The sequence below is a fragment of the Stenotrophomonas pavanii genome, assembly GCF_900101175.1.
GTDB lineage: Bacteria > Pseudomonadota > Gammaproteobacteria > Xanthomonadales > Xanthomonadaceae > Stenotrophomonas > Stenotrophomonas pavanii.
Genome location: NZ_FNFQ01000012.1, coordinates 56,049 through 148,444 on the forward strand (window position 1 = coordinate 56,049; position 92,396 = coordinate 148,444).

Sequence of the window (92,396 nt, forward strand, 5' to 3'; positions counted from 1 at the left end):
GCCACCGGATTGCCGCTGAGCGTGCCGGCCTGGTAGATCGGGCCGGCCGGGGCGATCTGCTGCATCAATTCGCGGCGACCGCCGTAGGCACCCACCGGCATGCCGCCGCCGATGATCTTGCCGAAGGTGGTCAGGTCCGGGGTGATGCCGTAGTGCGCCTGTGCACCGCCGAGGGCGACGCGGAAACCGGTCATCACTTCGTCGAAGATCAGCAGCGCGCCATGCTGCGTGCACAGTGCGCGCAGGTGCTGCAGGTAGCCCTCGCGCGGCGGGATGCAGTTGGCATTGCCGACCACCGGTTCGATGATCAGCCCGGCGATGTCATTGCCCTGCTGCGCGAACAGCGCGGTGGCCGCTTCGAAGTCGTTGTAGGGCAGGGTCAGCGTCAGTTCGCTCAGCCCGGCCGGGACGCCCGGCGAGGTTGGCACGCCCAGGGTCAGCATGCCGCTGCCGGCCTTCACCAGGAACGAGTCGCCGTGACCGTGGTAGCAGCCTTCGAACTTGACGATGCGGTTGCGGCCGGTGGCGCCACGCGCCAGGCGGATCGCCGACAGCGTGGCCTCGGTGCCGGAGTTGACCATGCGCACCATCTCGCACGATGGCACCAGGCGGGTGATGGTCTCGGCCATGGTGACTTCGGCCGCGCACGGCGCACCGAAGGACAGGCCATTGTCGATCGCCTTCTTCACCGCCTGGCGCACGGCCGGGTGGTTGTGGCCGACGATCATCGGGCCCCAGGAGCCGACATAGTCGATGTAGCGGTTGCCGTCGACGTCGTACAGGTAGGCACCGTCGGCGCGTTCAACGAAGAACGGCTCGCCGCCGACCGACTTGAACGCGCGCACCGGCGAATTGACGCCGCCCGGCAACAGCTGCTGGGCGCGGGAGAACAGGGCGTGGGACTGGTCGTGGTTCATGGGGGAATATCCTGGGCGTTACGCGAACTGGACGAGGAAGGCGCGCTGGGTCGCGACCGGGTCTTCGGCGGCGAACACGCTGCTGACCACGGCGACCAGATCGGCACCGGCGTCGATGATGGGCCCGACATTGTCCGGCGTCAGCCCGCCGATCGCCACCCGCGGCACGCCCAGTGCGGCGCTTTGCCGCAGCAGGTCGGTATGCGCGCGGCTGGTGGTGATCTTGGTGGTGGTCGGGAAAAACGCGCCGAAGGCCACGTAGCTGGCGCCGGCGGCCACGGCCCTCTCGGCATTGGCCAGCTGGTCATAGCAGGAGGCGCCGATGATGGCCTCGGGGCCGAGCAGGGCGCGCGCGCTGGGGATGTCCCCGTCGGTGCCGCCCAGATGCACCCCCGCCGCGCCAACGGCCTTGGCCAGCGCCGAGTCGTCGTTGACGATCAGCGGCACGCCGTATTCCGCGCACAGCGCCTGCAGGGCGATGGCCTGCTCCCGCTGCAGCGCGCCACTGGCGGTCTTGTTGCGGTACTGCAGCCAGGTAGCGCCCGCGGCCAGCAGCGGCGCGGTACGGGCCAGCAGGCGCGCGGTATCGGGCTCGTCCGGGGTGATCAGATAGACGCCGCGGGGCGCCGGGGAAGCAGAAGTCATCGATGGCTACCGGTGAGTGGACCGCGATGGGACAATGGCGGCCCGTGAATCCAGCCCCGATTATCCGATGAGCGATGCCACCCCCACCACCTTGCGCACCTGGATGTGCGTGGTCTGCGGCTTCCTGTACAGCGAAGCGGAGGGCCTGCCGGAGGAGGGCATCGCGCCGGGGACGCGCTGGGAGGACATTCCAGAGACCTGGACCTGCCCGGACTGCGGGGTCACCAAGGCCGATTTCGAGATGGTCGAGGTCGATTGACCTAGCCTTGGGTGTGGGCCGGCCCACACGCCGGCACCCTCAATGCAGCCGCGGCATCGGTCCGCCCAGGTCGATCAGCTTCTCCCGCAGCCACTGCGCGTCGCTGGCTTCCGGGTTGCGCTTCAGGTACTGCCCCAGATCGTGGCGGGCGCCGGCCAGGTACTCCAGCTGCAGATAGGCCAGGCCACGGTCACGCAGCGCGTCGTCCTGCTCCGGGGCCAGCTTCAGCAGGCGGTCGGCACTGCGTGCCGCGCGGTCCCATTCGCCCGCCTCGGCGTACACACCATGCAGGTTGCGCAGCATGCGCATCAGGATTGCGCGCGCCGGCGCCGGGTCGAGGATCTGCGCCAGCACCTGGTCGTCGGGCATCTGCCCGCCAAGATGTGACTTGGCCCGTTCCCGCAGTTCGTCCACGTCCAGCGGACGGCCGCCGTTGAACGGGTCCATCACCAGCACGCCGTCGTCCACCGGCAGGCGCACCAGGAAGTGGCCGGGGAAAGACACGCCATCGAGCGGAATGCCCAGCCGGCGCGCGACTTCCATCTGCACCAGCGCCAGCGAGATCGGGTTGCCCAGGCGGCGCTCGAACACCTGGTTGAGGTAGCTGTTGCGCGGATCGTAGTACTTGTCGTGGTCGCCGCTGTAGCCCAGCTCGTCGAACAGGTGGCGATTGATCGCCGCCATCTTCAGCGGGCTGTTGTCGATGCTCTCCACTTCCGAGCGCAGGTGCTCGACATGGCTCTGGATCAGCGCGTCGTAGGTCGACGGCTGCAGATCGGGGTATTCATCGCGCGCGATCAGCAGCGCGGTCGGCAACAGTGGCAGTGCCTCGTCTTCGAGGTCGGCCAGTGCATCCCAGTCGGGGAGTGTGATCCGGTCCTGCATGGCCACAGACTGGCGTCATTCGCGTGCGGTTTCAAGCGGTGCCGCGTGAAAGATGCAGGGGCCGGATCCCTTCCGCGTGCGAAAGGGATCTGGCCCCGATCGGGACCCCGGCCGGGTTGCCGGCCAGCGGCCGACACTACCGTGGGTGCCGGCCGTATCGTTTACTTTTCGATGCCCGGGCCGAATTTCAGCTCCGTGCCGTCCTTGAGCTGCAGCTTCTCGGCCTGGCCGGCGTTGAGCTCCAGCACATAACGCGCCGGGCCGCCGCTGGGATAGGGCGGGCACATGTCGCCGGCCGAGCACGGCGGCACGTCGCGCTGCTGGCTGACCAGCCTGCGCTGGTTGTCGAAGTACAGGATGTCCAGCGCGATCTTGGTGTTCTTCATCCAGTACGCCTGCATCTCCTCGCGGTCGTGGATGAACAGCATGCCGTGGTCGGCCGCCATCTGGTCGCGGAACATCAACCCGCGGGCGCGGGTCTCATCGTTGGTGGCCAGCTCCACCTGGTAGCGGGCGCCCTCCAGTTCGACCCAATGGCGGGCCGCGTCGGTGGCACAACCGGCCAGGGCCAGCAGCGGAAGCATCAGCAGCGAACGCAACAGCGACATCATCAGGATCCTTCTGAAGGGTCAGAGCACGACCGGCGGTTCGCCGCCGACGATCACCACATCGGCGCGACGCCGCGCGAACAGGCCCACACAGACCACGCCCGGCAGCTGGTTGAGCTCGCGCTCCAGCTTTTCCGGATCGGTGATCTGCAGGTTGTGGATGTCCAGGATCTGGTTGCCGTTGTCGGTGACCACGCCTTCGCGCCAGGTCGGCTGGCCGCCGGTCATGTCGCGGATCTGGCGGGCGACCAGGCTGCGCGCCATCGGGATGACTTCCACCGGCAGCGGGAACCTGCCCAGCACCGGCACCTGCTTGCTCGGGTCGACGATGCAGATGAAGCGCTCGCTGGCCTCGGCGATGATCTTCTCGCGGGTCAGTGCGGCGCCGCCGCCCTTGATCAGGCACTTGTTCGGATCGCACTCATCGGCGCCGTCCACGTACAGCGACAGGTTGCCGCTGTGGTTCAGCTCGATCACCTCGATGCCGTGCTGCTTCAGGCGCGCGGTGCTCTGCTCGGAGCTGGACACGGCGCCCTTGATGCGGTGCTGGATGCGGGCCAGGGCATCGATGAAATAGGCCACGGTGGAACCGGTGCCGACACCGACGATCATGCCGTCTTCGACGTATTCGATGGCTTTCTCGGCGGCCAGGCGCTTGGCTTCGGACATGGGAGAACTCTCAGGCAGGGAATCAGGATTTCTTTTCCAGCGACAGCAGCAGCTTCCACTGCGCGGCGGTCACCGGGAACACCGACAGGCGGTTGCCCTTGGCAACCAGCGGGAAGCCTTCGCCCAGTTCCTCGGCGTGCAGCTTGATCTCGTCCAGCGCGATCACCTGCTTCAGCTTGCGGTCGAAGGCCACGTCCACCAGCATCCAGCGCGGGTTCTCGCGCGTGCTCTTGGGGTCGTGGTAGTCGGATGTTGGATCGAACTGAGTGTCGTCCGGATAGGCCGTGCTGGCCACCGTGGCCAGGCCGACGATGCCGGGCACCTTGGTATTGGAGTGGTAGAACAGGATGCCGTCGCCGACCTGCATGCCATCGCGCATGAAGTTGCGCGCCTGGTAGTTGCGCACCCCGTTCCAGGGTTCGACCTTGACCTTGGCCAGGTCATCGATGGAGAAGGCGTCCGGTTCGGACTTCATCAGCCAGTAGCGCTTGCGGGCGGTCATGCGTTCACGGGGGCAGCGGAGGGGAACAGGGTGCCGTCTTCGGTGCAGATCGCATCCACCGGCACGTCCCACGACGCCACCGGCAAGGACTCGACCTGCTGCACTGCGAACGCAGCACCGACCAGCCAGGGCGGCGCCGGCCGGTCATGGCGGAAGGCGAAGCTGCGATCATACCAGCCGCCCCCCATGCCCAGCCGCCGGCAGTGGGCGTCGAACCCCACCAGCGGGGCCACCACCAGCGCCATCTGCGCCGGTTCCAGCGTATCGTCCAGCGCTACGTCCGGTTCGGGAATGCCGTAGCGGTTGCTGGTCAGCGCCTGCCCCGGCCGCCACGGCGCGAAGCGCAGCACGTCGCCGGCCAGCACCGGCAGGCAGTAGGTGAGGCCTTCGGGCAGTTGCAGCTGCCAGCGGTGCAGGGCGATTTCGCCATCCAGCGCCCAGTAGCCGGCCACGGCGCCTTCGCGCGGGGCGAACGGCAGGGCCAGCAGGGCATCGGCCAGCGATTCGGCGGCAGCGATGCGCTCACCGGCGGAGAGGTCGCGGCGGCGTTGCCGCAGGTCGTGGCGCAGGGCCTGGCGCGGGTCGGTCATGGCAGCGTGCGGCAAGGATCAGCCGTCATTGTGCCGGAAAGAACAAGGGCGACGCCCGAAGACGCCGCCCTTGCTGGAATATTGCATTCTCCGCAATGTCGATGCATGCGAAACGACCTTGAACCCGGGGGCTCAAGTGGGAACGCTGGAGAACCATCGGGCTTCCCGCTACAAGGCGGACCTGCACTCCCGGCGCTGTCGCGCTCCCGGTGTCGTTCTTAAGGGACAAGGCGAATGTTTGCACATGCCGTCGAGTACCGCAGAGAACGCGTGGCCATTATAGCCAGCACGCAGGATCTGGATAGGCCGTTCGTCGGCAACAGTCCGTGCCAATTCAGATATGCGAAAAGGGGACGGAGGGGATTAAGACGTTTCCGGCACGGATGGGGCGAATGCGCCTTAATCCCCTCCGTCCCCTTTTTCTAGGGGGTGCCGTCGATCGCGCGGTCCAGGCGCCGGTTCAGGTCGGCCAGGGTCTGCTGCAGGGCCACCGCCTGGCGGGCGTTCTCGTCGCGCAGCAGCTGCAGTTCGTGAGCCAGGTTGAGCGCGGCCAGCACGGCGACGCGGTCGACGGCGGCCATGCGGTTGCTGCCGCGGATCTCGCGCATGCGCGCGTCCAGCAGGCGCGCGGCTGCCATCAGGCTGTCGCGTTCATCGCCGCCGACCCCCACGGTGTATTCACGATCGAGGATGCGGACACTGACCGGTTCGGCGCTCATGTGTGCTGCTCCAGGGATTTGAGCCGGCTGATCATCGCTTCCACCCGCGAGCGCGCCTGTTCGTTCTTGGCCAGCAGCGTCGAACGCTCCGCCACCAGCTGCTCCTGCTGGTGGCGCAGGCTGCGGTTCTCCTCGGCCAGGCGCTGGTTGCGTTCAAGCAACGCTTCCACGCGGGCGGCGAAGTCCTGCAGCTGGGCAAGGGGATCGGCGGGTTCCATGCAGGCACGATAGGCAAGCCGGGCAAGGCCGGTCAAGCGCTGTCGCAGCAGGGCCGGAGGGCTACCGGGAGGACGCCGCCGGGTTGCTACACTACGGGGTCTCACGGGCGCGCGCGTGCGCGCCCCGGGTTTCCTTTCCGAACGAGCCGCACGATGACCGAACTTCCCTCCGTCGACGACGTTACCCGCGCCAGCCAGGCGTTGGGCCTGGGCGCCACCGCTGCCGAGCTGCACGGTGCGCTGTGCGGCTGGCTGGCCGCCGGTGGCGCCCCCGGCAACGACTGGCCGGCACGCGTGCTGGCCGACGACAACCTGCCGCCCGTCGCTGCCGACAGCGTGCTGGGGCAGCTGCTGCAGGCCACCATCAAGCAGCTGGAAGACCGCGACTTCGCCTTCGAGCTGTTGCTGGCGGACACCGATGAGGTCTCCGCGCAGGCCGATGCCATGTTCAGCTGGACCCGCTCCTTCCTGGGCGGCTTCGGCCTGGGCAGCGGCGGCCGTCGCCCGGCCTTGTCCGAAGAGGGTGAAGAAGCGCTGACCGACATGGCCAGCCTGGCGCGCGCCTCCAGCGAGGATTTCGAGGCCGGCGGCGATGATGACGACGAAGCCCTGTCGGAGATCGAGGAGTTCATCCGTGTGGCGGTGCTGCTGCTGCACGGTGACGTGGTGCTGGCTTCGCGCCATCGTCAGCGCCTGAACTGATGGACATCAAGCAGCGCACCGGCATTGCGGCCGGCGAGTACAAGCGTCGCCGCCGCCAGCTGATGGACATGGCCGGCGAGGACGCGATCCTGGTGTTGCCGGCCGCGGCCGAAAAGGTGCGCAGCCTCGATACCCATTATCCGTTCCGGCAGGATTCGGATTTCCAGTACCTGAGCGGCTTCCCGGAACCGGAAGCAGTGCTGGTGCTGATCCCGGGCCGACGCCACGGCGAGGCCATCCTGTTCTGCCGCGAACGTGATGCCGAGCGCGAAGCCTGGGATGGCAGCCGCGCCGGCCAGGAAGGCGCGGTGGCGCAGTACGGCATGGACGATGCCTACCCGATCGACGATCTGGACGACATCCTGCCGGGCCTGCTGGAAGGACGCTCGCGCGTCTACTACCACTTCGGCCGCGACGCCGACTTCGACCTGAAGCTGATCGGCTGGGTCAACCGCGTGCGCTCGCAGGTACGCCATGGCGCGCAGCCGCCGCACGAGTTCCTGGAACTGGGCCACCTGCTGCACGAGCAGCGCCTGTTCAAGTCCGGCGCCGAAGTGGCGTTGATGCACCACGCGGCGCAGATCAGCGTTCGCGCCCATCTGGCGGCGATGAAGGCTGCCAGGCCGGGCATCCACGAGTACGAACTGCAGGCCGAGCTGGAACGCGTGTTCCGCGCCAGCGATGCGGTGCCGGCGTATTGCAGCATCGTCGGTGCGGGCCGCAACGGTTGCATCCTGCATTACCGGGACAACAGCGCGCGTTCGCGCGACGGCGAGCTGGTGCTGATCGACGCCGGTGCCGAGTACCGTGGCTACGCCAGCGACATCACTCGCACCTTCCCGGTGAATGGCCGCTTCAGCGCCGAGCAGCGCGCGCTGCACGACCTGGTCGGCGAGGCGCAGGCGGCGGCGCTGGCCCAGGCCAGGCCGGGCGTGCCCTACGAGGCCGGTCACCTGGCCGCGGTGCAGACCCTGACCGAGGGCCTGCTGCGGCTGGGCCTGTTGAAGGGGACGCTGGAAAAGAACCTGTCCGAAGGCCTGTACCAGCGCTTCTACCGGCACAAGACCGGGCACTGGATCGGGCTGGACGTGCACGACGTGGGCGACTACCGCCTGGCCGGTGACTCGCGCCTGTTGGAGCCGGGAATGGCGTTCACCATCGAGCCGGGGTTGTACATCGGCGTGGACGATACGACGGTGGAACCGCGCTGGCGCGGCATCGGCATCCGCACCGAAGACGATGTGCTGATCACCGATGACGGTCATCGCGTGCTGACCGAAGGCCTGGCGCGCAGCGCCGACGAGATTGAAGCGGTGATGGCGGGGTAAGGGGTTGTTCTGCAGGGCTTGCAGCCCTGCACCCGCAGAGGCAACAGCAACTGCAACAGCAACAGCGCGCATTCCGTGGGATGGCGGGGCACTGTGGGTTTGCGGGGACGCCGTGAACCCGTCCATGGGGGCTTGGTCGCGGCATCCATGCCGCTCACACCCCGCAAACCCACAGTGCCCCGCCTTCGACAGGTTCACGCGGCTGTTGGTGGGTGCCGACCGTTGATCGGCACATCTGTCAGATATCGAATGAATCATCCACGCATGGTGTGGATCTACTGGCAACTGCGGTGTTGGCACGCGTGGCTGTGGGTAGGTGTGGACCTTGGTCGACACAGAGCGAGCGCAGCAAGCGACCCGCTTTTGCTTTTCTTTTTTCTTTTCCGTGGTTGGACGCGCGCAGGAAACTGTCAAAGGTGGGGCGGGTGGGCCATGCAGGGGCGTTGGCGCCATGGATGGCGCCATCGAGCTCACAGGGACGTACTTGCAGCGTCCCCTGCATGGCCCACCCGCCCCGCCAAGCGCGGCTTTTGCTCCAAGCGCCCAACCACGAGGGGCTCAGCCGTTCGCCGCAGCAAATGCCGGCCGCGTCAGGTTGTCCGCTTCGCCCTCGGTGCACAGCACTTCGTCTTCGATGCGGATGCCACCATACGGACGGAAGAAGTCCACCCGGTCCCAGTTGATCGCATCACCATGACCGGCGTCCTTCACTTCGTTCAACAGCATGTCGATGAAGTACAGGCCCGGTTCGATGGTCACCACCATGCCCGGTTCCAGCACGCGGGTCAGGCGCAGGTACGGATGGCCCGCCGGACGCTCGATGCGGCCACCTTCGTCGCTGGCTGCGAAACCTGCCACGTCGTGCACCTGCAGGCCGATCAGGTGGCCGATGCCGTGTGGGAAGAATGCGGCGCTGACGCCGGTCTCCAGCGCGGTCTGCGGCGACACCTTGATCACGCCGAAGTCCTTCAGCACCGCCATCAGCGAAAGATGCGCGTCCACGTGCAGCTGCTTGTAGTCGAAGCCCGGCCGCACCGCCGCGCACATCTGCTGCTGGGCAGCGTCAACGGCGGCGATCATCGCCGCAAACTCGTCGTGGCCCCGCGCTGCGTAGGTGCGGGTGATGTCGCTGGCGTAGCCGTGCGCGCTGGCACCGGCATCGATCAGGAAGCTGCGCAGCGGCTGCGGTGCCTTGCGGCCCAGCTCGGTGTAATGCAGCACGGCGGCATGTTCATTGAGCGCCACGATGTTGCCGTAGGGCAGCTCGTTGGCATCCTGGCCGACTGCCTGGCAGTACGCCATGTGGATGCTGAACTCGTCGGCGCCGTTGCGGAACGCGGCTTCGGCGGCGCGGTGGCCGCGCACGCCCAGCACCTGCGCCTGGCGCATCAACGCGATCTCATAGGGCGTCTTGCTGCCGCGGTGCCATTCCAGGTAGTTCACCACCGGTGCCGGGTTGTTCGGCACGTAGCTGCCCAGCGCGCTCTGCGGCTCGCCGAGGATCGCGCAGCGCGACGGGTCGGCCGGCAGCAGGGCCAGCGCCTCTTCCGGCGTGCGGATGATGTGGATGTCGAAGTGCTCCACCCACCAGCCACTCGGTGCGTCCGGCACCACGTGCCAGTAATCGAAGGGCTGGTGGAAGATCACCGCCGGGCGTTTGCCGGGGCTGAACACGATCCAGCTGTTGGGCACGCGGGTCAGCGGCAGCCAGGCCTTGAACTGGGGATTGACCGCATACGGGTAATCACGATCGTCGAAGACCTGGTAGTGCAGAGTGCCGCTGGGCACCACCAGGTGGTCGAAGCCGCCGCGCGCCAGCGCCTGCTCGGCACGTCGGCACAGCACGGCCAGGTGGTCGGGATACAGGGCGCCGGGGTCTTGCTGGTTCATTGCGATGGCTCGACACGGAAAACGGCCCTAGATTCTGCCGCATACCGCCAAAATCCGCTGTGCTGGAACCGGCACTCAGGCCGTCGAAACCGACCCCTCGTCGCTGTCTTCGCCGATCCACTGGCGCAGCAGCTGCCGATGTTCGCGGGACAGGGTGAGGAAGCGGAAGCCTGTCCAGCTCTGGCCGGGCACATGCGCCGGCTCGCTCCACAGCAGGTGCACGCCGACGTCAATGGCCTCGTGGCGGCCGTCACCGATCGGCAGCGGGAAGCGGAACTGGTACAGCGCGTCCTCGCGCAGCGGGGTGCTGGCCAGCATCAACATGCCGGTCTCGGAGACATTGCCGAGCCGGCCCACCACGCATTCGCGCATCTGGTCGGTGACCGGCACCAGGTCGGAGACCTGGCGACGCGGCGCGCGGCGGGTGTCCTGCGGCGGTTGCACGTTCAAACGGACGCCTCCTTGTAACGGCCGCCAGCCAGCGCACGCAGTGCGCCGAGGCTGGCCTGCCATGCGCGATCGACCAGCCGGCCCTTGTCTTCGGTGACCAGCTGCGCGCGTCCGGCGCTGATCTGCCGGGCCAGCGTATCGAGGTCGGTATCGGCGATCTTCTGCCCGCGCGGATTGACGAACAGGGCGTGGCCGGTCAGCAGGCTGTACCAGGACAGGCGTTGGCGGCGCAGGGTGCCGTCACCGTTGTCGATGTCGAACCAGCTGCCAAAGGGCAGGGCCACCAGCTGCTGGTAGGCCGCCTCTTCGGCGCTGCTGCGCGGCGTGCGCGGGGCGTCGGCGCTGCCGCTGGCAGCATGTTCGCCCAGTCGTGCACGTGCCTTCAGGCGCGCACTGAGTTCGGTGCGCGAGGTGCTTTCATCCTCGCCTCCTGGCGTGGCCAGGCGGCGCGCAACGGCGGCGGCTTCCTCGGTGTGATAGCCGACCTGCACGAGCGCCGATTCCACCTCGCTGGCCAGCACTGCATCGGTGCCACCGTTGGCATCGACGGCCTGCGCGGTCACCGCGGCGATGCGCTCGGTCTGCAGCAGGCGTTCCTGCCACTGCGGCGAATCGTCGCCATGGCGCAGGCGGGTGAGGGTCAGTGCATCGGCCCACGCCTGGCGCAGCAGGGTCTGCACGAAGCGCGGCGGCGCCTGCAGGTCACAGCACTGGTCGATCTGCGCATTGGCCTGGCGACGCGCCAGTTCCAGCCGTTCCTTGCCGCGTGCGGCCTCGACGTGGCGGCGCTCGGCCAGCTCGGCGCGATGGGCCGCCGCGCGCTGGTGCTGCTGCACGTCCTCATTGGCGCTGGCGAAGGCTTCGGGCGAACGCGCGTCCTGGCCAAGCAGGCCCTGCACGCTCTGCGCCATGCGCTGCAGCAGCTGGGGGTCCACATCATCGTCGCCCAGCCAGTGGGCGCCGACTTCGGCGATCTGGTTGAGCAGTTCGCGTGCGGGATGCTCGTCGCGCACGAAGAAGCCGGGATCGGCCATCGCCGCACGCGCCAGCGGCACCTGCAGGCGCGCCAGCAGGGCCGCCGGCACCGGATCGGGGCGCTGCTGCTGCTGTACCTGCTGCATCAGCAGGCGCAGCAGCTCGAGATTGTCGCGGTCGTGGCTGCCCAGTTGGGCCTGTGCGCCGTGCTCGCTGCGCAACTGGGCGACCACCGCAGCCTCCAGGTCGGCGACCCCGGTGGCCGCGCTGGACTGGGCCTGCAGGCGCGCGAGGACCGCATCGACGGCGGCGCTGGGCACCGCAGCGTGATCGGCAACGGGCGCCGAGGCATGGCGGGCCTGCTGCAGCAGTTCATGCAGCACGCTGCCGGTGGCCGTGGTCACGCCAGCGGTGGCTGCGCCCGGCGTACCCGCATCGTTGAAGGCATCCTGCACCAGGTTCGACCATGAACCGGCGGGCGCGGAGCCGTTCCAACCGGTCAGTGGCGCGGCGGCGCGCTTGGCAGGCTGGGTTGCGCGGCCGCCACCCACCGACTGGGTAATGATCCGACGGGTGCTTGCTGAGCGCGCCAGGTACGGGGTGTAGACCAGCCCCGGCAGCACGCCGTGCTGGGCCAGCAGCGCATTGGCGCGGTCCAGCACATCGCCCAGGCGCTCCAGCACCTGCCGCTCGAAGCTGCGGTACAACGCAAGCTGCACCTCCACGCCCAGGGCATCCTGTTCGGCGATCCGGCGAACCATCGCGCACAGGGCCTGCGGTGCCAGTGGCAGGGTGTCGGCCTCGAAGGCCGGCGCCGCTGCAAGCACGCCCAGGCGTTGGCCCAGCAGGTTCAGCGAATTGGTCGAGCGCAGGGTTTCGCGCCGGACCATCTCGGTCAGCAGCAGGTCGCGGTCCACCTCGTGCTCATCGACCAGCGACAGCCCGAGCATGCCTGGCAGGGGCGGCGGGGTGGCGTGCGCTGCCGAAGCGGTGGACGGCTCGCGCAGGCCCGCCAGTGCCTCGGCGACGGCATCAAGCATGCGGTCGGCGAAATGGCCGGCGAAGGCGTGCAGCTGGCCGCGCTGCGCCATCAGGTCCGCCTGCTGCATGGGATTGCGTGCACGGTCGGCGTCGTGCAGCAGCGTCTGCTCCAGCGCTTCGACGGTCAGGATCAGGGGCGCGGCCAGCGTTTGCCGGCACAGGCCGATCAACGCACCCAGCAGTTCACGCACCCGCGATGGCAGGTCGCTGGCGGCCAGGCGTGCTTTGTCGGCAGAGGTGATGGAAAAGACAGCTGACATCGGCGAGCGGTACCCGGATTCCCGCGGATCGATCCTGTGAATCTACCGTGTCGGCCGCAGTCGGCGCTACTTTAGGCTGAACGTGAATCGCATCCGCCGGGCCTGGCCCGACCGATGAACGGTAGTGCCGGCCGCTGGCCGGCAGATATGTCTTCACCGGATTGCCGGCCAGCGGCCGGCAGGACCCTCTGTCAGGCGAGGATCAATCTTCCAGGAACAGGCTCACCACATCGTTGGTGAAGCGGCGGCCCAGCTCGGTCGGCTGCACATGGCCATCGGTCATGTCCAGCCAGCCGCGCTGCACGGCCTCGGCCAGGGGAGCGTCCAGCACGCTGCGCGGCAGCCCCGTGCGCGACTCGAAATCGCGCAGGCCGAAACCTTCGTGCAGGCGCAGCAGGTTGAGCATGTACTCGAAGGGCAGGCGCCCGGCTGCGATCACATCGTCGCCACCGAACGAGGCCGGCGTGCCGGCGCTGTCCAGGTAGGCCTGCGGGTGCTTCAGTTTCCAGCGGCGCAGCACGTGTTCTTCGGCGCCCGAGCTGATCTTGCCGTGCGCACCGGCACCGATGCCCAGGTAATCGCCGAAGCGCCAGTAGTTCAGGTTGTGCGCGCTCTGCCGGCCAGGGCGCGCGTAGGCGCTGACCTCGTACTGGCCGAAGCCGGCCTGCGCCAGCAGCGCCTGGCAGTGTTCCTGCATGTCCCAGGCGTGGTCTTCATCGGGAATGCCCTGCGGCGGCCGCGCGAAGAACACCGTGTTCGGTTCCAGGGTCAGCTGGTAGTGCGAGATATGCGCCGGCTGCAGCGCGAACGCACGCTCCAGATCAGCCTCGGCACCAGCCAGGGTCTGTTCCGGCAGCGCGTACATCAGGTCGATGTTGAAATTGTCGTAGCCCGCGTCCTGCGCCATCTTCACCGCGCGCTCGGCTTCGCCACTGTCGTGGATGCGGCCCAGGCGCTTGAGCATCGCGTCGTCGAAACTCTGGATGCCGAAGCTGAGGCGGTTCACGCCGGCCGCGCGGTAGCGGTCGAAGCGGCCATGCTCGGCGGTGCCCGGGTTGGTCTCCAGGGTGATCTCGGCATTGGGTGCGAAGCGCAGGCGCGCGCTGGCCTGCTGCAGGAAGCGGTCGATGGCGTCGGGCGGGAACAGGCTGGGCGTGCCGCCACCGAAGAACACGCTGTGCACCACCCGGCCCCAGACCAGCGGCAGGTCCTGGTCGAGGTCGCGCAGCAGTGCATCGATGTAGGCCTCGAACGGCAGGTCGCCCTTGGCCTGGTGCGAATTGAAATCGCAGTACGGGCACTTGCGCACGCACCACGGCAGGTGCACGTACAGCGACAGCGGTGGTGGCACCAGTCGCGGTGCGCTGTCGTGGTCAGCGGAACAGGCTTCGCCGGGCAGGTGGGTGCAGTGGTCGTGGGCGTGCGGCATGGGGTTCATCGGTAGTGCCGGCCGTTGGCCGGCTTCCCTGGTTCGATCAGGTCGGGCGTCAGTACAGCGTCGCCAGCTGCTGCTTGAGCTGCTGCAGGGCAATGGCACGGTGGCTGATGGCGTTCTTCAGCGCCGGCTCCATTTCCGCGGCGGTCAGGCCGTGGGTGGTGTCCAGGAACACCGGGTTGTAGCCAAAACCATTGGTGCCACGCAGCTCGCGGATGATCTGCCCTTCCCAGCGGCCTTCGCAGATCAGCGGCTGCGGGTCGGTGGCGTGGCGCAGCAGCACGATCACCGCGTAGAAGCGGGCGCTGCGCTGGCCGTCGGGCACTGCGGCCATCGCGTCCAGCAGCTTGGCGTTGTTGGCCGCGGCGTTGGTCGGGTGGCCGGCATAGCGCGCGCTGTACAGTCCCGGCGCACCGCCCAGGGCATCGACGATCAGGCCCGAATCATCGGCCAGCGCCGGCAGGCCGGTCGCTTCGCAGGCGGCGCGGGCCTTCAGCAGCGCGTTCTCGACGAAGGTCAGGCCGGTCTCCTCGACGTCGCCCAGGCCCAGCTCGGCGGCCGAGGTGATCTGCAGCGGCAGGTCGGCGAGGATCTCCTGCATCTCCACCAGCTTGCCGGCATTGTGGCTGGCCAGTACCAGTTTGTTCATTGACGGGGCTCCAACAGGTCCCAGGTGTTGCCATACAGGTCGCGGAATACCGCGACCGTTGCATAGGGTTCTTCGCGCGGTGCTTCCAGGAACTCGACGCCGGCGGCCAGCATCGCTGCGTGGTCGCGGTGGAAGTCGTCGGTGTTGAGGAAGAAGGCAACGCGGCCACCGGTCTGGTTGCCGATGCGGCTGCGCTGTTCCTCGTCGCTGGCACGGGCCAGCAGCAGGGCGGCGGCGCTGCCGTCGGTCGGGCCGACCACCACCCAGCGCTTGTGCCCCTGGTCGATGTCTTCGAGCAATGCGAAGCCGAGCTTGCCGGTGTACCACGCAATGGCTTCGTCATAGTCGGCCACCACCAGGGTGGTCAGGGCAAGGCGCCGGTTCATGCCGACAGCGCCGCCTGCTGCGCGGCCAGCAGCTCGGCCACGCCCTTCTCGGCCAGGCCCAGCAGCGCGTCCAGTTCATCGCGACGGAAGGCGTGGCCTTCGGCGGTGCCCTGCAGCTCGATGAAGCCGCCGCCGTCGTTCATCACCACGTTCATGTCGGTGTCGCAGTCGCTGTCTTCGGCGTAGTCCAGGTCCAGCACCGGGGTGCCGCGGTACACGCCCACCGACACCGCCGCCACTGCGCCCAGGACCGGGTTGCGCTTGATGTCGCCGCGCTTGATCAGCACGTTCACTGCATCGACCAGGGCCACGTAGGCGCCGGTGATGGCGGCGGTGCGGGTGCCACCGTCGGCCTGCAGCACGTCGCAGTCGAGGGTGATGGTGCGCTCGCCCAGCGCGTTGCGGTCCACGCAGGCGCGCAGGCTGCGGCCGATCAGGCGCTGGATCTCCAGCGTGCGGCCACCCTGCTTGCCACGCGCTGCTTCGCGGTCGCTGCGGGTGTGGGTGGCGCGCGGCAGCATGCCGTACTCGGCCGTCACCCAGCCTTCGCCCTTGCCGCGCAGGAAGCCCGGCACGCGGTTCTCGACGCTGGCGGTGCACAGCACGCGGGTTTCACCGAAGCACACCAGCACCGAACCTTCGGCGTGGCGGGTGAAGCCGCGTTGGATGACGACCGGGCGGAGCTGGTCGGGCTGGCGGCCGCTGGGGCGGGAATCGGACATGGTGCGGGTTCCGTAATGGCAAGGGAGTACGCCGCCACGCCCGCGGCCTTCACGGGGCGGGCGAGGGGGCTCTGGTGAGGGCGCTAGGGTACCATTCCCCCTTTGCACGCACCGGACACATTCCATGATTCGAAGCATGACCGCCTATGCCGGCGGCGAGCGGGTCACCCCGTGGGGCACGCTGGGCTGCGAGCTGCGCTCGGTCAACCACCGTTTCCTGGAGGTCGGCACCCGCCTGCCCGAGGAACTGCGGGCGCTCGAACCGCAGCTGCGCGAGCGCATCGCCGCGCGCCTGAGCCGCGGCAAGCTGGATCTGGTGATGCGCCTGCGCGCGCCGGAAGCGGCCGCCAACCTGCAGGTGGACGAGGCCCTGCTGGGCCAGCTGGGCCGCCTGGCCCACCGCTTGACCTCCGATTTCCCCAACCTGCAGGTCAGCTTCACCGACCTGCTGCAGCTGCCGGGCGTGACCCGCGGCGAGGCCACCGATGCGGCCGCCCTGCAGGTCGAGGCGCTGGCCCTGCTGGACCAGGTGCTGGACGGCTTCGTCGAGGCCCGCGAGCGCGAAGGTGGCAAGCTGGCCGCGGCCATCAGCGAGCGCGTGGACGGTATTGAACGCATCGCCGCCGACGTCCGCACGCTGATTCCGGCCATTCGCGACGGCCAGCGCGCCAAGCTGGCCGCACGCCTGGCCGATCTGCCGCACCCGGTCGACCCGGGCCGCGCCGAGCAGGAACTGGTGCTGTGGCTGCAGAAGCTGGATGTGGATGAAGAGCTGGACCGGCTCGGCAGCCATATCGTCGAGATCCGCCGCGTGCTCAAGCAGCGCGAGCCGGTCGGCCGCCGCCTGGACTTCCTGCTGCAGGAGTTCAACCGCGAAGCCAACACGCTGGGCTCGAAGTCGGTGGACAGCCGTACGTCCAATGCGGCGGTGGAGCTGAAGGTGCTGATCGACCAGATCCGCGAGCAGGTGCAGAACATCGAGTGAGGTTGCATCCGGCAACAGCGCAGGGGCGCCTTCGGGCGCCCTTGTCGTTTCAACGCATCAGCGCGCGCTGACGCCCGGCGCGCCTTCGGCCAGCCGCCCCACCACGGCCGCCTGGCCGAACCCGGCGTCGTGGAAACAGGCCAGCACCGCATCCACCGCATCCGGGGCACAGGACACCAACAGGCCGCCACTGGTCTGCGGGTCGGTCAGCAGTGGCTGCCAGTGGGCGGCCAAGCCTTCGGCGAAGCGCACCTCGGTGCCATACGAGGCCCAGTTGCGATTGGAGGCACCGGTCACGCAGCCACGCTGCAGCAGATGCAACGTCTGCGGCAGCAACGGGATCTGCGCGCTGTCCACTTCGGCGCCGACGCCGCTGGCGCGGCACACTTCCAGCAGATGGCCGAGCAGGCCGAAGCCGGTGACGTCGGTCATGGCATGCACGCCGTCCAGCGCGGCCAGCGGCACGCCCACGGTGTTCAGGCGGGTGGTCGACGCGATCATCTGCCGGTAGCCATCGGCATCCAGCACTTCTTTCTTCAGTGCTGACGAATACACGCCCACGCCCAACGGCTTGCCCAGCACCAGCACATCGCCGGCGCGGGCATCGGCATTGCGCTTGAGCCGCTGCGGATCGAGCACGCCGATCGCGGCGAGGCCATAGATCGGTTCCACCGAATCGATGCTGTGGCCGCCGGCCACCACGATGCCGGCGTCGGCGCAGGCACGCTCGCCGCCCTGCAGGATGGCGCGGATGGTGTCCTGTGGCAGCGTGTTGATCGGCATGCCGACGATGGCCAGCGCGAACAAGGGTCGTGCGCCCATCGCGTACAGGTCCGACAATGCGTTGGTGGCGGCGATGCGGCCGAAGTCGAACGGGTCGTCGACGATCGGCATGAAGAAATCAGTGGTGGCGACAATCGCCTGGCGGTCATCGAGGCGATACACCGCCGCGTCGTCGCTGGTCTCGCGGCCGACCAGCAGTTCAGCCGGTGCGGGAAGTGCCGGAACGCCGCGCAGAAGCTCGGTCAGCACGCCCGGCGCGATCTTGCAGCCGCAACCGCCACCGTGGGCCAGCGAGGTCAGTCGTTGCGGGGCGTCGGCCGTGGAAGGGGCGGGGGACTGCGCGTGTGTGGCCATGCCGACATCTCCTGCGGAAACACGAATGGCGGAAGACAGCAGGAGTCGAACCTACCAGGGAGCGATCGACGCCCCCTACTGGGTTTGAAGCCCAGCCGCATGCCCGGATGCGCATGCCTTCCGAAGTACTGCGGTGCCGGTGCGCTCAGTCGCGGGCCGCGTTCCACTGCAGGTCGCCGCGCGGCCGATGCTGGTCACCGACGCGTCGAGTGTAGCCAACGCGATTGAAGAACTCCAAGATCTGGATGCTGCGTTTGCGCCCCAGGCCGATGGCATCGCGGAAGGCGGCCGCATCCACCGTACCGCTGGCCTGCGACAGCCGTGCGACGATCGCGGCCAGCTCGGCGATGCGGGCCGGCGCATAGAACAGGTCCGGTACCACCTGGAACAGTTCGCCGCGTGCGGCGGCACGCCGCAGGATGGCGCGGACCTCGTCCTCGGGCAGGCCGAAGTCGGTGGCCAGGGTACGCACCCACGGCGGATCGAAACCACCGGCGTGCAGGTGCGGGAGCACGCGTTCCAGCAGCAGGCGTTCACGCTCCGGCGGCGCACGGTCGTGACCGGGCCGGCGCCACCACGCGCCCACGCGCTGCAGCGTGCCGTCGGCCAGCAGGTCCTGCAGCAGCGCATTCCAGAGCCCCGTCGCAAGCGCGGGCAGGGTGCTGCGTTGCAGGCGCCCGCTGTCGACACCGGGTTCGTCCGGGCGTCGCTCGTGCCAGCTGCGCAGTGAGGCAATTACCTGCTCGCGCAGCACTTGCCAGTGCGAGGCGAGGATGACCACCGTGTCTTCGCGGGTGACGATGCGTCGTGTGTCTGCAGGAAGATCGATGCGGTCGGCCGCGCGCCGGCAGTAGCGCTGCAGTGCGGCCATGGGTATCCCCAAGGGCGCCTGCTGCAACAGCGGACCGAGCCCGGCACCTGCGGCCAGTTGCTCCAGTGCGCGCAGCCAGGCGAGCCGTGCCGGGCTGCGCCGGCGCCGCTGCGGCGGGTCCGGATCAAGCACGATGCCGCCGCCCAGCGTGTGGGTGGCCGCCGAATCACGGGCGATGAAGCGATCACCGCACATCGCACAGACCGGCGAATCGAATACCAGCTGCACGAGCTGCCCATCGCCGGAGGGAGCGTCCTCCAGCAACACAAGATGGGCCTGCCGGTGCATCGTGCCCCAGTGGATATGCAGCGGTGCCCAGTCGCGCAACGGTGCGGCCTGCGCGGAAACCCGCAGCCGTACGTCGACACGGAGGGTGGCCAGCAGGGCGCGTGGATCGGCGATCCAGTCGCCACGGTGGATGTCTTCGCGCGCGATGGCAGCCAGGTTCAACGCGCAGCGCTGGCCGGCCATCGCACGTTCGCTGGCCCGGTTCTGCGCGTGGATGCTGCGCACGCGCACATCGGTGGCCGCCGGCATCAGCTGCAGATGTTCGCCAACCGAGGCGACGCCGCCATGCACCGCGCCGGTCACCAGCGTGCCGTGGCCGGCCAATGAGAACACGCGGTCCACCGGCATGCGGAACAGTTCATGGTGCAGCGCGGCCCGTCGCGCGTTGAACTCGTCTGTGGCGCATGCATGCAGGTGGGTGCGCAATGCGTTGATGCCCACATCATCGGGGGAGGTGCTGTTGCAGGCGAACACCGGCGCATCCTGCAGCGGCGTGCCGGCCAGCAGTGCAGCGATCTCGGTCTGGACCTGGGCCATGCGCGCGGCGTCCACCCGGTCGATCTTGGTGAGCGCCACTGCGCCGCGATCCACGCCCAGCAACTGCAGGATCGCCAGGTGCTCGCGGGTCTGTGGCATCACACCGTCGTCGGCGGCAATCACCAGCAGCGCCATGTCGATGCCGGTAGCACCGGCCACCATCGTATGCACGAAGCGTTCATGGCCTGGCACGTCGACGAAACCCAGCGTCGCCGAAGCGTCTCCAACTGAGCCCTCCACCGGGACATAGGCATAGCCCAGTTCAATGGAGATGCCGCGCGTGCGCTCTTCCTGCAGGCGATCGGTTTCGATGCCGGTCAGTGCCCGCACCAGGCGCGTCTTGCCATGGTCGATATGCCCGGCGGTGCCGACGATCATGGTTGCAGCGCGCCCCACTGGGCGAGGAAGTCCGCTTCGTCGGACGGTTCCAGGCAACGCAGGTCCAGCCACAATGCGTCCTCGCCGATGCGGCCCAGCACCGGTCGCGGCAGCTGGCGCAGGCGCTTGGCCAGGCGGTCCAGGCCGCCGCGTTGCGCAGTGGTGATGCGCAGGCCGGCACTGCCGAGCTGCGCCTGTGGCTGCGCGCCACTGCCGATCTGGCTGTGCATCCGTGCCTGTTCAAGCATGTAGCCGGCCGGCAGCGCCGAGCGGAGCGGCGGCAGCAGGCGCTGGGCCTGCGCATCCATGTCCTGCTGCGTGCGAGAGAGCGTACGCAGTGTCGGCAGCCGCTGGGCCAGCAGTTCCGGCTCGCGGTACAGGGCCAGCACCGCCGCCAGCGCGGCCAGGCCCATCTTGTCCATGCGCAGCGCGCGCTTGAGCGGGTTGCGGTTGATCCTCGCGATCAGGTCGGCGCGGCCGGCGATGATGCCGGCCTGCGGCCCGCCCAGCAGCTTGTCGCCACTGAACGAGACCAGATCGGCGCCCGCCGCCAGCGTTTCCTGCACGGTCGGCTCGTGCGGCAGGCCGAAGGCCGCCAGGTCGCACAGGCTGCCACTGCCCAGGTCCACCACCAGCGGCAGGCCATGGTCGTGCGCGATGGCTGCCATCGCCGCGGTGTTGACCTTGGCGGTGAAGCCGGTGATCGCGTAGTTGCTGGCATGCACCTCCATCAACAGCGCGGTGCGGGCGCCGATGGCATGGGTGAAATCGGCGGGATGGGTGCGGTTGGTGGTGCCCACTTCGAGCAACCGTGCGCCGGCGCTGCGCATCACATCGGGAATGCGGAAGGCGCCACCGATCTCCACCAGTTCGCCGCGCGACACCACCACCTCGCGGCGGTTGGCCAGGCTGTTGAACAGCAGCAGGACCGCCGCCGCATTGTTGTTGACCACGGTGGCCGCTTCGGCGCCGGTCAGCTCGCAGACCAGCGCCTGCACCCGCGCATCGCGGTCGCCGCGGCGGCCGCGGGCGATGTCGAATTCCAGGTCAACCGGCGCGGTCATCGCGCGGGTGACCGCCTGCACGGCGGCATCGGGCAACAGCGCGCGGCCCAGGTTGGTGTGCAGCACGGTGCCGGTCAGGTTGAACATCGGGTGCAGGTCCAGCCGTGCATCGGCGGCAAGGGCGGCGTCGAGCGCCGCGACCAGTGCCGGGCCTTCAATGGCCCACTGCAACTGCTCGGCCGAGAGTTGTGCGGCACCGATGCGCTCGCGCAGCGCCTGCAGGTGTGCGCGCAGCAGCTGGGTGATGCGGCTGCGACCGTGATCTTCGATCAGCGCCGACAGCGCCGGCAGTCGCAGCAGCTTGTCCAGCGAGGGCAGGGCGGCGGCCGATGCCGGGGCGGCGGAGGTGCGTGGCATCGGTCAGTCGTCGTCGGATTGCCACAGCAGCGGATTCTGGCTGGCCCGCGCGTAGCCTTCCTCGCCCAGCAGCAGGTCCAGCGCCAGTGTGCCGAGGTCGTCGGCCACCGGTTCCAGCGCCGGGTCCTTTTCCAGATACAGGATCTTGCGGTAGCTGTGGCAGTGGTCGCAGGTCTCGGCGCGCACCGCACTCTCGCGCACGGCCTGGGCGGCATCGCCGTCGGCATCGGCCAGGGCGCGGTAGGCGATGTCCTTGCCAGCGGCGCCACACTGGCTGCACTGCACGCGCACGTAGTGCCACTGGCAGGCGCACAGCGAGCACGACAGGTAGCGGTAGGACGCATAGGGCGGGCGGGCCTGCACCACGCTGGCCACCGGCAGGGTGCCGCACAGCGGGCACACGCCAGGCGCATCGGCCAGCGGCCTGAGGTCGCTGGCGCGGAAACTGGCCGTGAGCACGGCCCAGTACACCTGCAACGCATTCATCACCAGCAGCGCCGCCACCGCATCCACCGAGGGGGCGTCATCGCGCTCCAGCACGGCGCGCGCCTGCGCATCCAGCCAGGCGTCATCGGCGGCGGCGACGCGCAGAAGTTCGCGCCGGGTTTCCGCCGGCAGCCCGGCTTCGTCGGCACAGTGCCGGCACAGCGTGCGCAGCCAGTCGCGCCAGCGGCCGTCCAGTTGCAGTGTGTTGGCGGGCCGCAAGGGCATGCCGGCACCGACGGCCGCACTCGACTGTTGTGCACGCGCCTGAACCTGCAGCGCCTCGCGCTGTTGCGGCGTCAGCTCGTCCAGCAGCGCCTGCTGCGCATCGGCCAGCGCCGCCAGCAGCTGCAGATAGCCACCGATGGCACTGTGCGTGGCGAGGCTGCGCAGTCGCGCCGCGCGTGCAGCGAACAGCGATTCGGTGTCGGGCAGGATGATGCGCGGCACGTCGCGCGAGGCGAGCGTCTCGATCTCACCGGGTTCAAGGATGCGTTGCGCCATGCAGGGCCAGCCAGAAGAACCAGCCTCCATCCTCGCCGTTGTCAGCGCTGGCGTCCAGCGCGTTGCCGGCCATTTGAAAGATTGGGGTCAGATCCGTTTTACACATGAAAACGGATCTGACCCCATCGGTTGTTACCGTGTTCATCGTGTCGACCAAGGTCGACACCTACCAAAAGCACCGGTGAACTGTCGAAGGCGGGGCACTGTGGGTTTGCGGGGTGTCCGCGGCATGGATGTTGACATTGACGTTGATTCTGCGGGTGCAGGGCCGCAGGCCCTGCCGCTAACCCTCTTCCCGCCGCCCGCGCAGGATGTCCCGGAACCATTGCCGGTGATGCTTGTAGGCCCACCCATAGGTCACCTTGCCCTGGGTCATCGCCCGCACCGAGCCCTTGATCCAGAGCGCGGCATAGATGTGCACCACGATCGCACACACCAGTACCCAGCCGAACAACGCATCGGCGACCACCGAGAAGCGGATCAGCCCGATCGGGAAGAAGTGGCTGAAATACTGCCGCCAGATCACGAAGCCGGTCAGCAGCAGCGCCGACAGGCAGCCGATGATGGCCCAGAACAGCAGCTTCTGGCCGGCATTGAAGCGGCCCACCGGCGGCAGCCTTTCGTCTTCGTTGCGCAGCACGTCGCGCATGCCGCGCATCCACGCACGGTCGTCGGCGGTCGGCAGATTGTCCCGCCACATGCGGATCGCCAGCAATGTGAAGCCCACCACCATGGCCAGGCCGATGAATGGATGCAGGATGCGTGTCCACGGGCCGCCACCGAACAGCTGGGTCAACGGGAACAGGGCAGGGTGGAACAGCGCGAGCCCGGACAGCGCGGTCAGCACGAAGCAGATCGCCACGATCCAGTGATTGATGCGGGTCGGCGCGCGGTAGCGGATGATCTGCCGCGGGTGCGGGGCGTACTTCATGGCCGCTGCTCCTCTTCGATCTTCTTCGCTTCGTGTTCGGCGGCCTCTTCTTCCTCGTCATTGACCGTGTTGCGGCCGATGCCGATGTAATGCAGGAACCCAGCGAAGGCCGTGGCGGCGATCGCCAGCACGCCCAGCGGCTTGGCCACGCCCTTCCAGACTTCCACCATCGGGCTGATCCGCGGGTCCTTGGGCAGGTCGGCGTACAGCTCCGGCTTGTCCACGTGCTGCAGCACGTACATCACGTGGGTGCCACCCACGCCCTGCGGGTCGTACAGGCCCGCGTTCCCGTAGCCGCGCGATTTCAGGTCTTCCACGCGTCCGGCGGCGTGCTCGGTCATCGCCTGCTTGCTGCCGAAGGTGATCGCCCCGGTCGGGCAGGTCTTCACGCAGGCCGGTTCCTGGCCCACCGCCACCCGGTCCGAACACAGCGTGCACTTGTAGGCCTTGTGGTCCTTCTTGGAGATGCGCGGCACATCGAACGGGCAGCCGGTCACGCAGTAGCCACAGCCGATGCAGTTCTCTTCCTGGAAGTCGACGATGCCGTTGGCGTACTGGATGATCGCGCCCGGCGACGGGCAGGCCTTGAGGCAGCCCGGGTCGCTGCAGTGCATGCAGCCTTCCTTGCGGATCAGCCACTCCAGCTTGCCCTTCTCGTCCTCGTACTCGCGGAATTTCATCACCGTCCACGACTGGTCACTCAGATCGGGCGGGTTGTCATAGCTGCCGACACAGCTGCCGACCTCGTCGCGCAGGTCGTTCCATTCCATGCAGGCGACCTGGCAGGCCTTGCAGCCGATGCACTTGCTCACATCGATCAGCTTGGCGACCTGGCCGGTGTGCACCCCCCGCGCCTCCGGCGAGGGCGTGGTGGTGGCCGAGCGGCGGATGATGTCCAGCGATTGCAGTGACATGGCGTGTCTCCTACACCTTCTCGACCTTGACCAGGATGCACTTCGATTCGGGCGTCTGCGAGTTGCCGTCACCGATGGCGTTGGTCAGCGTATTGGCGATGTAGCCGGGCTTGGCCGCACCGAGGAAGCCCCAATGGATCGGCACCCCCACCTGGTGCACGGTCCGGCCATCGATCTGCAGGGCCTTGATGCGCTTGGTCACCATGGCCACCGCTTCGATGTGCCCGCGCTTGGAACTGACCCGCACCCGGCTGCCGTTGTTGATGCCCAGCTCGTCGGCCAAGGCAGCGCCGATCTCGACGAACTGCTCGGGCTGGATGATGGCGTTGAGCTTGCCGTGCTTGGTCCAGAAGTGGAAATGCTCGGTCAGGCGGTAGGTGGTGGCCACGTGCGGGAACTCATCCGGCGAACCGATCTGGGCACGGTCACTGGCGAACACGCGTGCGGCCGGGTTGTTCAGCGTCAATGCCTGGCCGGGGCTGAGCGGATTGCTGCGCAGCGGGGTATCGAACGGCTCGTAATGCTCGGGGAACGGTCCTTCGGCCATGCCGGCCTTGGCGAAGAAGCGGGCGATGCCCTCCGGGTTCATGATGAACGGGCCCATGCCACCAGCGGGATCTTCGTCGGCCTTGAAGTCCGGCACATCCACGTTGCCCCAGTTCTTCCCGTTCCAGGCCAGCAGCGTGCGGCGCGGATCGAATGGCCGACCGGCGACATCGCACGAGGCGCGGTTGTACATCACGCGGCGGTTGGCCGGCCACGCCCACGCCCAGCCCAGCGTATTGCCGATGCCGGTCGGGTCACTGTTGTCACGGCGCGCCATCATGTTGCCGGTCGGGCCCCAGGCACCGATGTAGATCCAGCACCCCGACGCGGTGCTGCCGTCGTCGCGCAGGTCGCCGAACGTCGCCAGCTGCTCGCCGGCCTTGCGCACCAGCCTGGTCGGATCCTTCGGATCGAACACGTCCGTCAGCGCCTTGCCGTTGTACTCCATCGCCAGCTCTTCGGGCGTGGGCACTTCAGGGTTGGCATAGTTCCAGGCCAGGTCGCGCACCGGCTCCCACCACGCACCGCCGTCCTTCTCGTACATCGCCTTGATGCGATGGAACAGCTCGGACATGATCTCGATGTCGCTGCGCGCTTCGCCTGGCGGATTGGCGCCCTTCCAGTGCCACTGCAGCCAGCGCGAGGAGTTCACCACCGCACCGTTCTCCTCGGCGAAGGACGTGGTCGGCAGGCGGAACACCTCGGTCTGGATCGTGCTGGGATCGACGTCGTTCAGCGCGCCGTGGTTCTGCCAGAAGGCGATGGTCTCGGTTTCCAGCGGGTCCATGCTGACCATGAACTTCAGCTTGGAGAACGCGCTGATCAGCTTGCCCTTGTTCGGTGCCGAGGCCAGCGGATTGAAGCCCTGGCAGATGTAGCCGTGGATCTTGCCTTCGTTCATCAGCTCGTACGCCTGCAGCATGTCGTACGGCTTGTCGAGCTTGGGCAGGTGATCGAAGCACCAGTTGTTGTCGGCGGTGGCAGCGTCGCCCCACCACGATTTCATCAGGCTGACGTGGAACTTCGGGTAGTTCTGCCAGAACGACATCTGGTTGGCGCGCAGCGGCTTCTGCGTGCGCTTGGCGATGTAGGCGTCGTAGTCCTGCTCGTCCTGCCTCGGCAGCGTCAGGTAGCCGGGCAACAGGTCGGACATCAGGCCGATGTCGGTCAGGCCCTGGATGTTGGAATGCCCGCGCAGCGCGTTCATGCCGCCTCCGGCCACGCCGATGTTGCCCAAAAGCAGCTGCACCATGGTGCCGGCACGCACGTTCTGCGCACCGATCGAGTGCTGCGTCCAGCCCAGGGCGTACAGGATGGTCATCGCCTTGTCCTTGCCGGCGGTGGACGCGATCATGTCCCAGATCTGGCGGATGCTGTCGGCCGGCGTGCCGCAGATGCGCTCGACCATCTCCACGGTATAGCGCGCGTAATGCTGTTTGAGGAGGTTGTAGACGCAGCGCGGGTCCTTCAGCGTCGGGTCGCTGCGTACGTAGCCGTCGTCACCGTAGGCGTAGTCCCAGCTGGAACGGTCGTAGCTGCGCTTTTCTGCGTTGTAGCCCGAATACAGGCCGTCCTTGAAGGCGAATTCGTCCTTCACCAGGAACGACATGTCGGTGTAGTTCAGCACGTACTCGTGCTGGATGCGGTCCTCGGTCAGCAGGTAGTTGATCAGGCCGCCCAGGAACACGATGTCGGTACCGGTGCGGATCGGCGCGTACACGTCGGCCACCGCCGCCGAGCGGTTGAAGCGCGGATCGACCACGATCAGCCGGGCCTTGTTGTGTGCCTTGGCCTCGGTTACCCATTTGAACCCGCACGGGTGTGCCTCGGCGGCATTGCCACCCATGATCAGGATCAGGTCGGCATTCTTGATGTCGACCCAGTGGTTCGTCATCGCACCACGGCCTAGCGTCGGGGCAAGACCTGCCACCGTCGGGCCGTGTCAGACACGTGCCTGGTTGTCGAATGCCAGCATGCCCAGGGAGCGGACGACCTTGTGGGTCAGCACCGCGGTTTCATTGCTGGTGGCCGAGGCCGCCAGCATGCCGGTGGTCAGCCAGCGGTTGACCGTCTGCCCGGCTTCGTTCTTCTGCACGAAGTTGGCATCGCGGTCTTCCTTCATCAGCCGCGCGATGCGGTCCAGCGCATCGTCCCAGCTCAGCCGCTTCCACTCGTTGGAGCCCGGCGCGCGGTACTCGGGGTAGAGCAGGCGCGACTTGCTGTGGATGATGTCGGCCAGGCCGGCACCCTTCGGGCACAGCGTGCCGCGGTTGACCGGGTGGTCCGGGTCGCCTTCGATATGGAAGATGCTCGGTTCGGCGTTCTTGGCGCCATCGCCGAGGCTGTACATCAGGATGCCGCAGGCCACCGAACAGTACGTACAGGTGTTGCGGGTCTCGGTCGCGCGGGTCAGCTTGTATTGCCGGACCTCCGCGAGCGCGATGCCGGGCGCGAAGCCCATCAGTGCCAGGCTGGAGCCGACCAGGGTTGTCCCGGTCACTTTCAGGAACTGGCGGCGGCTCATCGATGGCATGCCGTTCTCCTGGGATGGCGGGGAGGCGCAGGCCTCCGGGCTGTCGTTGGGTACGGGCCGGTTATAGCACAGGCCCCCGCATGCCCATGTGGCACAAGGCGCGGCGCCTGCCGGACGGGCCCGGAAAGGGCCTGCTCTGGTAAAGTTGCGTGCCCGCCCCCCGGGGAAGCGTCTGCCGGGCCTGGTTCCAGGATGTTCCGCGCAGCCCCCGCCGTCCTGCCGCGATCCGCCGCGCCGGACCTGGAACATCGAGGAAAAATTTTGCGAAATCAACCAGTTGGGAGCCGTGCATGAGCGCCCCTTCGAAGCCGTCGGACGCCGTTGCGCGCGGCACGCTGTACATCGTGGCCGCCCCGTCCGGCGCCGGCAAGAGCAGCATCGTCAACGCCACCCTGGCGCGTGACCCGCAGATCGCCCTGTCGATTTCCTTCACCTCGCGCGCGATGCGCCCGGGTGAGGTGAACGGCCAGCACTACCACTTCGTCAGTGCCGAGAAGTTCGAGCAGATGATCGCCGCCGGCGACTTCTTCGAACACGCCTGGGTGCACGGCGACTGGAAGGGCACGGCCCGGCAGTCGGTGGAGCCGCAGCTGGCCGCTGGCCAGGACGTGCTGCTGGAGATCGATTGGCAGGGCGCCCAGCAGGTGCGGCAGCTGGTGCCGGGCACGGTCACCGTGTTCATCCTGCCGCCGTCCAAGCAGGCGTTGCAGGACCGCATGCGCAAGCGCGGCCAGGACAGCGAGGCGGTCATAGCCCAGCGGCTGGGCGCAGCCCGCGATGAAATGCTGCACTTCAACGAGTTCGACTACGTCATCGTCAACGAGGTGTTCGACACTGCCGTGGACGAGCTGTGCGCCATCTTCACTGCCAGCCGCCTGCGCCGGGAGGCCCAGAAGGTGCGCCACGCCGCCCTGATCCAGGCCCTGCTGACCCCCGATCCGGGTGCAACTGACTGATTCCAAAAGAATCGATGGGGGGTTGGCTTGATTTTGTCCAGCCCCTGCCAGTACACTCCGTCCCCTTTCCCTCATTCGACTGAGCGGCCGACCGGTCGCCGGGAGCCCGTATGGCCCGCATCACCGTAGAAGATTGCCTGGAAGTCGTTAACAACCGTTTCGAACTGGTCATGATGGCATCCAAGCGTGCCCGCCAGCTCGCCAACGGCGTGCAGGCCACGCTGGACAACAGCGAGACCGAGGACAAGCCGACCGTGCTGGCGCTGCGCGAAATCGCCGCCCGCAAGATCGACAACGCGCTGATCGACGAAGTCGAGAAGGCCGAGCGTGAGCGCGCCGAGCGCGAAGCGCTGGAGTGGGCCGCCGCCGAAGTGGTGGCCGACGAAGACATGTCCAAGAACGACGATTGATCGCATCGATCAACGTAATCGTTGGATACACCGAACAGCCCGCCCCGTGCGGGCTGTTTCGCATTCAGGATTTGCCGTAAACGTCGCGCTGGAATAGGCTGCGGGCATGAACCCAGGCCCCACTGCCAAGGTCGCCGCAGCCCCCACTGCCGCCGTACCCGACTACGTCCTCCAGCTCGAACGCGCCGCCCACTACCTGCCGCCGGAACAGCTGCCGCTGTTGCGCCGTGCCTGGGAAGTCGGAGCCTCCGCGCACGCTGGGCAGACGCGCAAGTCGGGCGAGCCCTACATCACCCACCCGGTGGCCGTGGCCCAGGTGCTGGCCGAGCTCGGCCTGGACGTGGAAGCGCTGATCGCTGCGATCCTGCACGACACCATCGAAGACACCCCGCTGACGCGCGAGGCGCTGGCCGCCGAGTTCGGCGAAGCCGTGGCCGAACTGGTCGACGGCGTCACCAAGCTGGACAAGCTGAAGTTCCGCGACCGCCAGGAAGCGGCCGCCGAGAGCTTCCGCAAGATGCTGCTGGCGATGTCGCGCGACCTGCGCGTGATCATGATCAAGCTGGCCGACCGCCTGCACAACATGCGTACGCTGGGTGCGCAGAGCCGCGAAGCGCGCGGCCGCATCGCCCGCGAGACGCTGGAGATCTACGCGCCGATCGCCCAGCGCCTGGGCATGAGCCTGGTCAAGAGCGAGCTGCAGAACCTGGGGTTCAAGGCGCTCTACCCGTGGCGCCACGCCATCATCGAAAAACACATCCGCAGCCAGCCGGTGGTGCGTCGCGAAGCGATGGCACAGGTGGAAGTGCAGCTGTCGCAGCGCCTGGCCAAGGAGGGGATCGAGCATCGGCTGATCAGCCGCATCAAGACCCCGTGGAGCATCTACAACAAGATGCGCGACGAGAACAAATCCTTCGACCAGGTGATGGATGTGTTCGGCTTCCGCCTGGTCGTGCGCAGCGTGCCCAGCTGTTACCACGCGCTGGGCTCGGTGCACGCCACCTTCAAGCCGCTGGATGGCCGCTTCCGCGATTTCATCGCCATTCCCAAGGCCAACGGTTACCAGTCGCTGCACACGGTGCTGTTCGGGCCGTATGGCTCGCCGATCGAAGTGCAGATCCGTACCGAGGAAATGGACCTGATCGCCGAGCGCGGCGTGGCCGCGCACTGGACCTACAAGTTCGGTGGTGATTCGCCCAACAGCGCGCAGAGCCGCGCCCACGCCTGGATCGTCGAGCTGATCGACTCGCAGCGCGCCGCCGGTTCCTCGCTGGAATTCCTCGACAACGTCAAGGTCGACCTGTTCCCGGACGAGGTCTACCTGTTCACCCCGAAGGGCAAGATCCTGGCCCTGCCGCGCAATTCCACCGCGCTCGATTTCGCCTACGCGGTGCACACCGACGTCGGCAACATGGCGGTGGCCTCGCGCGTGGACAAGAAACTGGTGCCACTGCGCACCAAGCTGGTGTCGGGCCAGTCGGTGGAGATCATCACCGCACGCTCGGCCACGCCGAAACCGCAGTGGCTGGAATTCGTGGTCACCAGCAAGGCACGCACCGCCATCCGCCACCAGCTCAAGCAGCTGGAACACGAAGATGCCGTGCAGCTCGGCCACCGCATGCTCGACCGTGCGCTGGAAGCGATGGATTCGTCGCTGGAGCGGCTGCCGAAGGGGCGCCTGGATGCGTTCCTGGCAGAGCACCGTTTCCCGCGCCTGGAGGCGCTGCTGGCCGAGGTCGCGCTGGGCAACTGGATGCCGACCCAGGCCGCGCAGGCGCTGATGGCCTACGCCGAACTGCGTGGCGGCCCGCATTCGCGCCACCATTCGCAGGAGAAGATCCTGATCAACGGCAGCGAGCGCGGCGTGGTCACCTTCGCCGGCTGCTGCCAGCCGATTCCCGGCGACGAGATCATGGGCTACCACACCGCCGGCAAGGGCATCGTGGTGCACCGGATGGACTGCCCGAACCTGGCCGAACTGCGCAAGTCGCCCGAGCGCTGGGTGCCGATCGGCTGGGACACCACCGTCTCCGGCGACTACGACACCTCGCTGGTGGTGGAAGTGGAGAACGGCACCGGCGTGCTGGCGCAGCTGGCCGCTGCCATCGCGCAGAGCCACTCCAACATCGAGCGCGTGGACTACCTGGACCGCGATTTCAACGCCGCCGTGCTGGCGTTCAACATCCAGGTGCGCGACCGCAACCACCTGGCCGAAGTGATGCGCCGCCTGCGCCGCCTGTCGGTCGTGCAGTCGGTACGCCGCCAGTAGGCCCTGCGCGGACCGGTAGTGCCGGCCGCTGGCCGGCAACCCATGGATCCTCGACGGCGTCGCGATTGCCGGCCAGCGGCCGGCACTACCGAAGCGGCGCGGTGGATCCGCGCCATGCGTGGATGCACCCCCAGCCGGTACAATCACCGCTCTGTTTTCCCCCAAAGCACCGGAGCGACCCATGTCCCGCCAGATCATCAACACCGAAAAGGCCCCCGCCGCCATCGGCCCGTACTCGCAGGCCGTGCGCGCCGGCAACACCGTGTATTTCTCCGGCCAGATCCCGCTCGACCCGGCCACCGGCGACATCGTCGGCGCCGGTGACGTCGAAGCGCAGGCCCGTCGCGCCTTCGACAACCTCAAGGCCGTGGCCGAGGCCGCTGGCGGCTCGCTGGACAAGGTCGTGCGCCTGGGCCTGTACCTGACCGACCTGGGCGAGTTCGCCAAGGTCAACGCGGTCATGCAGGACTACTTCCAGGCCCCGTACCCGGCCCGTTCCACCATCGAAGTGTCCGGCCTGCCGAAGGGCGCCAACTTCGAGGTCGATGCGGTGATGGTCATCGACTGACCGCCACGTGGCACGCAAGGCGGCGGTCACTCCGGTCCTGTCACCGTCCGGCGAAGCATCCCTGGCGATGCTCGCCGGCGTCGGTCCGGCCGTGGCCGCCAAACTGCAGGCGCGTGGCCTGGCCACCCTGCAGGATCTCTGGCTTCACCTGCCCCTGCGCTATGAAGACCGGACCCGGCTGACCCGCATCGAAGACCTGCGCAACGGCGTGCCGGCCCAGGTGGAAGGGCGGGTGGTCGCGGTAGAGCGCGGCATGCGCTACCGGCCGATGCTGAAAGTGGCGGTGGAAGACGAAGGGCAGGGCACCCTGGTGCTGCGCTTCTTCCATTTCCGCCAACAGCAGGTCGGCCAGTTCGCGGTCGGCAACCGGCTGCGCTGCTTCGGCACGCCCAAGCCCGGCCACCTCGGCCTGGAGATCGTCCATCCCAGTTACCAGGTGCTGGGGCGCAACGACGATCCTGAACTCGGCGACCGCCTCGACCCGGTGTACCCCACCGTCGAAGGCGTCGGCCCGATGACCATGCGCAAGCTGATCGGCCAGGCGCTGGACCGCCTGCCCGAGGAAAGCGCGCTGGAACTGTTGCCCGGCGGCTGGCTCGATGGCCTCGGCCTGCCGTCGCTGCGCAGCGCGCTGTTGACCGTGCACCGGCCACCACCGGATGCCGACCTGGCCGCGCTGGCCGCCGGCACGCACCCGGCGCAGCGCCGCCTGGCGATGGAAGAACTGCTGGCCCACCACCTCAGCCTGCGTCGCCAGCGCATTGCACTGCAGGCACACCACGCGCCGCCGCTGGCGGGCCCCGGCAAGCTGGCCAAGGCACTGCTGAAGCAGCTGCCGTTCGCCCTGACCGGTGCGCAGGCGCGCGTGTTCAAGCAGATCCGCGAAGACCTCGCGCGCCCCAGCCCGATGCTGCGCCTGGTGCAGGGCGATGTGGGTTCCGGCAAGACCGTGGTCGCTGCGCTGGCCGCGATGCTGGCGGTGGAGCAGGGCAAGCAGGTTGCGTTGGCCGCACCCACCGAACTGCTGGCCGAGCAGCACCTCAACAACCTGCGCGGCTGGCTGGAGCCGCTGGGCGTGCGCATCGCCTGGCTGGCCGGCAAGGTCACCGGCAAGGCACGCGCCAAGGTGATGGCGCAGGTCGCCAGCGGCGAAGCGCAGGTGGTGGTGGGTACCCACGCGCTGATGCAGGAGGCGGTGGTGTTCCAGGATCTGGCCTTGGCCATCGTCGACGAGCAGCACCGCTTCGGCGTGCACCAGCGCTTGGCGCTGCGCGACAAGGGCGCGGGTGGCAACAGCGTGCCGCACCAGCTGGTGATGACCGCCACGCCGATTCCGCGCACGCTGGCGATGTCCGAATACGCGGACCTGGATGTGTCGGCCATCGACGAGCTGCCGCCGGGCCGCACGCCGGTACAGACCGTCGCCCTCAACAATGACCGCCGCCCGGAACTGATCGAGCGCATCGCGCTGGCCTGCGAGGAAGGGCGGCAGGTCTACTGGGTGTGCACACTGATCGAGGAAAGCGAAGAGCTGGATGCCACTCCGGCGCAGGCCACCTATGAATCGCTGCAGGCACTGCTGCCCGGCGTGCGCGTGGGGCTGGTGCACGGGCGGCTGAAAGCGGCCGAGAAGCTGGCGACGATGGTGGCCTTCAAGGCCGGCGAGATCGACCTGCTGGTCGCGACCACGGTCATCGAAGTGGGTGTGGACGTACCGAATGCCTCGCTGATGGTGATCGAGAACGCCGAGCGCCTCGGCCTGGCCCAGCTGCACCAGCTGCGCGGGCGCGTCGGCCGTGGTTCGGCGGTGTCGCGCTGCGTGCTGCTGTACCAGGCTCCGCTTTCGCAGATGGCGCGCGAGCGCCTGCAGACCATGCGCGAAACCAACGATGGATTCGTCATCGCCGAGAAGGATCTGGAACTGCGCGGCCCCGGCGAACTTCTGGGCACCCGCCAGACCGGCCTGGCCGGTTTCCGCATCGCCGACCTGGCCCGCGACGCCGGGCTGCTGCCCGGCGTGCACGCACTGGCCGAGCGCCTGCTGGATCAGCAGCCTGCACTGGCCGATCGGGTGGTGCAGCGATGGATCGGCACCGCCGTGCGCTACGCCTCGGCGTAAGCACCCCGGGGGTCAGAGCCCTTTGCGCAGCAATGGCCTCTGACCCCATTTCCGGCACGCTCATCCACGCACGGCGTGGATCTACTGTAGAGCCGAGCCCACGCTCGGCTGCTGTGCGCGCTGTGCGCGCTGTGCGCGCTGCGCGCGGGAGTCGAGCATGGCTCGACTCTACAGAGAGCTCTTCCCCGCCATCCGCGGGAAACCCGTTTTTGACGTTGCTGTTGAAGTTGCCGGCCAGCGGCCGGCACTACCGCGGGTGCAGGGCGCAGCCCTGCCGCCCCCCATACTTGCAACGGTCATCATCCCGGTCCACACTTCGTTGCCGATCTGAAGACGGCAACGATGACCCACAAGATCCCCCTGTTGATCGACACCGATCCCGGTGTGGACGACGCCCTGGCCCTGCTGATGGCCTTTGCCGATGAGCGGCATGACGTGGTCGCCCTGACCATCGCCGCCGGCAATGTCGGCCTGCAGTACACGGTCCGCAACGCCCTCAAGCTCTGCGACATCGTCGGCCGCACCGACGTGCCGGTGTTTGCCGGCAGCCCGGATCCGCTGCTGCATCCTTCCGTTGATGCTGCCCACGTGCATGGCCGTGATGGCTATGGCGACGTGGACCTGCCGCCGCCCAGCCGCCAGGCCGAAGCCGAGCACGCCGCACTGGCGATCCTGCGCCTGTCACACGTGCATGCCGGCGAACTGATGCTGGTGATGCTGGGCCCGCTGACCAACCTGGCACTGGCGCTGAAGCTGGACCCGACCCTGCCCCAGCGCATCAAGCGCATCGTGGTGATGGGCGGCGCGGTCACCTGCCACGGCAACATCACTCCGGCGGCCGAATTCAACATCGCCTTCGATCCGGAAGCTGCGCACGTGGTGTTCACCGCGTTCAAGCACCTGCTGGTGTCGGACTGGGAGGCCACTGTTGCCCACGGCCTGCCGCTGGAAGAAGCCGAGAAATGGCTGCAGGCCGATTCCGATCGCGCCCGCTTCTACGAGCTGATCTCGCGCAAGACCCGTGGCCTGTCCGAGGACAGCAAGGGCGGGCGCTGGTACACCGCCGACGCGGTGGCCATGGCCTGGGCACTGAACCCGGAAGGGCAGCTGCGGGTCGAGTCGCGTCCGCTGAACGTTGAGCTGAACGGCACGTTCAGCCGCGGCGCCACCATCGTCGACTGGAACCGCCAGACCGGCCAGCCGGACAACTGCGATCTGCTGATGGCCTACGACCAGGGGCGTTTCGAGGCCCTGGTGCGCCAGGCCCTGGGCGCGGACTGACGTCCGTTGCCCGGCACCGGTTGCCCCGAGCGGCAACCGGTGCTTATAATGCCGCTCTTGACCACCAGCCCATTTACGGTGTGAGCCCATGAAGGCCGATATCCATCCGAACTACCGCGACGTCGTCTTCCATGACGTCACCTCCGATTTCAAGATCCTGACCCGCTCCACCATGGCGACGAAGGAAACCATCCAGTGGGAAGACGGCAACGAATACCCGCTGGTCAAGGTTGAAATTTCCTCGGCTTCGCACCCGTTCTACACGGGCAAGCACAAGGTCATCGACACCTCGGGCCGTATCGACAAGTTCCAGAAGCGCTACGCGCGCTGATCTGTCGATCCAGCTTCGAACCGACGGCCGCGCTCTGCGCGGCCGTTTGTTTTTCCCCAACGCCAACCCAACGGGCGTTTGGATGGACAGAACACTGCGTTCGTGTGACAACGCTTTTGCCGATCCGGGCCGCTTGCTGGCCGGGTTCTGGCCGCCTGCCGTCTACGACTTCTGTCTAGCGCCGGGCAAATGCTGCTGTGCGATAATGGCATGATCCCCGGCACAGGCCGAGGACGTCATTCACGTGCCTGACCAACGCGCTTGGGCAGGCGCCTTCCCATGAAGGAGCGCACACAGTGTCCGATCTTGATCAGGTCACGCTCAACGCCGGCGATAAGTCCGTCGTTCTGCCCGTCATCAAACCCACCCTTGGCAACGACTGCGTCGACATCGCGAAGCTGACCAAGGAAACGGGGTTCTTCACCTACGATTCCGGCTTCACCGCGACGGCCAGCTGCAAGTCCGCCATCACTTACATCGACGGCGACAAGGGCGTGCTGCTGTATCGCGGCTACCCGATCGAGCAGCTGTCGGAAAAGTCGAGCTACGTCGAAGTGGCCTACCTGCTGATCAACGGCGAGCGCCCGAGCGCCGAGCAGCTGAAGGCCTTCACCGATGAGCTGACTGCCGAAGCCAATGTCGACGACTCGATCAACACCCTGATCGGTAGCTTCGCCAAGGACGCCCACCCGATGGCCATCCTGGCTGCTGCGATCGCGCAGCTGTCGGCCATCTACCACGACTCGCTGGACCTGTCCGACGCCGAACAGCGCCGCCAGGCCGCAGTGCGCCTGATCGCCAAGGTGCCGACCCTGTCGGCGCTGATCTACCGCCATGGCAAGGGCCTGCCGGCCAACAAGCCGGACACCTCGCTGGACTACGTCAGCCGCTTCCTGAAGCAGACCTTCGAGTCGGCTGATGGCCAGTACGATCTGAACCCGGACGTGGTCAAGGCGCTGGACCTGCTGTTCATCCTGCACGCCGACCACGAGCAGAACGCCTCGACCTCGACCGTGCGCCTGGTCGGTTCGACCGGTGCCAACCCGTACGCGTCGGTTGCCGCGGGTGTCACCGCGCTGTGGGGTCCGGCCCACGGTGGTGCCAACGAAGCCGTGCTGAAGATGCTGGAAGAGATCGGCACCGCCGACAACGTCGAGTCCGCCGTGGTCAAGGCCAAGGACAAGACCTCCGGCTTCCGCCTGATGGGCTTCGGCCACCGCGTGTACAAGAACTTCGATCCGCGCGCCAAGGTCATCGGCGAGATGACCAGCAAGGTGCTCAAGCAGCTGGGCGTGCAGGATCCGCTGCTGGACGTGGCCGTGAAGCTGGAACAGGCTGCGCTGCAGGACGAGTACTTCGTCGCGCGCAAGCTGTACCCGAACGTCGATTTCTACAGCGGCATCATCTACAAGGCGCTGCAGATCCCGACCGAAATGTTCACCGTCATGTTCGCCCTGGGCCGTACCTCCGGCTGGGTGTCGCATTGGCTGGAACAGCAGGTTGATCCGGAAATGAAGATCGGCCGTCCGCGCCAGGTCTACACCGGCAGCGACGTGCGCGACTACCAGGGCTGATCGCCCCGCGTAGGTTGTGCCGGAAGCGCCCCGCATCTGCGGGGCGTTTTTTTTTGCCGCCGCGCGGGTGGGTGCCAACCTGGGTTGGCACGCTCTCCACTGCGACAAGAGCGCGTGATTCAAGGGTCTCGCCAGCTTCACAAGCGCTCGCGCAGCCTCAGGGCGCCCGCTGCATCCGCAGCCCCTGATCCGGAGCATCCACTGCATGAGTACCCGATTCGATCCACCCGAGCGCGGCCCGCTCGGCCCCGAGGTGACCACCGTCGTCGCCGCCCCCATTGTTCCGCCCGCCAGCGAAAGTGCGGTGTCGTGGGGGGCAATCTTCGCTGGCGCCGCCGCCGCCGCCGCACTTTCCCTCATCCTGTTGATCCTCGGCGTGGGCCTGGGGCTGTCGTCGGTGTCGCCCTGGTCGTTCGAAGGCGTCAGCAAGGAAACCTTCGGCTGGTCCAGCATCGCTTGGCTCACCTTCACGGCACTGGCCGCCTCCGGCCTCGGGGGTTATCTGGCGGGTCGCCTGCGTACCAAGTGGACGCAGATCCACGGCGACGAAACCTACTTCCGCGACACCGCGCACGGCTTCGTGTCGTGGGCGGTGGCCACGCTGCTGACCGCGGGCCTGCTGACGTCGGCCATCGGTGGCGTGCTGGGTACGGGGGCAAAGGTGGCCGGCGCCACCGCCGGGGCCGCTGCGTCCACGGTCGGCGTGGCTGCAGCCGGTGCCAGCGGCGCTGCGACGGCTGCACCGGAAGGTGACCTCGACTATTGGGTGGATTCGCTGTTCCGCAGCACGACCCACGCAGGGCCGGCCGATCCTGCAGCGCCGCCGCCGGGCGCGCCGATGGACCCGAATGCCGCGCCGCCGCCGGCACCGGGCGCCGGTCCACGCGACGCGCGCGTGGCCCCACCGCCGCGACCGCTGCCGGGCAACGGTCCGATCGGCGACCGCCGCGAAGTACGCGCCGAAGTGAACCGCATCATCGTCAACAGCCTGCACGGGGAGGGCCTGGATCCGGCCGATACCCAGTACCTGTCACAGCTGATCGCGCGCGAGACCGGGATGAGCCCGGCTGAAGCGCAGGCCCGCGTGACCGATGTGCAGACGCGCATGCGTGCAGCGCTGGAGAAGGCCAAGAACACCGCCAAGCAGGCTGCCGACGATGCGCGGAAGGCGACCGCCTACGCCGCGTTGTGGCTGTTCATCACCCTGCTGATCGGCGCGTTCTTCGCCAGCCTCAGCGCCACCTGGGGCGGCCGCCGCCGCGACCTGTAATCCACCTTTCCATGCAAGGAGACCTGCCATGAAGATGATTCTGCTCTGGTTGCTGGGCGTGCCGATTCCGCTGCTGATCCTGTACGCGATCTTCTTCTGATCGCGCGCCACCGCGCCGTGTCATCAGGCCGCCGAAAGGCGGCCTGATGCCATCCAGCGGATCCACGCCCTGCGTGGATGCCCACGGTAGAGTCGAGCCATGCTCGACTCTACAAATGCCATGCAATGAGGTTTCTTGCATTCAATCACTGAGGAAAGTTGCATAACTCTCAAACGTTGAGCACTTTCAAGAATTCTCCTTAACGTTCAACGTTTTAGGAATGCTTGAATGGCCTGCATGGCAATGGATTCCTAACATTCTCTCCGTCGCCCGCACCCATCCCCGCGGGCGGCGCTTCCCTCCCTTTTCTCCTTGGGGAGGGGAGCTTTCATATTCCCCCTTGTCCGAGAGAGACAACCATGCACGCCATTATCAAGAAGGCCGCGCTCGCTGCAGCGCTGGCTACTGCTTCGCTGTCCGCGCACGCGCTGGAAACCAAGATCACCGTCTACGCCGACGTCGACCCGACGCTGGCGCTGCTGCGCGATGACGGCACCCCGCTGCCGGACACCGTGCAGCTGACCCACGATCCGCTGCGCGGCCTGCTGCCGTCGACGCAGCAGGTGCGCATCCATTCCAATGACGAAACCGCGGACATCGAGGTGCGCCTTGGCCACGATCCGGTCCTGATCAATGGCGCCACGCGCGTGCCGCTGGCCGTCAGCCTGAATACCGATGCGCTGACCACTGCGGTCACCGAGTTCAAGGCGGCTGACCTGTTCAACGGCGCCAGCTCGACCCCGGGTGCGTCCATCTCGATGCCGCTGACCATCGCCCAGGCCGGTACCGGCGGCCCGCTTACGGTCAACGGCCGTTACGAAGGCATGGTCTACATCGTCATGAACCAGAAGCCCTGATCCACGGCTTCCCGCGCCGGCCCGCACTCCGGGCCGGCCGCTACTGCAGCGGTACCCCCAATGACCCCACACGCCCCCGCCGTTACCCGGCTGGCGGTCGCGCTCGCCCTGGCACTGGCTGCTCCCCTGGCCGCAGCCCGCGGCGTCCCCGCCGGCTTTGAGGATCTGGTCGAAGGCCAGACCGAACAACTCGACATCCAGCTGTTCGGCCGCTCGGCCGGGCTGTCGCCGGTGCGCGTGACTTTGGAGCACGTGCAGCTGGAAGAGCCGGCGCGCGTGCTGCAGGCCCTGGACCTGCCGGCCGAAGCACAGGCGGCGCTGCTGCCGGCGTTGTCGCAGCCGCTGCCGCGCAACAGCCACCTGGCGTGCCGCTTTGGCGGCGCCACGGCGGGTTGTGGCTACCTCGATCCACCCGAAGACCCCACTGCGGCGCGCGCGCTGTACGACGAAGGCGAGGGCGCGGTGCGCCTGTTCGTGGCGCGGCAGTGGATTCCCGGAGAGCCGGCCGCCGAGCGTTACCACACGGTCACGGCCAACGCCGAAAACGCCTTCCTGCACCAGCAGACGCTCAACGTCAGCGGCGGCCGCGACCATCAGGCGCTGTCCGCGCGCGGCGTAGGCACGCTGGGACTGTTTGATCGCGCTCACCTGTCCGCCGACTGGTACTACACCCAGCAGCGCTACCGCAGCCGAAGCGACGACGACTTCCAGTTCGACAACGTCTATTACCGCCATGACCTGGGCCAGGCGCACTACCTGCAGGCCGGGCGCATGGACCGCCGCAACCTGTCCAGCCCGCAGGGCGGCACCTTCAGTTTCAGCATGCTGCCGCTGGACCGTTTCCAGGGCGCGCGCGTGGGCACCACCCAGGCCTATGTGGACACCGATGCCGCCGTGCAGGCCACGCCGCTGACGGTGCTGCTGGCGCGCGACGCACGCGTCGATGTGTTCGATGGCGAGCGGCTGCTGCAGACGTTCTACCTGCAAGCGGGCATCAACCAGATCGACACGCGCAATTTCCCGTTCGGCAACTACCTGGTGCGCATGCGCGTCTACGAGGACGGTGTGCTGGTGCGCACCGAGGAGGCGCCGTTCGACAAGGGCGGCGACTGGACCAACAGCCAGTGGCAGTGGTTCGTGCAGGGCGGCCGCCGCAACGAGCGCCGCAGCGACCGCTTCGACGGCGAACGCGTGGCGATGGCCGGCCTGCGCGTGCCGCTGGGCCGCGACGCCGCGCTTACCGCCGGTGTCGCCAACCTTGGCGGACACAGCTACGGTGAGCTGCGCCTGGACCTGCGCCACGTGCTGGCCACCCATGAGATGCGCGCCACGCTCAGCGGCATGCGGGGCAGCGACGGCAGCAACGGCCAGCAGCACCAGCTGTCGTACCGGCGCAAGGCGTCGTGGAATCTCTACCAGCAGCGCATGCGCGGCAAGGCCTGCCAGTTCGAGGCCGATGCACGCGACCAGCTGGGCTGCACCAACTCACTCAGCGGCTCGATGTCGCTGCCGGTGGCCGGTGGCAATGTCTACGTGGGCTATACGCGGCGCCAGACCTGGCGCACCGGCTGGCATCAGCCCGGATTCGAGCAGGACCCGTTCTTCGGCCTGGAGCCATTGCTGCCGCCGGGCCCGCTGGAGCCGCGCCGCGAGCCGGTGCTGAGCCGCACCTGGCAGGCCAGCTTCAGTCGCAGCCATCGCTGGCAGGACTTCAGCGTGTCCACGCGCGTGGGCCTGTGGCAGCAACGCAGTGCCGACAGCGTGCGCGGCAGCAACGAGCGTGACCGTGGCATCTACTTCAACCTCAGCCTGACCCGCCTGCAGCGCAACCATGACAGCAGTGGCCAGCGCCGCTACGCCGTGAATGTACGCCAGCCCCAGCATCAGCGCCCGGCCATCGATTACAGCGTGGGCCAGAGCCTGCGCCAGGAGCGGGATACGCACTATCGCGAGCTGAATACCGAACTGCGTGCCAACAACAATGACCGCTACAGCGCCTCGCTGAGTGGCCAGCTGCAGAACGGCATCGGCAACACCACCGCCAGCATCGCGCACTATCAGCAGCGCGGGCGTGGCGAGACCGGCTACAGCGGCAGCCACAGCTCGGGCTTCGCACTGGGCCGCCGCGGTTTCTACTGGAGCGGTGCCAACGGCGCGGAGGCCGGCCTGGCCGTGCAGGTAGACGGTTTCGACGATGCCGACCTGCATGGCGTGGCCGCAGAACTGCAGGTGAGTGGGTCGCGCCGACAGCGTCTGCAGATCGGCGAGCGCCGGCTGCTGCCGCTGTCGTCGTACCAGTCGCATCGCGCCGAAGTACAGGACGCCAGCACGCTGGACAGCATTGCCGCGATCCGCGTGACCGGTGTGGGCGGCGCACGGCCGATGTTCCTCACGCCCGGCAAGCTGATGCGCATGCCGGTGCCGATCGAAGTGACCTACACCTTCATCGGCAATGCCAAGGACCTGGCGGGGTCGCCGCTGGGCGGCGCCCGCATCCTCAACGCGCCGGTGCCCGGCACCAGCGCCAACGGCAGCTTCGTTGCCGATTTCCCGCGTCGCGAAACAACGCTGTACCTGCTGCAGGACGACCGCCTGCTGCATTGCCCGTTGCAGGTGCGCGAGCGCCGCCAGGTGGTGCTGCTGGTCGGCGCCGTGCACTGCGAGCCGCTGGCCGTGGCCCAGCTGCCGCCCGAGATCCGCCAGCAGGCCCGCGTGACCCGCCTGCTGCAGGAACGCGCGTTGATTGCCGCCACACCCCAGACCGCTGCTGCAGGAGGTACGCGATGAGCCGGCGTTGGTTGTTTGTGTTGATGCTGGTATGTGCGCTGGTGCTGGTGATGCCACGGGCGTGGGCGCAGTGGCCGCCGGAGACGCATCCGACGGACCAGAGCAGGGACATCGTGATGAGCTGGGATCGCTCGGCGGTGCCGGGTGATGTGGAGCTGTGGGCGCCGCGGACTGTGCTGGGGTTCAGTCACGACCTCGCGTTCAAGTATGGGCAGATCCATGTGGTTTGTGGGTCTGCTTCTGATAGTGAGTTTGGGCGGTGCCCGACGGAAAGTGAGCCGAGCATGTCAGGGGGAACAACAGAGATTGCGTTGCGTCTCGTTGATCTGAGAACTGGCCTGCAAACAGAGATTCGTGCGGTGGGAAGCCTGCAGCGGGCTATGTCGGGCTATCGCTGCGCTAGCGATCTCTGGGACAGTGACAAGCGCATTCTGAACGGATCATTCTGGTTCACCTGTGGCATAGGGAGCGGGGCAGATCAGCCGCTTGGAACCGGCGTCGAGATGATCCTGCCCCAACGCGAGATTTCGCGTCTCGTTGCAGGCCACTGGAAGGCCACGATGCGCCTGAACATCAAAGCCGATCCAACCGCGGCACCCGTCGCCACCGCCACATTCAACTTCGATTTCACCGTCACCGACTACGACGCGATCTCGATCTACTTCCCCGGCTTCGACGGCATCGCACCGCTGGTCAACATGGACCTGCGCTACGACCCCATCCGCAAGGTGGTCGGCGGTTACAAGGAAGTGGACATGTGCCTGTACGACGGCGTGGGCTCGCAGAGCGAGTTCCTCGGTGTCACCGTGCGCGACAGCGGTCCACGACCACCACCAGGCCGTGACTACGCGGTCTGGCACGGGGATGGTGGCAGCGATGACACCCAGCGCCTCGACTACCAGGTCGGCCTGAAGTACGGCGGAAACCTGCTGGCCATGAAACACGGCGAGGAACAGCTGCTGCGCGGCATCGACAGCGCGCAGCTGCGGCTGGTGATGATGCCAGGCATCAGCCAGCCCGTGTACTGCGTGCTCACGCCGCTGGTACTGGAAACGCCGCCTACGCCCATCGCTAGCAAGCGGCCCGGTCTCTACGACGGCGAGCTGACGGTAGAGCTACGCGTTCCTACTGCCAAACCCTGATCCTCACGGAGCCTCATCATGAAGAAGCTGCTGTTCTGTCTGTTGCCGTTGAGCGCGCTGCTGGCCCCGCCGGCGGCACATGCCAACCTCTCCATTCATCCGATGCGCGCGGCCGTCGATACAAAACGCGGTACGCAGATCCGCGTCTACTCGCACTCCACCCAGCCGCAGTACGTGCAGGCGCGCCTGCTGCGCATCACGAATCCGGCGCAGGCTGGTGAGGAAGAGATCGAAGTCGAGGCGGCCGATGCCGCGGTTGCCATCACGCCTGGAAAGTTCGCCCTCAGTGGTGGTGGCAATCGCCTGATCCGGGTCATCCCGCTGCAGACGGTCGAGAAAGAGGTGGCCTACCGCGTCTACTTCGAGAGCGTCAGGGGCCCGGATGGAACGCTTCTCGAAGGCGACGAGCAGGCGGCGCAGGCCAACGTCGGGGTCAGCCTGGTCTGGGGCGCGTTGGTGAACGTGTTGCCCACCAACGGCAGTGTGGATCTACAACTGCAGGGCGACATCCTGCGCAACGTGGGGACCTTGCGGGTCGGCATTACAGGGTTGGCTGAGTGCAACGCCAACGGTGCCTGTACGTCCCACGACTTTGCCAGGAGCCTGTACCCCGACGCGGCGCTGAAGCTGCCGTTCCAGCCTCAACCGGACAGCACCGTGCAGCTGCACTACCGCCTGTCCAAGGACGGCTACCGCGAACACACAACCACCCTGGCGCCGAGCGCCTGAACGTTCTGGCCCTGCGTCATGTGCAGGGCCTCACTTTCGATGTCCTGTTAAGGAGAGAGAGCATGAACCACATCTATCGTCGTATCTGGAGTGCCGCCAAGCGTTGCTGGGTGGTGGGCAGTGAGTTGACCCGTCGCACCAAGGGACGTGCGCGCGCGGCGGCACGCAGCTCATCAGGGGCGCTCGCATTGCTTTGCCTGGCGACGACGAGCGTGGCAGCCACTGAACACGGCGCGGCGCTGGAGGCAGAGGAACTGCAGCAGCGCTGGGCAGATTCCGAACTGTTCCACAACGCCTGGCAAATGATGCTGCCGATGGGGAACCCAGCCCGCTCCAATGTCGCGTCGTCTGGCGGAATGGCGCCCCAGGGCATCGTCTATCAGCTCGCCATGGTGAGTGACACCGTATACAGCGACCTGCGCATGATGGGTAACCGGACCATTGGCCTGGGCTCCCGAACCATCGTCGAAGGCAACCAGTCGGCAGCCTATGGCAACGGCATCCGCCTGTATGGCAACAACAGCGTCGCGATGGGGGACGCTGTAACCGTGGATGTCTCACACGGCACTGCCGTTGGCGCGCTCTCGCGGGCGTCAGGTGGTTATGGCGCCACCGCGTTTGGCAACGACGCGCATGCCAACGGCGGCAACAACATCGCGGTCGGCAGTGGTTCGCGCGCGAACACCGGCAGTGGCAAGGGCGCGATTGCGGTGGGGGCCGATGCCTTCGCCGGAACATCGGGCTATTCAGGTGCCATCGCGATGGGCAACCAGGCGCGTGCGTCCTACAACGCATTGGCCCTTGGTTATCAGGCCAGTGCGACCAGTTCAGGCGCGGTGGCGATCGGTGCAGGTTCGGTTGGCAATGAGTCCAACGCTGTCTCGGTGGGTAGCAGCAGCATCAAGCGACGCGTGGTGAACGTGCAGGATGCTCGATTGACCGGCTCCAGTTCCGATGCCGTCACCGGCAGTCAGCTGTACTGGGCCAAGCAGGACACCAGCAGGGCGCAGACTGCGGCAGACACGGCCAAGGCAAACGCAAGCACGGCGCAGAGCACGGCGAACACGGCCAAGAGCACGGCTGAGAACGCGATGTCCGCAGCCAACGCGGCAGGCTACCTGACCGCCAGTGGCTCGACCGTGACCTCCTCGCAGCGCGCCCAGGCATCGGGAACGGGTGCGCTTGCCTCAGGCCTGAACGCGCTTGCCAGTGGCTCGGGCGCGAGCGCGCATGGATACAACGCCAAGGCCAATGCAATCGGCTCGATTGCCATCGGCTCCGGCGCGAAGATCGAGGCGACCTCCTCCAACTACGGCATCGCGATCGGCGCATCGGCGAGCACCGGCCCGACCGCGTACCAGATTGCGATCGGCTACCAGGCATCTGCTGCAGGGGGGGCGAGCTCCATGGCGCTCGGTGCATCCACCAAGGCCAATCATTCGCGTTCGGTGGCTCTGGGTGTGCTTTCGGTTACTACCGCGAATGATCAGGTATCGATCGGTAGTGACTCTGTGAAGCGGACGATCAGCGGGATGAAGGATGGGGTGCTGAGCGCCACCAGTACCGAGGGCGTCACTGGCAAGCAGCTGTTTGACACCAATGTCCAGGTGGGCGAGGTGGACCGCACGGCGAAGGCGGCGCAGACGGCAGCCGATACGGCAAAGGATGAAGCCAGCAAGGCGTTGACCGCAACGACGGTACTGGGTGGCCTTGTGGGGCAAGTGTCTGCCACAGGCAATGTCCGCCTGGGTGAGAAGAACAGCGGCACGGTGCTGGATGTGCGCAATAGCGCGAATGCGAACCGTAAGCTGACCGGCGTGGCCGATGGCTTGGTCAGCGCCAGCAGCTACGAGGCCGTCAACGGTAGGCAGCTCAGTGCCACCAATGACAAGGTGACCACGGTGGAGGGCGTGGCCAGGTCTGCGGGCGAAGACGCTTCCGTGGCGAAGATGGATGCGGCCAATGCGTTGGACGCAACAGTGGCGCTGGGCGGGCTGGTAGCGCAGGTGTCCGCGTCTGGCAATATGCGCCTTGGTGAGAAGAACAGCGGTACGACGTTGGACGTGCGCAACAGCGCCAATGCCAACCGGAAGATCAGCGGGGTGGCGGATGGGCTGTTGAGCGCCAGCAGTGCCGAAGCTGTGTCTGGGAAGCAGCTGTATTCAACCAATTCGCGCGTCTCAGAACTTGAGGGCGTCGCGCAGTTCGTAAGTATCGGATCAGCCCCCTTCAGTGAGCGTGCACAAGCCGGTGTGGCAGGTGTCGCGGTCGGAAATTCTGCCAAGACAGGGCTGGATGGAGGAACCGCGATAGGCACGTTTGCGGAGGCGATGGCGAAGAACTCCACCTCAATTGGTCGTGGGGCAGCCGTTTCTGAGGATTCGGAGAATGGATTCGCAATGGGAGCAGGTGCCCAGGTCGGCGGAGGCGCTGGCGGTGCGTATGGAGGCGTGGCGATTGGTGCTAGTGCAAGCGTTGAAGGCGGAGCTCAGGGCTCGCTGGCACTTGGAAATGGCTCACTAGCAGACGAAGAAGGAGTTGCATCATTTGGCGGTGTTGGCATGCAGCGCCGCCTTGTAAACATCGCCCGAGGCACCGCCGACCACAATGCCACCACCGTCTCCCAGCTCAAGGACTCCCTCACCACCCTCGGTGGCGGCGCAGGCATGGATGCCAGCGGCAACATCATCGCTCCTACTTTTTCAGTGCAGAGCGGCACGCAGAACACCGTCGAGGATGCGCTGATGGCACTCGATGGCGCCGTCATCACTGCAGGCCGCCGCGCGGACAAGGTGGAAGGCCAGCTGAGTTTGATCTTTCAGGATTCACCTTCGGCTCGTGCCGACGGTGTGAACCAGATCTCGCTGAATGGCGTGAATGGCATGGTGCTGACCAATCTGGCTGACGGTCGAGTGGCGCCAGGAAGCCGTGATGCCGTAACGGGCAGTCAGTTGTACGCCGCCGAGCAGAAGATTTCGCAGAATCGGAATGATCTGGAGACGATGCGCAAGGAGCGAGAGGTGGGCGCGCAGACAATGCGTGGATTGGATGCGAGCGTCATCGACTACGGTGGTGCGCGTTTGACTGGCGTGGCCGGGGCGAGGCTGTCGGCTGATAGCTCGGATGTTGTGCGCGGTAGTCAGCTCTATGAGACCAACAGTCGGGTTTCGGCCATGGAAGGAATCAGCCAGTACGTTAGTGTGGGTACGGCTCCTGAGCATGGCAGTGCTCAGGCTGGTCCGGTTGGTCTCGCCATTGGAAACTTGGCAAAGACGGGCATTGAGGGTGGCACGGCAATTGGAACGTTCGCCGAGGCAATGGGCAAAAACTCAATTGCCATCGGACGGGCGTCCACTGTCTACCAAGGCTCAGAGTCCAGCTTTGCTGTCGGAACTGGAGCTGAGGTTGGTAGGGCCGGCGAGCCTGGTGCAATCGGAGCCATAGCGTTTGGTGCTGGTTCGAGAGTCGAACCCGGGGCCCATGGTTCTATAGCGCTCGGAACCAGCTCTTATGCAGCCGAGGCGGGGGTTGCGTCATTTGGCGGTGTTGGCATCAAGCGCCGCCTCGTAAACATCGCCAACGGTACCGCAAACCACAACGCCGCCACCGTCGGCCAGCTGCGCGGCGCACTGTCCGCACTCGGCAGCGAAGTCGATGCCAACGGCAACATCGTTGGCCCCAGCTTCAACGTGCAGGGCCAGTCCCAATCCACCCTCAACGGCGCATTGGAAGCGCTCGATGGCGCAGTCGTCAGCACCACCTCGCGCGTAAACCACGTCGAATCCCAGCTCCGTTCCGTGTTCCAGGACACCCCCTCGGTCCGCGCAGACGGCACCTACCAGCTCACCCTGGCCGGCGAGAACGGTATGGTCATCTCCAACGTGGCCAACGGTCTGATCGCGGCCGGCAGCCGCGATGCGGTCAATGGCGGCCAGCTGCATTCGATGCAGCAGCAGCTCAATGGCCGCATGGATGGGCTGGAGCAGCGCATCGACGGTCAACCGCAGTCCCGCGCCATCGCGGCAGTGTCCACGGCTTCGCCATCCACCGAAGAGATCGCGCCGACGCCGGAGACCGGCGGCTCGCCGCAGGTCGCCTCGGCCGGCGAAGGCGACAAGCCGGCCCCGCAGCCAAAGTCGAAGCAGGACGACACGCCCAAGCCACAGGTCGACACCGCCGATCTGGAAAAGATGCTGGCGCGTGCCAACGAGTACACCGATGGTGCGATCAGCACCTTCGAACGTCGCCTGGACAAGATGGACAAGCGCTTCAACCGCATGGCGGCAATGAGCAGCGCGCAGAGTGCGATGGCGATGAACACCGCCGGTCTGGCCACCTACAACCGCCTGGGTGCGGGCGTGGGTTACAGCGAGGGTGAGTCGGCGATGGCAGTGGGCTACCAGCGCGTGCTCAACGAGAAGGGCTCGGCCACTTTCAGTCTCAATGGTGCGTTCACCAACAGTGGCGAACGCAGCATGGGCGTCGGCGTGGGCATCGGCTGGTAAGCGATGACGCTCCGGCGTGACGCGCGTATTCCGCCCCGCCGCGCCGGGGCCCTTGCCGAGGAAATGGCCATGTACCGTTGGGTAAGCCGATTCATCAGCTATCGCACGTTCTATCTGTGGCGGGCGCGGTATTACTACTACACCCGCAACCTGGATCGCTGGGTGCTGTTCACCCTGCTGTGCCTGTCAGGCATCGTGCTGGTGCTCTGGTACCACTGGCGGTTGACGAGCGTGCCGCCGCCGCGGGTGCATCCAGAGGCGGCCGCGCTGCGCGTGGAGAACATCACCCAGGAAGCGATCCATCGCATCGTGCTGGTCCGCCATGGTGGCCCGACGCCGGGCGAGCCGTTCACCACGCCGGAAGACGTCCGCGCCGGTACGCTGCGCACGCTGCGGGTGCGGCAGTTGCTGGACAGTGCGATGGTGTGGCAGCTGAAAGCCCATATGCTGGCCGACATGGCGGCGTACATCGATGCCACGGACAGCTGCTTCCCCTTCCCGTGCTGGCTGGTCAGCCATCGGCTGGAGCTCATGCGTGCGGCGGAGGCGGAGAACGCGGCCATCAACCGCGCGCTCGAGCCGGTGCTGGAGATCCCGTTGGACAGGATGCCCAACCTCGACGGCGGCGAGCGTGCGCGTCTGCAGACGGCATGGTCGGATCCGTTCGGCGATGTCTACAACCAGACCTGGCTGCTGGGGGACCTGCAGAACATGCACGCGCGCATGATGGTGGCGTACCCGCAGCGCGCGGGTGCGCCGTGGCTGGCGCGCCTGCTGTCCGGCGACGCGGAGGAACCGTACCGGGGCTGGTAGACCGGCAGGGCGTGTGCAGCGCCGGGCCATGCCCGGCCGCGCTTGGGTCAGACATCCGGAGGGCTGAGGCACCGTGCGGACCAACGGTCCGCACCCTCCAGAACCGGCGCAGCCGTTACCCGCCGATGTACGCGGTGATCTCCGCCTCGGCCAGCATCTGCCGCAGCTGCGATACCGACGCACGCCGCATTGGCTTCTCGTCCACCGGCGACAGCGGCGCCTGTCGCAGCGCGTCGTAGGGCAGCACCGCCAGGTCGAAGGTCAGCTCCTCGGCACTGAACACCCACACCGGCACGTCCAGGCTCCGTTCGCGGTCCATCCGCAGCCGGCGCGTCCGCGATTCGGCGGGGATGCCGTGCTCGTCGAGGAAGCGGTGCACGGCTTCCGGGTCGTCGCTGTGCAGGTGCAGCTGCACGGGACTGTTGGCGTCGGCGGTGCCATCCAGCACCGGGCCAGCCAGGCGCGGCGCGAACCCGTGCAGGAACTCCAGCGCCCGCATCGCGGCCTCGCGGCGACGCTGCAGTTCGTTGCCGTGCTGGGGGCCGGCGAACAGCCGCTGGTATTCGCGCAGGGCGTCTTCGATCTCGGTGTTGCGGGGCAGGGAGGCATCGTCGTGGATGCCGAGCCGGCTGGCGGCCTTCAACTTGGCCTGGTGGTAGTCGCGGATGCCGCCTTCGGCCATCAGGCGGGCGGCTTCGTGGGCGAGGCGGTGGCGCCGCTCGCGGGTCTGGCTGGCAGCATGCTGACGGGCGCGATGCATGCGATGACTCCTGTTGCGACCTGACGACAGACTAGCGCACGGATGTGACATCCGCGTGGGTATGGCGGATGCAACCGCTCTGGTAGGTGCCGACCTTGGTCGGCACGGGGCGCCAACCAAGGTTGGCCTCTACCGGAGCAGCATCGGTGCCAACTTACCGTTGGCACCCACCAAACCGTTACTCAGAAGATATCGAACGCGGCGGCGTCGGCCTGCGGCGTATTGAGGTTCAGGTCGTAGTCGGTCAGACGGTCCATGTCTTCCACCTTCACCCACTCGGTCGCGCCGTTGAGGGTGGCCTGGACCATGCCGCTGGGCGGCTCGTTCTGCGCGATCGGGGTGTCCTTCAGCGCGGTGCGCATGTAGTCGATCCAGATCGGCAGGGCCGCCTTGCCGCCGTACTCGCGGTAGCCCAGCGAGCGGAAGTCGTCGCGGCCCACCCACACGGTGGTCACGTACGGGCCGCCGAAGCCGGAGAACCAGGCGTCGCGGTGGTCGTTGGTGGAGCCGGTCTTGCCGCCCACGTCCTCGCGGCCGAGCACCTTGGCCTGCACGCCGGTGCCGCGCTGGACCACGTCGCGCATCATCGACACCAGCTGGTAGGCGGTACGGGCGTCGATCGCGCGCGGGGCGGTACGGGCATCGGGGTTGGCCGGCGCGGCCGGGGTTTCGGTCTTGGCTTCGGCCTTGGCCGCAGCGGCCGGGTCCACCTTCGGGGCCGGGGCGCCGAAGTTGAAGCCGTCCACCACCTGGTTGACCGGCTGGTCGCTGCTGCCGGCGCAGTCGCGGCAGGCCAGCGCCGGGTTTTCCTTGAACACCAGGTTGCCGTCGCGGTCATTGACCTGGTCGATCAGCCAGGTATCCACGCGCGAGCCGCCATTGGCGAACACCGCGTAGCCACGGGCCACCGACAGCGGGGTCAGCGAGGCGGTACCCAGCGACATCGACAGGTTCGGCGGCAGCTCCGATTCGGCAAAGCCAAACTCGCTGATGTACTTGCGCGCGTAGTCCACGCCCATGCCGTCGAGCAGGCGCACCGAAACCAGGTTGCGCGACTGCACCAGCGCCTCGCGCAGGCGCATCGGGCCGCGGAAGCCGCCGCCGTCGTTCTGCGGGGCCCAGGTCTTGCCGCGGCGGTCGCGGAACACGACGGGGGCGTCGAGCACGATCGAGGCCGGGTTGTAGCCCTTGTCGAAGGCGGCCGCGTACACGAACGGCTTGAAGCTCGAACCCGGCTGGCGGCGCGCCTGGGTGGCGCGGTTGAACTTGTTGCCGGAGAAGCTGAATCCGCCCACCAGCGCTTTCAGCGCACCGCTGTGGGCATCCAGCGAGACCAGCGCGGACTGGCCGCGCGGGATCTGGTCCAGCAGCCACTCGCCCTCCTTGGCCCCGGCGCGCACGCGCACGATGTCACCGCGCTGCACCAGCTTGCCCGGGGTCTTGTTGGTCCACTTGGCGGCACCGGCCGGCAGCACGATCTCGGTGCGGTTGGCTAGCACCACCGTAGCGCTGCCATCGGCGCCGGTACTGGCGACGATCGCCGGCAGCAGGCCGGCCTGGCCGTACATGCCGCGCAGGTGCTCGGCCAGGGCGGCGGCATCGTCGCCGGCGCCCAGCTGCACCTGCTTTTCCACGCCGTGCCAGCCGTGGCGGTGGTCATACAGCAGCAGGCCATCGCGCACGGCCAGGTTGGCCGCGGTCTGCAGGGTGGAATCGATCGTGGTGGTGACGTGGTAACCCTTGTTGACCACGTCGCCGCCGAAGCGGGCGATCATCTCCTGGCGCACCAGCTCGGCCACGTACGGGGCATCGACCTGCACCGGCGGCTCATGCGCGGTGGCGTGCATCGGCACGGCCTTAGCCGCATCGGCCTCGGCCTGGCTGACGAACTTCAGGTCGGCCATGCGCTGCAGCACGTAGTTGTCACGGCGCTGGCGGGCACGTTCCGGGTTGGAGATCGGATTGCCCGACGAGGGGAACTTGGGGATGCCGGCCAGCGAGGCCATCTCGTCCAGGTCCAGCTCGTTGAGCTTCTTGCCGTAGTAGAACTCGGCGGCGGCGGCCACGCCGTAGGCGCGGTTGCCGAAGAAACTCTTGTTCAGGTACAGCTCGAAGATCTCGTCCTTGCTCAGCTCGGACTCGATCTTGCGCGCCAGCAGGATCTCGGCCAGCTTGCGGGTGTAGCTGTACTCGGAACTGAGGAAGAACTGGCGGGCAACCTGCTGGGTGATGGTGGACCCGCCCGGCACGCGCTTGTCGTTGGTGGTGGCCAGCAGCCATACCGCGCGGCCGATGCCCATGTAGTCCACGCCGCCGTGCTCGTAGAAGCGGGCGTCCTCGGTGGCCAGGAAGGCCTGCTTCAGCTTCTCCGGCACGTCCTTCATGGTGATCGGGGTACGCCGGGTCTCGCCGAACACCGCCATCAGCTTGCCGTCGGCAGCATAGACGTACATCGGCTCCTGCATTTCCACGTCGCGCAGGGTCTGCACGTCGGGAAGCTTGGAGGAAACGGCATAGTACAGACCGCCCACGGCGGCCGCGCCGATCAGCGCCAGGACCAGGACAATCAGGAAGATCCAGCGCAGCCAGCGGCGGAGTCGAGTCATCGGGTTCAGATTCCGATTGCGAATTTCGTGGTCGCAGAGTATAGATTACGCAAGGTGGCGGCTGGGGTCGGCACCGGGGAGCGCAAGGGGAACAGTCAGGGGCTGCATGGTGAATCCGTGAAGGAATTCACAGCAGGGCCGTTGCCATTTGCTAAGAATACGTTATTAATGCTTGGGCGCAGGTCTTGCGTCCAAGTGCCCGTCGGCAGGGGAGAAACCGTGGGGCTCATCCCAAAAAGTCAGTCGCCGCTCGTAGGCGTCGACATCAGTTCGACTGCGGTAAAGCTTTTGCAGCTGTCCCGCAGCGGCAATCGTTTCCGCGTGGAACATTACGCTGTGGAACCTCTTCCGCCGAATGCGGTGGTGGAGAAGAACATCGTCGAAGTAGAGGCCGTGGGTGAGGCCATCCGCCGGGCGATGAACCGTTCAGGCAGCAAGGCCAAGCTGGCCGCTGCCGCCGTCGCGGGGTCGGCGGTGATCACCAAGGTGATCCCGATGCCGGCCGACCTCGACGAAAACGACATGGAAGCCCAGATCGAGCTGGAAGCGGTCAACTACATTCCCTATCCGATCGAGGAAGTGAACCTGGACTTCGAGGTGATCGGGTCGATCCCGAACAACCCGGAGATGGTCCAGGTGCTGCTGGCGGCCTCGCGTTCGGAGAATGTCGAGCTGCGCCAGTCCGCGCTGGAACTGGGCGGACTGCAGGCCAAGGTGATGGACGTGGAGGCCTTCGCGGTCGAGAACGCCTACGCCCTGGTCGCCAGCGAACTGCCGGTGTCCATCGACGGCGTGGTCGCGCTGGTCGACATCGGCGCCACCATGACCACCCTCAATGTCCTGCGCGGCGGCCGTAGCCTCTACAGCCGCGAGCAGGTGTTCGGTGGCAAGCAGCTGACCGACGAGATCATGCGCCGCTACGGGCTGAGCTACGAGGAAGCCGGGCTGGCCAAGCGCCAGGGCGGCCTGCCGGAAAGCTACGAGATGGAAGTGCTGGAGCCGTTCAAGGAAGCCACGGTCCAGCAGATCAGCCGCCTGCTGCAGTTCTTCTATGCAGGCAGCGAATTCAACCGCGTCGATCACATCGTGCTGGCCGGCGGCTGCGCCGTGCTCGGTGGCCTGCCGGAGATGGTCGAGGAACAGCTGGGCGTGCCGACCGTGGTCGCCAACCCGCTGGCGCAGATGACCCTGGGGCCGAAGGTGAACGCCCATGCGTTGGCCCAGGATGCCCCCGCGCTGATGATCGCGACCGGTCTGGCGCTGAGGAGCTTCGACTGATGGCACGCATCAATCTATTGCCCTGGCGCGCCGAGCGGCGCAAGCAACGCCAGCGCGAGTTCTACGCGATGCTGGGCATGGCCGCCGTCGGTGGCCTGCTGCTGTCGCTGATGATCTGGTTCTACTACGACCGTCAGGTGAGCGGCCAGATGGACCGCAATGCCTATCTGGAAGCCGAGATCGAGAAGGTCAAGGAACAGAACAAGGAGATCGACCGCCTCGACGCGCAGAAGGAACGCCTGCTGGCGCGCAAGAAGGTGATCGAGGAGCTGCAGGCCAAGCGCTCGCAGATGGTCCACCTGTTCGACGCGCTGGTGCGCACCATTCCCGATGGCGTGGTGCTGACCGCGCTGAAGCAGGAAGGTGACGTGCTGACGCTGGAAGGCCGCACCCAGTCCAACGCCCGCGTTTCGGCCTACATGCGCAACCTGGAGACCTCCGGCTGGATGACCAATCCGGAGCTGTCGATCATCGAAGCGCGTGACCCGGAGAAGGACAAGGACGGCAAGGCCGGCCCGCTGGCCGACATCAAGGCGCTGCCATACGTGTTCGTGGTCAAGGTGAAACTGCCGGCACAGAGCGAAGAGGTGTCGGCGACGCCGGGCCTGAACGCCGATGGCTCGGTGGCGACGGCGGCCCCGGCACCGGTGGCACCGCTGGCGGCAGGCCCGGATGCCGCAACGCCTGCGGCACCGGCGGCGGGACAGCCGGCAGCACCTGCTGCGCCCGCTGCACCGTCGGCCGCTCCGGCCAAGCCGAACCCGCCGGCCGCTCCGGCCCCGGCACCTGCCCCGAAGCCTGAGGGCAGCCGCCTGGCGCAGCCGCCGCAGGCCTTCAATGCGCTGCTGCAGGGGGATCGCGTATGAGCCAGAAGATCGACATCAAGAACCTGGATTTCAATGACATCGGCAACTGGCCGCAGAAGGCCAAGATCGTCTTCTGCTCGTTGCTGGCGCTGGTCATCATGTTCGTGGCGTGGATGCTGCTGATCAGCGGCAAGCGTGAGGAGCTGGCCGGCCTGGAATCGAAGGAAGTCGAGCTGCGCGCCGAATTCACCAAGCAGCAGGAGCGCGCGGTGAACCTGGGGCCGCTGAAGCAGCAGCTGGCGCAGATGGAGCAGGTCCTGCAGCAGATGCTGCGGCAGCTGCCGAGCAAGACCGAAATGCCCGACCTGATCATCGACATCTCGCAGACCGCGCTGTCCAGCGGCCTGACCAACGAGCTGTTCGAGCCGGAACAGGAGCAGATCAAGGAGTTCTACGCCGAGAAGCCGATCAAGCTGCGCATGGTGGGCAGTTACCACCAGTTCGGCGCGTTCGTCAGCGGCGTGGCCTCGCTGCCGCGGGTGGTGATCCTGACCATGCACGACATCAACCTCAAGCCCAAGGAAAAGACCGGCGGCAACGTCCGCAGCGGTGCACTGGAACTGTCCGGTACGGTCAAGACCTATCGCTACCTGGACGAAACCGAAGTGCAGGCGCAGCAGACGGCCGACGCTGGCAAGGAGGGCAAGAAGTGATGCGCGCGCAGACCGTACGTGGTGCGATGGTGCTGGCCGTGCTGCTGCTGGCCGGTTGTGGCCGTGGCGTGACCAGCACGCCCGGCGATGCACCGAACCTTGAAAAGTGGGTGGAAGGCGAGCGTGCGCGACCGGCGCAACCGCTGGAGCCGCTGCCGGTGATGCAGCAGTTCGAGACCTTCGAATACTCCGCGCAGGGCATGCGCGATCCGTTCACCGATGCCTGGACCAATCCGCAGCAGGGGAATGGCGGATTGCGGCCGGACCCAAACCGACGCAAGGAGCCGCTGGAAGGCTTCCCGCTGGATGCGCTGGACATGGTCGGTACCATCGGTACCGGCGCAGGTACCGTGGCGCTGGTGATGGGGCCGGACAAGGTCACCTACCGGGTTCGCCCGGGCGGTTACCTGGGGCAGAGCGACGGGCGGGTCACGGCGGTCTTCGAAGACCGCGTGGAGCTGATCGAACTGGTGCCGGATGGCGCGGGTGGCTGGCTGGAACGGCCGGCAACGCTCTCGCTCGAAGATCAATGATCGTTTACTGGGGATAGCACGATGACCTTTCACCAAGCCAAGGGGCTGCGTCCCATCCGGCGCTCTACCTTGAACCGTGTCAGCGCGCTGGGAGTCGCGCTGATGCTGGCCTGCGCTCCGGCGCTGGCCGCCGCACCGGCGGAAAAGCCGGCCGGCACCACCGTGGCACCGGCCGCTGCGCCGGCCGGCCTGTCGGTGGCCAAGATCGATTTCAAGCGTGGCGATGATGGCGCCGGGCGCCTGATCGTGCAGTTCGACGGGCAGGGCGCGATCCCTGACCTGCGCACGCAGGGCAACAGCGTGGTGGTCGACGTCGGCAATGCCCGGCTGCCGGCCAACCTGCAGAAGCCGATGAACGTCACCGACTTCGCCACGCCGGTGCAGCGCATCGACGCCAAGCCGTCGGGCGCCGGCACCCAGCTGGTGCTGAGCACCGGCGGCGCGGTGGAGTCGCTGGCCTACCAGAGCGGCAACGAATACGTGGTCGAGATCAGCCCGCGCCAGGCCCAGGCCGCCGTGGGTGCGGTCACCGCCGGCAGCGTTACCCAGGCGGCCAAGGCCGTCGGCCAGCGCGGCTTCACCGGCAAGCCGGTGACCTTCAACTTCCAGGACGTGCCGGTGCGCACCGTGCTGCAGTTGATCGCCGAGGAGTCCAACCTGAACGTGGTGGCGTCCGACTCGGTGCAGGGCAACGTGACCCTGCGCCTGGTCAATGTGCCGTGGGACCAGGCGCTGGACATCGTCCTGCGCGCCAAGGGCCTGGACAAGCGTCGCGACGGCAGCGTGATCTGGGTGGCGCCGCAGGCCGAACTGGCCAAGTTCGAGCAGGAAAAGGAAGACGCGCGCATCGCCATCGAGAACCGCGAAGACCTGCAGACCGACTACATCCAGATCAACTACCACAGCGCCACGCAGATCTTCAAAGCGCTGACCGAGGCCAAGGGCATCGGTGGTAGCGGCGGTGGTGGCAGTGGCGGTGGTGCGGGCAGCACGTCGCAGGAAGACAGTGGCTTCCTGTCCTCGCGTGGTCGCATCGTGGCCGACGAGCGCACCAACACGCTGATGATCAGCGACATCCCGAAGAAGATCGCGCGCATGCGCGAGCTGATCAACGTGATCGACCGCCCGGTTGACCAGGTGCTGATCGAAAGCCGCATCGTCATCGCGACCGACACCTTCGCCCGCGAGCTGGGCGCCAAGTTCGGTGTCAGCGGCAGCCGCGACAACGTGTACTTCAGTGGCAGCCTGGATGCCAATGCCGAGACCCGCAAGTCGCAGGTCGCAACCGACCTGGCCAACGCCAAGGCCGAGCGCGACTGGGAAGCCGGTGGCCGGGTCGGCCCGCCGCCGGTGAAGTCCGGCTCGGCGATCACCCGTGGCCTGAACTGGAACCTGCCGGTGGCGGCCGCCAGCAACCCGGGTTCGCTGGCGCTGTCGATCCTCAATGCCGGTTACCTGCTGGACGTGGAGCTGTCGGCCATGCAGCAGGAGTCGCGAGGCGAGGTGATCTCCAACCCGCGCGTGGTCACTACCAACCAGCGCGAAGCGATGATCAAGCAGGGCAAGGAAATCGGCTACGTCACCATCAGTGGCGGTACCGCAGGCGGCGTCGCAACGCCGAACGTGCAGTTCAAGGAAGTGGTGCTGGAGCTGAAGGTCACCCCGACCATCACCAACGACAACCGCGTGTTCCTCAACATGCAGGTGAAGAAGGACGAAGTCGACCAGCTGATCCAGCTGGAAGGCTACGGCACCGTGCCGTCGATCAACCGCCGCGAAGTCAACACCGCGGTACTGGTCGAGGATGGGCAAACCGTGGTGATCGGTGGCGTCTACGAGTTCACCGATCGCAACAGCATCAGCAAGGTGCCGTTCCTGGGCGACGTGCCGTTCCTGGGCAACCTGTTCAAGAAGCGCGGCCGCAACAAGGACAAGGCCGAACTGCTGGTGTTCGTCACCCCGAAGGTGCTGCGCGTGGCCAAGCAGAACTGAGCCCGCGCCTCCCGCGAAACGATGAAGGGCCGCCATGCGCGGCCCTTCTTCGTTTCCACAAGTAGATCCACGCCATGCGTGGATGGGCCGTTCAGCCGTTCTTGATGCCAATCGCAAGGCACCCTGCGATGATGTCGGGAACCCGTGCCGTCCTGCGCCGGTCAAAGGCCCCCATGAACCTGCCACCGCCGATGCCCGAAACCGTCCTGCCGCCGCCCGCGCCGGCCATCTCCCGCCTGCATGCGGCATTCACCCGGTTGCGCGATGCGCTGTCGGCCGAGATCGTCGGCCAGGCAGCTTTGGTGGAACGTCTGCTGATTGCGCTGCTGGCCGACGGCCACCTGCTGGTGGAGGGCGCGCCCGGCCTGGCCAAGACCACGGCGATCCGTGCGCTGGCCTCGCGCCTGGACGCTGATTTCGCCCGCGTGCAGTTCACGCCCGACCTGCTGCCGGCCGACCTCACCGGCACCGAGATCTGGCGCCCGCAGGAAGGCCGTTTCGAGTTCGTGCCCGGCCCGATCTTCCACCCGATCCTGCTGGCCGATGAAATCAACCGCGCGCCAGCCAAGGTGCAGTCGGCGCTGCTGGAAGCCATGGGCGAGCGCCAGGTCACCGTCGGTCGCCACGCCTATGCGCTGCCGCCCCTGTTCCTGGTGATGGCCACGCAGAACCCGATCGAGCAGGAAGGCACCTTCCCGTTGCCGGAGGCGCAGCTGGATCGCTTCCTGATGCACGTGCGCATCGGCTACCCGGACCAGGCGGCCGAATCGGAAATCCTGCGGCTGGCCCGAGAGCGTGCGCGTGGCGCATTGGGCGAGGCCGCGCCGGCGCCGGACAAGATGCCGATGCAGGACGTATTCGATGCCCGCCGTGAAGTGCTGGACCTGCACATGGCGCCGGCGCTGGAGCGTTACCTGGTCGAACTGGTGCTGGCCTCGCGCGATCCGTCGCGCTACGACGCCGGCCTGGGCCGCCGCATCGCCTGGGGCGCAAGCCCGCGCGGTTCCATCGCGCTGGAGCGCTGTGCCCGTGCACGTGCCTGGCTGGCCGGTCGCGACTTCGTCACCCCCGATGATGTGCGTGCGGTCGCGGCCGACGTGCTGCGCCATCGCGTGCTGCCCAGCTATGAAGCCACCGCCGAAGGCTGGGACGGCGAGCGCCTGGTGCAGGAGCTGCTGGCCCGGGTGCCGGCACCCTGAGCCTGCGCATGACCGATCGATCCCCGGAACAGGTGCCGTCGTCCGTCGAAGGTGACGGCCTGCGCCCGCAGCTGGCCGAGCTGGTCGCACTGCGGCGCCTGGCCCAGCGCCCGCCACCGCCGCGCCGCGGACGCACCGGCAACGCCGGCCAGGCGCCATCGCCGCTGCGCGGACGTGGCATGGAATACGCCGAGTCGCGCGAGTACGTGGCCGGTGACGACGCGCGTCACATCGACTGGCGGGTGACCGCGCGTACTGGCCGCGCCCACACCAAGCTGTTCCAGGCCGAGCGCGAGCGGGTCAGCCTGATCGTGGCCGACACCTCGCCTGCGCTGTACTTCGGTACCCGCGTGCGTTTCAAGTCGGTGCAGGCCGCCCGCGCCGGTGCCGTCGCGGCGTGGTCGGCGCAGCGCCGTGGCGACCGCGTGGGTGCGCTGCGCGGCAGCGATCGCGAAGCGCCGATCGCCCCCGCAGGCGGGCCACGCGGCGTGCTGCGCGTGCTCGATGCGCTCAGCCGCTGGTATGCACAGCCGCCGTCGGACGATCTGGGCCTGGAGCGCGCGCTGGACCATGCCGCCCGCGTGCTGCGCCCGGGGGCCCGCATGTTGGTGCTGGCCGACCCGCAGCAGGCCATCCGCATTGCGCCGGCGCGCTGGAGCGCGCTGGCCCAGCATCACGATCTCAGCCTGGTGCTGCTGGTCGATCCGTTGGAACTGCAACCGCCCTCGGCGGCGCTGCAGTTCCAGACCGCACAGCAGCGCGTCGGCCTCGATCTGCGTCGCAGCGAGGTGCAGGCGCACTGGCAGGCGCATTTCGTTGAGCCGCTGCAGGAACTGCGCCGCCAGCTCGGCGCGCGCCGGGTCGACGTGCAGGTGCTGTCCACCGATGCGCCCAGCGACGCTTGGCTTGCGCCGTCACCGACCGAGGTACCGGCATGAGTGCCAGCCTGCCGCTGCGTGATGTGCAGCTGCCACCGGCGCCTTCCTGGTGGCCGCCCGCCCCCGGTTACCTGATGATCGGCGCGGCGGTCGTGCTGGTGCTGCTGGTGATCGCCGTGCTGGTGTGGCGGCGTCGCCGCCGTCGCCAGCGCTGGCTGCAGCTGTTCGACCAGGAACTGGCCACCGCCCCGGATGCCACCGCCGAACTGGCGGCGATCGCAGGACTGCTGCGCCGTGCCGCCCGCCATGCTCGGCCGGGCAGCGAATCGCTGCGCGATGACGCCTGGTGGCAACGCCTGGATCCGCAGCGCACGTTGCCTGAAGACCGCCGCAGCCTGTTGGCTGAAGGCGCTTATCGTCCGCGGGTCGACAGCAACGACGTGGCGGCCGTACGCAGCTGGGCGCGCGAGCGCTATTTGGCGATGCTGCTGGAGCGCCGCCGATGAACCTGTGGGTGAGCTACTGGCCATGGCCGGACCTGCAGCTGGCGTGGCCGCTGGCGCTGTTGGCGCTGCCGTTGCCGCTGCTGATGCGCGGGTGGAGGCGTCGTGCAGCGCCGGGCGCCGCACTGCGCGTGCCCTATGCCGCCGCCGAGCTGGAAGCGCTGTCGGCGGGTGGCCGCGTCGACGTGTCGTGGTTGCGCACACTGCTGCTGTGGCTGGGGTGGTGCGCACTGTGCATCGCGCTGGCACGACCGCAACAGCTCGGCGAAGCCATCACGCCCCCGCAGCAGGGGCGACAGATGATGCTGGCGATGGACGTGTCCGGCAGCATGGGCGAGGGCGACATGGTGCTGGGCGGCCAGGCGGTCGATCGTCTTACCGCAGCCAAAGCGGTGCTTGCCGACTTCCTTGATCGTCGCGCGGGTGACCGCGTCGGCCTTCTGATCTTCGGTGATCGCGCGTACACGCTCACGCCGCTTACTGCCGACCTGGCCAGCGTGCGTGACCAGCTGCGCGACAGCGTGGTCGGCCTGGCCGGGCGCGAGACCGCCATCGGCGATGCCATCGGCCTTGCGGTCAAGCGCCTGCGCAGCCAGCCGGAGGGGCAGCGCGTGCTGATCCTGTTGACCGATGGTGTCAGCAATGCCGGTGTGCTGGAGCCGCTGCGCGCGGCGGAAGTCGCGCGCGCCGAGGGCGTGCGCATCCACACGGTCGCGTTTGGCGGCGATGGCAGCATGCGTCTGTTCGGCATTCCCATTTCCACCGACCAGGATCCGGTCGACGAGGCCACCCTGAAGAAGATCGCCAGCATGACCGGCGGCCAGTTCTTCCGCGCGCGTGACACCGCGCAGCTGGCCGGGATCTACGCAGAGCTCGATCGCTTGGAGCCGGTCGCCGCGAAGGGGCCGAGCCTGCGCCCGCGCGAAGAACGCTATGCCTGGCCGTTGGGGCTGGCGTTGCTGCTGGGCGCACTGGCCTGGCTGTGGCCGGAGCGTCGCCGATGATCGCGTTTGCTTCGAATCTCCCCGACTGGAACGTGCTGCACTTCCTGCGGCCCGAGTGGCTATGGGCGCTGCTGGCGCTGCCGCTGATCCTCGCGCTGGCGCTGTACCGGCAACGGCGCAGTGATGCGTGGCGGCAGGCCGTGGACGCGCACCTGTTGCCACATCTGCTGGCCGCGGGTGCCAAGCGTCGAGTGCGCCTGCCCTGGGCGCTGCTGCTGGGCTGGACACTGGCATCGCTTGCGATGGCCGGGCCGAGCTGGCGGCAGCAGGCGCAGCCGATGTTCCAGGCCAGTGCGCCGCTGCTGGTGGTGCTGGACCTGTCCAGCCGGATCAGCGCAACCGATCTTCCGCCGTCGCGCCTGCTGCAGGCGCGGGCGAAACTGGGCGAGCTGCTGCGCGCGCGCCAGGGCGGACAGGTGGGGCTGGTGGTGTACGCCGATGATGCCTACACCGTGGCCCCGCTCACCGACGACGGCAGCAACGTCGCGCTGTATCTGGATGCGTTGTCACCGGACGTGATGCCACGCGATGGCCAGCGTGCCGACCGTGGCATCGACTGGGCAACACGGTTGATGCGGCAGATCGGCGCGTTGCAGGGGCAGATTCTGCTGGTCAGCGATCAGGCGGATGGTGAAGCTGCACTGGCCGCGGCGCAGGCGCGCAGCCTGGGCCTGCAGGTGTCGGTGCTGGGCCTGGGTACGCCGGCTGGTGCGGCCTACCGCGATGGCAGCGGGCAGATCCGCCAGGCGTCCCTGGACGAGGCCAGCCTGCGTGCGGTGGCCACCGCAGGTGGCGGCCGCTATGCACGCATCTCTGCCGATGACAGCGACCTGCGCGCGCTCGGCGTGCTTGACGCGCGCGACGGCACGGCGGCGCAGCGGCCGGGCGAAGGCAAACAGTGGCTTGACGAGGGCTTCTGGCTGCTGCCGCCGGTGATGCTGCTGGCATTGCTGGCCTTCCGTCGTCGCGCGGTGCTGGCCGCGGTGCTCGCGGTCGGCCTGCTGCCGTGGATGAATGGCGCACAGGCGCAGGTGCCTGCGACGCACGCTTCGCCGGCCGCGCAGGGCACGCTGTGGAAGCGTAGCGACCAGGTGCAGCATCAGCGCCTGGCCGAGGGGGTTCAGGCGTACCGCAAGGGCGACTTCGCCACGGCACGCAGGCAATTCGAAGGCATCGACAGCGATGCCGGGTGGTACAACCTGGCCAACACGCTGGCACGCGAAGGCAACTACGACGAAGCGATCGCCGCCTACGACCGCGCACTGGCGCTGCATCCGGGCATGGCCGATGCAGTGGCCAACCGCGCCGTGGTCGATGCTGCACGCAAGCGCAGGCAATCCGGTGGCGGCCAGGGCCAGGATCAGCAGACGCCGCCGCAGAAACAACAGGACCGTTCCCAGGGCAAGCAGAATCCGCAGGGACAGCAGCCGCAGCAGGGGCAGAAGGACCCGGGGCAGGGCCAGCCACAGCCAGGGCAGCAGGGCCAGCCCGGGCAGGAGTCTGACAAGGCGCAGTCGAGCCCGCAGCTCGGCCAGCGGGGCCGCGATGGCCAGCAGGCACCGCCGCAGGTGGAAGATGCCAAGGCACAGGCGCAGGCCGATGAACAGCAGCGCCAGCGCATGCAGCAGGCGATGCAGCAGGCACGCGAGGGTGAGGCCGGCAAGGACGGCAAACCGGTACCGGGCAGTGAGGGCCGCACGCCACGCCAGCGCGAGGAGCAACAGGCGGTGGAAGCGTGGATGCGGCGCGTGCCGGATGACCCGGGCGCCCTGCTGCGGGCCAAGTTCCAGCTGGAAAACGAACGCAGGAAGAGGGAAGGGCGATGACGCGGTCGACGAACATGCACCGGCGCTGGCCGAGGTCGCTGTTGGCAGTGCTGCTGCTGTGGCTGCCGCTGCTGGCGTGGGCGCAGCCGCGTGCCTGGCTCGACCGCGACCGTATCGCAATGGGTGACACGGTCACCCTCAATGTCGAGAGCGACCAGGGTGCGCCTGACTTCACCCCGTTGCGCACCGACTTCGACTTGAGCGGGCAGACCAGCAGCCGCCAGGTGGAGTGGAGCAATGGCAGCATGCAGCAGCGCAACCTGTATGGCGTGGCACTGACGCCACGGCGCAGCGGTGCGCTGGTGGTGCCGGGCCTGCAGGTGGGGAGCACGCGGACTGCGCCGTTGACCCTGCAGGTGGATGCGGCTGCCGTGGCCGGTCCGGACAGCAATGCGATGGCCTTCATCGAAACCGTGGTCGACGACCCGACGCCGTACGTGCAGCAGAGCGTGGGTGTCGTGGTACGGCTGTATTTCGCCTCGCAGCTGGCCTCCGGCGAGCTGGTGCTGGACACCCCGGCGGGCGCGTCATTGCAGCGCGTGGGCGATGACCGCACCGATGTGCGCCAGGTCAATGGCCGCCGCTACAACGTGGTCGAACGGCGTTTCCTGCTGATCCCCGAGCGCAGTGGCGCCTTGCGGCTGGCCGGTGCGCGCTTCAGTGGGCGCAGCGCCGGTGGCTTCTTCGATGACTTCTTCGGCGGCGGCGACGGGCGCATGAATGCTACCGGCGCCGACCGCACCCTGCAGGTGCAGGCCCAGCCGGCACAGGCGCCGCAGCCGTGGCTGCCGCTGCAGAGCCTGCAGCTGCGCTACACCAGTGCGCCGACCCAGGCCCGCACCGGCGAAGCGGCCAACGTGGTCGTCGAGGCGGTGGCCGAAGGCGCGACCCGTGCACAGTTCACCGACCTGCCGGTGCCCGATGTCGGCAACGCCGCGCAGGTGTTCGCGGAACCCGCGCAGTACGAAGAGACGTTCAACGGCAGTACGCCGCGGCTGAAGATCACCCGCCGCTATTCGATCGTGCCGCGCCAGCCGGGATCGCTGGTGGTACCGGGGCCGCGCCTGCCGTGGTGGGATGTGCGCGCGGGGAAGGCACAGGAAGCGACGTTGCCGGACCTGACGCTGGCCGTTGCGGCCGGCAATGGCGGTGGCAGCGCTTCACCCGCACCGCTGCCGCCGATCGACACCGATGCCGCGCTGCCCGGTAGCGATGGACAGGACGCGCGTATCGCGGCAACCGATCCACGCGCCAGTGGCCTGACCGAGCGTCCGTGGCCATGGATGGCGGCGGCCATCGGCCTGGCGCTGCTGTGGCTGCTGACCCTGTTGTGGGGCTGGCAGCGAGGTCGCCGCCCGCGTTCCGCAGCACCGGCAGCCGGCACGCCCGCTGCGCCGGCCGTGGCGACCGGACGTGCCGGCGTGGCCGAACTGCGCCGCGCGCTGGATGGCGAAGATTTCCACGAGGTGGAAGCACGGTTGTGCGCAATGGCCGGGGTCGAGCGCATCGAACAGGTCATCGCGCGGCTGGATGACCCGGTGCAACGCCAGGTGCTGCAGGATCTGCAGCAGGCGCGCTGGGGCCGGCAGGGCGATCCGGGTGCGCTGCGGGCCCGCCTGCGCGGCGCCTTCCGTGACGGACCGCACTGGTCGGCGGCGGCGGGTGCCGCCGACACTGGCCTGGCGCCGCTGTATCCGCCGCGGCGAACCTGAACCGGCGCCGCTTGCGCGCTTTGTTAGAGTGCATTCATTTTTCGAGGAAACCCGCGTATGACAGCAGCTGCTGCCGACAAGAAGAAGTTGCCCCTGCATTGGAAGATGGGCATCGGCTTTGCGATCGGCCTGGTCCTGGGACTGACCGTGCATGCCCTGGGCGGCAGCGTCGGGGGTCTGCAGGCCGGTGCCAAGTGGGTCATGGACTACGTCACCACCCCGGCGTCGGGCCTGTTCCTCAACCTGATCTTCATGCTGATCGTGCCGCTGATCTTCTCGGCGCTGATCATGGGCGTGTCGGAGATGGGCGACATCCGCGCCCTCGGCCGCATCGGCTGGAAGACCCTGGCCTACACCGTGCTGCTGTCGGGCATCGCGGTCGGCATCGGCCTGGTGCTGGTCAACGTGCTCAAGCCGGGCGCGGGCGTGGATCCGCAGACCGCAGCACTGATGCTGTCGGAGAACGCCGAGCGCAGCAAGGAAATCGTCGCCGGCATCCATGGCACGCCGAAGGGCATGGACATGCTGCTGTCGATCGTGCCGAGCAACGTGCTGCAGGCCGCTTCGGACAACGGCGCGATCCTGTCGCTGATGTTCTTCGCGCTGATGTTCGGCATCGGCATGGTGCTGACCGATGATGAGAAGGTCGCACCGCTGCGCCGCGCCATCGAAGGCGTGTTCGAGATTTCGATGACCCTGATCAACCTGGTCATCCGCCTGGCCCCGTACGCCGTGGCCTGCTTCATGTTCAACCTGGCCGCGCTGTTCGGCTTCGAGTTGATCATCCGCCTGGGTGCGTATGTGGGCGTGGTGGTGCTGGCGCTGGGCCTGCACATGATCGTGACCTACGGTACTGCGGTGTGGCTGTCGGGCCGCTCGCCGCTGTCGTTCTTCCGCGATACCCAGGAAGCGACGGTGATGGCGTTCTCCACCGCCTCCAGCAATGCCACCCTGCCCACCGCGCTTCGCGTGGCCGACCAGATGGGCCTGCCGCAGCGCGTATCGCGCTTCGTGCTGACCGTGGGCGCCACCGCCAACCAGAACGGCACCGCACTGTTCGAGGGCGTGACGGTGATCTTCCTGGCCCAGTTCTTCGGCGTGGACCTGAGCATCGGCCAGCAGTTCATGGTGATGGCGGTCTGCATCCTCGGCGGCATCGGCACCGCCGGCGTTCCGTCGGGTTCGCTGCCGGTGGTGGCGATGATCTGCGCGATGGTCGGCGTGAACCCGCTGGGCATCGGCCTGATCCTGGGCGTGAATCACTTCCTGGACATGTGCCGTACCGCGCTGAACGTGACCGGCGACCTGGCCCTGACCACGCTGGTGGCCAAGGGCGAGTCCCACGATGGCCCGGCCCTGGCACCGCACCAGGACTGAGTCCAACGCCCCGCCCCCGTACTCCGGGGGCGGGTAGTGCCGGCCGCTGGCCGGGTACGCGTCATCGCATGCGCGCTGCCGCTCCCACGTTTCGCGATGCGAATCGTGGGCCCCCTTATCGGCCTCCACACCCCCGCGCCTTTGGCGCAGCCCCCGGACTCCGGGGGCGGGTAGTGCCGGCCGCTGGCCGGCAACTTCATGATCTTCATCGAATTCTGCGCAACTGCCGGCCAGCGGCCGGCACGACCGGGCAAGGTGAACTGACCCCCGCCCGGTGACTATGGGACAATAGGCCGCCCGCACGTCCGCGGCCGCCTCCCGATTCCGACAGAACCATGACGCAGCCTACCCGTCGCCAGTTGGCCAACGCCATCCGCTTCCTTGCCGCCGATGCGGTTGAAACCGCAAAGTCCGGCCACCCCGGCATGCCCATGGGCATGGCCGACATCGCCGAAGTCCTCTGGAACGACTACCTCCGCCATAACCCGAGCAACCCGCACTGGTTCAACCGCGACCGTTTCGTGCTGTCCAACGGCCACGGTTCGATGCTGCAGTACGCACTGCTGCACCTGAGCGGTTATGACCTGCCGATCGAGCAGCTGAAACTGTTCCGCCAGCTGGGCAGCCACACCGCCGGCCACCCGGAGCGTCATGAGACCCCGGGCGTGGAAACCACCACCGGTCCGCTGGGCCAGGGTTTCGCCAATGCCGTGGGCTTCGCCCTGGCCGAGAAGCTGCTGGCTCAGCGCTTCAACCGCCCGGAGCTGGAAGTGGTCGACCACCGCACCTGGGTGTTCATGGGCGATGGCTGCCTGATGGAAGGCGTGTCGCACGAAGCCGCGTCGCTGGCCGGTACCTGGGGCCTGCACAAGCTGGTCTGCTTCTGGGACAACAACCACATCTCCATCGACGGCAACGTCGAGGGCTGGTTCACCGACAATACCCCGGAGCGTTTCGAGGCCTATGGCTGGAACGTGGTCCGCGACGTCGATGGCCACGACCCGGAGAGCATCAAGGCCGGCATCGAGGCCGCGCTGTCGCAGAGCGACAAGCCGACCCTGATCTGCTGCCGCACCACCATCGGGTTTGGTTCGCCGAACAAGGCGGGCAAGGAATCCAGCCACGGCGCACCGCTGGGCAAGGACGAGCTGGAAGCCACCCGCAAGCAGCTGGGCTGGGAATACGGCCCGTTCGAGATCCCGCAGGCGATCTACGACGGCTGGCGTGCCAACGGCGCCGGCACCCTGCGCCAGGCCGAGTGGGAGCAGCTGTTCGACAAGTACGCCAGCCAGTATCCGGCGGAAGCGGCCGAGCTGACCCGTCGCTCGCACGGCGAACTGCCGGCCGACTTCGTTGGCAAGGCCGATGCCTACATCGCCCAGGTGGCCGCTGAAGGCCCGACGATCGCTTCGCGCAAGGCCTCGCAGCTGGCCATCGAAGCCTTCGCCCCGCTGCTGCCGGAAATCGTCGGCGGCTCGGCCGACCTGGCGCACTCCAACCTGACCCTCTGGAAGGGCAGCAAATCGGTTGCCAGCGACGACGCCAACGCCAACTACGTGTATTACGGCGTGCGCGAGTTCGGCATGACCGCCATCGCCAACGGCCTGGCCCTGCACGGTGGCTTCATTCCGTTCGACGCCACCTTCCTGGTGTTCAGCGACTACGCCCGCAACGGCGTGCGCATGAGCGCGCTGATCCCGGCCCACGCCATCCACGTCTACACCCACGACTCGATCGGCCTGGGCGAAGACGGCCCGACCCACCAGCCGGTGGAGCACCTGGCCTCGCTGCGCTACATCCCGAACAACGACGTGTGGCGTCCGTGCGATGCGGTCGAGTCGGCGGTGAGCTGGAAGGCCGCGATCACCCGCCAGGATGGCCCGAGCTGCCTGGTGTTCAGCCGCCAGAACCTGCCGCACCAGCCGCGCAGCGCCGAGCAGATCAAGCAGATCGAGCGCGGCGGCTACGTGCTGGCTGATGCCGCCGGTACCCCGGACGTGATCCTGATCGCCACCGGTTCGGAAGTCTCGCTGGCCACCGAAGCCAAGGCCCAGCTGGATGCGGCCGGTATCAAGACCCGCGTGGTCTCGATGCCGTCTACCGATGTGTTCCTGCGCCAGGATGCGGCCTACCGTGAAGCGGTGCTGCCGAATGCAGTGCGCAAGCGCGTGGCGGTGGAAGCCGGCGTCACCGGTTTCTGGCGCCAGTTCGTCGGCCTGGACGGTGCGGTGATCGGTATCGACACCTTCGGTGCCTCGGCTCCGGCAGACCAGCTGTACAAGCACTTCGGCATCACCACCGCCCACGTGGTGGAAGCGGCCAAGTCGCTGTAAGCCGCTTCGCGGTGCAATGAAGGAAAGGCCGGCGCACGCCGGCCTTTCCCGTTCTCCAGACCAAAAAAAGGGGACGGAGGGGATCAAGTCGTATGTGCACACACGACTTGATCCCCTCCGTCCCCTTTTCCTCTGCTCGGCCCGTTCCGCCCGGCGGTGCTGCTGTCGCGTTGGCCTCTTCATCTGATCTGCGTTCTCTGCGAAAAGGAGGGCCGGCCGAGGCACCCCTCAGAAGTAGTCATGGACAAGACGCGCGGCGCAGAAAACCACGGTGGATTTGCGGGGTGTAAGGTGATGCCTTACACTGTCGTCGCATGATCGTCAGCTTCAGGCATAAGGGCCTGAAGGCGCTCTATGAGCGGGGCGACATTTCCGGAGTCCGTGCCGATCATGTGGCTCGATTGCGGCGTTTGCTTCTGCAGCTGGATCAGGCCCGTCTGCCTGGGGACATGGGGCTGCCCGGAAATCGCCTGCACCCCCTGCGCGGGAGCTATAGCGGCTACTGGGCGGTAAGTGTCTCGGCGAGTTGGCGATTGGTGTTCCGCTTTCGTGGGCTCGACGTCGAACTGGTCGATTACCTTGATTACCACTAGGAGTCTGCTCGATGCCGTTGCATGATCCGCCGCATCCCGGGGAATCGCTGCGCGAAGATGTCCTGCCGGCGATCAGTATGTCGATCAGTGCGCTGGCACAGCATCTCGACTATTCGCGCGGCCAGCTGTCGACGATCATCAACGGGCACGCCGGCATTTCCGCAGAACTCGCATTCCGCCTTGAGCTTGCAGGTCTGGGCAATGCTCGCATGTGGCTCGCGATGCAGGCGGCATACGATCTGTGGCAGGTCGAGCATCGAGCGCATCCACCGATTGCCCGCCTGTATCTGGAGGATTCAGTGAGGAGCGGACAGTAGCTCCACGTCATGCGTGGATGAAAAAAGGGGGACGGAGGGGATTAAGTCGCATGTGCACATACGACTTAATCCCCTCCGTCCCCTTTTTTCAGGCAGTGCGCGCCAGTGCCAGGCGCAGCAGTCGCGCGTCCAGGCGTTCGGCGAAATCCTTCGGCGCCTGCAGGCCCATGCGCTGCAGGTACACCGCATCGCCGTCGCCTGCCGGTTGGCGCAGCGCTGCCCAGACGGTACGCAGCTTGCCGGCGCGGGTCTGCGTATTGGCCTTCAGCCAGGCCAGCGCCTTCACCAGCACCTGCTCGATCTCGTTGAAATCGCTGCCCAGCGGATAGTCGGGCAGGCTGCCATCGGCGCGGAACGGGGCCAACGCCGCTGCCAGCGCCTGCGGCGTGTTGCGCTGCTGGCGCGCCGGGTCCGGTTGCGCGGCCGCCAGCAGCTTGCGCGAGGCCTGCGCCTGCTGCAGCAGCTCATCCTGGAACGGCGCCTCGGTGATCGCGGTCATTGCGTGCACGCAGTCCTCGTCGGTCAGCCCGCGCAGGTCGGCGATGCCGTATTCGTTGAGGTAGATGTCGCGCAGGTGGCGCGGGATGGTGGTGTGCCCGTAGTTCCAGCGCACGTTGGATGCGCGCTGGCCCTTGTCATCGCGCGCGGCGCGGAACATCAGCACGCTGCGCGCTTCCGGCAGCGCATGTGCCATCGCCACGAAGTTGTACTGGCCGCCCACACCGGATACCACGCGTCCATCGTCCAGCGCGTCCGACACCGCCGCGCCCAGCGCGGTGGCCATCATGCAGGAGTTGAAGAAGCGCGCATGGCGGCGCTGCAGGCGTTCCAGCGTCTCGTTGCCACCGTACAGCTGGTTGATCTCGCTGATGCGGCGCATGCCGATCGCGCGGCATTCGTCTTCCGGCAGCGTGCGCAGCCACTCGTAGAATTCCGGCGAGCCCAGGTAGAACGCGCCGTGCAGGTACTCACCCTCGGCGGCCAGGGTGGCGTGGTCGATCGACAACGTGCTGCCGTTCTCGATGCGCTGCATCAGCGCCAGGTCGTCGTGCACCTTGCGCTTGATCACCCCGGTCTGCACCAGCCGCCGGAAGCCTTCGTTGAGCATCTCGCTGCAGCCGTACAGGCCCACCTCGAACGGATCCAGCCCGCCGATTTCCTGCACCAGCGGGTGGCTGGCCAGCTGCGGATCCAGCGCGTGCAGCACGCGGCGGTAGCGCGCGTTGTCGGTGTGGCGCAGCACCAGTGCATGGCTGAGTGCATCGGCCAGCGTGCCGATGCCGATCTGCAGAGTGCCGCCGTCGCGCACCAGCGTGCTGGCGTACAGGCCAATGGCGTAGTCGGCATCGCCGACTGGCTGCCGCGGTAGCCCGAACAGCGCCGGATACGGCGGCGGCGGGGTGATCACCAGATCGAAGAACGACACATCGACCGTGGCCGAGCCGCCCAGGTAGGGCAGTTGCGGATCGATCTCGGCGACCAGCAATGGGCGCGGCAGGCCACGCGCGGCCATCGCATCCAACGTGTCCTGGGTGATGTCGTTGTTGCACGAAAGCGAAAGCCGGCGGTCGTTCGGGCGCATCGCCACCTTCTGCACGATCACCTGCGGTGCGCGCTGCGCGACCGCGTCGGCGGCGTGGGTGTAGTTCAGACTGGTATAGCTGGATTGTGCCTGCCGCGACCCGAGCAGGGCACCGGACTGCATGTAGAACTCTTCCACCTGCACATGGGCTGGCAGCGCGTCACGCGCGATCGCATCGGCATAGGCCAGGCGCGGGAAATCATCGCCGAAATGGCGCTGCGCGAACGGCGCCAGGAAGCGCGCCTCCAGGCCGTTGCCCCGCGCCTTCGGCGGGTTCAGCGACAGCGCGGTATACAGCTGCAGCGGCCGCGAAGGATCATGTTCGACGCGTGCGTAGAGGGCATTGAGCAGCCGATGCGGCTTGCCCAGTGCCAGCGGTGCCCCGATCCGCAGCGGCCCGTCCACGCGCGCAAACAACCAATCGACGGCGGCGTCCAGGTCGGTGAGGTGTTCGGTCATGCGCGGCGGTCCTGCGTGTGGGGGAGTCGGGCATTACAGCATGTCGGGCTTGAACCGCCGTCGACGCGAGACTTCCGCGCCGGACACCATGAACTGCCCATCGCCGCGGTAATGCACCGTGCGCGGCAGTTTCGGCCGGGGCGCAACATGGGCGCGCACGATTTCCCAGACAAACAGATTGCTCGACGCCACCTGGCTGTCGTCGTACAACCGGCATTCGAAGCACGAATGGCATTGGCCAACCAGCGGCGCGCCGACCTCGCGCGCGGGCAGCGCATCGAGCTCGAAACGGGCGAACTTGTCGACCTCGCGGCCGCTGCAGTTGCCGATATCCACCACGGTATCGAGCAGTTCCACCCCGGGCACGTTGATCACGCACTCGCCGCTGCCACGCGCCAGCGCATGACTGTGGTTGGCGTCCCACAGGTAGGTGGCGACCAGCGAAGGCGAGAAGCCCATCACCATGTGCCAGCCCATCGTCATCAGGTTGCGCTGGCCGCGCCAAGCGGTACTGACCAGCACGATCGGGCCGGGTTCGAGGAAGCGGCGGGCCTGCTCGACCGGGAAATCCTTCTTGGGCAGCGCTTTCATCCGGGGCCCTGGGCGGGAGGGATCGATGCTGGCGCAGCCGGGATGAACCTGGAGTCGAGGGGCTTGACAGGTGGTTCGATTACGCGCGTAATCGGATCATCGATTACGGATGTAAACCATGACCCCGATCAGCGAAGCCGAAGCCGTTGTGATGGAGGTGCTGTGGCAGCAGGCACCGCGTAGTGCCGACGAAGTGGTCGCCGCGCTGGCCCACCGCGATTGGGCCGAGCCGACCATCAAGACCCTGCTCAACCGCCTGCTGACCAAGGGCGCGATCGCCGCCGAGCGCGATGGCCGGCGCTACCTGTACCGGCCGCTGCTGCAGCGCCAGGCGTGGGTGGAGGCGCAGAGCCAGGACTTCATCGGCCGTGTCTTCGAAGGGCGCGTGGCGCCGCTGGTGGCGCACTTCAGCGAGCGCGGCCAGCTGAGCGCACAGGACATCGCCGAACTGAAGAAGCTGATCCAGGAGCTGGACCATGACTGAGCTGCTCGACGGACTGTGGCAGGCCAGCCTGTGGCTGGCAGTGGGCGTAGCCCTGCTGGCGCTGATGCGGCCATTGCTGGTGCGATTGGGCGGCGCTGGGCTGGCCTACCGCAGCTGGTGGCTGCTGCCGCTGCTGCTGGTGGCCCTGCTGCTGCCGTTGCCGCGGGCTGCGTTGTTGCAGCAGGTACCCACGCTGCCGCTGAAAGTAATGCCCGGTGCCATCGATGCCCTGAACGGGCCGTCGTTGCCATGGGCCGGGCTGCTGCTGGCGCTATGGGCACTGGGCATGGGCCTCTGCCTGCTGCGCGACCTGCGCGCGCAGCGTCGTTTCCAACGGCGGATGGGCTCACTGAAGCCGCGCGCCGATGGCAGCTGGCAGGCCAGTGGTGACCCAGGCCTGCCAGCGCTGGTTGGCCTGTGGCGGCCGCGCATCGTGGTGGGCCCGGACTTCGATCAGCAGTTCAGCGCACAGGAGAAGGGGCTGATCCTGCAGCACGAGCGCAGCCACCGTCGCAATGGTGATCACTGGGCCAACGGCGCGTTGCTGCTGGCGCGAGCGGTGTTCTGGTTTCACCCGCTGCTGCCATGGGCCGCACGCCGCTTCCTGCGCGACCAGGAGCTGGCCTGTGATGCCCGCACCATCGCCCCGCAGCCTGCGCTGCGCGGCCTCTACGCCAGCACGCTGCTGAAGGCGCAGCTGGTTCACCCGGTTGCGCCAGCGGTCTGCCATTGGCGCAGCCAACCCGTGTTGAAGGAGCGTATCGCCATGTTGAAGCAGTCCAAGCGGAAGGCACTGCCGTGGGTGTCCGGTCAGGTGCTGGTGGTCGGGTTGTGCGTGGGAATGGGAGCGGTGGCGTGGGCCAGCCAGGGCAGTGCGGTAGGAAGCCCAAGGATCGGTGTCGAGCCGTTCGAGCACGCGGAAGCGGATGCGGCCAAGGCGGGGCTGGACCGTCCGATCCAGATCGACAGGATGCCACCGCCGTCCTATCCGAAATCCGCGTTCGAGCAGCGCCAGGTCGGCGTGGTGAACCTGCGCGTGGAGGTGGATGCGCAGGGGCGTCCCAGCGATGTCCGCGTGCTCAGTGCCACCAATCCGGGCGTGTTCGATGCGGTGTCGATCGCTGCGGCACGCAGCTGGACCTATCGGCCGGCGATGAAGAATGGCAAGCCGGTAGCCGCTGCCGTACGCATTCCGATCACCTATGCCATGGACGATACCGAGGAAACCCAGTGAAGTCCGCGCCGCTGATCGTGGCGGCAGCGTTGCTGGCGGGGTGTGCGAGCCAGGACCGCCTGACCACCGTCGATACGCGCAGTGAGAATGTCGGCCACCAACGCCTGCAGCCGCAGGCGGGCGGCGGCAGTGAGCAGCTGCAGGTGTATGCGCTGGGTGCGACCGAAGGCTACCGGATGCCGCAGCTGTACGCGGCACCGGACCCGGAGGTCGGCGATCGTGACCCGCGCGCGGAACTGGCGCCGACCACCGTCTGCCTGCAGGTGGTGGTGGATGCGGAGGGCAGCGTTGAGCGCAGCATCCCGCTGACCGACCGCAGCGGATGCGGTGCGGGCGAGGCACCAGACAATGCCCCCTTGCTGCAGGCCGCGCAGGAGGCTGTGGCGATGTGGAAGTACTCGCCCGCTGCGGTCTGCCACTTCGCGGCGGGCAGGGTGCCTGCCGATCGCGGTGACTGCCGCAGCGCCGAGCGCGTCGAACCGGTGGCGGTCACCCTGCAGTACGCCTTCACCTTCGAGATCGTGAAGGGCCGCCACGTGGTGCGCACGCAGGGGAAATGATCGTTTGCGATGAAAGTAGCGCCGGACCATGCCCGGCGTGCAAAGCAATGGCGATCAGGCCCCGCCCTGGATGTTGGCCTTTACTGCGGGCTGCATCAGCGCTGGCTCGTCCAGCGTGGCATCGCGGGCCTGGCGCACGCTGACGAACTCCGCCTCGGCCACGCCCTCGTGCACGTGGATGTTGTGCGCGCGCTGTTCGCCGATGGTGGTTTCATTGGCGAACCCGCGGCCACCCGGACCGTAGTCGTGGCAGACGAACACGCGGGTGGCGTCGGGCAGTGCGAGCAGGCGCTGGATCGAACGGTACAGCTGCGCGGCGTCGCCGCCGGGGAAATCGCAGCGGGCGGTGCCGCCATCGGGCATGAACAGCGAGTCGCCGGTGAACAGCGCATCGCCGATCAGGTAGGCGATGCTGTCGCTGGTATGGCCGGGTACGGCGATCACCTGGCAGCGCTGTTCGCCCATAGCGAAGATTTCGCCATCGCTGAACAGGTGATCGAAGATTTCATCTGCCGCAGGAAGCTGCAGGCCGTAGCGCGGCGCAAAGGTGGCCTGCACCGCGCGGATGCCTTCGCCGATGGCCAGCGTGGCCTGCGGGAAACGTTGCTTCAGGCGGCGCCCGGCCGACACATGGTCGGCATGGGCATGGGTCTCCAGCAGCCAGCGCAGCTGCAGGCCGTGCTGTTCGATGGCCTGCAACGCGGCATGCAGCGGCGCTTCACTGCTGGCGTCGGTATCCGGGTCGTAGTCCAGCACCGGGTCGATCAGCGCTGCCTCGCCACTGGCCGGGTCGCTGACCAGATAGCTGAAGGTGTTGCTGTCACGGTGGAAGAACGACTGCACCTGGACCGACATCGGAATGCTCCTCAGCGCGTGCCGAGCACGCGGTTCAGCAACTGCGCCAGGTTCTCACCGGCCAGTCGCAGCTGCGCTTCGGCCAGCGGCCGGTAGCGCTCGGTGTATTCGTCACCGATTTTACGCGTGGCCGGATAAACGCCAGCTTGCATGGAGATGCGGCAGCTGGCCTCGGCCCACGTCTGCGGGTCGCGCTGCGGGTTGGACTGCCGCGCCAGCTTCGGCGCGCGCTGGCTCTGCAGCAGCGGCAGGTAACCGGCATCGTCCAGCTTGCGGGTGTTGAGCATGCCGCTGTCCCACAGCGAGTGCAGGTTGGTACCGCGGTTGCCGAACTGCAGCTGGAAATCGTTACCGCCCTTGTCGTGGGCATAACCGGCGTGCATCGGCTGGTGGATGTCGCCGACCAGGTGCACGACGAACTTCAGTGCCTGCAGGCGCTCGCCGTCGGTCAGGCTGCGGTCGCCGAGGATGGCGCTCTGCGCCTTGAGGGCTTCGACGATGCAGTTGCCGTTCTTGCAGTGTTTCGGTGCTTCGTAGTGGCAGTCGTCTTCGGCGATGTTGACGTAGTGCCAGCCCGCCGAGCGACGGCCCAGGCCCGGGTCCTTGGCGCGCAGCTGGTCGGCCCAGGGCGCGATGCTGGCCAGGGTGGCGTCCGGTTCGGTGGCCAGCAGGCGGTCCACTTCGGCGCGGGCGGCGGGGTTGAGGCGGGCGTCGGCGACTTCGGCAACCAGGCGGTGGCCTTGCGCGCCCCAGGCGTGGGCAGGGGCGGCGACGGACAGCAGGGCCGGCGCCAGGGCGGCGGCGAGGAACAGGGAGTGCAGGGCTTTCATGCGCCCATTCTAGCGGGGTAGGTGGATTGAAGAGCGGCGCGTTCCTGTTCCGAAGTGGGAGCGCAGCGGAAGGGGCGGCGCTCCCCGCCTCGCCCCAGCACCGGAAATGCTTCCGTCCCAGGAACAAAAAAGCCCCGGCAATCACCGGGGCAACATGCTGCGAGGGTTTTGCGTGTGGCGGGGGAGCGGGGGCGAAGCCCCCGCGTTCAACACTCCGCTTAGAACTTGAAGACGTACGAAGCGCCGTAGACCAGCGGATCGATGTTGACCGTGCCGATCTTCTCGCCGTTCAACTTCACCTTGCTGTCGATGTCGATCCAGCGCATGTCCACGCGCAGGGCACCCTTCTCGCCGATCGCGAAGTCCACGCCGGCGTGTGCCGCCAGGCCCCACGAATCCTGCAGCTTCAGCTTGCTGCCGGCCAGCGCGCCAGTGGTGTCTTCGCTGAAGAAGGTGGTGTAGTTCACGCCCGCACCGATGAACGGCGACACCTTGCCCTTGCTGTTGAAGTGGTACTGCAGGGTCACCACCGGCGGCAGCTGCTTGGTGCTGCCGACGCGGCCCAGGCCGTTGATGTTGATGTCGTGCTTGAACGGCAGTGCGGCCAGCACTTCGATGCCCAGGTTGTCAGCGATGAAGTACTCGCCGGTGATGGTCGGCTTGACGTCGTTGTCGACGTCGACCTTCAGGGTGCCGCCGGCCAGCCAGCCGTTGTTCGACTTCGGTGCCACCTGGTGCACGCCGGCCGAAACGGTCCAGTCGCCCTTGGACTGGGCCATGGCCGGGGCGGCGGCGAGGGACAGGGCGGCGGCCAGGCTGGCCACGATCAGGGGGGAGGTCTTGCGCATGGGGGTGTTCTCGTTGCTGGGTGGATGGCGACAGTCTCGGCCTCACGCCGCGCTAACGCTTTGATCCGGATCAAATCCTGTCCGTGGGCCGGCCGGCGGTCCCGGCTGGCCCACGGTGGCCAGCGGCGGTTTGCTAGACTTGTGGGCCCTACCCATCCCGCCGCACCTGTCGCGGCCGCAGGAGCTTGAGAAATGGCAATCAAGGTTGGTATCAACGGTTTCGGTCGCATCGGGCGTAACGTCCTGCGCTCGGCGGTGCTGAACTTCGGCGACGACATCGAAATCGTGGCCATCAACGATCTGCTGGAGCCGGACTACCTGGCGTACATGCTCAAGTACGACTCCGTGCACGGCCGCTTCAAGGCCGACGTGGCGGTGCAGGGCAACGACCTGCTGGTCAACGGCAAGAAGATCCGCCTGACCCAGGAACGCGACCCGGCCAACCTGAAGTGGGATGAAGTCGGCGCCGACGTGGTGCTGGAAGCCACCGGCCTGTTCCTGACCAAGGAAACCGCGCAGAAGCACATCGATGCCGGCGCCAAGAAGGTCATCATGTCCGCCCCGTCGAAGGACGACACGCCGATGTTCGTGTTCGGCGTGAACGACAAGACCTACGCCGGCCAGGCGATCATCTCCAACGCGTCGTGCACTACCAACTGCCTGGCCCCGCTGGCCAAGGTCATCAACGACAAGTGGGGCATCAAGCGTGGCCTGATGACCACCGTGCATGCGGCCACTGCCACCCAGAAGACCGTTGACGGCCCGTCCAACAAGGACTGGCGCGGCGGCCGTGGCATCCTGGAGAACATCATTCCCTCGTCCACCGGTGCGGCCAAGGCCGTCGGTGTGGTCATCCCGGAACTGAACAAGAAGCTGACCGGCATGAGCTTCCGCGTGCCGACCTCGGACGTGTCGGTGGTCGACCTGACCGTCGAGCTGGAAAAGGAAGCCACCTACGCCGAGATCTGCGCCGAAGTGAAGGCACAGAGCGAAGGCCCGCTGAAGGGCATCCTGGGCTACACCGAAGACAAGGTCGTGGCTACCGATTTCCGCGGCGAAACCTGCACCTCGGTGTTCGACGCCGACGCCGGCATCGCTCTGGACGGCACCTTCGTCAAGCTGGTGACCTGGTACGACAACGAGTGGGGCTACTCCAACAAGTGCCTGGAGATGGCCAAGGTCATCGCCGCCAAGTAAGGCTGGCGCAGATCGCAGACGGACCCCGGCCTGGCCGGGGTTCGTCGTTCAGGGGGGCCGCCCTGTCGTAGCATGGAGCCGTCGACCGCCGCCGCTGGGGCGCGGGATCGCATTGGAAGCACGCAATGGAAGCACTGATAGCCCTGGTCGTACTGGTTCTTCTGGCCATCCCGCTGCTGCTGGTGGTGGCACTGGTGATGATTGCCGGCCTGCGCCGCCGCGTTGCCGCCCTGGAAGGCGCGCTGGCCGCGGGGCCTGCCACCGCCACGCCCGCCGCCGCGCCTGAACGGCCTGTGGCCACGCCCACCGCCAGTGCCGACCCCCCGTTCCTGCGGCCGGTCGCCGCTGCGGCGTCGCAACTCCCTCGGCCCCCGGTGCGCGAAGCAGCACCCGCCGACGCACCTGCACCACGCCCGGCTGCACCACCGCCGGTGCCGCCGGTGCCGGTGCAGCCGCCATTGCCTTCCGAACCGGCCCTGCCCAACGTCATCGAGCGCGGCATCGGTGCGGTCAAGCGCTGGTTCACCGAAGGCAACGTGCCGGTCAAGATCGGCATGCTGGTGCTGCTGGCCGGTGTCGCGGCGCTGCTGAAGTACGTCAGCGACCAGGGCTGGCTGGTGCTGCCGATCGAACTGCGCCTGGCCGGCATCACCGTGGCTGCGCTGGGCCTGCTGGCATTCGGCTGGCACCAGCGCGAACGCCGGCGCCTGTTTGCGCTGGCGCTGCAGGGCGGTGCCATCGGCGTGCTGCTGCTGACCATCTTTGCGGCCTTCAAGCGCTTCGACCTGATTCCGCCGGCCTTTGCCTTTGCCAGTTCGATCGCACTGGTAGCCGGGCTGTGCGTGCTGGCGGTGGTGCAGAACTCGCGCACGCTGGCCGTACTGGGCATCCTGGCCGGCTTCATGGCACCGCTGTGGCTGTCCACCGGCAGTGGCAACCACGTGGGGCTGTTCAGCTACTACGCCGTGCTCAACGCGGGCATCTTCGCCATTGCGTGGTTCCGCCCATGGCGCGCACTGAACCTGCTGGGCTTCGCCTTCACCTTCGGCATCGGCACCTTCTGGGGCGTGCTGCAGTACGTACCGGACAAGTTCAGCAGCACTGAGCCGTTCCTGCTGTTGTTCTTCGTGTTCTACCTGCTGATTCCGCTGCTGTACGCCCGCCGCCAGCCAGCCGGCCGGCGTGACCTGGTCGATGGCAGCCTGGTGTTCGGCACGCCGCTGGTCGCGTTCTCGCTGCAGGCGGGCATGCTGCACGCGCAACCGATGACGCTGGCACTGTGCGCGCTGGGCCTGGCCGCGATCTACGCGGTATTGGCCCGGGCGCTGATCGCACGCGCCTCCTATACCGTGCTGGCGCAGTCGCATGCCGTGCTTGCGGTGGGTTTCGCCACGCTGGCGGTACCGCTGGCATTGTCGGCGCGCGCCACCGGCGCGGTGTTCGCGTTGGAAGGTGCCGGGTTGGCGTGGCTGGGCCTGCGCCAGAAGCGCTGGCTGCCGCAGGTGTCCGGCGCCCTGTTGCAGATCGGCGCCGCGTTCGCTTTCGTTGCCGGCGGCGACCATTGGCATGAGGACCTGCGCTTCCTGATCAATCCGACCGCCATCGGCGCGCTGTTGCTGGCCCTGGCCGGTTTTGCGTCGGCGTGGAGCTACCAGCGCCGGCCGCGTCATGAGGTCGCACTGGTGTACTACCTGTGGGGCCTGCTGTGGTGGCTGGGCGGCCTGGCCCATGAGATCACTCGCTTCTTCCCGTACCGCACTGAAGTGGACGCGTTGCTGGTGCTGGCCGCGGTCACTGCCTGGCTGGCGGCCGAAGTGCAGCGTCGACAACCGGCGCGTGCGCTGGGCGTGACGGCGCTGGCCATGCTCGCGCTGGGCTTCCCGCTGGCCCTGATGCAGAGCGATGCACACCACCAGCCGTTCGCCGGCTATGGCGCGCTGGCCTGGGCGGCGTTCGCGGTGCTGGGCGTGCGCACCCTGCTGTGCCTGCGCCAGGGCGGCGATACCGTGGCCCGCATCGCGCAGTTCCTGTGGTGGCTGCTGTGGCCGTCGCTGCTTTCGCTGCTGGCCCTCTGGGGCGGCGGCGAAGCCGATCTGGCACAGGGCTGGACGACCCTGCTGGTGACCGTGCCGTGGCTGCTGATGGCGGCGCTGTCGCTGTGGCGCTGGAACGCACTGCGCTGGCCGCTGGGCGAGGCATTCGACCGCGTGCGTGTGCCCCTGCAATGCGTGCTGTTCGGCCTGCTGTCGGTCGGTTGGTTGTTCGGCCAGCTGCTGCCGGGCGACGCCGCACCGCTGCTGTGGCTGCCGGTGCTGAATCCGGCCGAGATCGGCCAGTGGCTGAGCCTGTTGCTGCTGGCGCGCTGGCTGTACGGCGACCAGGCACCGCAGGGGCTGCTGAAGATGCGCCTGCCGCTGCTGGCACTGGCGGCCTTCGTCGCGCTGACCAGCCTGGTGCTGCACGGCGTGCACCAGTGGGGTGGCCTGGCGTGGAGCGCGTCGATGATGCGCTTCAGCCTGGCCCAGACCAGCCTGACCGTGCTGTGGAGCGTGCTCGGCGTGATCGCGTGGGTGTGGGGCTCGCGGCGTGGCCAGCGCGTGTTGTGGATGGTCGGTGCGGTGCTGATGGGCGTGGTACTGGCCAAGCTGGTCCTTGTCGATCGCCAGCACCTGGGCAACCTGCTGGGTATTGCATCGTTCATTGCCTACGGCCTGCTGTGCACGGTCGTGGGTTATCTGGCACCGGCGCCGCCCAGTGCCGCGCCGTCCGTGGAGGAAAAACAATGAGGAAGTGGAGCAGGGCGCTGCTGCCGGCGATGTTCGGCATGCTGGCCGCCGTCGTGGTGCAGGCGGCTGATTACCGCACGCAGTATGCCGAGCAATGGCCGCTCACATTGTCCAGCGCGCAGTCCGGTGCTTACCGCATCGTGCTGGAGCCGGCGATCTACCGCCGCGCCGTGAGCGCCGACCTCAGCGACCTGCAGGTGTTCAACGCGGCCAGCCAGTTGCTGCCGTCGGCACTGCTGGCGCCGGACCAGCCGCTGGCGCAGCCGCCGGTGCAGCGCGAGCTGCCGTGGTTCGCGTTGCCGCCGCTGGCCGATGCCCAGCGCAATGACCTGCAGCTGCTGACCGAACGCGATACCGATGGCCGCGTGCGCCGGGTCGAAGCGCGGGTGGGGGGCGCGGGGGCAGCGAAGGGGCAGGGCGGCTGGCTGATTGACGCCAGCATGCTCGACCAGCAGCCGCTGGCGGCGCTGGTGCTGGACTGGGCCGACAGCGGCCAGCCGTTGCAGGCACAGGTGCAGGTGGATGCCAGCGACGATCTGCAGCACTGGCGCCCGATCGGCCGCGACGTGCCGCTGGTGGACCTGCAGCGCGCCGGCAAGCGCCTGCTGCAGCGCCGCCTGCAGGTGGATGGGGCCGCGCGCTACCTGCGTGTTCTGGCGCAGGGTGATTCGCAGCTGCCGACCCTGCGCGGCGTGCTGGCGGAGCTGCCGCCAGCGCCGGCGACGCTGCCGTGGGAATGGCTGTCGCTGGAGCCGACCACGAACGGCAAGGGCGAGTACACCTTCGAGATGGATGGCCGGTTCCCGGTGGCACGTGCCGATGTGGCCAGCACCGATAACAGCCTGGTGCAGTGGACGCTGTTCAGTCGCGATGACGAGGGTGCCGAGTGGCAGCGCCGCAGCGCGCCGTGGATCGCCTACCAGGTGCAGCAGGGCACGCAGGGCCAGCGCCAGCAGTCGGCGGCACAGCCGCTGGGCGGGGTGCACCGCGACCGCTACTGGAAGCTCGTGGCGAATCCGGCGGAAACCGCCACCGCCCCGACACTGCGGCTGGGCTACCAGCCGGAAGTGCTGGTGTTCCTGAGCCAGGGCGCGGCGCCTTACGCGCTGGCGGTGGGCAGCGCGACGGCGCGCCGCACCGACGCACCGATCGGCGTGCTGATCGAGGAACTGCGGCAGCGCAACGATCCATCGTGGCAGCCGACCCTGGCGCGACTGGAAGGCAGTCCGGAGCCGCTGGCGGGTGATGCGGCGCTGAAGCCGCAACGCGACTGGAAGTCGTGGTTGCTGTGGGCGTTGCTGGGCCTGGGCGTGCTGGTGGTGGGTGGCCTGGCGCTCAGCTTGCTTCGGCAGAAGCCGACGCCTTCGGCGTAGGTTGCGGCGAACGGCGGAGCCCCTCGTGGGTGGGGGGCGTGTAAAGCAACAGCCGCGCTTGGCCGGGCGGGGTGGGTTTACGGCGTCCCCTGCCAGCCCACACCACCCCGGCCATCCAAAGCAACACGAAGCGCCAGCGCTTTTGCTGTCGCTGTCGCTCTGCGCTTCTGCGTGCCGCAGGCATCGGCCCTGCCACCACCCGCAGCCGATACAATGCCCGTCTGCCGTACTCCGGCATCCCGTCCCCGAGCCAAAGAGTTGCCCATGTCCATCGTCCGCATGACCGACCTCGACCTCTCCGGCAAGCGCGTGCTGATCCGCCAGGATCTGAACGTGCCGATCGAGAATGGCCGCATCACCTCCGAACAGCGCATCACCGCTTCGCTGCCGACGCTCAAGCGCGCGCTGGAGCAGGGCGCGGCGGTGATGGTCACCTCGCACCTGGGGCGCCCGAAGGAAGGCGTGTGGAGCGAGGCCGACTCGCTGGCGCCGGTCGCGCAGCGGCTGTCCGCGCTGCTTGGCCGGGAGGTTCCGCTGGTGCGTGACTGGGTCGACGGTGTCGACGTGCAGCCGGGCCAGCTGGTGCTGCTGGAAAACTGCCGCATGAACGTCGGCGAGGGCAAGGACGATGAAGCCCTTTCGAAGAAGTATGCCGCCCTGTGCGATGTGTTCGTGATGGATGCCTTCGGCACCGCGCACCGCGCGCAGGCGTCCACCCACGGTGTCATCCGCTTCGCCCCGGTCGCTGCCGGCGGCCCGCTGCTGATGGCCGAGCTGGACGCGCTGGCGCAGGCGCTGGACGCACCGGCCAAGCCGCTGCTGGCCATCGTCGCCGGCAGCAAGGTCAGCACCAAGCTGGAGCTGCTGGCCAACCTGGTCGGCAAGGTCGACCAGCTGATCGTCGGTGGTGGCATTGCCAACACCTTCATTGCTGCGGCGGGCTACAACGTCGGCAAGTCGCTGTACGAGCCGGACCTGCTGGACACCGCGAAGAAGATCGTGGCCGACGCCAAGGCGCGTGGCGCCGACATCCCGCTGCCGGTCGACGTGGTCACCGCCAAGCAGTTCATGCCGGATGCCGTTGCCGAAGTGAAGGCGGTCGACGCCGTCGCCGAAGACGACCTGATCCTCGACATCGGCCCGCAGACTGCCGCGCAGTACGCGCAGCTGATCGACAAGGCCGGCACCGTGGTCTGGAACGGTCCGGTCGGTGTGTTCGAATTCGACGCCTTCAGCAAGGGCACCGAAGCGCTGGCCCGCGCCATCGCCGGCTCGAAGGCGTTCTCGATCGCTGGCGGCGGCGACACCCTGGCCGCAGTCGACAAGTTCGATATCGCCGGGCAGGTCAGCTACATCTCCACCGGCGGTGGCGCATTCCTGGAATTCCTGGAAGGCAAGACCCTGCCGGCGGTCGCCGCCCTCGACGCGCGCGGCGCATGAGTGCCGACCGCAACAGGGATGTGCTGTTCTTCGACCTCGACGGCACGCTGATCGATTCGCAGGTCGGCATCACCGCCTGCATCGCCTATGCGCTGCAGAAGATGGACCATCCGGTGCCGCCGCAGGAAACCCTGCTGGGCTGGATCGGTCCGTCGCTGCGCACCACCTTCACGCCGCTGTTCATCGAACCGGCGCGGGTGGAACAGGCGGTGGGCTACTACCGCGAGCGGTTCGACGTCGAAGGCTGGCGCGAACACACGGTGTACCCGCAGGTGGAAGACACGCTGCGCACGCTGCATGGCCGTGGCCACCGCCTGGCGGTGGTCACCGCCAAGAACGAGCCGCATGCGCGTCGCATCCTTGAGCACCTGCCGTTTGGCGGGCTGTTCGAGGAGATCATCGGTTCGACCCTGGATGGCTCGCGCAGCCACAAGCCGGAGCTGGTCGGGGAAGCTCTGCGCCGGCTGCAGGTGCAGCCCGCACAGTGCTGGATGATCGGCGACCGCCGCATGGACATCGAAGGCGCGCGTCACCACGGCCTGCGCAGCGTGGGTGTGCTGTGGGGCTTTGGCGGTGAGGCGGAACTCACTGCGGCCGGCGCTGGCCAGCTGGCACGCGAACCGGCGCAGCTGGAAACGCTGCTGGCCTAGCTTCCTGTAGCGCGGAGCCGATGCCCGGCTGGTCCGGCGCATGCCCGGCCGGGCATGGGCTCGGCGCTGCAGAACGCCCTGCGCCACCGTATGTCCGCATGATGTCCGTTCGATGACCCGCGGAGTCAGGCGGCACAAGGCTGTAACCGTATACATGCGGCGTGAAGGATGTGCTAATTTCCGTTCTTTAACGGGAGAGGCCCATCCACCATGTTCGAGCGTCAGCGTCGCACCAAGATCCTTGCCACCCTCGGTCCGGCCACTGACCCGCCGGGCGTGCTGGAGGATCTGTTCCGCGCCGGCGTCAACGTGGTGCGCCTCAATTTCAGCCATGGCGATCCGTCCGGCCAGGCCAAGCGCGCCGCCGAAGTGCGCGCCGCGTCGGCCCGGGTGGGCGTGGAAGTGGGCATCCTGGCCGACCTGCCGGGCCCGAAGATCCGCATCGAGCGCTTCGCCGAAGGCAAGGTGCAGCTGAAGGCGGGTGACCGCTTCGACCTGATCGCCAGCGAAAACGCCGGGCCCGGCAATGCCAGCCAGGTGGGCGTCAGCTACCTCGGCCTGCCGCAGGACGTGGGCCCGGGTGACGTCCTGCTGCTCGACGACGGCCTGATGCAGCTGCAGGTGGTGGAAGTGCAGGGCGACCGCATCGTCAACACCGTGCTCAACGACGGCGTGCTGTCCGACCGCAAGGGACTGAACAAGCAGGGCGGCGGCCTTTCGCTGGGTGCGCTGACCGAGCGTGACAAGGAACTGATCGGCATCGTCGCCAAGATCGGCGTCGACTTCATCGCCGTGTCGTTCTGCCGCAACGCACAGGACATGAACGACGCACGCGACATCGCGCGCTCGCACGGCTGTGACGCGGCGCTGGTGTCGAAGATCGAGCGCACCGAGGCGATCGAGAACCTGGAAGAAATCGTCGAGGCCAGCGATGTGGTGATGGTCGCCCGTGGCGACCTCGGTGTGGAAATCGGCGATGCCGAGCTGCCGGGCCTGCAGAAGAAGATCATCAAGGCCTCGCTGGCGCAGAACAAGGTGGTGATCACCGCCACGCAGATGCTGCAGTCGATGGTGGAAAGCCCGATCCCGACCCGCGCCGAAGTGCTGGACGTGGCCAACTCGGTCATCGACGGTACCGACGCGGTGATGCTGTCGGCCGAAACCGCCGCGGGTGCCTATCCGGTGAAGGCCGTGGAAGCGATGGCGCGCATCTGCCTGGGGGCCGAGCGCCAGTTCCAGACCGAGACCGACTTCAATGCCTCGCCGCGCAACCTGGAACGTGCCGACCAGGCCATCGCCATGGCCACCATGTTCCTGTCGCAGCACGTGGGCGTGCGCGCGATCGTGGCGATGACCGAATCCGGCGGCACCGCGCGTTACCTGTCGCGTTTCCGCGCCAAGGCACCGGTGTTCGCGGTGACCCGCCACGATGGTGCGCGTCGCCAGATGGCGCTGATGCGCGATGTGTTCCCGATCAACTTCGACAGCCGCGGCCTGACCCCGCGCGAAGCGGCGCGCGGCAGCATCCGCCTGCTGGTCGAATCGGAACTGCTGCAGGCCGGTGACCGCGTCGTGTTCACCAGCGGCGAGCACATGGAAACCCACGGTGCCACCAATACCCTGCGCCTGCTGGAAGTGGGCGAGGACGGCCGCGCCATCGGCCTGGGCGACCTGTAAGCCCTGACGGTCGGGTCGGCGCTGCCGATCCGGGGTCAGAGCCTCCTGCGGGGATCCGACCCCGTACTGGCCAGGGGTCAGATCCCCGAAGGGGCTCTGACCCCATGCCGCAGGACATCCATTGTCCTGCGTAGACGTGGAAGCGTTTCCATCCTGTCCTCCATGGCGAGGCAACGGGCAGCAGGGCTATACTTACGTTTTTCCCGCACCCGCCACAGGAAATACATGAGCATCGAACAGCTGGCTGAAACCGCCCAGGCCATGGTCGCCCCGGGCAAGGGCATCATCGCGATCGACGAATCCACCGCTACCATCGCCAAGCGTTTCGCCGGCGTCGGTATCGAGAACACCGAGGAGAACCGTCGCGCCTACCGCGAGCTGCTGCTGACCACGCCGAAGCTCAACGAGCACATTTCCGGCGCCATCCTGTACGACGAAACCATCCGCCAGTCGACCAAGGACGGCGTGCCGTTCGCCAAGTACATGGCCGACCACGGCATGATTCCGGGCATCAAGGTGGACAAGGGTGCGCACCCGCTGGCCGGCTGCCCGGGCGAGCTGGTGACCGAAGGCCTGGACGGCCTGCGCGAGCGCCTGCAGGAGTACTACAAGCTGGGCGCGCGCTTTGCCAAGTGGCGTGCGGTGATCAACATCGGCGAGAGCATCCCGTCGGGTACCTGCATCGAGTCCAATGCCCATGCGCTGGCCCGTTATGCGGCCCTGTGCCAGGAATGCGGCCTGGTGCCGATGGTCGAGCCGGAAGTGATCATGGATGGCGACCATGACATCGAAACCTGCTACGAAGTGACCGAAGCCACCCTGCGTTCGCTGTTCGACGCCCTGTACCAGCAGAACGTGCTGCTGGAAGGCACCATCCTGAAGGCATCGATGGTCATCTCGGGCAAGGACTGCGAAGAGCAGGCCGATGTCGAGGAAGTGGCCGAGTCGACCGTGATGTGCCTGAAGAGCACCGTGCCGGCGATCCTGCCGGGCGTGGTGTTCCTGTCCGGCGGCCAGACCGACGAGCAGTCCACCGAACACCTGAACGCGATGAACCAGCTGGGCAACCTGCCGTGGCCGCTGAGCTTCTCCTACGGCCGCGCCATGCAGCAGGCCGCGCTGAAGCTGTGGGCCAAGGACATGAAGGGCAACTACGCCGCCGCCCAGAAGACCGTGTACGAGCGCGCCAAGGACAATGGCCTGGCCGCGCTGGGCAAGTGGAACGGTTGATCCGCCCGATCGCTGGATGAACAGGGCAACGCCGGCATCGCGCCGGCGTTTGCTTTTGCGGGTATCTTTTCCGCCCCCGTGTGCCCGGCCGGTACGCGGGAACCACATGGAAGGCCAAGGAGAAACAACATGCGTCTGGCAGCAATGACTCTGGCCGTTGCCACGGCCCTCGTCGCCGGCGGTTGCAACCGCATCGGCGGCGGCGCGGATGCGGGCAAGGCCGCGTCCCTCGATTTCGACAAACCAGTGTCCGGCGAGATCACCTCGCGCAGCGGCATCAACTACAACGATGGCAGCCACCACCAGCTTTACCAGATCAAGCTGGAAGACCGGCAGCTGGTTGGACTGAAGCTGACCGGTTCGCTGAGTGGCTCGATCGCGGTATTCAGCAACGGCAGCCTGGTGGCCAGCAGTGCCACCGGTTACGAGCGCGCGGACGACGTCTCGCTGGCGTTCCGTGCCAACGGTGCCGGCACCTACCAGGTGGCGGTCAACGCCAACGGCTCGACCGATTACGGTCCGTACCGTCTGCGTGCCGAGAAGCTGGTGCCGTACGACGGCAAGCCGATCGCCGGCGCTGGCGAAATCGTCGACATGCTGGCCGGCGAAGCCCAGGAATACACCCTGCAGGTGGACAAGGCCGGCCTGTACGACATCCGCTTGGAGTCGGATGCGTTCGATCCGGTGCTGAAGCTGGAAGGGCCGGACGTGGATGCCGAGAACGATGATGGTGACGGCATCAACTCGCGCCTGAGCCTGTCGTTGAAGCCGGGCAAGTACACCCTGACGGCACGTGGCCTTGGCAGCGGCGTCAGCGGCATGTTCAAGCTGTCTGCCAAGCGCATCGAGCTGCCGGGCAACCTGGTTGAACGTGATGGCACGGCGCTGCCGAAGTCGGGCAGCGTGTACACGATGCTCGACAACGATGGCCGCCGCCGCTTCCTGCTGTCCCTGGACCGCCCGGCCGATGTCCGCCTGGATGCGATCTCCAGCCAGGTCGATACCGTGCTGCGCGTCGTTGGCGGCGGCGTCGAGCTGACCGACGATGACGGCGGCAACGATACCAATGCGCGGCTGGAAGAAACCCTGCCGGCCGGTCACTACACCGTGGATGTGTCCAGCCTGAGCAATGGCGCGGGCCTGGTGGAAGTGCGCGTGCAGGTGGAGGGTGCCAGCGCGGATGGAGCTGCGGCTTCGGCGGCGCGTGCAGCGGCCGATGCTGCGGCCAGCGCCGATGATGCTGCAGCCGTGGAAGCCGCCAGTCGTTGACGGTGATCCGCGCTCCGCGTGGATCAGCGCAACGCTGCCAAGGAAAAGGCCGGGCATTGCCCGGCCTTTTCTTCATGCGTTGCGTACCGGCGGTCAGTGCGCGGCGGCAAAGCCCGCATCGCCCAAGGGCGGCAGCATCGACCCGCGCGGTTCGCTGTCCGCGCCTTGCCCGGCGGCGTTCAGCGCCTGCTGGTAGGCCTTGGCGGTGGCGGTGTTGAACGCCACCAGCACGATCCGCATCGGTTGCGCGTGGCTGCGCTGCCAGGCCAGTGTTTCGGTCACTGCGATCTGCGCCGCCTGGTACAGCGGATAGCCATAGACACCGCAGCTGATCGCCGGGAACGCGATCGACTGCACGCCCAGCGACTCGGCCAGCTGCAGCGACTTCCAGTAGCAGTTCGCAAGCAACGCCGGTTCGTCGCGCTGGCCGTCATGCCAGACCGGGCCGACCGTGTGCAGTACATGGCGCGCCGGCAGCGCATGGGCGCTGGTGGCGCGCACTTCGCCCGTCGGGCAACGCACGCCCGGGCGCAACTCCGGCAACTGCGCGCACTCGGCCAGCAAGGCCGGGCCGGCCGCGCGATGGATCGCGCCGTCGACACCGCCGCCACCGAGCAGTGTTTCGTTGGCCGCGTTGACGATCGCATCCACCGCCAGGGTCGTGATGTCACCCTGCCAAACCTCGATCTTCATGCGTCCGTCTCCTGCCTGTGAGGTGATCCGCGCAGCAGCTGCGCCGGCTGTTCCCACGGTAGGGGACAGGGCATCGATGCTGCGTCATGACCGTCTCACGCGCTGCGATCCGACGGCCTTCACGCACGATGGCGGGCGACGCCTTCACGCAGGCTGAAGCAGAACGGGGTCGGAGCCCTTTCCCTTCGGAAAAGGGATCCGACCCCGGGCCCGTAACAGGATGGGGTCAGATCCTTTTCCGGATGGAAAAGGCTCTGACCCGGATGTCACGGCAGGCCGGCCAGCCAGTCGTCGTCGGAGCCTTCGTTGACATCGGCGAACAGCGGCGTGGAGAAGTAGCGTTCACCGGTATCCGGCAGCATCGCCAGGATCACCGCGCCCGGTTCTGCGCGGGCCGCCACGTCCAGCGCGCTGGCCACAGTGGCACCGGCAGAGATGCCGACGAAGATGCCTTCCTCGGCAGCCAGGCGGCGCGCGGTGGCGATCGCGCGGTCATCTTCGACCGACAGCAGTTCATCCACCACATCGCGATTGAGCACGTCCGGCACGAAGTCCGGGGTCCAGCCCTGGATCTTGTGCGGTTTCCAGTCATCGCCCTTGAGCAGGGCAGCGCCGGCCGGCTCGGTGGCGATGATGCGGGTCTGCGGGCGCGCCACCTTCAGGACCTCGCCTACGCCGGTGAGCGTACCGCCGGTGCCCCAGCCGCTGACGAAGTAGTCCAGCCGCTTGCCGGCGAAGTCGCGCAGGATTTCCGCAGCGGTGGTGTTGCGGTGATAGGCCGGGTTGGCCGGGTTGGCGAACTGGCTGGCCAGGAACCAGCCGTGCTGCTCGGCAAGCTCGCGCGCCTTGCGCACCATGCCGCTGCCGCGTTCGGCGGCCGGGGTCAGGATGACCTTGGCACCGTACGCGCGCATCAGCTTGCGGCGCTCCACCGAGAACGTCTCGACCATGGTGGCCACGAACTTATAGCCGCGCGCGGCGGCGACCATCGCCAGCGCCACGCCGGTGTTGCCCGAGGTGGCCTCCACGATCGTGTCGCCCGGCTTGAGCAGGCCACGTGCTTCGGCATCGAGGATGATCGCCAGCGCCAGGCGGTCCTTGACCGAGCCGCCCGGATTGAACGATTCAACCTTGACGTAGACGCTGACCTGCGGCGGCGCCAGGCGCTGCAGCTTGACGATGGGGGTGTTGCCGACGGTATCGAGGATGGAGTCGTACAGGGCCATGGAAGCGCTCCGGAAACGGGGGCCACGCCGGGCTTCGGCGGGCGAAGGGGGAGGGCTGGCTGTTCAGGCCAGCGGCTGCCGGCTGACCGTAGCGCCGGCATATGACGCCCGGAAATGACCAGATACCTTTCTTAAACAACCTTTGGTTATAAGCTGGTGACGGCAATTGACCATAGAGTGGACCTCCGCCCCACGCCGCCTGCCTCCCATGACGCTGACCCAGCTGCGCTACCTGGTTGCCATCGCCGACGCCGAGCTGAACATCACGCTGGCCGCTTCGCGCGTGCACGCCACCCAGCCCGGCCTGTCCAAGCAGCTCAAGCAGCTGGAGGATGAGCTCGGGTTCCTGTTGTTCGTGCGCAAGGGCCGCAGCCTGGAGTCGGTCACCCCGGCCGGCACCGAGGTGATCGCCCGTGCCCGCGCGGTGCTGGCCGAGGCCAACAACATCCGCACCTACGCCGCCAACCAGCGCCGCGAGAGCCAGGGCCAGCTGATCCTGACCACCACCCACACCCAGGCGCGCTTCGTGCTGCCACCGGCGGTGGCGGCGATCAAGCAGGCCTACCCGCAGGTCAGCGTGCACCTGCAGCAGGCCGGTGAAGCCGACGCGCTGGACCGCTTGAACCAGGGGGATGCCGATATCGCGATCATCAGCACCGCTGGCGGCGAACCGACCGATGGCATCGCGGTTCCCTTGTTCCGCTGGCGGCGGCTGGTGGTGGTGCCCAAGGGCCACCCGCTGGACCGCGCCGGTCGCGCACCGGACCTGGCCGCGCTGGCGCGGCAGCCGTTGATCAGCTACGAATCCTCGACCCGCCCGAATTCGTCGCTGCAACGCGCCTTCGCCGCCCATGGGCTGGTGCCCGACCTGGCACTGACCGCGCTCGATGCCGACCTGATCAAGACCTACGTGCGTACGGGCCTGGGCGTGGGCCTGCTGGCCGAGATGGCGGTCAGTTCCAACGATGAAGACCTGAAGGCCTGGCCGGCGCCGGCGCCGATTGCCGAGTGCATCGCCTGGGCAGTGCTGCCACGCGACCGCGTGCTGCGTGATTACGCGTTGGAGCTGGTGCACGTGCTGGCCCCGCAGATCGATCCGCGCGACCTGCGCAGGGTGCTGGACGGCAACCAGGCGGCCGCGTGGCCGCTGCCACCGACCTGGGAGTCGCTGACCCAGACCATCACGGTGTGAGGTGGGTCGAGCAGGGCTTGCAGCCCTGCACCCGCGGTAGTGCCGGCCGCTGGCCGGCAACAGCAACAGCAGAAGCGTGTATTCCGTGGGATGGCGGGGCGGTGTGGGCAGGCAGGACACGCCGTAAACCCCGCTCCGCGGTCCGGCCCAGCCGCCGGCGGCTGCGCGTTCGGGCGCTTGCGAAGCAGTGCTTCGCAAGCAAAGCGCCCTCACCCATGGGGGCTCGATGGCGCCATCCATGGCGCCAACGGTCCTGCCTGCCCACACCGCCCCACCTCTGACAGGTTCCGGTGGCTGTTGGTAGGTGTTGACCTTGGTCGGCACGGTAGATCCACGCCATGCGTGGACGCATTTCGATTCCAATTCGAAATATTCGATTCCGATGGAGACTCATCCACGCATGGCGTGGATCTTATCTCTTGCCGATCTGGCACCTTGGGTGCCGAGAGCCCGGCGTGGGCGACCGTGTGGATCCAGGTCTTGCGACCGAGAAGTAGCTTGGGTCCCCACGCCGGATTCTCCCTGAACCGCCCGAACAGTTGGTTGAGTTGGCGCTCGAACTGATAAGACTGGGCAAGCGGGGAGAGCTCTCGACCCTGTCAGCCTAGCGGAGTTCTGCCATGTTTGGGATCGGGATTGATGTGAGCAAAGCCACGCTGGATGTGGCCGTCCATGGAGAGCAGTTTCGCCAATTCAGCAAC

At 67.4% G+C, this 92,396-nt stretch carries 79 protein-coding genes, 1 tRNA gene and 1 other RNA gene (1 of these 81 only partly in view); 46 read left to right on the forward strand and 35 right to left on the reverse strand.

Annotated features, from left to right (window positions below; genetic code table 11):
* Together hemL and thiE are read right to left on the reverse strand one after the other, a co-directional pair.
* On the reverse strand, positions 1–917 hold the 5' portion of the coding sequence (gene hemL, locus BLS66_RS17800) for a glutamate-1-semialdehyde 2,1-aminomutase (RefSeq protein WP_074726448.1). 373 nt of this gene lie to the left of the window's left edge; 917 of the gene's 1,290 nt are visible here — the first part of the coding sequence; its start codon is at positions 915–917; its stop codon lies beyond the left edge, outside the window.
* 18 nt (positions 918–935) lie between these two features.
* Positions 936–1,562, reverse strand: coding sequence for a thiamine phosphate synthase (gene thiE / locus BLS66_RS17805; RefSeq protein ID WP_074726449.1), 627 nt, complete (start codon positions 1,560–1,562; stop codon positions 936–938).
* A 34-nt stretch (positions 1,563–1,596) separates the two neighbouring features.
* On the opposite strand from thiE, the gene BLS66_RS17810 reads away from it, so the two are divergent.
* Entirely contained in the window at positions 1,597–1,821 is a 225-nt protein-coding gene (locus BLS66_RS17810) for a rubredoxin (protein WP_014038358.1), read from the forward strand.
* A 39-nt stretch (positions 1,822–1,860) separates the two neighbouring features.
* On the opposite strand, the gene BLS66_RS17815 is transcribed toward BLS66_RS17810, so the two are convergent.
* The 8 genes from BLS66_RS17815 to BLS66_RS17850 form a co-directional block, all read right to left on the reverse strand.
* Complete coding sequence (locus BLS66_RS17815; RefSeq protein WP_049466926.1) at positions 1,861–2,706, reverse strand: SirB1 family protein; 846 nt, start codon at positions 2,704–2,706, stop codon at positions 1,861–1,863.
* A gap of 161 nt (positions 2,707–2,867) precedes the next feature.
* The gene (locus tag BLS66_RS17820) at positions 2,868–3,314 is read right to left on the reverse strand and encodes a DUF192 domain-containing protein (protein ID WP_053462577.1); all 447 of its coding nucleotides are present in this window, start codon (positions 3,312–3,314) and stop codon (positions 2,868–2,870) included.
* Positions 3,315–3,335: 21 nt separating this feature from the next.
* Positions 3,336–3,983, reverse strand: a complete 648-nt coding sequence (rpiA, locus tag BLS66_RS17825) for a ribose-5-phosphate isomerase RpiA (RefSeq protein WP_014648291.1) — start codon at positions 3,981–3,983, stop codon at positions 3,336–3,338.
* A gap of 22 nt (positions 3,984–4,005) precedes the next feature.
* The gene (locus BLS66_RS17830; protein WP_053461302.1) at positions 4,006–4,485 is read right to left on the reverse strand and encodes an EVE domain-containing protein; all 480 of its coding nucleotides are present in this window, start codon (positions 4,483–4,485) and stop codon (positions 4,006–4,008) included.
* Positions 4,482–5,075, reverse strand: a complete 594-nt coding sequence (locus tag BLS66_RS17835; RefSeq protein WP_074726450.1) for a 5-formyltetrahydrofolate cyclo-ligase — start codon at positions 5,073–5,075, stop codon at positions 4,482–4,484. Before BLS66_RS17835 ends, BLS66_RS17830 begins: the two co-directional genes overlap by 4 nt.
* Before the next feature lie 83 nt (positions 5,076–5,158).
* Positions 5,159–5,344: non-coding RNA, 6S RNA (gene ssrS, locus BLS66_RS17840), on the reverse strand.
* 153 nt (positions 5,345–5,497) lie between these two features.
* Positions 5,498–5,794 (reverse strand): cell division protein ZapA, encoded by a 297-nt coding sequence (locus BLS66_RS17845; protein ID WP_005410899.1) that lies wholly within the window; start codon positions 5,792–5,794, stop codon positions 5,498–5,500.
* Complete coding sequence (locus BLS66_RS17850) at positions 5,791–6,012, reverse strand: TIGR02449 family protein (RefSeq protein ID WP_005410898.1); 222 nt, start codon at positions 6,010–6,012, stop codon at positions 5,791–5,793. The genes BLS66_RS17845 and BLS66_RS17850 overlap by 4 nt, the downstream gene beginning before the upstream one ends.
* A 153-nt stretch (positions 6,013–6,165) precedes the next feature.
* Here BLS66_RS17850 and BLS66_RS17855 point away from each other — a divergent pair, with 153 nt between their 5' ends.
* Both BLS66_RS17855 and BLS66_RS17860 read left to right on the forward strand, forming a co-directional pair.
* Entirely contained in the window at positions 6,166–6,714 is a 549-nt protein-coding gene (locus BLS66_RS17855) for a UPF0149 family protein (RefSeq protein WP_049466916.1), read from the forward strand.
* A 5-nt stretch (positions 6,715–6,719) separates the two neighbouring features.
* The gene (locus BLS66_RS17860) at positions 6,720–8,042 is read left to right on the forward strand and encodes an aminopeptidase P N-terminal domain-containing protein (RefSeq protein WP_103282597.1); all 1,323 of its coding nucleotides are present in this window, start codon (positions 6,720–6,722) and stop codon (positions 8,040–8,042) included.
* 558 nt (positions 8,043–8,600) lie between these two features.
* On the opposite strand, the gene pepQ is transcribed toward BLS66_RS17860, so the two are convergent.
* The 7 genes from pepQ to rph all read right to left on the reverse strand — a co-directional run bounded on the left by pepQ (position 8,601) and on the right by rph (position 15,850).
* Positions 8,601–9,932 carry a Xaa-Pro dipeptidase gene (pepQ, locus tag BLS66_RS17865; protein ID WP_074726451.1) on the reverse strand — a complete coding sequence of 444 codons (1,332 nt, stop codon included), beginning with the start codon at positions 9,930–9,932 and terminating at the stop codon, positions 8,601–8,603.
* A 75-nt stretch (positions 9,933–10,007) separates the two neighbouring features.
* Positions 10,008–10,382, reverse strand: a complete 375-nt coding sequence (locus tag BLS66_RS17870) for a PilZ domain-containing protein (RefSeq protein ID WP_074726452.1) — start codon at positions 10,380–10,382, stop codon at positions 10,008–10,010.
* Complete coding sequence (locus BLS66_RS17875) at positions 10,379–12,658, reverse strand: DUF1631 family protein (protein WP_074726453.1); 2,280 nt, start codon at positions 12,656–12,658, stop codon at positions 10,379–10,381. Before BLS66_RS17875 ends, BLS66_RS17870 begins: the two co-directional genes overlap by 4 nt.
* Before the next feature lie 202 nt (positions 12,659–12,860).
* Positions 12,861–14,087 carry a radical SAM family heme chaperone HemW gene (gene hemW, locus BLS66_RS17880; RefSeq protein ID WP_074726454.1) on the reverse strand — a complete coding sequence of 409 codons (1,227 nt, stop codon included), beginning with the start codon at positions 14,085–14,087 and terminating at the stop codon, positions 12,861–12,863.
* A 58-nt stretch (positions 14,088–14,145) separates the two neighbouring features.
* Positions 14,146–14,742, reverse strand: coding sequence for an RdgB/HAM1 family non-canonical purine NTP pyrophosphatase (rdgB, locus tag BLS66_RS17885; protein WP_049464258.1), 597 nt, complete (start codon positions 14,740–14,742; stop codon positions 14,146–14,148).
* A complete protein-coding gene (locus tag BLS66_RS17890) occupies positions 14,739–15,128 on the reverse strand; it encodes a VOC family protein (protein WP_049464260.1) in 390 nt (129 codons plus the stop codon). Before BLS66_RS17890 ends, rdgB begins: the two co-directional genes overlap by 4 nt.
* Positions 15,125–15,850 (reverse strand): ribonuclease PH, encoded by a 726-nt coding sequence (gene rph, locus BLS66_RS17895; protein ID WP_049464263.1) that lies wholly within the window; start codon positions 15,848–15,850, stop codon positions 15,125–15,127. The genes BLS66_RS17890 and rph overlap by 4 nt, the downstream gene beginning before the upstream one ends.
* A gap of 124 nt (positions 15,851–15,974) precedes the next feature.
* On the opposite strand from rph, the gene BLS66_RS17900 reads away from it, so the two are divergent.
* Positions 15,975–16,835: a YicC/YloC family endoribonuclease gene (locus BLS66_RS17900; RefSeq protein WP_049464265.1), complete on the forward strand. Its 861-nt coding sequence runs from the start codon at positions 15,975–15,977 to the stop codon at positions 16,833–16,835.
* Positions 16,836–16,892: 57 nt separating this feature from the next.
* On the opposite strand, the gene selD is transcribed toward BLS66_RS17900, so the two are convergent.
* From selD to fdnG, 9 genes are all read right to left on the reverse strand, one after another.
* Complete coding sequence (gene selD / locus BLS66_RS17905) at positions 16,893–17,972, reverse strand: selenide, water dikinase SelD (RefSeq protein ID WP_074726455.1); 1,080 nt, start codon at positions 17,970–17,972, stop codon at positions 16,893–16,895.
* Positions 17,973–17,998: 26 nt separating this feature from the next.
* A tRNA-Sec gene (locus tag BLS66_RS17910) sits at positions 17,999–18,094 on the reverse strand.
* A 23-nt stretch (positions 18,095–18,117) separates the two neighbouring features.
* Complete coding sequence (gene selB / locus BLS66_RS17915) at positions 18,118–20,046, reverse strand: selenocysteine-specific translation elongation factor (RefSeq protein WP_074726483.1); 1,929 nt, start codon at positions 20,044–20,046, stop codon at positions 18,118–18,120.
* Positions 20,043–21,467 carry an L-seryl-tRNA(Sec) selenium transferase gene (selA, locus tag BLS66_RS17920; RefSeq protein ID WP_074726456.1) on the reverse strand — a complete coding sequence of 475 codons (1,425 nt, stop codon included), beginning with the start codon at positions 21,465–21,467 and terminating at the stop codon, positions 20,043–20,045. The genes selB and selA overlap by 4 nt, the downstream gene beginning before the upstream one ends.
* A 3-nt stretch (positions 21,468–21,470) precedes the next feature.
* Positions 21,471–22,454 carry a formate dehydrogenase accessory protein FdhE gene (fdhE, locus tag BLS66_RS17925; RefSeq protein ID WP_074726457.1) on the reverse strand — a complete coding sequence of 328 codons (984 nt, stop codon included), beginning with the start codon at positions 22,452–22,454 and terminating at the stop codon, positions 21,471–21,473.
* Positions 22,435–22,611 carry a hypothetical protein gene (locus BLS66_RS20810; RefSeq protein ID WP_167357716.1) on the reverse strand — a complete coding sequence of 59 codons (177 nt, stop codon included), beginning with the start codon at positions 22,609–22,611 and terminating at the stop codon, positions 22,435–22,437. The genes fdhE and BLS66_RS20810 overlap by 20 nt, the downstream gene beginning before the upstream one ends.
* Positions 22,612–22,737: 126 nt before the next feature.
* Positions 22,738–23,385, reverse strand: coding sequence for a formate dehydrogenase subunit gamma (locus tag BLS66_RS17930; protein ID WP_074726458.1), 648 nt, complete (start codon positions 23,383–23,385; stop codon positions 22,738–22,740).
* Positions 23,382–24,299 (reverse strand): formate dehydrogenase subunit beta, encoded by a 918-nt coding sequence (gene fdxH, locus BLS66_RS17935; RefSeq protein ID WP_074726459.1) that lies wholly within the window; start codon positions 24,297–24,299, stop codon positions 23,382–23,384. The genes BLS66_RS17930 and fdxH overlap by 4 nt, the downstream gene beginning before the upstream one ends.
* A 10-nt stretch (positions 24,300–24,309) precedes the next feature.
* Complete coding sequence (gene fdnG, locus BLS66_RS17940; RefSeq protein ID WP_143025192.1) at positions 24,310–27,378, reverse strand: formate dehydrogenase-N subunit alpha; 3,069 nt, start codon at positions 27,376–27,378, stop codon at positions 24,310–24,312.
* Positions 27,379–27,668: 290 nt separating this feature from the next.
* On the opposite strand from fdnG, the gene gmk reads away from it, so the two are divergent.
* The 15 genes from gmk (at position 27,669) to BLS66_RS18020 (ending at position 49,089) form a co-directional block, all read left to right on the forward strand.
* On the forward strand, positions 27,669–28,334 hold the full coding sequence (gmk, locus tag BLS66_RS17950) for a guanylate kinase (protein WP_049465727.1): 666 nt from the start codon (positions 27,669–27,671) through the stop codon (positions 28,332–28,334).
* Between the two features lie 110 nt (positions 28,335–28,444).
* Positions 28,445–28,744: a DNA-directed RNA polymerase subunit omega gene (gene rpoZ / locus BLS66_RS17955; RefSeq protein WP_005410877.1), complete on the forward strand. Its 300-nt coding sequence runs from the start codon at positions 28,445–28,447 to the stop codon at positions 28,742–28,744.
* Between the two features lie 106 nt (positions 28,745–28,850).
* Positions 28,851–31,013, forward strand: a complete 2,163-nt coding sequence (locus BLS66_RS17960; protein WP_005418955.1) for a RelA/SpoT family protein — start codon at positions 28,851–28,853, stop codon at positions 31,011–31,013.
* A 181-nt stretch (positions 31,014–31,194) separates the two neighbouring features.
* Positions 31,195–31,581 (forward strand): RidA family protein, encoded by a 387-nt coding sequence (locus BLS66_RS17965; RefSeq protein ID WP_005410875.1) that lies wholly within the window; start codon positions 31,195–31,197, stop codon positions 31,579–31,581.
* A gap of 7 nt (positions 31,582–31,588) precedes the next feature.
* The gene (gene recG / locus BLS66_RS17970) at positions 31,589–33,700 is read left to right on the forward strand and encodes an ATP-dependent DNA helicase RecG (protein WP_074726461.1); all 2,112 of its coding nucleotides are present in this window, start codon (positions 31,589–31,591) and stop codon (positions 33,698–33,700) included.
* Between the two features lie 342 nt (positions 33,701–34,042).
* On the forward strand, positions 34,043–34,981 hold the full coding sequence (locus BLS66_RS17975) for a nucleoside hydrolase (protein ID WP_049465719.1): 939 nt from the start codon (positions 34,043–34,045) through the stop codon (positions 34,979–34,981).
* A gap of 88 nt (positions 34,982–35,069) precedes the next feature.
* Positions 35,070–35,312: a type B 50S ribosomal protein L31 gene (locus BLS66_RS17980; protein ID WP_005410871.1), complete on the forward strand. Its 243-nt coding sequence runs from the start codon at positions 35,070–35,072 to the stop codon at positions 35,310–35,312.
* Positions 35,313–35,608: 296 nt separating this feature from the next.
* A complete protein-coding gene (locus tag BLS66_RS17985; protein WP_053461289.1) occupies positions 35,609–36,886 on the forward strand; it encodes a citrate synthase in 1,278 nt (425 codons plus the stop codon).
* Between the two features lie 205 nt (positions 36,887–37,091).
* Positions 37,092–38,156, forward strand: coding sequence for a hypothetical protein (locus BLS66_RS17990; RefSeq protein ID WP_074726462.1), 1,065 nt, complete (start codon positions 37,092–37,094; stop codon positions 38,154–38,156).
* Positions 38,157–38,615: 459 nt separating this feature from the next.
* A complete protein-coding gene (locus BLS66_RS17995) occupies positions 38,616–39,113 on the forward strand; it encodes a CS1 type fimbrial major subunit (protein WP_049465713.1) in 498 nt (165 codons plus the stop codon).
* Positions 39,114–39,173: 60 nt separating this feature from the next.
* The gene (locus tag BLS66_RS18000; RefSeq protein WP_074726463.1) at positions 39,174–41,900 is read left to right on the forward strand and encodes a TcfC E-set like domain-containing protein; all 2,727 of its coding nucleotides are present in this window, start codon (positions 39,174–39,176) and stop codon (positions 41,898–41,900) included.
* Positions 41,897–43,042 (forward strand): CfaE/CblD family pilus tip adhesin, encoded by a 1,146-nt coding sequence (locus tag BLS66_RS18005; protein WP_074726464.1) that lies wholly within the window; start codon positions 41,897–41,899, stop codon positions 43,040–43,042. Before BLS66_RS18000 ends, BLS66_RS18005 begins: the two co-directional genes overlap by 4 nt.
* 18 nt (positions 43,043–43,060) lie before the next feature.
* Positions 43,061–43,771: a pilus assembly protein gene (locus tag BLS66_RS18010; protein ID WP_074726465.1), complete on the forward strand. Its 711-nt coding sequence runs from the start codon at positions 43,061–43,063 to the stop codon at positions 43,769–43,771.
* Between the two features lie 62 nt (positions 43,772–43,833).
* The gene (locus tag BLS66_RS18015; RefSeq protein ID WP_074726466.1) at positions 43,834–48,276 is read left to right on the forward strand and encodes an ESPR-type extended signal peptide-containing protein; all 4,443 of its coding nucleotides are present in this window, start codon (positions 43,834–43,836) and stop codon (positions 48,274–48,276) included.
* Between the two features lie 69 nt (positions 48,277–48,345).
* Positions 48,346–49,089, forward strand: a complete 744-nt coding sequence (locus BLS66_RS18020) for a hypothetical protein (protein ID WP_074726467.1) — start codon at positions 48,346–48,348, stop codon at positions 49,087–49,089.
* A 115-nt stretch (positions 49,090–49,204) separates the two neighbouring features.
* On the opposite strand, the gene BLS66_RS18025 is transcribed toward BLS66_RS18020, so the two are convergent.
* Entirely contained in the window at positions 49,205–49,849 is a 645-nt protein-coding gene (locus tag BLS66_RS18025) for a hypothetical protein (RefSeq protein ID WP_049465702.1), read from the reverse strand.
* Positions 49,850–50,031: 182 nt separating this feature from the next.
* Positions 50,032–52,455: a penicillin-binding protein 1A gene (locus BLS66_RS18030; RefSeq protein ID WP_053461282.1), complete on the reverse strand. Its 2,424-nt coding sequence runs from the start codon at positions 52,453–52,455 to the stop codon at positions 50,032–50,034.
* A 219-nt stretch (positions 52,456–52,674) separates the two neighbouring features.
* Here BLS66_RS18030 and BLS66_RS18035 point away from each other — a divergent pair, with 219 nt between their 5' ends.
* From BLS66_RS18035 to BLS66_RS18105, 15 genes are all read left to right on the forward strand, one after another.
* Positions 52,675–53,733, forward strand: coding sequence for a pilus assembly protein PilM (locus BLS66_RS18035; protein ID WP_014038321.1), 1,059 nt, complete (start codon positions 52,675–52,677; stop codon positions 53,731–53,733).
* Complete coding sequence (locus tag BLS66_RS18040; RefSeq protein WP_074726468.1) at positions 53,733–54,599, forward strand: PilN domain-containing protein; 867 nt, start codon at positions 53,733–53,735, stop codon at positions 54,597–54,599. Before BLS66_RS18035 ends, BLS66_RS18040 begins: the two co-directional genes overlap by 1 nt.
* Complete coding sequence (locus BLS66_RS18045) at positions 54,596–55,252, forward strand: type IV pilus inner membrane component PilO (protein ID WP_074726469.1); 657 nt, start codon at positions 54,596–54,598, stop codon at positions 55,250–55,252. The genes BLS66_RS18040 and BLS66_RS18045 overlap by 4 nt, the downstream gene beginning before the upstream one ends.
* A complete protein-coding gene (locus tag BLS66_RS18050; RefSeq protein ID WP_005418914.1) occupies positions 55,252–55,785 on the forward strand; it encodes a pilus assembly protein PilP in 534 nt (177 codons plus the stop codon). The genes BLS66_RS18045 and BLS66_RS18050 overlap by 1 nt, the downstream gene beginning before the upstream one ends.
* A gap of 21 nt (positions 55,786–55,806) precedes the next feature.
* On the forward strand, positions 55,807–57,777 hold the full coding sequence (locus BLS66_RS18055; protein ID WP_053506170.1) for a type IV pilus secretin PilQ: 1,971 nt from the start codon (positions 55,807–55,809) through the stop codon (positions 57,775–57,777).
* 173 nt (positions 57,778–57,950) lie between these two features.
* The gene (locus BLS66_RS18060; RefSeq protein ID WP_074726470.1) at positions 57,951–58,976 is read left to right on the forward strand and encodes an AAA family ATPase; all 1,026 of its coding nucleotides are present in this window, start codon (positions 57,951–57,953) and stop codon (positions 58,974–58,976) included.
* 8 nt (positions 58,977–58,984) lie between these two features.
* A complete protein-coding gene (locus tag BLS66_RS18065; protein ID WP_049465694.1) occupies positions 58,985–59,914 on the forward strand; it encodes a DUF58 domain-containing protein in 930 nt (309 codons plus the stop codon).
* Positions 59,911–60,360, forward strand: a complete 450-nt coding sequence (locus BLS66_RS18070; protein ID WP_053506009.1) for a DUF4381 family protein — start codon at positions 59,911–59,913, stop codon at positions 60,358–60,360. The genes BLS66_RS18065 and BLS66_RS18070 overlap by 4 nt, the downstream gene beginning before the upstream one ends.
* Entirely contained in the window at positions 60,357–61,361 is a 1,005-nt protein-coding gene (locus BLS66_RS18075) for a vWA domain-containing protein (RefSeq protein WP_074726471.1), read from the forward strand. Before BLS66_RS18070 ends, BLS66_RS18075 begins: the two co-directional genes overlap by 4 nt.
* Positions 61,358–63,187 carry a VWA domain-containing protein gene (locus BLS66_RS18080; RefSeq protein WP_074726472.1) on the forward strand — a complete coding sequence of 610 codons (1,830 nt, stop codon included), beginning with the start codon at positions 61,358–61,360 and terminating at the stop codon, positions 63,185–63,187. Before BLS66_RS18075 ends, BLS66_RS18080 begins: the two co-directional genes overlap by 4 nt.
* The gene (locus BLS66_RS18085) at positions 63,184–64,899 is read left to right on the forward strand and encodes a BatD family protein (RefSeq protein ID WP_074726473.1); all 1,716 of its coding nucleotides are present in this window, start codon (positions 63,184–63,186) and stop codon (positions 64,897–64,899) included. Before BLS66_RS18080 ends, BLS66_RS18085 begins: the two co-directional genes overlap by 4 nt.
* Positions 64,900–64,956: 57 nt before the next feature.
* The gene (locus BLS66_RS18090) at positions 64,957–66,276 is read left to right on the forward strand and encodes a dicarboxylate/amino acid:cation symporter (protein ID WP_064239101.1); all 1,320 of its coding nucleotides are present in this window, start codon (positions 64,957–64,959) and stop codon (positions 66,274–66,276) included.
* A gap of 335 nt (positions 66,277–66,611) precedes the next feature.
* Positions 66,612–68,609, forward strand: a complete 1,998-nt coding sequence (tkt, locus tag BLS66_RS18095; protein WP_049469278.1) for a transketolase — start codon at positions 66,612–66,614, stop codon at positions 68,607–68,609.
* Between the two features lie 314 nt (positions 68,610–68,923).
* Positions 68,924–69,202: a type II toxin-antitoxin system RelE/ParE family toxin gene (locus tag BLS66_RS18100; protein WP_032962148.1), complete on the forward strand. Its 279-nt coding sequence runs from the start codon at positions 68,924–68,926 to the stop codon at positions 69,200–69,202.
* An 11-nt stretch (positions 69,203–69,213) separates the two neighbouring features.
* A complete protein-coding gene (locus tag BLS66_RS18105; protein WP_074726474.1) occupies positions 69,214–69,519 on the forward strand; it encodes a HigA family addiction module antitoxin in 306 nt (101 codons plus the stop codon).
* Between the two features lie 88 nt (positions 69,520–69,607).
* On the opposite strand, the gene BLS66_RS18110 is transcribed toward BLS66_RS18105, so the two are convergent.
* A complete protein-coding gene (locus BLS66_RS18110; RefSeq protein WP_074726475.1) occupies positions 69,608–71,560 on the reverse strand; it encodes an acetyl-CoA hydrolase/transferase C-terminal domain-containing protein in 1,953 nt (650 codons plus the stop codon).
* Positions 71,561–71,593: 33 nt separating this feature from the next.
* Positions 71,594–72,151 carry a flavin reductase family protein gene (locus BLS66_RS18115; protein ID WP_053461268.1) on the reverse strand — a complete coding sequence of 186 codons (558 nt, stop codon included), beginning with the start codon at positions 72,149–72,151 and terminating at the stop codon, positions 71,594–71,596.
* Between the two features lie 118 nt (positions 72,152–72,269).
* On the opposite strand from BLS66_RS18115, the gene BLS66_RS18120 reads away from it, so the two are divergent.
* Genes BLS66_RS18120 through BLS66_RS18130 form a run of 3 tightly spaced genes read left to right on the forward strand, consistent with a single transcriptional unit; the run spans position 72,270 to position 74,429 of the window.
* Positions 72,270–72,635 carry a BlaI/MecI/CopY family transcriptional regulator gene (locus tag BLS66_RS18120; RefSeq protein ID WP_012481135.1) on the forward strand — a complete coding sequence of 122 codons (366 nt, stop codon included), beginning with the start codon at positions 72,270–72,272 and terminating at the stop codon, positions 72,633–72,635.
* Positions 72,628–73,869: a M56 family metallopeptidase gene (locus tag BLS66_RS18125; protein ID WP_074726476.1), complete on the forward strand. Its 1,242-nt coding sequence runs from the start codon at positions 72,628–72,630 to the stop codon at positions 73,867–73,869. The genes BLS66_RS18120 and BLS66_RS18125 overlap by 8 nt, the downstream gene beginning before the upstream one ends.
* The gene (locus BLS66_RS18130; protein ID WP_074726477.1) at positions 73,866–74,429 is read left to right on the forward strand and encodes a hypothetical protein; all 564 of its coding nucleotides are present in this window, start codon (positions 73,866–73,868) and stop codon (positions 74,427–74,429) included. The genes BLS66_RS18125 and BLS66_RS18130 overlap by 4 nt, the downstream gene beginning before the upstream one ends.
* Before the next feature lie 54 nt (positions 74,430–74,483).
* Here the strand turns inward: BLS66_RS18130 and BLS66_RS18135 are convergent, their stop codons facing one another.
* The 3 genes from BLS66_RS18135 to BLS66_RS18145 form a co-directional block, all read right to left on the reverse strand.
* Complete coding sequence (locus tag BLS66_RS18135) at positions 74,484–75,284, reverse strand: MBL fold metallo-hydrolase (protein WP_074726478.1); 801 nt, start codon at positions 75,282–75,284, stop codon at positions 74,484–74,486.
* Positions 75,285–75,295: 11 nt separating this feature from the next.
* Entirely contained in the window at positions 75,296–76,114 is an 819-nt protein-coding gene (locus tag BLS66_RS18140) for a S1/P1 nuclease (RefSeq protein ID WP_074726479.1), read from the reverse strand.
* A 218-nt stretch (positions 76,115–76,332) separates the two neighbouring features.
* Positions 76,333–76,962 (reverse strand): OmpW/AlkL family protein, encoded by a 630-nt coding sequence (locus BLS66_RS18145; protein ID WP_049465611.1) that lies wholly within the window; start codon positions 76,960–76,962, stop codon positions 76,333–76,335.
* Positions 76,963–77,154: 192 nt separating this feature from the next.
* On the opposite strand from BLS66_RS18145, the gene gap reads away from it, so the two are divergent.
* The 8 genes from gap (at position 77,155) to BLS66_RS18185 (ending at position 88,584) form a co-directional block, all read left to right on the forward strand.
* A complete protein-coding gene (gene gap / locus BLS66_RS18150) occupies positions 77,155–78,159 on the forward strand; it encodes a type I glyceraldehyde-3-phosphate dehydrogenase (protein WP_049465610.1) in 1,005 nt (334 codons plus the stop codon).
* Positions 78,160–78,284: 125 nt separating this feature from the next.
* Positions 78,285–80,945, forward strand: a complete 2,661-nt coding sequence (locus BLS66_RS18155; protein ID WP_074726480.1) for a DUF2339 domain-containing protein — start codon at positions 78,285–78,287, stop codon at positions 80,943–80,945.
* On the forward strand, positions 80,942–82,318 hold the full coding sequence (locus BLS66_RS18160; RefSeq protein WP_074726481.1) for a DUF3999 domain-containing protein: 1,377 nt from the start codon (positions 80,942–80,944) through the stop codon (positions 82,316–82,318). Before BLS66_RS18155 ends, BLS66_RS18160 begins: the two co-directional genes overlap by 4 nt.
* 264 nt (positions 82,319–82,582) lie before the next feature.
* Complete coding sequence (locus tag BLS66_RS18165) at positions 82,583–83,758, forward strand: phosphoglycerate kinase (protein ID WP_049465599.1); 1,176 nt, start codon at positions 82,583–82,585, stop codon at positions 83,756–83,758.
* Positions 83,755–84,408, forward strand: a complete 654-nt coding sequence (locus BLS66_RS18170) for an HAD-IA family hydrolase (protein ID WP_049465596.1) — start codon at positions 83,755–83,757, stop codon at positions 84,406–84,408. The genes BLS66_RS18165 and BLS66_RS18170 overlap by 4 nt, the downstream gene beginning before the upstream one ends.
* A gap of 210 nt (positions 84,409–84,618) precedes the next feature.
* A complete protein-coding gene (pyk, locus tag BLS66_RS18175; protein WP_049465592.1) occupies positions 84,619–86,085 on the forward strand; it encodes a pyruvate kinase in 1,467 nt (488 codons plus the stop codon).
* Positions 86,086–86,310: 225 nt separating this feature from the next.
* Positions 86,311–87,315, forward strand: coding sequence for a class I fructose-bisphosphate aldolase (locus BLS66_RS18180; protein ID WP_049465590.1), 1,005 nt, complete (start codon positions 86,311–86,313; stop codon positions 87,313–87,315).
* A gap of 129 nt (positions 87,316–87,444) precedes the next feature.
* The gene (locus BLS66_RS18185) at positions 87,445–88,584 is read left to right on the forward strand and encodes an ABC transporter substrate-binding protein (protein WP_074726482.1); all 1,140 of its coding nucleotides are present in this window, start codon (positions 87,445–87,447) and stop codon (positions 88,582–88,584) included.
* Positions 88,585–88,677: 93 nt separating this feature from the next.
* Here the strand turns inward: BLS66_RS18185 and BLS66_RS18190 are convergent, their stop codons facing one another.
* Both BLS66_RS18190 and cysK read right to left on the reverse strand, forming a co-directional pair.
* On the reverse strand, positions 88,678–89,277 hold the full coding sequence (locus BLS66_RS18190) for an O-acetyl-ADP-ribose deacetylase (protein ID WP_049465584.1): 600 nt from the start codon (positions 89,275–89,277) through the stop codon (positions 88,678–88,680).
* A gap of 266 nt (positions 89,278–89,543) precedes the next feature.
* Positions 89,544–90,503: a cysteine synthase A gene (cysK, locus tag BLS66_RS18195; protein WP_049465581.1), complete on the reverse strand. Its 960-nt coding sequence runs from the start codon at positions 90,501–90,503 to the stop codon at positions 89,544–89,546.
* Positions 90,504–90,711: 208 nt separating this feature from the next.
* On the opposite strand from cysK, the gene BLS66_RS18200 reads away from it, so the two are divergent.
* Positions 90,712–91,695, forward strand: coding sequence for a LysR family transcriptional regulator (locus BLS66_RS18200; RefSeq protein WP_049465578.1), 984 nt, complete (start codon positions 90,712–90,714; stop codon positions 91,693–91,695).
* Positions 91,696–92,396 lie beyond the last annotated feature (701 nt).

Coding starts and splice junctions, on each gene's coding strand:
- thiE (WP_074726449.1), bottom strand. CDS start 1,562: ATGACTTCTGCTTCCCCGGCGCCCCGCGGCGTCTATCTGATCACCCCG.
- BLS66_RS17810 (WP_014038358.1), top strand. CDS start 1,597: ATGGCGGCCCGTGAATCCAGCCCCGATTATCCGATGAGCGATGCCACC.
- BLS66_RS17815 (WP_049466926.1), bottom strand. CDS start 2,706: ATGCAGGACCGGATCACACTCCCCGACTGGGATGCACTGGCCGACCTC.
- BLS66_RS17820 (WP_053462577.1), bottom strand. CDS start 3,314: ATGTCGCTGTTGCGTTCGCTGCTGATGCTTCCGCTGCTGGCCCTGGCC.
- rpiA (WP_014648291.1), bottom strand. CDS start 3,983: ATGTCCGAAGCCAAGCGCCTGGCCGCCGAGAAAGCCATCGAATACGTC.
- BLS66_RS17830 (WP_053461302.1), bottom strand. CDS start 4,485: ATGACCGCCCGCAAGCGCTACTGGCTGATGAAGTCCGAACCGGACGCC.
- BLS66_RS17835 (WP_074726450.1), bottom strand. CDS start 5,075: ATGACCGACCCGCGCCAGGCCCTGCGCCACGACCTGCGGCAACGCCGC.
- BLS66_RS17845 (WP_005410899.1), bottom strand. CDS start 5,794: ATGAGCGCCGAACCGGTCAGTGTCCGCATCCTCGATCGTGAATACACC.
- BLS66_RS17850 (WP_005410898.1), bottom strand. CDS start 6,012: ATGGAACCCGCCGATCCCCTTGCCCAGCTGCAGGACTTCGCCGCCCGC.
- BLS66_RS17855 (WP_049466916.1), top strand. CDS start 6,166: ATGACCGAACTTCCCTCCGTCGACGACGTTACCCGCGCCAGCCAGGCG.
- pepQ (WP_074726451.1), bottom strand. CDS start 9,932: ATGAACCAGCAAGACCCCGGCGCCCTGTATCCCGACCACCTGGCCGTG.
- BLS66_RS17875 (WP_074726453.1), bottom strand. CDS start 12,658: ATGTCAGCTGTCTTTTCCATCACCTCTGCCGACAAAGCACGCCTGGCC.
- hemW (WP_074726454.1), bottom strand. CDS start 14,087: ATGCCGCACGCCCACGACCACTGCACCCACCTGCCCGGCGAAGCCTGT.
- rdgB (WP_049464258.1), bottom strand. CDS start 14,742: ATGAACAAACTGGTACTGGCCAGCCACAATGCCGGCAAGCTGGTGGAG.
- BLS66_RS17890 (WP_049464260.1), bottom strand. CDS start 15,128: ATGAACCGGCGCCTTGCCCTGACCACCCTGGTGGTGGCCGACTATGAC.
- rph (WP_049464263.1), bottom strand. CDS start 15,850: ATGTCCGATTCCCGCCCCAGCGGCCGCCAGCCCGACCAGCTCCGCCCG.
- BLS66_RS17900 (WP_049464265.1), top strand. CDS start 15,975: ATGATTCGAAGCATGACCGCCTATGCCGGCGGCGAGCGGGTCACCCCG.
- selD (WP_074726455.1), bottom strand. CDS start 17,972: ATGGCCACACACGCGCAGTCCCCCGCCCCTTCCACGGCCGACGCCCCG.
- selB (WP_074726483.1), bottom strand. CDS start 20,046: ATGATCGTCGGCACCGCCGGGCATATCGACCATGGCAAGACGCGCCTG.
- selA (WP_074726456.1), bottom strand. CDS start 21,467: ATGCCACGCACCTCCGCCGCCCCGGCATCGGCCGCCGCCCTGCCCTCG.
- fdhE (WP_074726457.1), bottom strand. CDS start 22,454: ATGGCGCAACGCATCCTTGAACCCGGTGAGATCGAGACGCTCGCCTCG.
- BLS66_RS17930 (WP_074726458.1), bottom strand. CDS start 23,385: ATGAAGTACGCCCCGCACCCGCGGCAGATCATCCGCTACCGCGCGCCG.
- fdxH (WP_074726459.1), bottom strand. CDS start 24,299: ATGTCACTGCAATCGCTGGACATCATCCGCCGCTCGGCCACCACCACG.
- gmk (WP_049465727.1), top strand. CDS start 27,669: ATGAGCGCCCCTTCGAAGCCGTCGGACGCCGTTGCGCGCGGCACGCTG.
- rpoZ (WP_005410877.1), top strand. CDS start 28,445: ATGGCCCGCATCACCGTAGAAGATTGCCTGGAAGTCGTTAACAACCGT.
- BLS66_RS17960 (WP_005418955.1), top strand. CDS start 28,851: ATGAACCCAGGCCCCACTGCCAAGGTCGCCGCAGCCCCCACTGCCGCC.
- BLS66_RS17965 (WP_005410875.1), top strand. CDS start 31,195: ATGTCCCGCCAGATCATCAACACCGAAAAGGCCCCCGCCGCCATCGGC.
- BLS66_RS17975 (WP_049465719.1), top strand. CDS start 34,043: ATGACCCACAAGATCCCCCTGTTGATCGACACCGATCCCGGTGTGGAC.
- BLS66_RS17980 (WP_005410871.1), top strand. CDS start 35,070: ATGAAGGCCGATATCCATCCGAACTACCGCGACGTCGTCTTCCATGAC.
- BLS66_RS17990 (WP_074726462.1), top strand. CDS start 37,092: ATGAGTACCCGATTCGATCCACCCGAGCGCGGCCCGCTCGGCCCCGAG.
- BLS66_RS17995 (WP_049465713.1), top strand. CDS start 38,616: ATGCACGCCATTATCAAGAAGGCCGCGCTCGCTGCAGCGCTGGCTACT.
- BLS66_RS18000 (WP_074726463.1), top strand. CDS start 39,174: ATGACCCCACACGCCCCCGCCGTTACCCGGCTGGCGGTCGCGCTCGCC.
- BLS66_RS18005 (WP_074726464.1), top strand. CDS start 41,897: ATGAGCCGGCGTTGGTTGTTTGTGTTGATGCTGGTATGTGCGCTGGTG.
- BLS66_RS18010 (WP_074726465.1), top strand. CDS start 43,061: ATGAAGAAGCTGCTGTTCTGTCTGTTGCCGTTGAGCGCGCTGCTGGCC.
- BLS66_RS18015 (WP_074726466.1), top strand. CDS start 43,834: ATGAACCACATCTATCGTCGTATCTGGAGTGCCGCCAAGCGTTGCTGG.
- BLS66_RS18020 (WP_074726467.1), top strand. CDS start 48,346: ATGTACCGTTGGGTAAGCCGATTCATCAGCTATCGCACGTTCTATCTG.
- BLS66_RS18025 (WP_049465702.1), bottom strand. CDS start 49,849: ATGCATCGCGCCCGTCAGCATGCTGCCAGCCAGACCCGCGAGCGGCGC.
- BLS66_RS18030 (WP_053461282.1), bottom strand. CDS start 52,455: ATGACTCGACTCCGCCGCTGGCTGCGCTGGATCTTCCTGATTGTCCTG.
- BLS66_RS18040 (WP_074726468.1), top strand. CDS start 53,733: ATGGCACGCATCAATCTATTGCCCTGGCGCGCCGAGCGGCGCAAGCAA.
- BLS66_RS18045 (WP_074726469.1), top strand. CDS start 54,596: ATGAGCCAGAAGATCGACATCAAGAACCTGGATTTCAATGACATCGGC.
- BLS66_RS18050 (WP_005418914.1), top strand. CDS start 55,252: ATGCGCGCGCAGACCGTACGTGGTGCGATGGTGCTGGCCGTGCTGCTG.
- BLS66_RS18055 (WP_053506170.1), top strand. CDS start 55,807: ATGACCTTTCACCAAGCCAAGGGGCTGCGTCCCATCCGGCGCTCTACC.
- BLS66_RS18060 (WP_074726470.1), top strand. CDS start 57,951: ATGAACCTGCCACCGCCGATGCCCGAAACCGTCCTGCCGCCGCCCGCG.
- BLS66_RS18065 (WP_049465694.1), top strand. CDS start 58,985: ATGACCGATCGATCCCCGGAACAGGTGCCGTCGTCCGTCGAAGGTGAC.
- BLS66_RS18070 (WP_053506009.1), top strand. CDS start 59,911: ATGAGTGCCAGCCTGCCGCTGCGTGATGTGCAGCTGCCACCGGCGCCT.
- BLS66_RS18075 (WP_074726471.1), top strand. CDS start 60,357: ATGAACCTGTGGGTGAGCTACTGGCCATGGCCGGACCTGCAGCTGGCG.
- BLS66_RS18080 (WP_074726472.1), top strand. CDS start 61,358: ATGATCGCGTTTGCTTCGAATCTCCCCGACTGGAACGTGCTGCACTTC.
- BLS66_RS18085 (WP_074726473.1), top strand. CDS start 63,184: ATGACGCGGTCGACGAACATGCACCGGCGCTGGCCGAGGTCGCTGTTG.
- BLS66_RS18090 (WP_064239101.1), top strand. CDS start 64,957: ATGACAGCAGCTGCTGCCGACAAGAAGAAGTTGCCCCTGCATTGGAAG.
- tkt (WP_049469278.1), top strand. CDS start 66,612: ATGACGCAGCCTACCCGTCGCCAGTTGGCCAACGCCATCCGCTTCCTT.
- BLS66_RS18100 (WP_032962148.1), top strand. CDS start 68,924: ATGATCGTCAGCTTCAGGCATAAGGGCCTGAAGGCGCTCTATGAGCGG.
- BLS66_RS18105 (WP_074726474.1), top strand. CDS start 69,214: ATGCCGTTGCATGATCCGCCGCATCCCGGGGAATCGCTGCGCGAAGAT.
- BLS66_RS18110 (WP_074726475.1), bottom strand. CDS start 71,560: ATGACCGAACACCTCACCGACCTGGACGCCGCCGTCGATTGGTTGTTT.
- BLS66_RS18115 (WP_053461268.1), bottom strand. CDS start 72,151: ATGAAAGCGCTGCCCAAGAAGGATTTCCCGGTCGAGCAGGCCCGCCGC.
- BLS66_RS18120 (WP_012481135.1), top strand. CDS start 72,270: ATGACCCCGATCAGCGAAGCCGAAGCCGTTGTGATGGAGGTGCTGTGG.
- BLS66_RS18125 (WP_074726476.1), top strand. CDS start 72,628: ATGACTGAGCTGCTCGACGGACTGTGGCAGGCCAGCCTGTGGCTGGCA.
- BLS66_RS18135 (WP_074726478.1), bottom strand. CDS start 75,284: ATGTCGGTCCAGGTGCAGTCGTTCTTCCACCGTGACAGCAACACCTTC.
- BLS66_RS18140 (WP_074726479.1), bottom strand. CDS start 76,114: ATGAAAGCCCTGCACTCCCTGTTCCTCGCCGCCGCCCTGGCGCCGGCC.
- BLS66_RS18145 (WP_049465611.1), bottom strand. CDS start 76,962: ATGCGCAAGACCTCCCCCCTGATCGTGGCCAGCCTGGCCGCCGCCCTG.
- gap (WP_049465610.1), top strand. CDS start 77,155: ATGGCAATCAAGGTTGGTATCAACGGTTTCGGTCGCATCGGGCGTAAC.
- BLS66_RS18155 (WP_074726480.1), top strand. CDS start 78,285: ATGGAAGCACTGATAGCCCTGGTCGTACTGGTTCTTCTGGCCATCCCG.
- BLS66_RS18160 (WP_074726481.1), top strand. CDS start 80,942: ATGAGGAAGTGGAGCAGGGCGCTGCTGCCGGCGATGTTCGGCATGCTG.
- BLS66_RS18165 (WP_049465599.1), top strand. CDS start 82,583: ATGTCCATCGTCCGCATGACCGACCTCGACCTCTCCGGCAAGCGCGTG.
- BLS66_RS18170 (WP_049465596.1), top strand. CDS start 83,755: ATGAGTGCCGACCGCAACAGGGATGTGCTGTTCTTCGACCTCGACGGC.
- pyk (WP_049465592.1), top strand. CDS start 84,619: ATGTTCGAGCGTCAGCGTCGCACCAAGATCCTTGCCACCCTCGGTCCG.
- BLS66_RS18180 (WP_049465590.1), top strand. CDS start 86,311: ATGAGCATCGAACAGCTGGCTGAAACCGCCCAGGCCATGGTCGCCCCG.
- BLS66_RS18185 (WP_074726482.1), top strand. CDS start 87,445: ATGCGTCTGGCAGCAATGACTCTGGCCGTTGCCACGGCCCTCGTCGCC.
- BLS66_RS18190 (WP_049465584.1), bottom strand. CDS start 89,277: ATGAAGATCGAGGTTTGGCAGGGTGACATCACGACCCTGGCGGTGGAT.
- cysK (WP_049465581.1), bottom strand. CDS start 90,503: ATGGCCCTGTACGACTCCATCCTCGATACCGTCGGCAACACCCCCATC.
- BLS66_RS18200 (WP_049465578.1), top strand. CDS start 90,712: ATGACGCTGACCCAGCTGCGCTACCTGGTTGCCATCGCCGACGCCGAG.